At 68.8% G+C, this 115343-nt stretch carries 94 protein-coding genes and 14 pseudogenes (1 of these 108 running past the window's edge); 37 read left to right on the top strand and 71 right to left on the bottom strand.

What is annotated here, in order from left to right:
- Positions 1-99, top strand: a pseudogene (locus ABZX90_RS09375) (IS5/IS1182 family transposase); the annotation flags it as partial.
- A 9-nt stretch (positions 100-108) separates the two neighbouring features.
- Here ABZX90_RS09375 and ABZX90_RS09380 read toward each other — a convergent pair.
- Positions 109-911 (bottom strand): IS5 family transposase gene (locus ABZX90_RS09380; RefSeq protein WP_355203595.1). Its coding sequence is split into 2 segments (ribosomal slippage): positions 109-573 and positions 576-911, totalling 801 coding nucleotides; the frame shifts between segments, so codons are not numbered across the junction.
- 417 nt (positions 912-1328) lie between these two features.
- Between ABZX90_RS09380 and ABZX90_RS09385 the strand changes: the two genes are divergently transcribed.
- Positions 1329-1718, top strand: coding sequence for a hypothetical protein (locus tag ABZX90_RS09385; RefSeq protein WP_355202941.1), 390 nt, complete (start codon positions 1329-1331; stop codon positions 1716-1718).
- Positions 1719-2015: 297 nt separating this feature from the next.
- Here the strand turns inward: ABZX90_RS09385 and ABZX90_RS09390 are convergent.
- The 3 genes and pseudogenes from ABZX90_RS09390 to ABZX90_RS09400 form a co-directional block, all read right to left on the bottom strand.
- Positions 2016-2279, bottom strand: a pseudogene (locus tag ABZX90_RS09390) (transposase); the annotation flags it as partial.
- Positions 2280-2491: 212 nt separating this feature from the next.
- Positions 2492-4198 carry a M4 family metallopeptidase gene (locus tag ABZX90_RS09395; protein ID WP_355202943.1) on the bottom strand — a complete coding sequence of 569 codons (1707 nt, stop codon included), beginning with the start codon at positions 4196-4198 and terminating at the stop codon, positions 2492-2494.
- Positions 4199-4581: 383 nt separating this feature from the next.
- Positions 4582-4878, bottom strand: coding sequence for a hypothetical protein (locus ABZX90_RS09400; protein ID WP_351132289.1), 297 nt, complete (start codon positions 4876-4878; stop codon positions 4582-4584).
- Between the two features lie 552 nt (positions 4879-5430).
- Here ABZX90_RS09400 and ABZX90_RS09405 point away from each other — a divergent pair.
- From ABZX90_RS09405 to ABZX90_RS09415, 3 genes are all read left to right on the top strand, one after another.
- Positions 5431-6321, top strand: a complete 891-nt coding sequence (locus ABZX90_RS09405) for a helix-turn-helix domain-containing protein (RefSeq protein ID WP_355202946.1) — start codon at positions 5431-5433, stop codon at positions 6319-6321.
- Positions 6322-6383: 62 nt separating this feature from the next.
- Positions 6384-6965: a dihydrofolate reductase family protein gene (locus tag ABZX90_RS09410; protein WP_328624473.1), complete on the top strand. Its 582-nt coding sequence runs from the start codon at positions 6384-6386 to the stop codon at positions 6963-6965.
- 124 nt (positions 6966-7089) lie between these two features.
- Entirely contained in the window at positions 7090-8397 is a 1308-nt protein-coding gene (locus ABZX90_RS09415; RefSeq protein WP_355203598.1) for an ISL3 family transposase, read from the top strand.
- A gap of 141 nt (positions 8398-8538) precedes the next feature.
- On the opposite strand, the gene ABZX90_RS09420 is transcribed toward ABZX90_RS09415, so the two are convergent.
- The 5 genes from ABZX90_RS09420 to ABZX90_RS09440 are packed head-to-tail and all read right to left on the bottom strand — an operon-like array spanning position 8539 to position 14339.
- Positions 8539-9060 carry a GFA family protein gene (locus ABZX90_RS09420; RefSeq protein WP_355202950.1) on the bottom strand — a complete coding sequence of 174 codons (522 nt, stop codon included), beginning with the start codon at positions 9058-9060 and terminating at the stop codon, positions 8539-8541.
- A 40-nt stretch (positions 9061-9100) separates the two neighbouring features.
- On the bottom strand, positions 9101-10195 hold the full coding sequence (locus ABZX90_RS09425) for an NUDIX hydrolase (protein WP_355202953.1): 1095 nt from the start codon (positions 10193-10195) through the stop codon (positions 9101-9103).
- Positions 10196-10206: 11 nt separating this feature from the next.
- A complete protein-coding gene (locus tag ABZX90_RS09430; protein WP_355202956.1) occupies positions 10207-11052 on the bottom strand; it encodes a PIG-L deacetylase family protein in 846 nt (281 codons plus the stop codon).
- Positions 11045-13225 carry a methyltransferase, FxLD system gene (gene fxlM / locus ABZX90_RS09435; protein WP_355203600.1) on the bottom strand — a complete coding sequence of 727 codons (2181 nt, stop codon included), beginning with the start codon at positions 13223-13225 and terminating at the stop codon, positions 11045-11047. The genes ABZX90_RS09430 and fxlM overlap by 8 nt, the downstream gene beginning before the upstream one ends.
- Positions 13143-14339 (bottom strand): hypothetical protein, encoded by a 1197-nt coding sequence (locus ABZX90_RS09440; protein WP_355202959.1) that lies wholly within the window; start codon positions 14337-14339, stop codon positions 13143-13145. Before ABZX90_RS09440 ends, fxlM begins: the two co-directional genes overlap by 83 nt.
- Positions 14340-14481: 142 nt before the next feature.
- Between ABZX90_RS09440 and ABZX90_RS09445 the strand changes: the two genes are divergently transcribed.
- Positions 14482-14751, top strand: coding sequence for a hypothetical protein (locus ABZX90_RS09445; RefSeq protein ID WP_355203619.1), 270 nt, complete (start codon positions 14482-14484; stop codon positions 14749-14751).
- A 50-nt stretch (positions 14752-14801) separates the two neighbouring features.
- On the opposite strand, the gene ABZX90_RS09450 is transcribed toward ABZX90_RS09445, so the two are convergent.
- The 20 genes from ABZX90_RS09450 to ABZX90_RS09545 form a co-directional block, all read right to left on the bottom strand.
- On the bottom strand, positions 14802-16010 hold the full coding sequence (locus ABZX90_RS09450; protein ID WP_355202962.1) for a DUF4157 domain-containing protein: 1209 nt from the start codon (positions 16008-16010) through the stop codon (positions 14802-14804).
- A 5-nt stretch (positions 16011-16015) separates the two neighbouring features.
- The gene (locus ABZX90_RS09455) at positions 16016-19006 is read right to left on the bottom strand and encodes a VWA domain-containing protein (RefSeq protein WP_355202965.1); all 2991 of its coding nucleotides are present in this window, start codon (positions 19004-19006) and stop codon (positions 16016-16018) included.
- A 12-nt stretch (positions 19007-19018) separates the two neighbouring features.
- Positions 19019-19972 (bottom strand): IPT/TIG domain-containing protein, encoded by a 954-nt coding sequence (locus ABZX90_RS09460; protein WP_355202968.1) that lies wholly within the window; start codon positions 19970-19972, stop codon positions 19019-19021.
- A 13-nt stretch (positions 19973-19985) separates the two neighbouring features.
- Positions 19986-21812, bottom strand: a complete 1827-nt coding sequence (locus tag ABZX90_RS09465; protein ID WP_355202971.1) for a phage tail protein — start codon at positions 21810-21812, stop codon at positions 19986-19988.
- A gap of 3 nt (positions 21813-21815) precedes the next feature.
- Positions 21816-23327 carry a baseplate J/gp47 family protein gene (locus ABZX90_RS09470; protein WP_355202974.1) on the bottom strand — a complete coding sequence of 504 codons (1512 nt, stop codon included), beginning with the start codon at positions 23325-23327 and terminating at the stop codon, positions 21816-21818.
- Positions 23324-23686 carry a GPW/gp25 family protein gene (locus ABZX90_RS09475; protein ID WP_351132313.1) on the bottom strand — a complete coding sequence of 121 codons (363 nt, stop codon included), beginning with the start codon at positions 23684-23686 and terminating at the stop codon, positions 23324-23326. The genes ABZX90_RS09470 and ABZX90_RS09475 overlap by 4 nt, the downstream gene beginning before the upstream one ends.
- A gap of 9 nt (positions 23687-23695) precedes the next feature.
- The gene (locus ABZX90_RS09480) at positions 23696-24154 is read right to left on the bottom strand and encodes a hypothetical protein (protein WP_351132315.1); all 459 of its coding nucleotides are present in this window, start codon (positions 24152-24154) and stop codon (positions 23696-23698) included.
- Positions 24151-24711: a phage baseplate assembly protein V gene (locus ABZX90_RS09485; protein WP_351132317.1), complete on the bottom strand. Its 561-nt coding sequence runs from the start codon at positions 24709-24711 to the stop codon at positions 24151-24153. Before ABZX90_RS09485 ends, ABZX90_RS09480 begins: the two co-directional genes overlap by 4 nt.
- A complete protein-coding gene (locus ABZX90_RS09490) occupies positions 24708-25775 on the bottom strand; it encodes a contractile injection system protein, VgrG/Pvc8 family (protein WP_351132319.1) in 1068 nt (355 codons plus the stop codon). Before ABZX90_RS09490 ends, ABZX90_RS09485 begins: the two co-directional genes overlap by 4 nt.
- Positions 25775-26230 carry a tail protein X gene (locus ABZX90_RS09495; RefSeq protein ID WP_351132321.1) on the bottom strand — a complete coding sequence of 152 codons (456 nt, stop codon included), beginning with the start codon at positions 26228-26230 and terminating at the stop codon, positions 25775-25777. The genes ABZX90_RS09490 and ABZX90_RS09495 overlap by 1 nt, the downstream gene beginning before the upstream one ends.
- 6 nt (positions 26231-26236) lie before the next feature.
- The gene (locus ABZX90_RS09500) at positions 26237-26938 is read right to left on the bottom strand and encodes a hypothetical protein (protein ID WP_355202980.1); all 702 of its coding nucleotides are present in this window, start codon (positions 26936-26938) and stop codon (positions 26237-26239) included.
- Positions 26935-28791 (bottom strand): ATP-binding protein, encoded by a 1857-nt coding sequence (locus ABZX90_RS09505; RefSeq protein WP_351132325.1) that lies wholly within the window; start codon positions 28789-28791, stop codon positions 26935-26937. The genes ABZX90_RS09500 and ABZX90_RS09505 overlap by 4 nt, the downstream gene beginning before the upstream one ends.
- Complete coding sequence (locus ABZX90_RS09510; protein WP_355202983.1) at positions 28788-29627, bottom strand: Pvc16 family protein; 840 nt, start codon at positions 29625-29627, stop codon at positions 28788-28790. The genes ABZX90_RS09505 and ABZX90_RS09510 overlap by 4 nt, the downstream gene beginning before the upstream one ends.
- Positions 29628-30707: 1080 nt before the next feature.
- Positions 30708-31565 carry a DUF6760 family protein gene (locus tag ABZX90_RS09515; protein ID WP_351132331.1) on the bottom strand — a complete coding sequence of 286 codons (858 nt, stop codon included), beginning with the start codon at positions 31563-31565 and terminating at the stop codon, positions 30708-30710.
- Between the two features lie 3 nt (positions 31566-31568).
- Positions 31569-32069 (bottom strand): phage tail protein, encoded by a 501-nt coding sequence (locus ABZX90_RS09520; RefSeq protein ID WP_351132333.1) that lies wholly within the window; start codon positions 32067-32069, stop codon positions 31569-31571.
- Between the two features lie 27 nt (positions 32070-32096).
- On the bottom strand, positions 32097-34028 hold the full coding sequence (locus ABZX90_RS09525; RefSeq protein ID WP_355202987.1) for a phage tail sheath subtilisin-like domain-containing protein: 1932 nt from the start codon (positions 34026-34028) through the stop codon (positions 32097-32099).
- Positions 34029-34033: 5 nt separating this feature from the next.
- Positions 34034-34327, bottom strand: a complete 294-nt coding sequence (locus ABZX90_RS09530; RefSeq protein WP_355202990.1) for a hypothetical protein — start codon at positions 34325-34327, stop codon at positions 34034-34036.
- A 56-nt stretch (positions 34328-34383) separates the two neighbouring features.
- Positions 34384-35034: a BTAD domain-containing putative transcriptional regulator gene (locus tag ABZX90_RS09535; RefSeq protein WP_351132339.1), complete on the bottom strand. Its 651-nt coding sequence runs from the start codon at positions 35032-35034 to the stop codon at positions 34384-34386.
- A gap of 248 nt (positions 35035-35282) precedes the next feature.
- Complete coding sequence (locus ABZX90_RS09540; protein WP_351132341.1) at positions 35283-35483, bottom strand: hypothetical protein; 201 nt, start codon at positions 35481-35483, stop codon at positions 35283-35285.
- Between the two features lie 128 nt (positions 35484-35611).
- The gene (locus tag ABZX90_RS09545) at positions 35612-35881 is read right to left on the bottom strand and encodes a hypothetical protein (RefSeq protein WP_351132343.1); all 270 of its coding nucleotides are present in this window, start codon (positions 35879-35881) and stop codon (positions 35612-35614) included.
- Between the two features lie 74 nt (positions 35882-35955).
- Here ABZX90_RS09545 and ABZX90_RS09550 point away from each other — a divergent pair, with 74 nt between their 5' ends.
- Positions 35956-36384, top strand: a complete 429-nt coding sequence (locus ABZX90_RS09550; protein WP_328443859.1) for a DUF3592 domain-containing protein — start codon at positions 35956-35958, stop codon at positions 36382-36384.
- A gap of 53 nt (positions 36385-36437) precedes the next feature.
- On the opposite strand, the gene ABZX90_RS09555 is transcribed toward ABZX90_RS09550, so the two are convergent.
- Entirely contained in the window at positions 36438-37427 is a 990-nt protein-coding gene (locus ABZX90_RS09555) for an IS630 family transposase (RefSeq protein ID WP_351132374.1), read from the bottom strand.
- A gap of 310 nt (positions 37428-37737) precedes the next feature.
- On the opposite strand from ABZX90_RS09555, the gene ABZX90_RS09560 reads away from it, so the two are divergent.
- The gene (locus ABZX90_RS09560; RefSeq protein WP_355202995.1) at positions 37738-38502 is read left to right on the top strand and encodes a cyclase family protein; all 765 of its coding nucleotides are present in this window, start codon (positions 37738-37740) and stop codon (positions 38500-38502) included.
- A 961-nt stretch (positions 38503-39463) separates the two neighbouring features.
- On the opposite strand, the gene ABZX90_RS09565 is transcribed toward ABZX90_RS09560, so the two are convergent.
- The 3 genes and pseudogenes from ABZX90_RS09565 to ABZX90_RS09575 all read right to left on the bottom strand — a co-directional run.
- On the bottom strand, positions 39464-42865 hold the full coding sequence (locus ABZX90_RS09565; protein WP_355202998.1) for a tetratricopeptide repeat protein: 3402 nt from the start codon (positions 42863-42865) through the stop codon (positions 39464-39466).
- Positions 42862-43290, bottom strand: coding sequence for a hypothetical protein (locus ABZX90_RS09570; RefSeq protein WP_351132349.1), 429 nt, complete (start codon positions 43288-43290; stop codon positions 42862-42864). The genes ABZX90_RS09565 and ABZX90_RS09570 overlap by 4 nt, the downstream gene beginning before the upstream one ends.
- A gap of 501 nt (positions 43291-43791) precedes the next feature.
- A pseudogene (locus ABZX90_RS09575) lies at positions 43792-44289 on the bottom strand (HAD-IA family hydrolase); the annotation flags it as partial.
- A 179-nt stretch (positions 44290-44468) separates the two neighbouring features.
- Here ABZX90_RS09575 and ABZX90_RS09580 point away from each other — a divergent pair.
- Both ABZX90_RS09580 and ABZX90_RS09585 read left to right on the top strand, forming a co-directional pair.
- Positions 44469-44942 (top strand): hypothetical protein, encoded by a 474-nt coding sequence (locus tag ABZX90_RS09580; protein WP_351132351.1) that lies wholly within the window; start codon positions 44469-44471, stop codon positions 44940-44942.
- Positions 44943-45053: 111 nt separating this feature from the next.
- Positions 45054-45275, top strand: a complete 222-nt coding sequence (locus ABZX90_RS09585) for a hypothetical protein (protein ID WP_351132353.1) — start codon at positions 45054-45056, stop codon at positions 45273-45275.
- A gap of 37 nt (positions 45276-45312) precedes the next feature.
- Here the strand turns inward: ABZX90_RS09585 and ABZX90_RS09590 are convergent, their stop codons facing one another.
- From ABZX90_RS09590 to ABZX90_RS09615, 6 genes are all read right to left on the bottom strand, one after another.
- The gene (locus tag ABZX90_RS09590; protein WP_355203002.1) at positions 45313-45726 is read right to left on the bottom strand and encodes a hypothetical protein; all 414 of its coding nucleotides are present in this window, start codon (positions 45724-45726) and stop codon (positions 45313-45315) included.
- 65 nt (positions 45727-45791) lie between these two features.
- Positions 45792-46163 (bottom strand): hypothetical protein, encoded by a 372-nt coding sequence (locus ABZX90_RS09595; protein ID WP_351132357.1) that lies wholly within the window; start codon positions 46161-46163, stop codon positions 45792-45794.
- Positions 46164-46659: 496 nt separating this feature from the next.
- A complete protein-coding gene (locus ABZX90_RS09600; RefSeq protein WP_351132359.1) occupies positions 46660-46890 on the bottom strand; it encodes a DUF397 domain-containing protein in 231 nt (76 codons plus the stop codon).
- A complete protein-coding gene (locus ABZX90_RS09605; protein WP_355203005.1) occupies positions 46891-47694 on the bottom strand; it encodes a helix-turn-helix transcriptional regulator in 804 nt (267 codons plus the stop codon).
- A 49-nt stretch (positions 47695-47743) separates the two neighbouring features.
- Positions 47744-48169: a hypothetical protein gene (locus tag ABZX90_RS09610; protein WP_351132363.1), complete on the bottom strand. Its 426-nt coding sequence runs from the start codon at positions 48167-48169 to the stop codon at positions 47744-47746.
- 426 nt (positions 48170-48595) lie between these two features.
- On the bottom strand, positions 48596-49849 hold the full coding sequence (locus tag ABZX90_RS09615) for an IS256 family transposase (RefSeq protein WP_355203008.1): 1254 nt from the start codon (positions 49847-49849) through the stop codon (positions 48596-48598).
- Between the two features lie 127 nt (positions 49850-49976).
- Here ABZX90_RS09615 and ABZX90_RS09620 point away from each other — a divergent pair.
- Positions 49977-50225, top strand: a pseudogene (locus tag ABZX90_RS09620) (transposase); the annotation flags it as partial.
- Between the two features lie 78 nt (positions 50226-50303).
- Here ABZX90_RS09620 and ABZX90_RS09625 read toward each other — a convergent pair.
- Positions 50304-52133: a collagenase gene (locus ABZX90_RS09625; RefSeq protein WP_355203011.1), complete on the bottom strand. Its 1830-nt coding sequence runs from the start codon at positions 52131-52133 to the stop codon at positions 50304-50306.
- A gap of 406 nt (positions 52134-52539) precedes the next feature.
- Here ABZX90_RS09625 and ABZX90_RS09630 point away from each other — a divergent pair.
- Positions 52540-52872 (top strand): annotated as a pseudogene (locus ABZX90_RS09630) (M24 family metallopeptidase); the annotation flags it as partial.
- A gap of 39 nt (positions 52873-52911) precedes the next feature.
- Here the strand turns inward: ABZX90_RS09630 and ABZX90_RS09635 are convergent.
- Positions 52912-53871 (bottom strand): LysR family transcriptional regulator, encoded by a 960-nt coding sequence (locus ABZX90_RS09635; RefSeq protein ID WP_351132368.1) that lies wholly within the window; start codon positions 53869-53871, stop codon positions 52912-52914.
- A gap of 356 nt (positions 53872-54227) precedes the next feature.
- Between ABZX90_RS09635 and ABZX90_RS09640 the strand changes: the two genes are divergently transcribed.
- The 4 genes from ABZX90_RS09640 (at position 54228) to ABZX90_RS09655 (ending at position 60313) form a co-directional block, all read left to right on the top strand.
- On the top strand, positions 54228-55592 hold the full coding sequence (locus ABZX90_RS09640; RefSeq protein WP_355203013.1) for an ISNCY family transposase: 1365 nt from the start codon (positions 54228-54230) through the stop codon (positions 55590-55592).
- Between the two features lie 165 nt (positions 55593-55757).
- Positions 55758-56147: a trypco2 family protein gene (locus ABZX90_RS09645; RefSeq protein ID WP_355203015.1), complete on the top strand. Its 390-nt coding sequence runs from the start codon at positions 55758-55760 to the stop codon at positions 56145-56147.
- Positions 56144-58879, top strand: a complete 2736-nt coding sequence (locus ABZX90_RS09650) for an ATP-binding protein (RefSeq protein WP_355203018.1) — start codon at positions 56144-56146, stop codon at positions 58877-58879. The genes ABZX90_RS09645 and ABZX90_RS09650 overlap by 4 nt, the downstream gene beginning before the upstream one ends.
- A gap of 123 nt (positions 58880-59002) precedes the next feature.
- Positions 59003-60313 carry a hypothetical protein gene (locus ABZX90_RS09655; protein WP_355203021.1) on the top strand — a complete coding sequence of 437 codons (1311 nt, stop codon included), beginning with the start codon at positions 59003-59005 and terminating at the stop codon, positions 60311-60313.
- A gap of 533 nt (positions 60314-60846) precedes the next feature.
- Here the strand turns inward: ABZX90_RS09655 and ABZX90_RS09660 are convergent.
- The gene (locus tag ABZX90_RS09660) at positions 60847-61005 is read right to left on the bottom strand and encodes a hypothetical protein (RefSeq protein WP_351134955.1); all 159 of its coding nucleotides are present in this window, start codon (positions 61003-61005) and stop codon (positions 60847-60849) included.
- A complete protein-coding gene (locus ABZX90_RS09665; protein WP_355203024.1) occupies positions 61002-61196 on the bottom strand; it encodes a hypothetical protein in 195 nt (64 codons plus the stop codon). The genes ABZX90_RS09660 and ABZX90_RS09665 overlap by 4 nt, the downstream gene beginning before the upstream one ends.
- A 577-nt stretch (positions 61197-61773) precedes the next feature.
- On the opposite strand from ABZX90_RS09665, the gene ABZX90_RS09670 reads away from it, so the two are divergent.
- Positions 61774-63429, top strand: a complete 1656-nt coding sequence (locus ABZX90_RS09670) for a pentapeptide repeat-containing protein (RefSeq protein WP_355203027.1) — start codon at positions 61774-61776, stop codon at positions 63427-63429.
- Between the two features lie 130 nt (positions 63430-63559).
- Here ABZX90_RS09670 and ABZX90_RS09675 read toward each other — a convergent pair.
- Positions 63560-63733 (bottom strand): annotated as a pseudogene (locus ABZX90_RS09675) (transposase); the annotation flags it as partial.
- Between ABZX90_RS09675 and ABZX90_RS09680 the strand changes: the two are divergent.
- Positions 63715-64137 carry a hypothetical protein gene (locus ABZX90_RS09680; RefSeq protein WP_355203030.1) on the top strand — a complete coding sequence of 141 codons (423 nt, stop codon included), beginning with the start codon at positions 63715-63717 and terminating at the stop codon, positions 64135-64137. The pseudogene ABZX90_RS09675 and the gene ABZX90_RS09680 overlap by 19 nt on opposite strands.
- On the opposite strand, the gene ABZX90_RS09685 is transcribed toward ABZX90_RS09680, so the two are convergent.
- Entirely contained in the window at positions 64138-65217 is a 1080-nt protein-coding gene (locus ABZX90_RS09685; protein ID WP_355203033.1) for an endonuclease/exonuclease/phosphatase family protein, read from the bottom strand.
- Between the two features lie 418 nt (positions 65218-65635).
- Here ABZX90_RS09685 and ABZX90_RS09690 point away from each other — a divergent pair, with 418 nt between their 5' ends.
- Positions 65636-66682, top strand: a complete 1047-nt coding sequence (locus ABZX90_RS09690) for a lytic polysaccharide monooxygenase auxiliary activity family 9 protein (protein ID WP_355203036.1) — start codon at positions 65636-65638, stop codon at positions 66680-66682.
- 283 nt (positions 66683-66965) lie between these two features.
- A complete protein-coding gene (locus tag ABZX90_RS09695; protein ID WP_355203039.1) occupies positions 66966-68609 on the top strand; it encodes an FAD-dependent oxidoreductase in 1644 nt (547 codons plus the stop codon).
- Positions 68610-69550: 941 nt separating this feature from the next.
- Here the strand turns inward: ABZX90_RS09695 and ABZX90_RS09700 are convergent.
- Entirely contained in the window at positions 69551-70084 is a 534-nt protein-coding gene (locus tag ABZX90_RS09700) for a 2'-5' RNA ligase family protein (protein ID WP_355203042.1), read from the bottom strand.
- A gap of 209 nt (positions 70085-70293) precedes the next feature.
- On the opposite strand from ABZX90_RS09700, the gene ABZX90_RS09705 reads away from it, so the two are divergent.
- Positions 70294-70710, top strand: a complete 417-nt coding sequence (locus ABZX90_RS09705; RefSeq protein WP_355203045.1) for a hypothetical protein — start codon at positions 70294-70296, stop codon at positions 70708-70710.
- On the opposite strand, the gene ABZX90_RS09710 is transcribed toward ABZX90_RS09705, so the two are convergent.
- The 3 genes from ABZX90_RS09710 to ABZX90_RS09720 all read right to left on the bottom strand — a co-directional run bounded on the left by ABZX90_RS09710 (position 70697) and on the right by ABZX90_RS09720 (position 74159).
- Positions 70697-71350 (bottom strand): response regulator transcription factor, encoded by a 654-nt coding sequence (locus ABZX90_RS09710; protein ID WP_351135156.1) that lies wholly within the window; start codon positions 71348-71350, stop codon positions 70697-70699. The genes ABZX90_RS09705 and ABZX90_RS09710 overlap by 14 nt on opposite strands.
- A gap of 4 nt (positions 71351-71354) precedes the next feature.
- Positions 71355-72836 carry a histidine kinase gene (locus ABZX90_RS09715; protein WP_355203049.1) on the bottom strand — a complete coding sequence of 494 codons (1482 nt, stop codon included), beginning with the start codon at positions 72834-72836 and terminating at the stop codon, positions 71355-71357.
- Positions 72837-73463: 627 nt separating this feature from the next.
- Positions 73464-74159 carry a hypothetical protein gene (locus ABZX90_RS09720; protein WP_355203052.1) on the bottom strand — a complete coding sequence of 232 codons (696 nt, stop codon included), beginning with the start codon at positions 74157-74159 and terminating at the stop codon, positions 73464-73466.
- Between the two features lie 949 nt (positions 74160-75108).
- Between ABZX90_RS09720 and ABZX90_RS09725 the strand changes: the two genes are divergently transcribed.
- Positions 75109-75285: a hypothetical protein gene (locus ABZX90_RS09725; protein ID WP_355203055.1), complete on the top strand. Its 177-nt coding sequence runs from the start codon at positions 75109-75111 to the stop codon at positions 75283-75285.
- Between the two features lie 164 nt (positions 75286-75449).
- On the top strand, positions 75450-77102 hold the full coding sequence (locus tag ABZX90_RS09730) for a hypothetical protein (RefSeq protein WP_355203058.1): 1653 nt from the start codon (positions 75450-75452) through the stop codon (positions 77100-77102).
- Between the two features lie 195 nt (positions 77103-77297).
- Here ABZX90_RS09730 and ABZX90_RS09735 read toward each other — a convergent pair whose 3' ends face one another.
- Positions 77298-77591, bottom strand: a complete 294-nt coding sequence (locus tag ABZX90_RS09735) for a hypothetical protein (protein WP_351135146.1) — start codon at positions 77589-77591, stop codon at positions 77298-77300.
- 229 nt (positions 77592-77820) lie between these two features.
- Here ABZX90_RS09735 and ABZX90_RS09740 point away from each other — a divergent pair, with 229 nt between their 5' ends.
- Positions 77821-78486 (top strand): hypothetical protein, encoded by a 666-nt coding sequence (locus ABZX90_RS09740; RefSeq protein ID WP_351135144.1) that lies wholly within the window; start codon positions 77821-77823, stop codon positions 78484-78486.
- Positions 78487-78813: 327 nt separating this feature from the next.
- Here ABZX90_RS09740 and ABZX90_RS09745 read toward each other — a convergent pair whose 3' ends face one another.
- The 3 genes and pseudogenes from ABZX90_RS09745 to ABZX90_RS09755 all read right to left on the bottom strand — a co-directional run bounded on the left by ABZX90_RS09745 (position 78814) and on the right by ABZX90_RS09755 (position 83783).
- A complete protein-coding gene (locus tag ABZX90_RS09745) occupies positions 78814-81642 on the bottom strand; it encodes an NACHT domain-containing protein (RefSeq protein ID WP_355203062.1) in 2829 nt (942 codons plus the stop codon).
- A gap of 771 nt (positions 81643-82413) precedes the next feature.
- A pseudogene (locus ABZX90_RS09750) lies at positions 82414-82922 on the bottom strand (DUF1731 domain-containing protein); the annotation flags it as partial.
- Between the two features lie 156 nt (positions 82923-83078).
- A complete protein-coding gene (locus ABZX90_RS09755; protein ID WP_351133591.1) occupies positions 83079-83783 on the bottom strand; it encodes an SDR family oxidoreductase in 705 nt (234 codons plus the stop codon).
- A gap of 80 nt (positions 83784-83863) precedes the next feature.
- Here ABZX90_RS09755 and ABZX90_RS09760 point away from each other — a divergent pair, with 80 nt between their 5' ends.
- Positions 83864-84223, top strand: a complete 360-nt coding sequence (locus ABZX90_RS09760) for a helix-turn-helix domain-containing protein (RefSeq protein WP_351133589.1) — start codon at positions 83864-83866, stop codon at positions 84221-84223.
- Positions 84224-85068: 845 nt separating this feature from the next.
- Here the strand turns inward: ABZX90_RS09760 and ABZX90_RS09765 are convergent.
- From ABZX90_RS09765 to ABZX90_RS09800, 8 genes and pseudogenes are all read right to left on the bottom strand, one after another.
- Positions 85069-85818, bottom strand: coding sequence for a methyltransferase domain-containing protein (locus tag ABZX90_RS09765; protein ID WP_351133597.1), 750 nt, complete (start codon positions 85816-85818; stop codon positions 85069-85071).
- 18 nt (positions 85819-85836) lie between these two features.
- Positions 85837-87042: pseudogene (locus ABZX90_RS09770) on the bottom strand (glycosyltransferase); the annotation flags it as partial.
- Positions 87043-87445: 403 nt separating this feature from the next.
- Positions 87446-87937: a hypothetical protein gene (locus ABZX90_RS09775; RefSeq protein WP_351133585.1), complete on the bottom strand. Its 492-nt coding sequence runs from the start codon at positions 87935-87937 to the stop codon at positions 87446-87448.
- A gap of 221 nt (positions 87938-88158) precedes the next feature.
- Positions 88159-89608, bottom strand: a pseudogene (gene rox / locus ABZX90_RS09780) (rifampin monooxygenase).
- 149 nt (positions 89609-89757) lie between these two features.
- Positions 89758-90552: a VOC family protein gene (locus tag ABZX90_RS09785; RefSeq protein ID WP_355203067.1), complete on the bottom strand. Its 795-nt coding sequence runs from the start codon at positions 90550-90552 to the stop codon at positions 89758-89760.
- A gap of 221 nt (positions 90553-90773) precedes the next feature.
- Positions 90774-91004: a hypothetical protein gene (locus tag ABZX90_RS09790; protein ID WP_355203070.1), complete on the bottom strand. Its 231-nt coding sequence runs from the start codon at positions 91002-91004 to the stop codon at positions 90774-90776.
- 108 nt (positions 91005-91112) lie between these two features.
- A complete protein-coding gene (locus tag ABZX90_RS09795; protein WP_355203073.1) occupies positions 91113-92117 on the bottom strand; it encodes a GNAT family N-acetyltransferase in 1005 nt (334 codons plus the stop codon).
- A gap of 667 nt (positions 92118-92784) precedes the next feature.
- Positions 92785-93726, bottom strand: a complete 942-nt coding sequence (locus tag ABZX90_RS09800; protein WP_351133573.1) for a helix-turn-helix domain-containing protein — start codon at positions 93724-93726, stop codon at positions 92785-92787.
- 443 nt (positions 93727-94169) lie between these two features.
- Between ABZX90_RS09800 and ABZX90_RS09805 the strand changes: the two are divergent.
- Positions 94170-94983, top strand: a pseudogene (locus ABZX90_RS09805) (IS5 family transposase).
- Between the two features lie 5 nt (positions 94984-94988).
- Here ABZX90_RS09805 and ABZX90_RS09810 read toward each other — a convergent pair.
- Positions 94989-96113, bottom strand: a complete 1125-nt coding sequence (locus tag ABZX90_RS09810; RefSeq protein ID WP_355203076.1) for a winged helix DNA-binding domain-containing protein — start codon at positions 96111-96113, stop codon at positions 94989-94991.
- A gap of 42 nt (positions 96114-96155) precedes the next feature.
- Between ABZX90_RS09810 and ABZX90_RS09815 the strand changes: the two genes are divergently transcribed.
- Entirely contained in the window at positions 96156-96509 is a 354-nt protein-coding gene (locus tag ABZX90_RS09815; RefSeq protein WP_355203079.1) for a hypothetical protein, read from the top strand.
- A gap of 124 nt (positions 96510-96633) precedes the next feature.
- Here ABZX90_RS09815 and ABZX90_RS09820 read toward each other — a convergent pair whose 3' ends face one another.
- On the bottom strand, positions 96634-96774 hold the full coding sequence (locus ABZX90_RS09820) for a hypothetical protein (RefSeq protein ID WP_351133566.1): 141 nt from the start codon (positions 96772-96774) through the stop codon (positions 96634-96636).
- Between the two features lie 172 nt (positions 96775-96946).
- On the opposite strand from ABZX90_RS09820, the gene ABZX90_RS09825 reads away from it, so the two are divergent.
- Both ABZX90_RS09825 and ABZX90_RS09830 read left to right on the top strand, forming a co-directional pair.
- Positions 96947-97117 (top strand): hypothetical protein, encoded by a 171-nt coding sequence (locus ABZX90_RS09825; RefSeq protein ID WP_355203082.1) that lies wholly within the window; start codon positions 96947-96949, stop codon positions 97115-97117.
- A 637-nt stretch (positions 97118-97754) separates the two neighbouring features.
- Positions 97755-99479, top strand: coding sequence for a phospholipid carrier-dependent glycosyltransferase (locus ABZX90_RS09830; RefSeq protein ID WP_355203085.1), 1725 nt, complete (start codon positions 97755-97757; stop codon positions 99477-99479).
- Between the two features lie 823 nt (positions 99480-100302).
- Here the strand turns inward: ABZX90_RS09830 and ABZX90_RS09835 are convergent.
- Entirely contained in the window at positions 100303-100500 is a 198-nt protein-coding gene (locus tag ABZX90_RS09835; protein ID WP_351133558.1) for a hypothetical protein, read from the bottom strand.
- 121 nt (positions 100501-100621) lie between these two features.
- Here ABZX90_RS09835 and ABZX90_RS09840 point away from each other — a divergent pair, with 121 nt between their 5' ends.
- The 3 genes from ABZX90_RS09840 to ABZX90_RS09850 all read left to right on the top strand — a co-directional run bounded on the left by ABZX90_RS09840 (position 100622) and on the right by ABZX90_RS09850 (position 104851).
- Positions 100622-103603 (top strand): hypothetical protein, encoded by a 2982-nt coding sequence (locus tag ABZX90_RS09840; RefSeq protein ID WP_355203088.1) that lies wholly within the window; start codon positions 100622-100624, stop codon positions 103601-103603.
- Positions 103604-104012: 409 nt separating this feature from the next.
- A complete protein-coding gene (locus ABZX90_RS09845) occupies positions 104013-104468 on the top strand; it encodes a hypothetical protein (RefSeq protein ID WP_351133554.1) in 456 nt (151 codons plus the stop codon).
- A gap of 23 nt (positions 104469-104491) precedes the next feature.
- Positions 104492-104851, top strand: a complete 360-nt coding sequence (locus ABZX90_RS09850; RefSeq protein ID WP_351133552.1) for a hypothetical protein — start codon at positions 104492-104494, stop codon at positions 104849-104851.
- 397 nt (positions 104852-105248) lie between these two features.
- On the opposite strand, the gene ABZX90_RS09855 is transcribed toward ABZX90_RS09850, so the two are convergent.
- Entirely contained in the window at positions 105249-105461 is a 213-nt protein-coding gene (locus tag ABZX90_RS09855; protein WP_351133551.1) for a hypothetical protein, read from the bottom strand.
- A 199-nt stretch (positions 105462-105660) separates the two neighbouring features.
- Between ABZX90_RS09855 and ABZX90_RS09860 the strand changes: the two genes are divergently transcribed.
- Together ABZX90_RS09860 and ABZX90_RS09865 are read left to right on the top strand one after the other, a co-directional pair.
- Positions 105661-106650, top strand: coding sequence for an aldo/keto reductase (locus ABZX90_RS09860; RefSeq protein ID WP_351133549.1), 990 nt, complete (start codon positions 105661-105663; stop codon positions 106648-106650).
- 224 nt (positions 106651-106874) lie between these two features.
- A pseudogene (locus ABZX90_RS09865) lies at positions 106875-107383 on the top strand (IS5 family transposase); the annotation flags it as partial.
- A gap of 69 nt (positions 107384-107452) precedes the next feature.
- Here ABZX90_RS09865 and ABZX90_RS09870 read toward each other — a convergent pair.
- Positions 107453-107635, bottom strand: a complete 183-nt coding sequence (locus tag ABZX90_RS09870; protein ID WP_355203622.1) for a hypothetical protein — start codon at positions 107633-107635, stop codon at positions 107453-107455.
- A 135-nt stretch (positions 107636-107770) separates the two neighbouring features.
- On the opposite strand from ABZX90_RS09870, the gene ABZX90_RS09875 reads away from it, so the two are divergent.
- Positions 107771-108550, top strand: a complete 780-nt coding sequence (locus ABZX90_RS09875; protein WP_355203093.1) for a hypothetical protein — start codon at positions 107771-107773, stop codon at positions 108548-108550.
- A gap of 124 nt (positions 108551-108674) precedes the next feature.
- Here the strand turns inward: ABZX90_RS09875 and ABZX90_RS09880 are convergent.
- Positions 108675-109152: pseudogene (locus ABZX90_RS09880) on the bottom strand (transposase family protein); the annotation flags it as partial.
- A gap of 632 nt (positions 109153-109784) precedes the next feature.
- On the opposite strand from ABZX90_RS09880, the gene ABZX90_RS09885 reads away from it, so the two are divergent.
- Together ABZX90_RS09885 and ABZX90_RS09890 are read left to right on the top strand one after the other, a co-directional pair.
- Complete coding sequence (locus ABZX90_RS09885; protein ID WP_355203096.1) at positions 109785-111086, top strand: phospholipase A2; 1302 nt, start codon at positions 109785-109787, stop codon at positions 111084-111086.
- A 253-nt stretch (positions 111087-111339) separates the two neighbouring features.
- Complete coding sequence (locus ABZX90_RS09890) at positions 111340-113772, top strand: S8 family serine peptidase (protein ID WP_355203099.1); 2433 nt, start codon at positions 111340-111342, stop codon at positions 113770-113772.
- A 156-nt stretch (positions 113773-113928) separates the two neighbouring features.
- Here the strand turns inward: ABZX90_RS09890 and ABZX90_RS09895 are convergent.
- From ABZX90_RS09895 to ABZX90_RS09910, 4 genes and pseudogenes are all read right to left on the bottom strand, one after another.
- Positions 113929-114039: pseudogene (locus ABZX90_RS09895) on the bottom strand (transposase); the annotation flags it as partial.
- Positions 114038-114280, bottom strand: a pseudogene (locus ABZX90_RS09900) (IS5/IS1182 family transposase); the annotation flags it as partial. The pseudogenes ABZX90_RS09900 and ABZX90_RS09895, both read right to left, overlap by 2 nt.
- A 64-nt stretch (positions 114281-114344) precedes the next feature.
- The gene (locus ABZX90_RS09905) at positions 114345-115184 is read right to left on the bottom strand and encodes a GNAT family N-acetyltransferase (protein WP_351133539.1); all 840 of its coding nucleotides are present in this window, start codon (positions 115182-115184) and stop codon (positions 114345-114347) included.
- A gap of 118 nt (positions 115185-115302) precedes the next feature.
- A protein-coding gene (locus ABZX90_RS09910; RefSeq protein ID WP_351133536.1) for an NADP-dependent oxidoreductase crosses the window boundary here: on the bottom strand, positions 115303-115343 show its final stretch. 883 nt of this gene lie beyond the right edge of the window; the window shows 41 of its 924 coding nt (coding positions 884-924); its start codon lies beyond the right edge, outside the window; its stop codon occupies positions 115303-115305.

Consider the following 115343-nt stretch of genomic DNA (forward strand, 5'->3'; position numbering starts at 1 on the left):
CGTCGGCTCCACCGACGCTACGAACGCAAGCCTGAACACTTCCTGGCCTTCACCGCCATCGCCACCAGCCTCATCAACCACCGCCGACTCACCAAGTGAAACGACGTCTTAGGCCTGCTGCGAGAGGCGCCGGAAGCACATGAGTGCCGCGGCGATCCCGGCGAAGGCCAGGAAGTGTTCAGCTTTGCGTTCATAGCGACGGTGCAGGCGGCGACACCCGGACAGCCATGCAACTGTCCGCTCCACGGTCCAACGGTGGCGGCCCAGACGCTGAGAGGACTCGATGCCCTTGCGGGCGATGCGCGGAGTGATGTTCTGGGTCCGGAGCCATCGGCGCAGGTGGTCGTAGTCGTAGCCTTTGTCGGCGTGGAGTTTGGCGGGCCGTCGTCGACGAGGTCCACGGCGGGAGCGGATGGGCGGGATGCCTCGCACTAGGGGTTCCAAGCCCTGGCTGTCATGGGTGTTGGCGGCGGAGACGCCGATGGAGAGGGGCAGACCGGTCCGCTCAGTGATCAAGTGGATCTTTGAACCTTTCTTGCCGCGATCTACGGGATTCGGACCTGTCAGGTCCCCCCTTTCGCTGCCCGCATGTTCACCGAGTCGATCGCGCATCGCGACCAGTCCAGGGCGCCGCGCGTGCCGAGCTCGTCCAGGACCAGCCGGTGGAGCTTGGCCCAGACCCGAGCTCGGCTCCACTCGGTGAACCGCCGGTGTGCGGTCGGCCCGGACGGGCCAAAGCCCGGCGGTAGTTGGCGCCAGGTACAGCCCGTGGTGGCCACGAACACGATGGCTGCCAGCACCTGCCGGTCCCCATACCGGCGCCGACCACCGCCTTGAGGCCGTACCGGAGCGGCCGGGACCACTCGCTGGAACAATTCCCACAACCTGTCCGGAACCAGCCGATCCACCATCGCCATCACGGCAGCCAGCCTAGTAGTCAAACCAGTTGAGACGATCTCTAAGTCATGCTGGGACAAGGCCATCGCGTCACCCCTCGCCTCAACGAGCTTCGCTACTCGGAGAGTTGCGCGATGGCCGCCCTATGACCAGGGGCTATGCGGTGATCGCTGCTACCCCACTGGTCGGGACACCATCCGTGTAGTGGTGGAACGCAGGTGTGCTGACTGTCCGTCGGCGCGGGGAGTTGGGTCAGGGATCGCTGTTGCCGGGCCTGATCCACGCGTAAGTAATTCCGTCGATCGCTCAGGCGGCGGCCCGTAGGGTGCCCCTAATGCTTTCGCCAGGTTGCCCGGAGAGACAGCCTCGGCGGCGTGAATTCGCGGACCGGTGTTCGAAGACCGGCCGGCCGGGTCGAGGGGAGTGGACGGATGACGGTTTTTGAGTGTGCGGAATGCGGTCGGAGCCTCAGCCGAGACGTCGAACTGCTCGCGCAACTGCCGGCGCATCACGCCGATGGGGTGGGGCCGGGCGAGATGCCGGAGGCTACGATCCCTCGCGGCCGCTACGCGATTGACCCCGAGCCGTTCACTCACGCGCAGGTGCCGGGTCCCCCTGGTGACATCGTGCTTCACCCTGAGGATGCGGTGGGGCTACTGGAGCACCCGGACGAGCGCCGGTCGGAAGGCTGTTGCGGCCCGGAGGGCCTGTTCGGCATCAACCGCATCTGCCCCTGCGGGGCCGAGGTGGGCACGCTCCTGGCCGACTGCTGGACGGCCTGCGAGCTGCACCTGCACCCGACCCGCGTCCGGGCCGCCTGAGCAGCGTGCAGCCCCCGAGCTGTCAGGCCGTCTCGGCGCGGACGAGAGCGTGGGGCCCGACCTGCTGCCAAGCGCGGGTCGGGGCGCCTACACTCGGGTGGCCCGGAGCGCCGGCGGCCTGGCCCCCTGGGCCGCGGGAAGCAATTGCCGTCCGGTCAAACCGGAGATGCGCAGACCGCCCGGGCGGGCGAATGCCAGCTGTTCGTACGCGGGTTGCGGACGCCCCACTGCGGCGGATGGCCTCCCCGTGACCAGGATTTACTCCAAGATTCCTGCTACACCACTCCACGGGACGCCATCGTGCAGCCGACCCCATACTCCCGCCCGGGACCAGATCAGGAACCGGCGATGCGCGGTCGACTTCGATATACCGAAGCACGGTGGCAAAGCCCGCCAGGCGCAGCCGCTGACCAGCACATAGATGATCGCCGCGAACAGCGTCTCGTCAGGCGTGTCCTGTGTTCCGCCACCCTGCGACCGCACCTTCGACGGCGGGATCAGCGGCTCCGCGATCTCCCACAACCCGTCCGGAACAATCCAACTCCACGTACCCCGCCCCATAACCAAGCTCAACGACCCAGCTCCACATAGGACACGGTCTTAGCGTGCCGACCTGCTGACGGATCGTAGCCGGGGTCGGTCGCGAGCGCAGCCGAACCCGGCGTCCCGCCGGAACCGGACCCGCCCGATGATCTACACCATGGACATCGGCCACCGACCAGCGCGAGTACCCGATTCGTCACTCCCACTCAATAGAGAACGTGCCGCGAAGTTCAAAGGATCCCGACCGCAGCGAAGGCCGCTTCGACTGCGGCGACCTTGAAGGTCAGCTGGTTTGCGGGCAGTGCTCGGAACAGAGTCCGCGCGCTGGCCACGACCGCGCGTCGGCTGTCTGTGAACTGCGAGGTTCGCGATAGCCGCTGCGTGAGGGCCAGATAGAACATGGCCGCCACCTCAGCTGGGCTCAGTTTGAGTGAGCCATCGTCGGCCTGTGCGGTGAGCAAGTGGAAGGCCGCCTTGTTGTGGATCCCGCTGTTGACGTGCACCCCGCCCCAATCACCAGCCCGGGTATTGGGCAGCACGCGGAACTGATCCATGTGTGCTGGCTGCCCGAATCGAGGCGGGTCCGACAGGTCACGGAGCGGCTTGTCCCCGGGCAGGAGGTTCTCACCCAGCAGCCAGTCCCAGGTGCGGGGATCCTCCTTCTCCGAGTTGGCGACGATCGTTCCGAAGATGTCGGAGTAGGACTCGTTGAGGGCCCCCGACTGGAATGCGTACTCCAGACGTGAGGTGTGGTCCGTGACACCGTGGAACATCTCGTGCGCCACCACGTCAATATTGGCGGACAGAGAGCGTAGTTCGTCTCCACGCAGCACTTGGCCGTAGACCATCTGCTGGCCATCCCAGAAAGCATTGATCCATTGCTTGGGGCCGGGACTGCTGTCGGCGACGACACAGTTGATAGTTGACCGCATGGGACCACCTCGTCCGTCAATGTTGTCCCGTCGCAGCACATTGCGCAGAAACTCGGATACCGCGACGGCGTTGGCGTGGGCGCTGACGGCGTCTGGTGTCCAGGTCGGCGGATTGGTGATGAGGCCACCCGGCAGCCGATCACTGTCGACGGAGGGGTCGCCGAAGTTGAAGCCGAAGGTTTGGACGTTGTGGATGGGGTCGTTCATCAGCAGGCTTTCGCCTTGCCGTGAGACGAGGAAGGTGCGCTTGACGTCGAAGCTGTCGGTCGCCGTCTGCTCTTCACCAGTGGTCATGCTGGGTGTGCGCGGCAAGATGGATACGACTTGCCCGTCGTGAGCGTCCACCACGTAGTCGACGAAGCGGGGCGGCTCGAACTTGCTTTCCTGGCCCAACTGAAGCTCAACCGTGTGGTCCAGGGTCACCGGCACGTCTTCGAGGATGTACACGAGCCGCCAGCGAGACGCGGTAGCGTCGAAGTAGTGGTTCAGGCGAGGAACCGCACCGGCCAGGACGGGTACATAACCATGCGGCGCGGTGGCGGCCGCTGCGAGGGCGTCGCCTGCCGAGATGGTGGCGACCGGGTCAACCTCCTGGGGCTCGCCGAGAGCTGAGTCGATGCTGATCAGATTGTTGGCCTTGTCGAGTTCTACGGTCACCAGTGAGCCGTAGACGGGGATGTCGTTCAGTGTCTGACGGAACTTCACCGTGCGGGTGTCGGTGAGCGGGATCGTCTCCGTGCCGATCGTCTTGAACCGGCTGGTGACTCCGTTCACCACCGGAGCATTGAAGGACGGCATCATCGCGCTTGCCAGGGACTGGTCGAGGTAGCGACGCGCCGCCGTCTCGGGATCGAGGTCGCGCTCACTTTCGAGCCCCTCCGGCCTGACGCCGGGACGTGCAGCTTGCTCCTCCTGCAGTTGCGCGATGAGGCGGGACGACGACTCGTCGAAGGTGTGCAACGAGAAGTCGCTCAGGCCGTTTTCTGCGACTTGTTGGTTGGGCATGATGCTATTCCTTTCCGAGCAGGGTGTGGGGTTTGGCGAAAAACTCGCTCTCGACGAGGTGCAGCGCATGCAGTGGGTGGGGCGATACCTGGAAGCCGGCCGAGGTGGCCACCGCCCTCTCAGCCGCGCTCTCACCCACGAACAGGCAGTCGGCCCCGGCGCCGTCTCACGGGGAGGGCGGCATCGGGGCCGACTGCGGACACCCGAACGTGGCGGCCGGTCAGTCTGCGGGGATGACGTAGGCGTGGGCGAAGTGGGTGCCGATACAGGCTTCGTGGAGGTGTCCAGCGATGGCGTCGATCGCCTTCGACGCCCATGATGACGTGGAGGTGGATGAAGCCGTTGCGGAGTCGACGTACCCGCCCAGCTCCAGCCAGTCCCCGTCATAGGAAATGGAGGTTCTTTATCTTCGTCATGATGTCGTCAACGACGCCGCGCGTGACATTGCTATTGTCACCTGCCGCTATGACTTGCTGATAGAAGCTCTGGTTGGCGACGTGAAGATGCAGGACGCTGAGGCGTATGTCACCTTTATTGCCGGCGACCTCACCTTGCGTGTTTACGACGTCCGTGAACCCATTTTCTTTCAGGAGGTTCGCTATGACGTTTTTCAACTCTCCGACATTTGCCAGGGCTTCGCTGAGCTCCATCTGGCGCGTGCTGATCTGCAAAGCTGCCATCCCATACCTCTACTCAGGGTGCGACCGTGAGAGGCCTATTTCGAGTCGAAACTATTTCGTGTGCCAACCGTCATGGCAACAGAGATGAGCCAGGCGCGAAGTCAAGACGCCTATGCGCTGCCACTTGGCGAGCCCAGAACGCTTTCGAGTCCGCTATAGACAGCCGTTGCACCCGCCGATATTTCCATGAGAGCACTGTCGATGGCTCTAAGCAACCCGTGCTGAGGCAGAGGTTTCATCCCGTGCCTGCCAGGAATTCCTCTGCGTCGATACTTTGCTCGAGAGTACTGAGAGGTGTTTCACCGTGGTACTGGACGCGTGGAGGTGCGAGCACCGCTGTTGCAGGTTTCTATGGAGGTATTCCACCTATGACCGCGAGGTTGCCGATCAGTGCCGACGCACAAGCGGCTGTTTGACAGATGGGCCTGTCGTAGAAGTCTCTGGCGGGACAGCTGGAACTCCATCGCATGCTTTCACGGCCCTTCACAACGTGGGGTGTAGTTGGGGACCGATATGCGCCGGGGCGCCCCGTCAGGGATCGGCGCCGGCTCGATGCTGGCGGCGGCGCGTGATGCCGGATGGGCCGTCGGCGATGATGTCGGCGTGGAGTATGTATCCAGAATGCCCGGTCCGCCGCTGGACGGGCTGATCGACGACCTCTACTACCTGGAGGGCGCCCCGCCGTACTCCCGGTTGATGCTGCCGGCGGCGCCCGCGCCATTGCTCATCGTCAACCTCGGGGCGCCGTTTCTCATCCGCGCAGGCACCGACGTAGACGCCGTGGAGTACGCCGACGGCTGCGCGGTCACCACGCCCACGCGTGCGTGGGAGTTCAGCTACCCAACCCCGACCCGGTCCGTGGGCGTCCACTTCAGGCCGTGGGGCCTGGCACCGTTCCTTCCGATGCCCGCGGCCGAGTTGTGCGACCGACCTGCGACGGTGGAGCAAATCTGGGGCCAGCCCACTATCGCTGAATTGCGACACCGACTGACCTTGGCGGACGCACCGCACGAAATGCTGATGTTGCTCGAGGAGGAACTGGTGCGACGGCTGCGGGTGATCGACGGTCTTGACCTGGTCCGCCAAATGAGCAGCGCCGTTGCGGCGACAGGCGGGACAGTGCCGATCAGCGACATCGGTGTGGCGGCCCGCGCCAGCAGCACGTATTTGGCGAAGCGGTTCAAGGCCGTAGTCGGTGTCACGCCAAAACGGCTGGCTCGCAGCTACCGCTTCAGCTCCGCCGTGTTGGCGCTCGACGTCGCTGCACCGATCGACTGGGGAGACGTTGCCGCTGGCGCGGGCTACTTCGACCAGGCCCACTTCGTGCGCGAGTTCCGGGAGTTCACCGGGCTCACGCCGACCCGGTACGCCGAAGTCCGGCGGCGATTCCTGCGCGATCATCCCGACCACGTCCTGGACGGCTGGCCGCTCCCGGCCGATTGATTTCGTACAAGAGCGACAGCTCACGTCGCACAAGACTGGGACTCCGAACAGAGGAGGAATCCATGGGGAAAGTGGTCATGAACGCGTCGGTTTCGGTGGATGGTTACATCGCGGCTGAGAACGACGACCCCGGTCCGATCTTCGAGTGGCTGGTCAGCGGTGACGTGCCGTTGGACGACAGTGGCGTTCTGAAGGTGTCGCAGGCTTCGTTCGACTACGTCCGGCCGTACTGGGACGAGGTCGGGGTGACCATTTCCGGCCGTCACGCCTTCGACATCACCGACGGCTGGGATGGGACGCCTCCGAGTGGGATCGACCATGTGGTCGTGGTGAGTCACCGTGGTGCGCCCGAGGGCTGGGACCTCCAGGCGCCGTTCCACTTTGTCGACGGCATCGAGGCGGCCGTGGCCAAGGCGCGGGAGCTTGCGGGTGACCGCACTGTCGAGTTCGCTGCTGGCGACGTCGGCGGCCAGGCGCTCGCCGCAGGTTGGGTCGACGAGGTACGCATGGACGTCGCACCCGTCGTGCTCGGGTCCGGTAAGCGTTACTTCGGCTCCGTCGACGCGCAGCACCTGCTGGAAGGCCCAGACGTAGTTGTTCAGGGCAACCGGGTGCTTCACCTGCGCTATCGGGTGCGCCGTTGACCGATCTGAGTGGGTACGCGAAGAAGACCGCTGCGACGGTGACACGAGATCGGGCGTCCGGCTGCGTTTGTGCATCGCTGCCCCGGGACGGAAGTCGTGGTCTTCCAGATTGGCACACCTCGACTTGACTGACGCTACCTTTGCCTGCCCTGTCCTGACCAAGTTCTGCAGGCTCGATGAGCTCGGTCTGGCCGTCACCGGCCAACGACTCAGGCCCGACCGTGCGGTGCTGGCATGGCGGGTCGTCGAGCCGGACCAGTGGTGCCGTCGCTGTGGTTGCGAAGGCGTACCGCGCGACACCGTGACCCGGGAGCTGGCCCACGAGCCGCTGGGCTGGCGGCCGACGACGCTCGTGGTGACCGTGCGCCGCTATCGGTGTACCGCTTGCGGTCACGTGTGGCGCCAGGACACCAGCCTCGCGGCTGAGCCGCGAACGAAGCTGTCGCGTCGCGGGCTGCTGTGGGCACTCGAGGCGATCGTGTGCCAGCACCTGATCGTGGCCCGAGTCGCCGAGGGACTCGGCGTCGCGTGGTACACGGCCAACGACGCTGTCCTGGCCGAAGGCAAGCGGGTGCTGATCAACGACGAGAACCGCTTCGACGGTGTCAACGCGATCGGGGTAGACGAGCGCGTGTGGCGCCACACCCGCCGCGGCGACAACTTCGTCACCGTGATCGCCGATCTCACCGCCGTCCGTGATGGCACAAGTCCCGCCCGGCTGCTCGACATGGTTGAGGGCCGCTCCAAGCAGGCGTTCAAGTCCTGGCTCGCCGACCGCGACGAGGCCTGGCGCGACGCCGTGGACGTGGTCGCGATGGACGGCTTCACCGGCTTCAAGACCGCCACCGCCGAAGAGCTCCCCGACGCGACAGCGGTCATGGATCCCTTCCACGTCGTGCGCCTGGCCGGCGATGCGCTGGATCGGTGCCGCCGCCGGGTCCAGTTGGCGATCCACGGCCACCGCGGCATGAAGAACGACCCCCTCTACTCCGCGCGCAGAACCCTGCACACAGGTGCCGGGCTGCTCACCGACAAGCAGGCCGCTCGGCTCACCGCGCTGTTCGCCGACGACGCGCATGTCGAAGTCGAGGCGACGTGGGGCATCTACCAGCGAATGATCGCCGCCTACCGACACGAGGACCGGCGCCGTGGCAGCGAGTTGATGGTCAAGCTGATCGACACGATCAGCACCGGTGTCCCGAACGCACTGGTCGAGGTCACCACGCTCGGCCGCACGTTGAAGAAACGCGCAGGCGACGTGCTGGCCTACTTCGACCGTCCCGGCACCAGCAACGGCCCCACCGAGGCGATCAACGGCCGGCTCGGGCACCTGCGCGGTTCCGCACTCGGGTTCCGCAACCTCACGAACTACATCGCCAGATCGCTGCTCGAGACCGGAGGCTTCAGGCCGCAATTACACACTCGATCGTGAAGAGCCCGTATTCATAAAGGACTCCTTATCCGCGCGGGGGTCTGGGGGTTCGGGAGTGTCGGCCGGGCCGGGTGCGCGACGCAGGGCAGCCAAGTAACAATCAACAGATTTCGGTGATCGGGCGGTTGAGCGGAGCAGGGATCAGGGTGCGGCAGGCTGCGAGGCACACGGATCAGGGGCGAGGGTGATGTTCATCCACGGCACGGCTTCCTCGCGGAAGGAGTGCCCAACGGGATCGGTGCCGCTGCGGTCACCGAGGCTGAAGCCGGTCACCATGACCATGTCCGAGCCGTTGGCGACGGAGACGAGATGGGTCCCGCAGCGCGGACAGAAGCCCCGCTTGAGGGTGGGGTAGGTCGCGAACCAGGTGGGTTCACCGCCGGGACCGGTCCACTTCAGTCCGTCCTTGTGGAAGCCGACCCAGAGCACGGCGGGGCCGCCGGAAATGCGTGTTTCATGCTCGCAAGAACACAGGTGCGGGTCGTCCGGCGTGCCGAGCACCTCGTATGCGATGTCACCGCACTGGCAGTGTCCCGTGCGGCGCTCCGGTTCCAGCCCTGCCGCCGCGGCACCCGGAGCGGGCGCGGGCCGGACCGGAACAGCCGCAGGTGGCAGAGCGGGGTCATCAGAGGCGGGCGTTGTCGTGCGAAGCGAGGGGCTCATGGGTTCCTCGGGAAGGTGGGGGAGAGCGGAAGCGGACGGACTACCAGGCGATGGGGTCGGTGAGTTCGGTGACGGGCTGGCGGGTGGCCCGGGGGAGACCGAGTTGTCGGCGGGCCTGGTGGACCGCGGCGAGTTGCTGTGCGGTCGCCGGCCCCCAGTCGAAGAGTTCGGCGGCTTGTTCGGGAGTGGCCAGGATGCGGGTGTAGGTGTGGCCGGTGGCCGGTTCGGGCTGGGCGGGACCGATTTCGGTGAGTGCGGCGGCGTAGCGCAGGTATCCGCGCTGGGCGGCGGGGTTGGTGACATGTCCCAGGACCAGCGGGTTGATGATCCGGGCGCCTGCTTCTTCTTCGGTCTCGCGGCGCAGGGTGGCTACAGGGTCGTCGTGGTCCTGCTCCTCGGGTGTGCCGCCGGGCAGGATGGCGACTGCGGTGTCGGGTTCGAGGAGGACCAGGACGCGTCCGTCCGGCGTGAACAGCCAGCCCCACACCTGCGTGACGGTGAGGTCGTGCGGGGCAGGTCCGGGGTGCCAGGGGTAGCGGTAGGCCGGGCGGGCGGTCCGCAGAACGCCGAGGCGGTCCAAGACCCCGGGGGCGATGGGTTGGCCGTTCTCCAGGAGTGTTGTGCCGGCGGAGTTGATCCGGGCCCGCAGCGCGGACAGGGCGCGTCGGGCGTCGGCCGGGGAGAGCAGCTCGGGCAGCCGTGCGGGTTCGACGAACTCGACCGCGGTGATCTCGCCGGGCGGTAGACGGATTTCGCCGATCCGGTCGTCGTCCCAGACTCCGCCGTCGAAGACATGGAGGAGCTCGCCGGGAAACCGCATGGCCGCTGGCGCGCTGGTGCTGCCGGCGGCGACCCAGTCGACGGCCAGGCCCTGGTTGGGGGCAGCGGTGATCCCGAGTTCCTCGCCCAGTTCACGGGCGGCGGCGTGAGCGGGGGACTCGCCCTGGTCGACGGCACCGCCTGGCAGGAGGCAGGTGTCGAGATAGTCGACGTGCTGGACCAGGACCTGCCCGAACTGGTTGGTGATCAGCACGGACGTCCCGACCCACAGGGCGGCCGAGGCACGCAGAGCGCCGTACGCCTCGTCGGTCATGGTGCTGCCGGGCAGCTCGCCGGGAACGGATGTGGTTGTCATGACTCTCCAGGTCAGAAGGGGCCGGTCGAGCCCGGGGAAGAGTGAGGCGGTTGACTGCCGTCAGGCAGTGAGCCGATGGGGAGTGGCCCGGTCGCGAGCCGGGTGAAGTACTCGGTCGCGATGATGTCGCGCCGGGTCTCCTCGGGCAGGCGGGCGAGGATGCCAGGCAGTGGCCGTTCGCGGGCGACCTCCCCTCGGTGCGCGAGGACCGCTGCCCACTTGTGTTCCAGCCAGGGGGTGACGTCGACGGTGGTGGTGGCGTACGCGTCCGGCACCGCGAGCACGGCTTTGCCGACGGCCTCCAGAAGCGGCCCGAGCTCGCCGATACCGAATTCGGGGTGCGTGGCGCAGTACACGGCGCGCGGTTGCCAGGGCTCACCGGCCTCGGGGTGAAGGTGCGGGAGCCCCGCGTCCTGAACGGCGAGGAGAGCGGCCTGGTGGGTGCGGCGGTGGTCCGGGTGACCGGTCAGCTGGCCCAGGGCGTCGTGTGTTACGACGATGTCGGGGCGGAACGAGCGGATCTGCTGGACCAGGGCGGCGACCACCTCGTCGAGCGGTGCGTCGACGAGCCGGGGACGGCCGGGAGCCGCCTGCGGGTTGCGGGCATCGCCGTATCCGAGCATGCGAGGGGCGCCCGCGCCGAGTGCCCGCAAGGCGTCGGCGAGTTCGGGAGCCCGCGGGCTGTCGGGCGCCCACGTCATGGTGACGACGGCGGTGCGCGCGTGTGCGGCGGCGTGCTGGGCGAGGACACCGCCGGCGAGGAGGCTCTCATCGTCGGGATGGGCGAACACGCCGAGCAGGGACGGCCAGGCGGAGGGCGTCGACGTCTCGGGGATCAGCTCGTCGGAGTCAGGCACGCTGTCCCCTTGCGGCCGAGAGGCTCAGTGCGTCAGCGGGGGTCCGGCCCGGCCACCGGAGGACAAGCCGTGTGCTGGGCTTGTCGAGCACATCGCCGGGCGGCAGCTGGTCGTCGGGCGTTGCGGCGGGGTGGACCGTCATCGGCGGATAGCCGCTCTCGCGCACCTCGCGGTCCCAGACACGCACGCACTCGGCGAAGCGCTCCGCCACCTCTTCGGCTGCTGGGCCGTAGGCGTGGATGAAGAACTCCGTGATGCGGTCGGCCGGCTCCGGGGCATCCTTGACCTTCCGGTATGTCAGGTAGGCGAGCGAGCCGTCCGCCAGGATCGCGGCCGCGTCCTGCTGCGCCACGAGCGTGGACCCCTCCGGCGCGGACAGGCGGCAGAACCCCGGCAGGGTGGCTGCGGCATAGACCTGCAAGGTCTCGAAGTTGAAGATTCCCCGGACGACCAGGCCCGTGGAGCGCTCGTGCCGGAGCCCGCGCAGAGCGTCGTCGAGACCGGCGGTGTCGGCGGGCGTCCCGTCCTCCCACCGCACCGTGACCTTGCCATCGGCCAGGGGGACCGCGGGAGCGGTACGGGCGGCGGCGCCGCGGTCGCGTACGAACCCGCAGTGCGTCCAGTGCTCGCAGCGCAGCACGTCGCCGCGCCGGACCAGGGTGAGGGAGCGGGTGTAGCTGCCCATCTCCAGCGGCACGACCAGCCGGGCCCCCTCGGCGAGCTGCTCTCGCCATGCCCGTGCGATGTCGGACGCGTTGTGCGTGATCACGATCCCGTCGAACCCGCTGGCCGGGACGTGGCCGGGCGCGCCGAGTCCGCCGTCGCCGAGGACAGCGGTGACCCGGTCGCTGCCGGCCTCCGCGCACAGCCGTTGTGTTCGGTGCACCACGTACGGGTCGACGTCAACGGTCACCACCCGGCCGCGCTCTCCCAGGACGTGCGCTAGGAGTTCCGCGTTGTATCCGCCGGAGCCGACTTCCAGCACGGTCATCCCCGGCTCCAGCCGGAGTTGCTCGATCATGTCGGCCTGCAGCCATGCCGCGCTGACGGAGCTGAGCGCGGTCTGGGGTGACTCCCGGACCGTCACCACGGCGAGGTCGTCGTGGTACGCCGTCTCGAGCCGGGTCTCGGGGACGAACCGGTGCCGTGGCACCTCGCGCAACGCGGCTTGGACTCGCGGTGAGGGAGTCCAGCCCTTGCTGATGACGATGTCCGCCATCCGCTCACGCAGTCGGACCGCCGCTGCCGGCTCTCCGGGCACCGGCGGGCCGTCGGGGGAGCACGCGTAGGAGTGGACCGGCGGGAGGCCCGGCAGCACCCCGGGCCACACCGCGGTCAGCGCCTGGGCGCTGGGCGCGAAGATCTTCCCGAGGGTCGCCAGGGTGTTCAGGTCGTGGAACTCCCAGCGTGCGAAGCGGTGTGGCTCGGGCAGAGCGAGTTCACCTTCCCAGCGGGAAACGCGGACCACGGCGTTGACGCGGCGTACGTCCAGCCGGTCGTCGTGCAGCACGGTGATGACATGGGCGTCGTCCACGCGCGCCGTCAGCCCGGTCTCCTCGGTCAGCTCCCGCACGGCGGCCGCTGGTGCGTCCTCGCCGGTCTCGATGCGGCCGCCGGACAGCTCCCACATGCCCCGGGTGGAGCGGCCCAGCAGGACCCGGCCGAAGGCGTCGGTGACCACCACTGCGGCACCGAAGACGGCCTGCGGCTCGGGCCGCAGCTTCTCCTCCGCGCTGAACGATCCGGCCGGTCCGCGCAGGACCAGCACCGCCAGGCCCTCCGCGTCGAACTGCTCGAAGTGCTCGAACCCGTCAGTGAGCGCGGCGAGTTCGTTCTCGTCCAGGGCGATGTGGCGCGGCTCTTCCGGGGTGTCCTCCACGATCGGCGTGATGATGACGAGCGCCCCGCCCTCGCGCAGCCGCGCGGCAAGAGCGCGAAGGACACGGGCACGATCGCGGATGAACGCGATGGACAGCCGCAGGACGATCAGGTCGTAGCCGTCCTCGGCGAGGGCGGCCAGGTCCTCGTGCTCCACGTCCAGGCACAGCCAGCGCACCCCCTCCACCTCGTCGTGCTCCGCGCGGGCCCGCTCAAGCGCGCCTTCGGCGAAGTCCGCTCCGTCGACGGTGTAGCCGAGCGAGGCGAGATGACGGACAACTCGCCGGTCCCGCAGCCGATGTCGAGCGCGCGGCCGCCCTCGGGGGCCGGGGCGTACTCGACGAGCAGGCCCTTCTCCTCGTCACCGAGCCGCCGGAAGCCCCGCCCGTTGTTGTAGTGCTCGGACCAGGCAGTCCGGGTGATTCCCACAGGTCGCTCCTCGTTCGTGTCGTGAAAGGCGGGGTGGTCGATGTCAGGGCAGTTCGACGGGGCCGTAGAGGGCGGCCGGCTGCTGGGTCTGCAGCGCCCAGTACCGGTGTCCTCGCTGAGCCAGATCCGCGCCATTCCGTGCCCGGCACGGTGTGCGAACTCCACGGCCCGCAGCTCCGCCGTGATCCGCCCGTCGGCGGTGCGCCCGACGACAGCGAGGCCCCGGGCCAGGACGGGGACGCGCTGGTCACGTGCGCCAGCAGTTTGCCCTCGGGAGCGAGCTGCTCGACCAGGGCCGTCGGCACCCGCTCCACCGTGTACGACACGAAAATCCGGTCGAACTCCCGGCCCGGCACGCCCTGTTCGCCCGAACCGCACACCACCTGCGGCCTCACTCGAACTCGACCAAGCGCGCCAGGAACTCGCAGCAACTCAGCAGGTAACACGGCTGCCCAGCGCGCGAGGGAGATAGCTCGTGGTTCCCGACGGGTGATGGCTCCGAGTAGTCCGGCTCCCGCCACCGTCAGCGGCTCGCCGTCCCGGTGCTCGCCCAGCGCCAGCCCAAGCATCGCGGTCAGGGCGAGTTGCCATACCGCGGCGTCCTCGAACGCCACGCCCTCGGGCAGCGGATGCACCGACTCGACCGGAGCGACGGCGAGGCTCCGATGAGCGACGCCGCGCATGGCCATCCGAAGGCCCTCCGGGAGGTGCGGGCTGCCGCAACGGACCGTGCCGGCCGCCAGGTAGCCGGGCACGCGGGCGAATCGGACCTGGGCGGTGGGCAGGCCGAGGAAGCGGGCCCGCTCGGTGCCCGGACCAGGGCTTCGGCGTAGTCGCGTGACGCCAGGTTCGTGGTGATCCGTCAGGTCAGTGACGGGGCCCGGAACGTGACAGGCACAGCTTCCAAGATCATGGTGTTCTCGACGCCCCGTGATCCGAGTGGAAGACCGTGCCTGTCGACGCACCATCTCCGATCCCATCTGCCCTTGACCAACTGCGCGAGAGTCCGAAGGGCGGACCCGCGGAGGTCCCGAGCCTGCTGGAGTGGCTGGCCGAGGTGCCGGACCCTCGTGATCCACGCGGGGTGCACCACCGCCTAGCCGTCGTGCTCGCGCTCACCGCGTGCGCGGTGCTGGCGGGATCGACCTCGCTGCTGGCGTCGGCGAGTGGATCGCCGATGCTCCGAGGGATGTGCTTGAACAGGTCGGCGCCCACCCCCATCCGATGCTGCCCAGGCAGGTCCTGCCCACCGAGACCACGGTCCGTCGGCTGCTGGCCCGCCTTGACGGCGACGCGCTGGACCGGGCCGTCGGGAGCTGGCTCGCGGACCGCCAGCCTAAGACGGCCGGGACTCCGAGCTGCGCGGCCTGGCCGTGGACGGCAAGAGCCTAGGCTCCTGATTTCCAGTTTGATTGCCGGGCCGCCGGCTGTGCCGAACCGGGTCATGCCTCCTTGGCGGCGACCTCGTCGGCCTTGCGCCACAGGTCGTTCCACTCGATGCCGATCTGGACGATGGTGACGATGGCGAGCCCGACGTCGACCAACTCGCCGAATGGGAGCGGTCCGTCCGCAGCGGCGAGGGCCAGCGCGGCGGCGCCCCGGATCGCGAAACGTTCGGCGACCACCCGCCAGAAGTGCCGCCACAGCGCCCGCTTTACGACCTCCCGCACCACGACCCCGGCGCCCACCGCCGCCCCGAAGGCCACGGCGGCCTTCCGGCGCCTCGCCTCCTCCTCCAGCCGCTTCCGCTCCTTCTCGCGTTCCTCCTGAGGGACGGGCACGGGAGGCGGGGTGAGGACGGTGTAGCCGAGCAGACCGGCGCCGAACCAGTCGGTCTTGATCAGCAGGGGACCGGCCACGATCAGCTTCGCCGGGTACACCGTCGGCAGCATGGGGGACACCACCGTGATGTTCTGGCTCGCCCGCCAGGCCTTCTGCTGGTCGTCCTGGGCGTTGCCCTGGTCGATGTAGCGCAGGAGTTGTTCCTCACCGTCGACAAGGCATTCCGGCGAGGCCGGCTTGACCTCGGCCACCGACAGCACTCCGGAGGTGTTCTGCCGGGCCAGATCGGGAATGCCCGGCCCGGCCCGTCCGCCGATCGACTGCCCCGGGATGACCGGGCTGTCCTTGCCGCACAGCCCGCCGGTGCGCAGCGGGCCGGCCGACCCGCCCGGGATCCGCACTCGCCGTGCTCCGGCTACCTGGCACTCGAAGTCCAGCAGGATGATCTCGTGCACCAAGCTCCCGCTGAGCTTGACCACGCTGCCCACCAGCTCCGCGATCGCCTCCACGCAGTGCCGGCGGATCCGCGGTCGCGGGTCGCGTTCGTGCTGGACGACATGCGCCAGCTCATGAGCGAGCAGCCGCCTCCCACTGGGCGTGTGCGGCTGGTAGGCACCCGCGCCGAACAGGATCTCGTGGCCCACCGTGACGGCGTCCGCGCCCAGGTCGCGGGCGAACGCCGCGGCCTCGGAGTCCGTATGTAGCCGTACCTGACCGAAGTCCTGGCCGAAGGCACGCGCGAACGGTTCCGGAACGGACGGCGACGGCGCGTGAGGAGCGTCGCCGAGCCGTTCCAGAGCCTCATCGGCATGCCGGTCGGCGGCCACCTCATCGGGATCACGCGGCCTGCTGACCGACCAGGTGAACATCGCCGTCAGCCCCTCGTACCGTCGGTGCGCGCGACGCCCAGCCCGCGGACGTTCACGCCCGGATCGCGCAGCAGCCTGTCGTCGGCGTCACGGGCCCGCCCGCTGAGATCGGTGACGCGCAGCGCGGGAGTGGCCGCCAGTCCGGTCGCGGCGAGGCTGAACGGCTGGGTGATGCCGATGGACTCGCCCACCGTCATCCAGGTGTCCCGCCCCTCGTCCAGGGCCTCCAGACGGTAGGCACGCAGATCGCCGTCCCGTCGTACGAAGACGGTTACATCGGGGCCGCCGTCGCCCGCCAGGACCACCTGGCTCTTGAAACCGACGGTGACACTTCCGCCGGCGCCCAGCGCCAGGGCAGTGTCGCAGTCCTTGTCGATGACGCTGCCCAGCACGTCGTCGACCCGGGGCACGCGCTCCTTGTCGATCATGCGGCCGGGAGTGAACGACAACACCTGGTCCGGGAAGGTCAGTTGCTCCGGCAGTGGGAACCTGGACGGTGCTACGACAGCGTCCTCGCCGTACTGGAACCCCACATCGATCCCGTCGACGGCGTCGGGATCGTAGCTGGCGGGGCAGGTGTAGGTCCCGTCGAGGTTGCTGTCCAGTTCGCCGAAATCGCCATGGCCCAGCGGTTCGAGCCAGGTCGCCGTCTGCGGATCGACGAGCAGTACGTTGCCGTACTCGTCGCGCGGGATGAGGGTGACCATGGCCTTGCCCCGCCTGCCGTACTGGACCTCGACGTGGCTGAACTTGGGGTTCGGGCGAACCAGTACGGTGGTCTGCACGGCCCCCTCGCGACGGAAGGCCCCGCCGTCGCTGAGGCCCAGCGCGGTCACCGTGAACGCGTAGTTCCCGGGGACGGTGTTCCCGGCGAGGGTGGCCTGGTAGACGCCGGTACCGTCCACGTTAGTCATCGGCACGTCGTTGGTGAACCGACCGCCCGGGAAGGGCAGTTCGGCCAGCATCGCACCGTACTGCTTCACCAGGATGGGCGTGACGTCCTTGCCGCTCAGCAGCTCGGCGGCACGGTTCAGCGTGTCCTGCGGGATCTGCACGGTGGCGAGCCAGTTGGCCAGCGCCGTGGCCGGCGAGTCGATGCCCAGTGTGACCGAGGCGCCGAGGACGGGCCCGCCCGCGGCGGTCAGCCGGGCGGAGACGGTGATCGGCTCGCCGGCGTAGTAGGTGGGCCGGTCCAGTTCGATCGACAGCCGCAGACTCGTCTCGGTCAGCACGTCGTAAACATAGTCCTCCGGGCCGCTACCGGTGATGGTGAGCGTCCAGGTGCCGTGCCTGCCCCGGAGGAAGTCCTGGTCGACCAGGTACATGTGCGAGCGGTCACCGAGCCTCATCTCCACCCCGGGCGGAGTAAAGTCCGCGGAGACCTCCTCGCCCGCCGGGGTCAGCAACGCGAGGCTGAGCCGTCCCGCCTCGGACGTGTTCCAGCTGACCACGAAAGCCACCTTACCGTCGTACGGGGTGAGCAGGGCCTCGTGCCGCACCTCGCCCTGGCCGGGATAGGAGCCCTGCGGATCGCGTGGCGCGGCTGTCGGGGTGAGCCCGGCCTTGAGGGCGTCCCGCAGCGCGACCGCCAGCTCGGCTGCTGTCGTACCCTCCTCGTCCACATTGCGCACCTTGCCGCCGCCCAGCGACCCGGTGGCGAGCGTCTTCATCAGGACGTGGTCCACGTCGCTGTGACCGTCGATGCCGTACGCGACGGCGAACAGGTGGACCTTGAGATCGGCGAGGGACGCGCCGGGCGGGGCCGTACCCGGGCTGCCGATGAACTCGTTCGGGTTGTGGGTGCCGGAGTTGTGCGCGCCGTCGCTGAGCAGGATCAGCCAGCGCCGGTCCACCGTACGGCTGAGCTGGTCCGTGCCGAAGTAGCTGGTGGCCGGGGACAGGACGCGATCAAACCCGTCGCCCATGGGGGTGCCTCCGGCCGGAGTGATAGCGGTCACGGCGTTCTGGGCGGCGCTCATCGCGCCGGGGATGTCGGTCATCGGCACGATGTCGAAGGTGGCCGGATTGAGCTCGTCGCCAGCCGGGAAGCGGGCGATGCCGAACCGGCCGCGCTTCTCCCCGAAGTGCGCCAGCATGTCCAGAAACTGGTTCACCGCCGACGTCAGTTCGCCCCATCGCGACCCCGCCTTGTTGGCGGGATCTTGGCCGAGCGCGTCCCACGCCATGCTGCCCGAGTCGTCGAGAAGCAGCACGACCTCCAGCCGCTGTGTCGTCGTGGACAGCGTCACCTGCTGGTTGTGTTCCGGGCTCGTTCCCACGGTGGTGTCGGCCGGGTCGGCCGTCAGCAGGGCCGAGGCCGATGATGCTCCGAGCGGGGGTGGCGGGCTGGCCGGGGAGGTGAAGGTGATCTCCAACTGGGCGCTGCTGGTGGGCGGGATGGACAGCGGCAGCGTCGAGGTGATGGTGAAGCCGCTCGGCAGGGTCGGGCCGGGAGCGGTGAAATTCAGCGGACCGGTGCCCTTGTTGGCCACCGTGAGGCGCTGCGGGACGGTCTCGTTGACGAGCGCGTGATAGGCCAGCAGCCCGCCGCCGACCGAGATCCACGGCTGGGCCGTCTCCGCCTCCGACTCGGCGACCACGGCGGTGACCTGGATGGCGGCGGCGCCGTTGTTTCGGACGCTGAGCTCCCAGGACTCCACGGCGTCGGCGTCGATGAACCCCATACGGAGCCGCTGGACGTTGTTCGCGTCGCCCAGCAGCTTCACGTCCCCGACGTAGTCGGCCGTTGGGTCGGGGCCCCGCAGCACTCCCGTGGGCAGCGACTTGGCCTCCACGGGAGCGCCATTGCCCGCCTTCAGGAACAGGGTGGGCGTACTGCCGCCGCCGTTCGCGGCCACTCGGATGAACATCATCTTGGTGTAGCTGCCGGCCGGTACGGCGGTGCCGGTGAGCTGGTTGATCGAGATCGCCTCGGTGGCGCCTGGTGCTACCGTCCGGGGAGCGGTCTGCGGGTCGGGATACACGTGGAAGGTCATGGCGGACAGCCCCTATTCGGTGACGCTGAACTCGTTGACGCTGGTGATGGACCCGTGGCCGGTGGTCACGGTGATGCGGACCTTGGTCACTCCGCCGACGGGCACGGTGATCGTGGACGGCACGGCGGCGACGATGTCGGTAGCCGACTGGCTGGAGAGAGTCGCGGGCTGGTCCCCGAAGAGCACCTTCGGCGAGAAGTCGAGGCTGCTGCCGGTGATGTGCACGGGGTCCCCCTTCGCGCCGCTGCGCGGGGTGAACTCGGTCCCGGTGAACGCGGGCAGTAGCAGCGCCTGCTCCACCACCGAGAGGCGCCGCTCGATGTCCGCGACTGTGAGCCGGGTGCGCCGCTGGTCCTTGATCATGTCTGCCTCGATGGTCGCCTTGCCCTTCTTGCGCTTGAGCAGCGCCAGTGCGCAGCGGGCGTGCCCGGCGGCGGCCGGGGGCACGGTCGCGCCCTCCGCCACCCGCACCACCCAGACGGGCTTGAGCCGTACCGATGTCTGCATCCCGACGTCGTGCTCGTTACGGAGATCGGTGTCCCCGACGGAGTCCACCTCGACCACCGTGACGTCGAGGTAGACCACGTCGGTACGGTCGTCGGCGGGCGCGGTGAGATCTCCCGCGTGCTGGCTGCTGTACGTGATCGCCGCGGGCAGGCTCACCTGGATGCCGCCGACCATGCAGCTTCCCGGGAAGTGCCCGCCGTCGGCGGTGATCTGGAAGTCCTGGCTGTTCTGCCCGGCGGGCAGCGCGGAGACCAGGAAACCGGACGCGTCCGTGTGCGTGCCGTCGCCGATGAAGCGGGCGGCGATGCTCCGCACCGTGGCCGTGATCAGATCGTGCAGGAGGTTGAGATCGCGGTCGAGGATCGGCACCCCCTGCTCGATGTGCAGGCCGATATAGCCGTGCTCAGGTGCTGTCGCCGCTGCCAGCATCTGGTCCGGCGGCACCGAGTAGTCGGCCATCATTCCTCCTCGGTCAGCTGATGATCACGGGTCGGCAGGTCAGCGGGAGCACGTCGCGCAGCACTTCGGCGAGCCGCTCGGACACCTCGGCGACCTGCTCGGCGGGCTCGTCGGCGCCCGGGGTGAGGAACACCCCGACGGTATTGCGGGCAAAGCGGCCGTCGGGCGTGTAGGTCTGGAAGTCGTCGGCGCTCCCCTGCAGCGCCAGCTTGGCGGTTGCCCTCGTGTCGACCGTGGTGGTGCCGGGCTCGCCCTGGTGGGACCGGTGGGCCAGTAGCACCTGGTTCGGCGGAAGGGGCAGTGCCAGCGGCCCGCGATGGTTGTACGGTCCGCCCTCGACAAGGCCGGCGAGGCTCCACGTGGTGCCGGCCAGAGTGGCCCGGTCGACCGACCAGGCACCGTGCCGTGTGGTCGACCAGAACAGCTCGATGCCGTTGCCACTCGGTAGAGCCGCGGGCTGCCGGTCGTGGTCGGTCGGGGCGGCCTTGGGCAGGGTCCGGACGGGCGACCAGTCCGCGGCTGCCGGATCGAGGCTCTGCTTGGTGCGGTACGCCACGGTCCACCGCTCTTGCCGGGACGCCCACAGCACCCACAGCCGGGGTGCGACCGGGTGGAGCAGGACGAAGACGTCGTCGTGGACCGGCGGTTCACCCGCGGGTACTGTTCCGCGCCGCCACTCGTTCCCATCGTTGCGCGCCCACCGCAATTCACCGCTCTCCAGCCAGAACAGCCACACCCCGCCGGAGCCGTCGGCCACGGCGGCTGGCTGCGTCCGCTCGACCTCGTCGTCGAACAGTGGGGCGGACGGGGCCAGTTGACTGCCGGTGCGCGTGGTGGACCACAGCCGCCACCGGTCGAGCCGGGGGTCGTACCGCTGCCAGAACAGCCACAGTCGGTCTCCCTGCCGGGCGGAGGCCGGGTGTTTGTCGCTGCCGCTTCCGCTGACCACGGGCCGACTGGCCTGCCACCCGTCCGCCGTCCACCGTTTGGTCCAGATCTCCCAGCCGTGGCCGGGGTCGGTGTGGTAAAAGATCTCGGCCGTTCCGTCCGGCAGGACGATCCCGGCCGGGCGCCCGTCGTACGCATGGTCGCTCGACGCGAACACCGGCTCGGACCACTGGCCCGCCCCGTCCCGCAGCCGCGACCACAGGGCGAGCCGCTCCGGCTGGTTGGTGCGCGCCACGTTGTGGACGAACTCCCTGTTCCGGCTGGGCCATTGCGTGAGCCGCGCGGTCGTCGCACTCAGCGCGGGCAGGGTGCCGACGCTCTGGTAGAGCCTGGGCGCCGCGCGGATCTCGGTCCGCTGCGCGGCGACCGGCACTGTGTAGTCCGTCCGCCAGCCGATCCAGTCGGCCAGCAGCGGCAGTAACCGGCCGTCCACCCGGCCGGGATCGGTCAGCGCCAGCGAGGCGGCGGCGAGGCTGTACAGTCGGTCCAGCTCGTCACCGGGCAACTCCAGGAAGCGGCGCAGCTGTTCGCGGTCGGTGTCGTAGCGTCGATAGAGCGCCGGGAGCGAGCCGTACAGCCGCTCGGCGAAGCCATACGGCTCGGTGGGCATCGCGCTGAGCAGGTGGTACGGGTCGGGGGACGCGTCGGCGGGCAGGGTGTTCTTGAACGGGAACAGCGCGTAGTAGTGGACGGTCTCGCCGGGCAGGCCCGTGTCGGCGGCCGTGGTGAGTCCCCTTCCCTCGGCCACGATCACGCCGTCACCGGGTCGTACCGGATGGGTGCCGATGCGCCGTACGACCCGAATGTCCGGGAAGCCTTCCGGGTCGGGGTTGGTCCAGGAGAGGTCGACGCGGTTGGTCCCGGCGCTAGCCGCGAGATGTCCGAGCCGCATGTGTCACCGCCTCCCTCGGTCGATGACACTCAGGGCGATCCCCCCTGGATGCTCGCTGTCGTCGGCCGGTACAGGCAGCTCGAACTGCTCGAACTCCAGCTTTCCGGAGGGCTTGAACACCGGGTCCGCCGGACCACGGCGGAACTCGGTGATGTTGGCGTACCGGACCCCCGGAGTGTTCTGGATCTCCTCGTAGAACCGGCTCAGATAGACGGTCTGGCCGAAATCCGTCCGGTCGAAGGCCAGCAGCGCCCTGGTTGTCTGCCGGACCCGTTCCTGCACATCGTCCCTCGGGTACCGGGGCTCCACCCCGATCTCCGCGGTGAGCAACACGGGGATGTACAGCACACCCTCGACACCCACGATCTGGCCGAGCATCCGCTTGTCCTCCAGATAGGACAGCAGCCCGCTGCGCAGCACATCGCTGACGTGGCCGCCACCCTCGGGGGCGACATGGAGCGTGATGTCGTTCCACACCCCGGCGGTCGCCCGTACCTTGCCGACGCCCTTGAAGCTGAGCGCGAGCGCCTCGTAGTCGGCGGCGGTGACGGCGCGGTGCTGCGAGCGGAACACCGCTGGGGCCTGCCGTACGGCATGGGCGGGGTCCTCGCGGGCGGCCCCGCCGGTGCCCGCGTCCTGGTTGGAGACGGTCGCGCCGAGCTGGGCGAGCGGTGGACAGTCGAGGATCGTGCTGATCTCCCGTGCGCCGACGTTGCCCGCCGGTCCGCCGCCCACCCGGTAGGTCGCGCGCAGCCGGCCGGTGGGGATGCGGCCGAAGACGCCGTCGCCGAAGACGACGGTCGCGTGGTCGTCGGCGTCGACCTCTACGACGAAGTGGGGCTGTCCGCCCCGGCTGAGCGCCAGACTGTCGCGTCGCTCCCAGGCAAGCTGCGGCGGCTCGGCCGTGATCTGGACGTCCGCGGTTGCTCCGGGCCAAAGGATCACACCGGTGTGGCCGAGTGGGAAGCGCTGGTCCGCGCGGCCGTCCGAACTGCCCAGCGCCTCGCCCTCGATGAGCCGCCCCTCCTCGACCGGGATGCCCTTCTCGACCACCTTGCGCCCGGTCTCGGGATCGGGCTCGACGGTGGCGAAGTCGATGGTCAGCGGGGCCTGGCCGGTGTACTCGAAACGCACGCTCGGCGCTCCCCGGCGGCTCTTGGTGGAGAACGCGTTGCCACGGGTGACGGTGATGGCGCCCTCGACGTTCCCGGGGACGCTGACGAGCAGTGTGGCGGCGGCGGGTACGGCGGTGCCCAACTCGTAGCCGATCAGCCGCAGATGCTGGATAACGGCGGCGCGCGTACGGGCCGTACCCAGGAAGGATTCGTTGGCCACCCGGTCCTGGTAGTAGCTGAGGATGTCACCCATGTACGCGAACAGCTCCAGCAGCACATTGCCGAAGTCCGCCTCGTTGGCGTAGTCGGTCCACTCGCCCAGCCGGTCCGGGATCCTGGCTCGCATGGCGTCCAGCAGGCGCTGGTAGTCCCGCGCGGTGTAGTCGATCTCGTCGCTCATCGGAAACTCACTCGTACCGCGCGCTGGGCCGGACCACGGCGGCTCAGATAGGCGACCTCGACCGTGACGGTCCCGTCGTCGGCGGCCACGTCGACGCCGGTCACGATCAGTTCGTCGCCCAGCCAGCGGGTCAGCGCCTGGCCGATGGTGAACTCGGTGGCGGCGGCCAGGATGCTGTTGTCCGGGTCGAAGACCAGGTTGAACAGCCCACAGCCGAACTCCGGCTGATTGACCCGCTCGCCCGGCGCGGTGAACAGCACCTGGACGATGCGCCCGCGCAGGTCGTCGGCGGCATCGGGATCCGGCGCGATGGTGCCCGCCGCGCTGACGCCAAAGGGAAAGCCAAACCCGGTTGCCACTGCCGCTCCTTACTCTGCGCAGGTCACGAAGGACTGTCCGGCGGCGGTCACGGTGGAGTGGCCGCCGCAGCTGTCGACGGGGTCGCCGTCCAGCAGCACGGGAGTGCCGCCGATCGTCACGAACGCGCTGCCCGCGTCGGCGGCGGGGGAGCCGGTACCGAGCGGCGTGTCGACGATGCTGAGGCTCAAGACGTTGGGCCCTGCGGGATCGAAGTCGGTGCCCTTGGGGCCGGAGTGGCTGCCGCCCGGTGCGATCTCGCCGGGATCGAGCGAGCTCTGACTGCTCGCGAGCGCCACCGGGTGACCGCCGACGCGCACGAAGTCGCTGAGACCGTCCGTCATCGAGCCGGTGTACGTGAAGCTGCCCTTCCCGGTGTACGGCGAGCCATCCGGCAGCGTCCCAGTGACCTTGTGGGTGTCCGTGCCCTGGACGGGGTCGCCGTGGACGACGATCAACATGGCGGTCACCCCTTCTCCACATCCAGAGCGGAGCAGACGATCCTGACCGGCTGACCGTCCGCCCTGATGGTGAGCGGGACCTTGGCGGTCAGCGTCATGGCGTCGGCGGTCATCTCGATCGCGTTTCCCGTGGCGTCGGAGATGACGATCCGCTCGCCGCCGTCGGCGTCCTCCAACTCGATCGTGTGGCCCTTCAGTGTCCTGATGATCTTCCGGGTGGGGCGTTGCTGCGGGTCACCCGGCAGCTCGGACTCCTCCCCGGGACGGCACCAGAAAGCGCCCGTCCAGACCGGGAACTCCAGGTCGCCCTCCTCGAACTCCACCCAGACCCTGGCCTTGCGCTCGGGGACGAACAGGAAGCCCTGCTGCGCGGCCCCGCCGTACGGGGCGCAGGGGGTCGCCCAGCCGGTAACCACGTCCGGACCCAGGACACTGGGGACGCTGAGTTTGAGGCGTCCGAGCCGGGCCGGGTCCTCATTGTCGACGACCGTGCCCCGGTACTTGCCGTAGAAGCGGTGCTCGGCCCGTTCCAGGAGCTCGGCCACCACCCGTTCGAGCGCGCTCATCCGAAGTCCTCCTCGCCGGTGGGCTGCGTGGCGTTGCGCCGGACCCGGAACCGCTGTCGGTAACCGGCCGGAGTGAAGACATGGGTGACGTGCGTGACCTCGTACACTCCGCTGTGGGTCGCGCCGATCCCCTTGATCGGGACGAGGGCGTGCGGGACCAGGACCGCTGGGTAGGCGTTGCCCAGCACCTCGCCCTCGCCCGTCACGAACCACTGGCCCTCGTCGTACAGGCTCTGGCAGAGCGCCGCCATCTCCTGCTCGCCCGTGGTGACCGTCTGCCCGGCCTGGACCATGCCCAGGTCGTCCGGGGGGCGACCGCCCAGGGCGCGCTGCAGTTTGGCGCGGCCCACGGCGCGGAGGACGTCCCCCGTGAGCCGGTCGGTCTGGGTCATCGTCACGTCGGTCGGCGTGAGCGCGTTGACCTCCAGCGTGAATCGTTCGACGTTGGTCCGCAGGCCGAACTGCACGGCCATGGGCGGTAGTTGGCCGCCCTCCAGGCGGGGCGGGCCGAAGTACGCGGTGTCGCCGTCGACGTAGCAGTTGAAGCCGTTGCGGAACGCGAGTCGGCGCAGCAGCCGGATGTCGCTCTCCCGCTGGACGACGGTCGACACCTGCTCGTCGTGCACCACGTCGGTGCCGGTCACGTCTGGCGTCAGCCCGTAGGAGCGCAGCACCTCGGTGGCGATGTCGCTGTCGGTCTTGTTGGGCCAGGCCCTGAGCTGGTCGGCGCGGTCCATCAGTACGGTGGCGTCCAGGCCCCAGACTTCCAGCCGGCAGCGGTCGAGATCGGGGCCGAAATCAGGGCGCAGATGAGTGACATAGCCGGTGATCAGCTGCCGGGTCCCGTCCTGCGGACCCCCGATGATGTCCACCTTGCGCCACAGCGCGAAACGGTTGTCGTCGAGATACGGCCAGGAGCCGTCCGGCTGCATGCGCAGGGCCAGGGTCAGCCGGAACATTCCGGCCAACTGGTCGTCGAGCTCGACCTCCAATCCGAGCAGGTCGGCGGGCAGGCCGGTCGGCTCGTCCCCGTCGACCTCGATCCGCAGCTGGTCGTGGACCATCACTGGCCTCCCCCGGTAGCAGGAGGAATGACGATCGACGCGCCGACCCGGCCGCGTTCCTGGGGCAGCCCGGTCAGAAATCCCGCCGCTTCGATCGCCTTCCGGACTGCGACCGTATCGGCGTTGAGGATGTTGTGGATCACTACGACACCTTCGTCGGCCGGTTTGACCGCCAGGACTCCGAACTGCCGCGCGAGGGCGGTCAGCAGTTTGGGCTCCGGCCATTCGACGGGGAAGAAGGTGGTGCGGACGGGTTCGTCGTCGACGAGCGCGAGGGGGGAGAGGATTTCGGGGTTGGCATCGCATATGCGCCAGTAGGCCTGGGGGTCGCCGTAGTAGGTGTAGGCGAGGTGATCCAGCCGCTCGCCCTCGGCGAGGGTGTGCCGGAACTCGCCCTCGGTCACGGGCAGGCGCCGCAGCTCGGAGCCGGGTACGGACTGGTAGCGGGACGGCATGGCGCATCACCCCGGGATGACCACGTTGGCGACGTCTGTGACGTTGGCGAGGTTGAGCGCCGACATCACCTCCGTGGCGGCCTTGGAGTACAGGTACGGCACACTGCGCCCCTCGATGACGGTGAGGCTGACCGCCGCGGTGGCCCGGATCGGGTTGAGATCGGCGCTGAACTCGGTCTCGGTGATGTTCAGCGCGTTGATGTTCACTGGCAGGACGCGTTTGCGGCCGAAGATGAACAGCACCAACGGCGGGTTCGCACTCCGCGTGAAACTGAAGCCCTTCGGCTTGCCGCCCAGCCCGAGCAGCTTGTCGGCGACCAGCCCGAGCATGCTCTCGCTCTTGGGCTGCACCATCAGCTCCAGGGTGGCCAGCTGTGGGCCTACCCCGAACTGCTTGGCCAGGACGTCGCCGTCGCCCAGGCCGTCAGTGGCGTCGAGCCGGATGTCGAATGCGACGGTCTGTTCCTGCACCGACACGACCTGCTGCTTCTGCAGGTCCAGCAGGTTGTCCACGGTGCCGTGGTAGTCGCGCAGCGACGAGCCTGCCCCGTCGGCCCGGGCGCCCGGGAATGTGACGGACAGCGACCGATTGCGAGTCAGTTGCAGCGGGTTGAACTGGAAGACCACCAGCAGTGGCGGCAGGCTCAGCCCGAACTCCACGAACGCACCGCGCAGGATCTTCGGCCGGCCCGGGAATCCGTCGGTCATGACGCCCTCCGCTCCGGCCAGAGCCGGCCGATCTTGTCGTATTCCCGGCGGGTACCACGCAGCAGATGCCCCTGGCGGATGACGCCCCCGTCGGCGGCAGCGAGGAACGCGGCGTTGAGCACTATCGTGTGGATGCTGCCGCCGCTCACCGGGAAGTTCCTGGCCAGCACTCCGAGATCGAGGTCGGGGGCGACGGGTGCCTGGACCGGGAAGTGGGCGTGCCAGATCCGCAGTCTGCTGTCGGCCTCGGGGAACGGGAACTCCACGGTGAACCGGATACGGCGGGTGAAGGCCTCGTCGAGGTTCTGCCGTAGGTTGGTCGCGAGGATCACCGGGCCGTCGTGTTCCTCCAGCTTCTGCAGCAGATAACTGGTCTCGATGTTGGCGTAGCGGTCGTGCGCGTCCGACACCTCGGTCCGCTTGCCGAACAGGGCGTCGGCCTCGTCGAAGAACAGGATCGCGTCGGCCGCGGCGGCCTCGGCGAACAACCGGGCGAGATTCTTCTCGGTCTCACCGATGTACTTGCTGACCACGCCGGACAGATCCACCTTGTACAGGTCGAGACCGAGGTCGCCGGCCAGCACCTCGGCGGCCATCGTCTTGCCGGTCCCGGACGGACCACTGAACAGGGCGCTGAGCCCCTGTTTCGTGCGCTCGCCGAAGCCCCAGTCCGTGTGGACGCGGTGATGGTGGCGGATCTGGTCCCGGATGTCGGCGAGCAGCTCCAGCCGGTCCGCGGGAAGGACAAGATCGTCCCAGCCGGCCCGAGGCGTCACCTTGGCCGCGAGCGGGCCGAGCCGGTGCTGTGACTCGGCCCGGCAGGCCTCCGTCAGGTCCGCCAGGGTCGGCTCGCCGGGCTCGCCCGCCATGATCCGCCGCTGCTCGGCCAGTTGTGCGGCCGCCCTGATGCGCGATGGCGGCAGCCGGAACCGCCCGGCCAACTCGTCCGCCCACTCCTCGTGGCCGCCCAGTGCCGCGCGCCACGCGGCCGCCCGGTGCGCGGGATCCGGCGGCGGTACGGTCACCCGGTGCACGACCACCCCGGGCAACTCGCCCAGGTCGCCATCCATGAGGAACACCAGCCACCCGAAGTCCGCCACGGCCGTACGCAGCAGATGTGCGGGCCCGGCCCCGCTCAGGTGGACCCCGCCCCTCTGCAACAGCCCCTCGCGTACGGCCGCCCGCACCAGGTCGGTCCGTTCCGCGAGGTCCACCTCCAGCAGGGGAACGCCCAGCCGGGCACAGACCTCCCCGGCGAGGCCGGCCGTTCCCTCCGCGCCGCGGAGTTCGAAGACCAGGGTCGGCCGTTCGTCCCCCGACCAGTGGTGGTCGATCAGCCGCAGCAGCCCGTTGACCAGCCGCAGATCAGTGTCGAGGCCGGCCGGGGAGTGCCGGCGGACTGAGCCGCGCAGCCGGACGTCGATGCCCGGGGAGCCCAGCAGGAAACGGCGGATCCGCGGGTCGAGCGCCCACTCCCCGCGTTCGTTCTGCCGCAGTACCTCCATCCGGAGCAGCGGCGCAGAGTCGTCGAGCAGGTTCCGGCCGACCCACCGGGCGCGCTCGTCCGGCCAGAGCAGTTGCAACAGCGCCGCCGGGCCGGGCCGTTCGTACCCGTCCCGCAGGTCGGGGGCGAGGCAGGCCACGACGGCGAGCAGTTCCACCGAACCGAGCCCGAACAGCCTGCCCAGCAGCGGCAGCCCGAGCCACACACCCTCCGCGAGCCCGTGATCCACCCTCGTCTCGATCTCGGCGGAGAGTTCGTCGAACCCGGCCATGTCCCGCTCGCCCAGCAGGTCCAACCGGCAAAGTTCGTCGGCCAGATGCTCGGCGTTGTCCCGGTACCCGCCGCTCATGACGTCACCTCAAACAGGAACGCACGGCGAAAGATCCCGGACACGTCGACCCTCACCTCGTACAGCCCCGGCCCCAGATCGCCTGCCGGCTGTGCCGTGAACCGGTCCTCGCCCAGCAGTTGGTCGGACACCACCGGATGACCGCCCACCCAGACCCGGGCACGCCATCCCGCGAGGTGCTTCCCCGTGAACGTCAGCGGGGTCCCGGCCATTCCGGAGACAGGGCTCATCTCTGTGACCACCGGCGGATCCAGCGGCGCCCGCACATCGGGCACACCGACCCGTCGTACCCGCTGGGGCATCGGCCGCTGCGCCGCCTGAGACACATCGAGCTGAACGGGTGACACCTGGTACGCCACCGACAGCCGGAACGGCTCGTCCAGGGACGACCACAGCCGCCCCACACCGTCGGGGTCCAGGTTCTCGCCGACGATCTGCAGTTTCTCCTTCGCCCCCAGAAGCCCTGTGTCCAGATACTCCTCGGGGATCTCCGGATGCTCGTGGAGGACCCGCATCGCCTCGCCCAGCAGCTGGTGCGCGGCGGCATTCCCGGTCTGCGGATCATTGGGGGCGTACGCCGTCAGCAGGTACGACAGGGACAGCGACAGCGGAGGCCGGGTGAGGTGCGGCGGAGTTCCCGGCCTGACCTCCCAGTCCTGGTTCCTGAAGAACGGGTGCTCCACCACGCGGAACAGAAACAGATTGAGCCGCCGTGCACCGCCGGTCTCATCGGGGGACAGCACGGTAACGTCGGGTGGCGGAGTGATCCCCAGTTCATGCGTCAACAGGGTCCGCAGCGAAGCGCTGACCATGCCAAGAGCCGTTGCCTCGCTCATCGCAGGATCCTTCCGCGCCAGCGCCCCAGATACCGCCGTTCCCAGAACGCCACGGGCAGTTCCGCGTCGACGGGGTTCGACGTGCGGCGCCGGGCCTCAGGTCTTACGGGTTCGGGGTCCTGAGTGGGTTCCGGGGGCCTCTGTTCCTCCGGCGGTGCCGTCACGAAGACCTCTTCGGCGAAGTCGAGTGCGGCTGGTTCGGGGGGTGGTGCGTGCTCCTCGGCGGGGCTCACCGTGACCGCGGGGTCCGGCGCTTGCCATGACTTGGGGAGAGGCACCGGCCGGGCCGCGACGTCTCCGGTGGCGATGCGCGGAATCTCGCTGCCCGATCCGGTAGGGGCGCGCGGAATGTCTCGGCTTGAGTCCGTATCGGCGTGCGGCACCTCCCAGCTGGAACTGGCAGCGCTGGGCGGGCTGTCCGGTGCCGATCCGGGGTGCACGCCGTCCGAGCTCGGCATTTGCCGCGACGGGGTGGGGGTAGGTGCCGTTGAGGACGTGCGGGTGCCGCCGTTGCGATCCCGGGTGTTCGGGCCGCTGTCGTCCAGAAGGAGCCAGGACTCGACGTGTGGCGGAGCGCTGTCGGAGGGGTGGGCGGAGGAGCGGGCGAGTTCGCCAGCCGGCGCGGCACGCGGCATGCCGGGGGAGGAGGGTCGAGCCTCTTCGCGCTCGGAGTCGAAGGCCGCGAGGCTGGGGCCCGGCGGCTCCGGGAGTGTCGGCCGGTCCGGGCCAGGGGAACGCTGTGGCCCAGTGCTCACTGCTGGGGCCGTACCCGGCTCGCCGGGCGTCAGCTGCGAAGTCCCCTTTTGCGGGCGGGAGTTGATCTGCGGCACCCGCCTTGAGGCAACGGGGCCGCCCGAGGACGGGGGCGGGGGCGGCAAGTCGACTTGGGGCGCCGACTGTTGAATGCGGGCGTGGCCGGCGTACGGCGTCTGCCAGGCGGTGAGGGGAGCCTGCGGCGTGAGGGAAGTGTGGAGGTAGCGGAACAGCGGGGGCGCCAGTGGACCGGCGAAGGTGATGTGCGGGACGTCGTCGTCCGGGAGGCCCAGCAGGGCACGGACGGTGGCGCGGTGGCGGAAGGTGTCAGGTGCCATCGTTCATCGCCCCGATCGTCTCGGCGATCGCGTCGATGTAGACGCGGCGGCGATCACGCGGCATGTCCAGGATGTCCCGTTCGCTCCAGTGGTAGTGGAACGCGAGGTAGTGGACCTCCTGGTAGAGGAGCCGGGCGTCGGTGCGCAGATCACCGAAGAGGAAACGATGGATGTCGAACGGCGCGATCAGCGCGCGACCGCATTCGGGGCACGTCGTCTCCAGCGTCTGCTCGACCCGCGGAGCCACGTCGTGCATGCGCCGCTCGATCTCGGTGCGGGTGGCGGAGGGGAGAGCCGTGATCTGCTCCGAGGCGGGCGAGTGGACGGTGCCCAGGCGGAGCAGACAGCGGGTCAGCAGCCCGGTCAGCGCGCGTGCCTCGTTCCGGTCGACCTCGTCGGCCAGCGCCTCCTGGTCGGCGCCGGTCGGGAGGCGGAACTCGGCCTCGCCGACGGAAGGGTCGCCGAGCGCGACCGTGTACGTGGCGGCAGGGGAGGCGGAGCGGACGACCGGAACGTCGTCGACGGAGAAGGCGAGCGAGATGCGCCGACCGCACTCGGGCCACGGGCAGATCAGACTGGCGTTGACGGCGTCGCCGAAGGTCGCCCGGCGCAGCCGCAGCAGCAGGTAGAGACGATCGGCCACCAGGAGATCCGCGGCCACCTCCGCCGGGACCGGACTGATGGTGCCCAGACGGCGGACGCAGCGGCTCAGCACGGTGGAGACCAGGGCGGCACCATCCACGCCCGCGAGCAGCTCCTCGTCGTAGCCGGTGAGCGGGGAGAGCTCGAACGTGCGGTGCAGTTGACCGGCCGCGTCCCAGTAGCCGCCCGGCAGCTCGTCCTCCATCGGTCAGGTCTCCTTCGGCTCGGCCACCGAGACGTCGCGGACCCAGCCTTCGTTCTCCAGCTTGATCGAGGTGATCATCACGGCGTTGCCGCCCGCGTCGAGTTGGGGCAGCGCCTGGTATTCCGACACCCAGCAGCGGTAGACGAGGTAGGCCAGCACCTTCTGCCCCGCCGGGTTGTAGACCTCGATGCTGATGTCCTTGCGGAACCCGGCCAACGACATCGCCGCCTCGCCCTGGAAGTTGTTGACCTTGTTCGCCCACCGCTCGAACGTCGTGTCGTGGGTGACCCCGACCTCCAGGGTGATCGGGTCGTACTTGGTCTTGCCCGGAATCTGCCGCGGCGCGCTCGGGTCGCCCGCCTCGTACCAGGGCGTGACCTCCGTGGTGCGCTTGAGCGCGCTGCACTTGTTGAGCGCCGCCACGTACTGCCCGTCGATCATGATCTTGAACTTGTACCCCAGGTACGGGTCGAACCGGGTGCTGTTGACGGTGAACCTGGCCATCGGCCGCCCTCCTCGGACTCCTAGGAGCTAGCCGGCGGCCAGCCCGGCCTGCTGGCTGATCCGTACGACGACGAACTCGGCTGGTTTAAGCGGTGCGAAGCCCACCAGCACGTTGACGATCCCGGCGTCGATGTCCGCCTGGGTGGTGGTCTCCCCGTCGCACTTGACGAAGAACGCCTCCGACGGAGTCGCTCCCTGGAACGCCTGCCGCCTGAACAGCGTCATCATGAACGCCCCGATGCTCAACCGTAGTTGGGACCAGAGGGGCTCGTCGTTGGGTTCGAACACCGCCCACTGGATGCCCTGATAGATGCTGGTCCGCAGCATGATCGCGGTGCGCCGTACCGGGACGTACCGCCAGGCGGGATCGGCGGAGACCGTACGGGCACCGAAGGCGACCACGCCTGCGTTGGGGAAACGTCGGATGACGTTGACGCCGATCGGGTTCAGGGTGCCGTGCTCCACGTCGCTGAGTTCGACGGCCAGCCCGACTGTGCCGTTCAGCGACGCCTCGGTTCCCGCGGGAGCCTTCCACACGCCGCGTGAGGCGTCGATCCGGGCGTAGAGACCGGCGACGTACCCCGACGGCGGCAGAAGGACCGGGGTGTTGCTCGCGCCGGTCGGGTCGATGGCCTTCACCCACGGGAAGTACAGCGCGCCATAGGAGTTGGCCACGGTCAGGCTCTTGCGGAAGTTCTCGGCCTCCTCCCTGGCGTCGTCGTGCGAGAAGGTCTCACCGATGAAGAACATGTCCTGCAGCGGCCTGTTGGCGCAGTAGGACATGCCCTGGCTGGTCAGGGCCGCTCCGCTCACGCCAGGTACGGCCAGCAGGCTCGCGTCCGTGACCGTGTCGAGTCGGACGAAGGCATCCGTGAACAGGGCGTCCGTGATGGCACGTGTGCCGTCGCTGCCCGCCGTGGCGGCGTTGACGACACCGCCGGTTACGGCGTCGCCGACCTGGATGGCGTCCGCGACGGCTGGCCGCCGTACTCCGATCCCGTCCTGCGACTGCCCGCCTCCGGCCGAGCCGAGCTTGAGCAGCATCGTCGCGTCGTTCTGCGCGGCGGGCTGGATCCGTACGGACGAGGTCGCGGAGGTGGTGCCGGACCGCAGGACCAGCCGGGTCGACTCCACGGCACAGGTGAAACCGGAGAAGGCCGCGTCGGGTGTGGACTGGTGTTTCTTGGTCAGTGCCCGTACGGCGGTCTGGATCGCCGCCGCCACCTGGTCCGCGGTCGCGGCCGCGGCGCCGGCGGCGGCGGGCAGCTGGACGGTCTGGAAGCCGTCGTCGTCCAGGCTGATCTGGAAGTTGAGTTTGTAGTTCAGGGGCAGTGACGGGGGGCCGCCCGCCGTCTGCCGGCCGCGATCGAGCGCGACGTCGGCCTGGTGCAGGGCGGCGTCGAGCAGGGCCGAACCGTCGGCGAGCACGGTCGCGGCGAAGCGTGGCGAGGCCGGGTCGACGCTCAGATTGTCGAAGTCCTCCAGCAACGGGAGCGTGTCGAGCGCTTCCGGGACCGTGCCGGGGTCGCGCTGGCGCCGGATCCGCAGCCGGAACTCCCGGCCCGGTTCCAGCGTTCCGTCCTGGATCTGCAGCAGCAGCGAGTTGCCCCACGCGCCCTTGCTCCGCGCCGTGAACGTCACTCCGGCCGTCGGGGTGTCGGCCCGGTTGACGACCGTCACCGACGCCAGGGCCGCGTCGGTCCTGGCGACCCGGACGACGTAGCACTGCCGGCCGCCGTTGTTGAAGTACTGGAACACGCTGTGCGCCAGGTACCCCTCGCCGATGAACGACCCGTAGTTGCGCTGGAACTGGGTCCAGCTGGTGACCAGGGTCGCCTCGTCCGGGCCGCGCTCCGCGAGCCCGACGAAGGCGGCGGTGGAGGTGGAGGCGACGTCCAAAGGGCGCACCCCGCCCGCCGTCTCCGCCACGTACACGCCCGGATAGCTCGGCGTCGCCATGGTCGTCACCCACTCCCCGTCGTCTTCGGCGACCTCGTGCGCCTTGTCGGCTTCCGTACGGTCTCGTCGGCTTCCGGTACGTCGTCCTCGGCTTCCCGTACGGTTGCGTCGGCTTCCGATACGGTCTCGACCTTGATCAGGCCGCGCTCGCGCAGCTTGGTCACCTTCGCGCTGCCGGTCACTTCGACCTCGGGCAGCTCCGCCGACTCCTCGCCCGGCGACAGCCGCACGGTCTCCCCGCTGACCAGAGGCACTGTGACGGGTCCCGACACCAGCAGGCTGCTGATCTTGACGGCCATGCCGACCCTTCCGACGCTGGGGAAAACCATCCGCACGTCATCGTCGGCCGGTGCCGTCACCGCCGCGTCACTGGCGCGTCGCGGACCAGCTCGGCCAGATCCGGCGCGAGCCGTACCCCCAGTTCGCGGTCCAGCAGTTCGGCGTACAGGTGCAGGCAGCGACGTGTCTCCACCCAGTTGCCCGCGGCCAGATGTGCCTCGGCCAGGACCCGCTGCGCGCTCTCCCGCAGGGGCTCCGCGCCGACCGCGACGATCGCGGCTTCGATGGCCTCGGCGTGCAGTCCGAGGGTGGACAGCTGACGGCTCTGCGCCTCCAAGGCATGCAGCAGCCGCTGTCGCAGGCGTTCCCGCTCGATCAGCGCCCAGTCGTCGTACCAGCCCGGCAGCAGCTCCAGCGCGTCCAGGTTGTCGGGTACGGTCCGCAGCTCGGGCAGCGTGGCGCTGCCTTCGATGACACGACTCGCCCAGGCGCTGACGGTGTGAGTGTCGACGACGACCTCGTCGCGCATGAGGAAGCCGTTCCTGTCGCTGTCGAGCAGCGGGACGTCCATCCGGTTGAGCCGCCAGAGCGCCGACCGCAGATTGCCGCTGGCCCGTGCCTCGTCCTTGACCGGCCAGAGCGTCCCGGCCACATGGGTACGTCCCACCCGGCACCGTCTCAGCGCCACGAAGACCACCAGCCGCTGGCAGCTGCGCGGCACTTCCATGGTCCGGAGCCCAAGGGTCACACAGGGCTCACCGAAGAGGTGCAGTACGGGCGGGGGTTCATCACCCCCGATCGGGACGAGATTCGCCGGAAAGACCATCGGGTTTGCCGGGCCCGCTGAGTTCGGTGGGAAATCGACCATCCTGCCCTCCCTGTAAAGGGGGCAATTCACGTGAACGGAGGGTTGGTTCCGGCAACGGAGGGTAGTTCTGGCGCGTCACCGATCCGTCACCAGCCCTCTCAGATTTATCAGCGAGGTGGGGTGTCGGCAATGAATGTCTGCAGGAATTCACGCACAAGAGTGACCGCGGCCTCGACATCGGTGGTGGTGGCCTTGGCGGTCGGGGCCTGCCCGAGGTCAGGATTCACCCGCACCGTGATCAGCGGGCCGTAGGGTTGGGCCTCCACCCGCACCACACACACTCCGACTCTCTTCTGTTCGGGAGGCATGTACGCAGTTTTCTCTCCCCTCTGTCACCGCAGCGTTACGACAGTCACTTCGCCGGGAGGCATGGGTCGAGTGAGGCGCCCGAGCGTATGCGTCTTTGTGATTCTATTGATCCGAAACTCAATCGGTTTCATTCGAGGATGCTGCGGGTCTCGGCGCCGAGTCGGGCTTGGTCGCGGGCCCGGCTGCGCATCGGCAGGCTGCGCTTGAGACCGGCGTTGAACAGTTCGTCGGGGGCGCGCCTCTGCTCGCCCCCGGTGCGGTCGGTGACCTGGCCGGAGCAGATACCGACCTGGTCGGCGAAAAGCGTCTGGCTGCCCCCGGCATTCGCCTTCGCACGGCTCGCCAGCCTCGCCGAGAAGCTGGTGCGCGGGCCGTACCGGCGACTCAGGTGCCACACAAAACGTCGACAGTACACAGCAGTTGCTCCATGATGCGACTACTCGACGTCGCCGCAATCGATGGGGGATCGGCATGGCGGGTGCACTGGTGTGCATGCTGTTCCTGACCGTCGCATGCGTCGGCCTCGGCGCCGCCGCCACCCACGCCTTCCGCCGCCATCGTGCATGCCTGCGGCTGAAGGCGTCAGGTGTGGAGACGACAGGGCAGTGCACATCGCTGTCATGGAGCCAGGACAACGTCTCGGTGCGCTTCTCCTACGCTCTCGCGGACGGCACGAAGTACGAGGCGGACTCTTTCCACGAGTCGCGGACATCTGTCTCGCCCGGCAGCACGTTCCCTATCGTGTACGACCCCGTGTTCCCGGCCGTTGCAGAGGTGGCGGACCTGCTGAGCGAGGCCATCCGTTTCCACCGGCTCGTTCTCGTCGCCATCACTCCCGTGATACTCCTGCTCGCCACCCTGGATGTGGGGCTCGCTCTCGCCGTTCTTCTCCTCCTCTGACCCCGGCGCGGGCGAACCGGCGCGCTTCATCCGGATCCGAAACCCAATCAGTTCTATTCGAGGATGTAGCGGACATGAGGTCCGCCGAAGTAGCCGCGGATGATGTGCGGCTGGCGTTGGCGGCGGTGGAAGAACCTGCGGGCTTCAGCAGCGAGTCGGGCCTGGTCGCAGGCCCGACTGCGCATCGGCAGACTGCGTTTGAGGTCGGCGTTGACCAACTCGTCGGGGTTCAGCTCGGGTGAGTACGACGGCAGGAAGTGCAGTTCGATCCGGTCGGGGTGATCGGCGAGCCAGGCGCGAACCTTGCGGGAGCGGTGCGCGGAATGGCCGTCCAGGACGAGGTGGACCTTGTGTGTGAAGTGGCCCGTGAGGCGGTCCAGGAAACGGCACATCACGTCGGCGTCGAAGGTCCCGGTGAACACCATGAAGTGCATCCGGCCCCTCGTGCTGATCGCGGACATCGCGTTCACCGAGAACCGGTTGCCGCTGCGGCGCACGATGGGGGTGCGGCCCCTCTCTCCCCAGGTGCGGCCGGTGACCTGGTCAGAGCGGATGCCGACCTGATCGGCGAAGAATACCTCGCCGCCCTCGGCTTCCGCCTTCGCGCGGATCGCCGGCCACGTCTCCTCCCGCCAGATGCGGACCGCTTCCGCATCCTGCTCGACGGCCCGCTTGTCCGGCCGCTGAAACGACAGTCCCCACCGGTGCAGGTACTTGCCCACCCCCTGCTCGGCCAGCCGCACCCGGTACAGCTTCGCGATCAGATCCCCCACGCCGGCACGCGTCCACAACTGCCCAGCCAGCCCCAGGTCACAGGGCCGGTGATCCAGTACGGCCTGCCGGATCGCCTGCTGCTCGACCGTATCGAGAACCTGGTGTTCGCCGGGGCGCCGCCCACGCGGCTGAGCCACAAGTGCCTCACGCCCGCCCCTCAGCCACCTCGCCCACCAGTTGTCCATGTCCACCGCCTTGAGCGAGACCTGGAACACCACCGCGACATCCTCACGGTCCCTGCCCGCCACCAACGCAGCAACCGCCCGCATCCGCAACGCCTCCTGCGCCGACGGCGACAACTGCCGCGCGTCCCACACCAGTTCACTCACGCAGAGATCAACGACCCAGAACACCTACCGTTTCGGATCAAATCTGGGCTCCATTGAACAAGTCAGGAGCCCTGACGGTCGTCCACAGAGCCGTGCCGCCTTCGATGCCCTGTATGAGCGCCTGCGGCGGCAGCGGGCGGACACCGCCGGATCCCCGACCTCCACCGGCGGCCGCGGGGCGCTGTCCACCATCACACCGGCGACGGTTCTCGCCGCGGCGGCCGAGGTCCGCTCGGGCCTGACGGTCTCCTTGTCGTCTCCGATCGAGACCGGCGCGGCTCCCGACAATCCGCACCCGGCCGGCCACCGGCTCACCAGCCGCCCGGAGGCCGAGGCCCCGGCCACAGGGCTGCACTTCGCGACCGATCACTTCGCTATGCACGTTCACGGTGACGCCGACAGTCATCTCGACGCGCTGTGCCACGTCGTCTTCGACGGCACGCTGTACGGCGGCGTCCCCGCGAGCACCGTGACCGCTGAGGGCGCGACCGACCTGTCCGTCGACCTCGTACGGAACGGCATTGTCGGCCGGGGCGTCCTGCTCGACATCCCGCGGCTGCGAGGCGTGCCGTGGCTGGAGCCGGGCGACCATGTCACCGCCGACGACCTCCGGGCCGCCGAGGCCGCCCAGGGCGTGCGGGTCCACGCCGGGGACATCCTCCTCGTACGCGTCGGTCACCGTCGTAGGCGCGAGGAGGCAGGGCCGTGGGACGCCTCGCGCAGCCGGGCCGGCCTGCACCCGGCCGCGATGGAGTTCCTGGCCGAGCGCCGGGTCGCCGTACTGGGCAGCGACGGCAACAACGACACGGCCCCCAGCCTCACCGAGGGCGTGGACTTCCCCGTGCACGTCCTGGGCATCCACGCCCTCGGGCTGCACTTCATGGACTACCTGCGGTTCGAGGACCTGGTGCCGCTCTGCGAAGAGGCGGACCGCTGGTCGTTCCTCTGCGTCGTCGCACCCCTGCGGCTCCCCGCAGCCACCGGCTCACCCGTCAACCCCATCGCCATCCTCTGACCTGCGGGCCGACCGGTCCCGGCCTGCCCGCACCCATCCCCCATCATCCGAGGCGCCCCCATGACAGGAACCGAGCATTACGACGTCATCGTCATCGGCACGGGAGCAGGCGGCGGCACTCTCGCCCACCGCCTCGCTCCCACCGGCAAGCGTGTCGCCGGTGGTCGCCGAGGGTCGTACGCCCGAACATCCGGTCGTGCTCGCCAGCTGAGCCACGGGCTGGCCTGTAGTCGCCGCGCGGCGAGACCCGTTGCTGGAATCCCGAACTTCGCAGTTGATGAGTTGGCTGTGGTGAGCCTTACCTCCACGTCATCCGCCGCTCCCGATGACGCCAGCCAGCTCTCCAGCAGCCGGCCCGGAGAGCACCACATCTCTAGCCCGATCTCCTGCAGCATCTCCTGCGAAATCTCTTGCGTCATCTCTTGCGCGAGAACCGAAGCCCCAGCGGGCATACCCGCAGCTCACCACAGCAATTCGCCCGTGGTCGGGATGCTGACATCCCCTCTGGAGCCGCTTTTCCCAGGCCGGTTGAAGATGAGTGAGAAGGAGGCGGGGTGGGCGCAGTCGCGTGGCGGCCGCCGGGATGGCGACGCCGTCTGGGCAGCCCCGCTGCTGCGCCGGTACCCGTGGCGGTCGCCGGCTGGATCCTCCGGCACCCGACACCCACCTCGAAGACCCGCAGCTCGTGATCGCCTCGGAGTCCTCCGACTGCTCCAAGTCCGACAAGCGGCCCCGTCGACTGGAAACCGACCAACCACGATTCTGGTGCAATTACGCCACGGACTGCACGCACATCAAGTCGATCTGGAAGTTCAGCACCACCGACGACGAGAAGTCCGCCTTGTTTTCGACGATCGGCACCTGCATCAACCGAGGTCGGGCGGAATCGCACGAGACCGTGAGGCGTGCTGCGGCAGATGCCGTGCCCGGGCATCTTTGCGCCGTACTCCGGGCGCGTCCTTCAGGACGGACGCTGACCGAGGTCATCGTTCACCGCTCGCAATATGGACTGAACATTGTGAGCAATACGGTTATTGGGATGGTTCTCGTCCAGGATCCGCTCAGAGTCGGTGACCACCTGCTGCTGCAGCTCGATGGCCTCCTCGGTGCGCCCTGCCTGCTGGTAGGAGGTGGCGAGGGCGGCACGGGCGACGAGGGTGCTGGGGTGGTCCTTGCCCTGGAGTCGCTCGAGGTCGGTGACCACCTGCTGCTGCAGCTCGACGGCCTCATCAGCCCGCCCCGCCTGCCGGTAGGAGGCGGCGAGGTTGGCGCGGGCAGTGACGAGGTCGGGGTGGTCCTCGCCCAGGAGCCGCTTCCGGTCGGTGACCACGTGCTCCTCGATCTCGATGGCCTCATTCGTCCGCCCCGCCTGCCAGAAGGAGGTGGCGAGGTTGGCGCGGGCGGTGACGGTGTCGGGGTGGGACGCGCCCTGGAGTCGCTCAAGGTCGGTGACCACCTCCTGATGCAGCTCGATGGCCTCATTCGTCCGCCCCGCCTGCTGGTAGAAGGTGGCGAGTTCGGCGCGGTCGACGAGGGCGGTGGGGGTGCCGAGGTGGTTCTTGCCCAGGAGTTGGTTTCTGCCGGTGACCACCTGCTGCTGCAGCGCGACGGCCTCCTCTGCCCGCCCCGCCCGCAGGCAGGAGGTGGCGAGGCTTTCGCGGATCGTGAGGGTGGTGGGGTGGTTCTCTCCCAGGAGCCGCTCGCTGTCGGCGACCACCTGCTGCTGCAGCGCGACGGCCTCCTCTGCCCGCCCCGCCTGCAGATAGAAGTCGGCGAGGTGGGTGCGGACGCCGAGGGTGCTGAGGTCGTTCTCGCCCAGAAGCTGCTGAAAGTCGGCGACCACCTGCTCCTGCAATGCAATGGCCTCATCGGTCTGCTCCGCCTGCCGGTAGCAGGCGGCGAGGTTGGCGCGGGCGGTGAGGGTGTCGGGGTGGTTCTTGCCCAGGAGCTGCTCGCTGTCGGCAATCACCTGTTCCAGCAGAGGGATGGCCTCATCAATCCGCTCCGCCTGCCGGTAGGAGGTGACGAGGCTGCGGCGGGCGGTGAAGGTGCCGGGGTGGTTTCTGCCCAGAAGTTCCTCGCTGTCGGCGACCACCTGTTCCAGCAGCGCGATGGCCTCATCGGTCCGCTCCGCCTGCCGGTAGGAGGCGGCGAGGTTGGCGCGGGTCGTGAGGGTGCTGGGGTGGTCCTCGCCCAGGAGTCGCTGAAAGCCGGCGACCACCCGTTCCTCGATCTCGATGGCCTCGTCGGTCCGTCCCGCCCGCCGGTAGCAGTTGGCGAGGTTGGCGCGGGCGGTGAGGGTGTCGGGATGGTTCTCTCCCAGGAGCCGCTCGCTGTCGGCGACCACCTGTTCCAGCAGCGCGATCGCCTCATCGGTCCGCCCCACCTCCAGGTAGGAGTTGGCGAGGTTGCAGCGGCCCGTGAGGGTGTCAGGGTGGTCATTGCAGTGGAGTCGCTGAAAGCCGGCGACCACACGTTCCTCGATCTCGATGGCCTCATCGGTCCGTCCCGCCTGCCGGTAGGAGGTGGCGAGGTTGCCGCGGGCGACAAGAGTGTCGGAGTGGTTCTTGCCCAGGAGCTGCTCGCTGTCGGCGACCACCTGTTCCAGCAGCGTGATGGCCTCGGCGGTCCGCCCCACCTGCCAGTAGGGGGCGGCGAGACTGCCGCGGGTGGTGACGGTGTCGGGGTGGTTCCTGCCCAGGAACCGCTCGCAGTCGGCGACCATGCGTTCCCAGTAGACCAAGGCGGTTGTGTGCAGGCCGGCGGCCACAAGGCTCGCTCCTGCACGGTAGAGCACGAGGTGGGCGGCTTTCGTCCAGAGGAGGTCGCCGGTCTGCGTGGTCAGGGAGTCCACGTTGGCGCGTAGAGCGCCGGCCAGTTCACGCTGGACCTGGTCGGGGACAGGCCATATCTGCAGGAGAGCATCGGCGGCCGAGGTGGCGATGCTCGGCTGCCGGCCTTGCGGGGTGGTTTCGCGCACGGCGCGGGCGGTGAGGGCGTGGATTCGTACAGCACGAAAGCCGCTGCCGGAGCTGTCGTAGGTGATCAGCCCGTACCGGTCCAGCAGGCTCAGGGCTGCCCGCGCTTCGTCACCGCTGACGGGCCGTGGACGTCGCGTCCTGCGGAGGAAGGCGAGGCTTCGGCGGGGTGGGGGAGCGAGTCGGTGCTCGGTGAGATGGGTGAGGAGGGCGGGGGCGGACCAGAGCTCGGCGGGATGCCCGGCGGGGTCCAGGACCGCGGTGATGCGGAGCGCGGCGCGGGCCAGGGGGCCGTGGGAGGCCTGGTCGGTGGCGTCGAGGGCGAGCAGCAGGGTGGTGGTGATCTGCCGGCCGTAGCGTTCGGTGTCCGCCCAGCGGGGCAGGAGTTCGTCGAGGTGAGCGGCGCGGTCGGTGAACCGTTCCAGGTAGAGGCGGCAGGGGACTTCTTCGCGGAGCATGTAGGCGGCGGCGTGTCCCAGTGCCAGGGGGAGATAGCCCAGTGCCTGCCCCAGTGCACCGATCTGGTCGTCGACGAGATGGGCCTTGCGGCCGTGGGTGAGCCGGGTGGTGAGATAGGTGGTTGCCTCGGCCGGGTGGTAGACGTCCACGTCGATGCGGGCCCGGCCGCCGCCGGTGAGGAGCGGGTCCTTGAGGCGTGTGGTGGCGAGGGTCCAGCCGCTGCCGCGCAGGCTGTCGGGCCACCATGCATCGATCGCGTCCGGCTCTGTGATGTCGTCCAGGACCACCAGCCACCTGCGGTCGGTGGCGGCCAGCCAGTTCAGGAAGGTCCGGGCGTCCCTTTCCGGGTCGGTCCCGGTATGGCCGGGTACCTGTACGTGCAGAGCGGCTTCGGCGTAGGCGGTGACGACCTGCTGGACGTCACTCGCCGACGTCCACACCACGACGTCGGTACCGTCGTGCAGTGCATCGCGGGCGTAGGCGGCGGCCAGTTGGGACTTGCCCACCCCGCCACCGCCGGACATCACCTGCACCTGCGTACGTGCTTCGGTCCCCGGATGCTGCTCCGGGGAGCGCTCGTCCGGTTCGCTGGCCAGGACCACGCTCTCGCCCAGGCCACGGGCCCGGTCGACTTCGGCCCGCAGACCCGCACGGGGCTGGAAGGCCGATGCCGGCACGGGCACGGTGCCCACGAGGACGGGCCACTGCACCGGAACGCTGCTGTTGGTGACGTACTGGTGCTCGATATAGGTGACCTGGCTGTTGTCGCCCAGCGCGGCTCCCTTGATCCCCCCGCCGACCGCGATTGCGCCCGCGCCGGCAGTCACCGTGGACACACCGGACGGCGCCTGCGCGTCCATAGACGCGGCGCCGGCCGTCGTCGTCGCGGGTTTGCCCCTGCGCCGCGGCCAGGGAAGTCGGCTCATCGCTCGCTTCCCTCGCCGAGAGCGCTGTCGGTGATGTCCCCGCCGACCGCGACTCCCTCCCGCCGCGCCCGCACATGGTCACCTTCCCGCGGCACCGGCACGCTGCGCGGCGGCGTATGGGGGCCGGTCACCTTCGAATCCTTCCCGAGTGCGCAGCCGGTGATATCGCCACCGGCCGCGATCGCGCCACGCCCGGCATGCACCCGCCGTCCGCTCGCGGCGGCGGCACTGCTGCTGGTGCGGAACAGGGCGATCACTGAGGCCAGCAGTGCGGCCGACCCGATCACCGCGCCTGCCACGCTCGCCGCCTGTCCGGCCGTGTCCAGGTCCGCCAGGACTGTTACGAGCAACAGTCCCACCGTCGCCAGCCCCGTCAGGACCGCGGTGACCCACACCCATGTCCGTGCCGCCCCCGTCAAAGCCACCAGTGATCACCCGCTGTGTAACAGCCCTTTCGGGCTTGAAGATTCGGTCGCAGGCCGACATGCCATCAGCTCTGGTGCGACCGTAGCGGTCCAGAGCCCCCGTAATCCCCCGAACCGAATAGATCGGTGCTTTCCTCTCGCGGTGGACCAGACAACCCATTACGGTGCTGTGATCAAGTGTGCTGACCAGGCGTCCGGGGCGCTACATTCGCTGTACCTGCCCAGCGCGAGGGCTGTCTCCCTTACCGCACGGGCTTGATCGAACTGCTGGGCGTACTGGAGTTCCACTCCGACCGCGTACCGGCCGGTGATCGACACGCTCGCTTTGGTCCAGCGGTAGGCGAAGGGGAATTGGGAGCCTTACCGTCCCTCCGTCGGACACTGCGCGACGCGAGCGTCCGGACTGCCCCAAGGTGCGCGGCGATCCTGGGCGCAGCCGAGCGGCGCGCATACGGCCGGGAGGCCTCTTTCATGTCGTGTTGAAGGCAGACCAGGCCGACGTCAACCGAGCAGGGCATCCGCTGCAATCTGGGGACGTGAGTCCAGATGAGCCGCGATGCGTGTGATCGTGCGGGCATCACCCTCGGACGATGTGCCTGCATCTCTGCCGTCTGGGCTGCCTCAACGTCGAGTGCGAAGTCGTCGGTGAAGAGACAGCTCTGCTGCTGCACCTCCAGGCCGGCGCATGCGGCCTCGAAGGCACGTGGGTCTGGCTTATCGATGCCGATCTCGTGCGAGTAGACGATCTGCTCGAACCGTTCGGCGAAGTGGTACAGCGTCGTCTCTCTCCCGGGCACCGGCGAAGCTGTTGTTCAGGATTTCCAGCCTGCACATCCCCCGGAGCCCTCGCGCATAGGCGATGAGTTCCTCGTTCGGTGTCCCCAGATATTTTGTCTAGATATCAGCGCTGAAGGCTTCGACTCGGGGCGCGTCGAGCCCCAGGCGTGCTGCCACCTGCTCGTGGACCTCTCGTTCGCTGATGCTCCCGAGGCTCCCGGCTGGGTGGACGGTCTGGCTGCGTAGGTGAAATCGGAGAACGCTGGTGGGGGAGTCCGGCGAACGGTCTGGGTCACTGGTTGTGCGGTGTGTTGGTGAAAACCGGCAACGGGTAGCTGTGTCGGACCGGAGGACGTTCAAGGCATGTTCGACCGTAGGCTCCAGGGCGAAAGGCGGGCGCAATGGAGATCACGGTCCAGTGGATCAGGACGTCCTGGACGAAGCAGTCCAGGGGTGGAGAGGCCGCTGCCCGCAGGAATGCAGCGCCGGTCGGGTTGCCGTTGCCGCAGGTTCCTTCCTCCCTCGTTCACTTCGTTCACATGGCGGAGCAGGACGGTTTCGAACCGCGCGAGACCACGAAAGATCTTTGTGAGGCGGGCGTCAGTCTGCGCGAAGAGGGCGGTCGGCTCAGTGTGCAGGCGCACGTGGAGCCTCTTTTTGGTCTGCCGCCTCGGCCGCGCAGGCCCCCGGCCGTGCGTCTAGGCCCGGGTCACTATGTGCGTTGGCAGTTGAACTATCGGTTCACGGGGCTGACGACGATGCGGGAGTGGTCGTACTGGCTCGACACGTTCAACATCGCTTACGGCCCCGTCGATCGGAACGTGTTTCTGTCGGATCCGACCCTGATGGTCGATGAGTGCGGACCGGTCCGATAGTTGGGCGGTCGCGATCCCCATGCCGAGTCCGGCCGCCAGTTGAGCGCAGGGTGGTCGTCGAACAAGCCCTGCCGACCGCGGATCGCCGTCCACCTGGGCTCAGGGAAGTTCGTGCAGGCGGAGGTTCTATCCGCGGAAGCCTTCGAGCCGATGGACATCGATGCCGGCTATCGGATCGATGCGGACTTCGAGGTCGACGTACGGTCCGACGAGATGGTGCACGATGCGAACGGTGCCGACGGAGGGCCGATCCGCGTATCCACCAGCGTGAGGAACCGCGGCGCCGACCAGGTCCGCGTGTCCACCCACGTCGAGCCGTCCGGCCCTTCGTGACCTGCGTCGTCGGTGCTCGCTTCGTTGCCGTCGCAGATCAGATCACCGCGCGCCGCCGGAGCCTCAGAGGAGAGTTGGCCGTCGTCCGCGGCATGGAGTGGCAGATCTCGCACAGGGTGATGATCCAGGTGTGGTGCTGGTCCCCGTGGAAGCGGGGGCGTCCCGGCCGCCCGCACATTTCGCAGGTCTGCTCGGCGGCGCTCTCGGCGGCGTCGGTGAGGGCGGTGGCCCGGTCGGCGAACTCGCCGTCGAATTCGCCGCCTTCGAAGCGGTCGGCGGTGGTGATACGCAGGCCGCCGAACTTTGTGGCGAACTCCTCGATCCGGTAGGCGGGGTCGAGGGCGGCAAGGTCGCGATGGAGCTGGCCGAGCAGGGCGGCCCAGCCGGGCCCGACGGTGGAGGCCCGGGCGGGGATCTGCCGCTCGCTGGTCGAAGTCTGGTCCGTCGTCATGACCGCCATGGTCGCGCGGGGCACTGACAATCGGTCCAGGATTCCCTCTGAGCCAGCCTCGGCGGCTACCGGGCCGGGGTGAGCGCGGCTTCCCTGAGAGCATCGGCCGCGGTCTGCAGGAACGCCGTGTACGCCTGTGCGGCCTGCTTCTGGAGGAGTCCGAGGTCGGGGTTGTGTCCGTCCATGCCGTTCTCGGCCAACAAGTCGACGAAGCCGGCGTTGGGTGGCTTGAGGGGACCGGAGTCCAGCTCCTCCCCCTTGAGACCGGCGATGGTGTTGCCTGCCGCGTAGCTGAGCAGGGCGAACGCCGCCGAGCACGCGGAGGCGGCATCGGCGACGGGACGCGTGGCTCTCCAGAGCGAGGACGGTCCTGGCTCGCTGGACCTCGTTCTGCCGGTATCTGAGCGCCCGTTTCCAGTGGTTGTGGGCGTTCGCAATCAGGTTTTCGCGCTGCTCCGGGAAGCGCTCGATGCGTCCGATGGGCAGCAGGGTCGTGGACAGGAGGTCGAGATAGCGCTCCGCTACCTCCGCGAAGGTGAGGCAAGCCGCTTTGCGGGAATCGCGCAGCGTCCGGAGGGTTTCGATCTGGGTCTGGTGGCGGGCGGCACTTCGGTCCAGCAGTGCTGTGGCGACGCCTGTCGCGCCCGTACCGACAGCTCCGACGATGGCACCGAGAACGGCGGCGAGTCCTGGGTCCATCAGGCCACTGTGACCACTGCCGACCGGGCGACGCGAGGTGGTGATCAGCCATCAGCCCCGCCTGGTCTGGCGCATTCTTGACACCCGAGTTGGCGCGTCGGGTGCCGCAGGCCAAGGTGTTCGCGGCTTCGGTGCGCTGGTGGGGGAAGATGACGACGGCGGCCGACCCCACTTGGCTTGGGGCCGGCCGCGGCCATCTTGCCGGACACAGCCCTCCCGGGCCGCCGGATGGGGCTATGCCAGGTGGTCGAAGGCGCCCGCCTTCGCTCCGGCCAGGAGAGCCCCGATCTCGCCCCGCGTGTAGACGAGCGGGGTCTGCTCGGGCCGCTTGGAATCCCGCACGGCGACCAGGTCGCCGATCACGCCGGACTCCACGCAGTTGTCGTTGCCCCCGCTGAACGGGCTCTTCTCCCAGGTGACGCCGGAGAAGTCCAGCTCTGCGGGGTTGGGCTTGGTGTTGCGCACTTACAGCTCCTTGAGCATTTTCTTAATACGGCTGCGGGTCTCGGGCGGGCCGAGGGCCGTGGCCCGCAGATGGTCAAAGACCTCGGTGTAACGCCCCACGTCTTCCGACCCCTCGAAGTACAACGACTTGGTCAGATTTTCCACCCACACCACGTCCGGGTTGGGCTCGGGGAAACCCATGAGCATGAACGATCCGTACAAGCCGGGGTGGAACCCGATCTCGAACGGTAGAAGCTGCAGCGTGATGTTGGGCCGGGGCTCAACGTCCAGCAGGTGCTCCAGCTGCTGTTTGAGGACGGCCGGCTTCGACTCGATGCGGCGGAAGGCTGCCTCGTCGATGACAGCCCACAGCTTCGGGGCCTCCTCGCGCGCCAGGATGTTCTGGCGGTTCATGCGCACGTCGACCAGGGCCTGGACCTGCTTGGCGTCCAGGTCCACACGCATCGCGGTGATCACCTGGCGGGCGTATTCGGGTGTCTGCAGCAGCCCGGGGATCAGCTGCGGCTCGTAGGAGCTCAAGGACGTCGCGCTCTGCTCCAGCTCCAGGTAACCGCCGTACTGCGTGGTGTTGATGATCGCGGAGTACTTGCCCCACCACTTCTTGCGCTGGGCCTGATCGGCGCGGACCAGATCCAGGATGTCCTCCCGGACGGCGGGGTCGGTGACGCCGTAGCAGTCGAGCATCGCCTTCACCAGGACCGGGGTCGTGCCGCGGTCGCCGTTCATGATGCGGCTGAGCGACCCCTGGTTGACCTCGATGATCGCTCCGACCTCGGCCAGTGTCTTGCCCGACTGCTCGTGCAACTCCCATCGGTGCTTTCTATCGTTGCGCCAGGTGATGCGGTGACCGCGCTCAGAGAGTCGGGAAGACCGCTGCGAAGAAGAACCACAGCAGTACGGCCCAGAAGACCGCGGCCGCCAGCGACACGAGCAGGGAGCTGCGCCATCTCAGCACCAGGAACGGGAAGAACGCAGGGAGCGCCCAGAAACCGGCCACATCGATCGACATGCGGGCGGCCTGGTTGAGGGTTCCCGCGTGCCCCGCGGAGATACGCCGCAACAGCCGCTGGGAGACGAAGCCGTACAGGCCGAAGACGATCGGGAAGAACCACAGCGGAGTGATCGTGACCAGTTCGGACTCGTCGAGATCGTTGAACATGACCAGATAGACACAGGCGGCCCCCAGCACACCGGCGATGAGGGCGGTCACGTAGAGGGCGGTCAGGGCGGCCGGCTCCACCGACGTGGTCGGCTCGGGAACAGAGCCGGGCGTGAGCACGGGCGAAGCGTACGGAACATCGACAGCGGGAGCTGGGACCACCCGGTGACAGTGGGGGCAACGGACGTTCTGCCCAGCACGGTCGGCCGGGGCCGAGATCAAGTGCCCGCACGAGGCATGGAATTCCATTTGCTGACGGTTCACGCGTTGCCTTCCCTGCACTGCTCTGGTGCTGATCGCCGGCCGACGACGCGACGGTCGGCTGAACCGGCTCCGCCTCGAAAGTGAAGGCGCCCCAGGGCGTCCAGCCTGCGCCGATGCGCGGCTCGTGAACGAGCTTCGTCGCCGCATGTCTCCATGGCATCGGGGAAAACACGTAATCACTCACGTAGGCGGAGACCTGCTGCCAGGACGGATGTGTGGCGTGGAGGGCCCGGGAACGCAAAACCCTTCTCCCTGCCACGGCGCGAAAAGCGACAGGGGCTGTCAGGCCGCCGTGGCCTGCTCACGCTCGATGAGGGTGCCGCTTTCGAACTTGGCGCTGGCGCGGACCAGGGCAACGAGGTGGGCTCCGGTGACCGCGCGCCAGCGGTCCTGGGCGGACTCGACGAGCTTGAACACCATAGCGAGGGCCGCGGCCGGGCTGCCGGCACCGCGGGTGACCTTGGTGCGGAGCTTGACTGTGGAGAAGGTCGACTCGATCGGATTCGTGGTCCGCAGGTGGATCCAGTGCTCGGCCGGGAAGTCGTAGAACGCCAGCAGTTCCTCCTGGTCCTCGGTGATCTTTGCAACGGCCTTGGGAAACTTGGCGCCGTAGGTCTTCGCGAACGCCTCGATCGCCTTCTCGGCGTGAGCGCGGTCCTCAGCGTTGTAGATCTCCTGCATCGCTTTCGTCGCGCCCGGCTGTCCGGACTTCGGCAGGGCGTTCGTGACATTCCGGAACTTGTAGACCCAGCACCGCTGATGGCGGGCGCCCGGTAAGACCTCGGCCAGTGCCTTCCACAGGCCCATCGCGCCGTCGCCGACGACCAGCTCGGGATCGCGCATGCCGCGCCTGCGGCAGTCGCGCAGCAGGTCGGCCCACGACTCGGTCGACTCACGCAGCCCCTCGGCCAGCGCGATCAGCTCCTTGGTGCCGTCCAGGCGCACGCCCATCAGCACCAGGACGCAGGAGTGCGCCTGCCCGAGCCGGACCTTGGGGTGCACTCCGTCCGCCCATACGTACACGTAGTCGCTGCTCGCGAGGTCACGCCGCTGGAATGCGGTGTGGTCGTCCTGCCACTGCTTCGTCAGCCGGGTCACGGTGGCCGGCGACAGCCCGGCCGAACTGCCGAGGAACTGCTCCAGCGCGGGCACGAAGTCCCCCGAGGACAATCCGTGCAGGTAGAGCAGCGGCAGCACTTCGCTGACCTCGGGGGACTTGCGGCACCAGGGCGGAAGGATCTTCGAGGAGAACCGAATCCGCCGGCCAGTGGCCGCGTCCACGCGCTTGTCGTTCACGCGCGGGGCCGTGACCTCGACGGGACCTGCGGCAGTGGTCACGGTGCGGGGCCGGTGGTGACCATTACGGACCACCAGGCGGCACCCGGCCTCGTCCGTCTCGGCGGCCAACTCGGCTATGTACTGGTTGACTTCGGCCTCCAGCGCGGCGGCGAGCATCCGCCGGGCGCCCTCACGGACGATCTCGTCGATCAGAGAGCCGGGCTCGGTCGAGCCGTCGGTATTCACTACGCTGAGCACGGGCGTGCCTTCCCGACCCGCGCTGCGAACGCGGGCCTCTACTCGGTGACTTGTAGATCCCTCGGGAAGGTACGCCCTCCCGGATACCCGCTTCGCGACACACACGTCCAGCACGAAGGCCGTGAAGATGAGTCTGCTGCATCACGACACCCGATCAGGGGCATTGACACAACTGTCATGCTTCCGGGGCGAGTTCTACGCCTGTCTGACCGCTCGTTCGGACGCGTTGTTCGAGCTGGCTGATGCCATCCTGTGCGGCGACCGACCGGTGAGGTCGCTGGCTGAACTATCGCTGGTGGGAGAACACCGCCGCGGCCATGGAGGGCTCTACGCGGCTGTGGCCCGTGGACACATCGATGCCGGCCGGCTGCGGCGACCCCGCCGTTTTGTCAGGCCGCGGGGTGACAGGGAGAGGCAGGGGCAGGCGGCGACTGGCTCAGCCGTCAGGGCTCGGTCAGCTGCTGCTCCCCCGGCAGGTGCTGGCCGCGCAAGTGTCGAGCCAGGCGGCGAAGTCCGCGTCGTAACGGGTGCCGATGCCGGTGTTGTAGACCGCATAGGCTCCGGCGTAATCGCCGGTGCGGAACTTGGTGAGCATGGCCTGCACGTCGTCCGGGTGGTTCTCAATCATGTAGCGGACGGCCAGGTAGCCCCATGGGTAGGTGCGGGTCAGGTCGGAGTTGGCGTACGTGCTCTGCCACAGGGTGCTCAGGGCGTAGGTGCGCTTCCCGGCATCGGAGAGCGCCTCCGTGTCGGGCACGCCCCGGTAGCTGTACGACACGTACTCGGCGAAGCCCTCGATCCACCAGATGTCCGGGACCGTCTGGCCCGCGGAGAAATCGCCGTACGTGTCGTAGCGGCCGTCGAGGTAGTGGGTGTACTCGTGGTTCAGGTTCCAGATGTCCGCCGGGAAGCCGTCGCCCACGCTCTTCACGTAGGCGACGAAGCGGGCCTGGTTGTTGGGGTCGGCGGGGTTGCCCTCCAGGTATTCGCCGCCGTTGTTGGTGCTGTTGCCGAAGATCCAGCCTGAGTACGTCCGGTAGTCCCTGGGGCTCGCGAAGACGACGATCTGGATGTTGGTGTTGCGGTCGTCGGCGACCGGGCCGCTGTCCTTGACAATGCCGTGGAAGTAGGCGTCCTGTCCCTGCACGCTCTTGCAGGCCTCGGCGAGCGCCGAGCCGGTCAGGGACTGGGTCAGGAAAGTGTGCTCGTCATCGCATTTGTAGGTGATGGGGAGTGCCGCCGCAGTGAGCTTGGACGTCAGGTCGCAGGTGTCGTAGTACGAGCATCGGGCCGCGTCGTGCGCGGAAGTCATCTCGGCGGCGCCGACCCACAGCGGAGCGGTCGGGCCGGTGATCGAGGAGGCGCCGAGCAGGCCCTTCACCATCGGCCGCACCTTGTCCTGGAGCCCGGCCGTGTCGAGGAAACGCGCCGTCTCGGTTCCGGCGTTGGAGGCCATGAAGTACCAGGTCCCGCTCAGCATCGACATGTGGTTCAGGGCGAACGAGTTCAGCGTGTCGATGATGCTCGGGTCAGCGGTGACCGCGCTGATGAACGCGGGGTTGAAGTGGCCGCGGAAGAGCGGGGTGAAAACGTCGTTGACGGCCGTGTCCATGCTCCAGTAGGCGTCGTAGGAGCTGTCGTAGGCGTTCAGCACTCGCTTGTACATGTCCAGGTAGCGAGCCTGCTCGTTGGCGCTGTCCGTCAGGATGATGACGTCGCCCAGGACGTTGCCGTGTTCCGAACTGACGTCCACAAAGTGGCAGTTGGCGGTGAACGCGTCCAGTCCGCCTTCGGTGGCCGCGGCCAGGGTCGGGCCGTAGTCGCCGACGTCGGCCGAGTCGTTGTACTGCACGTAGTAGCCGGCGCGAAGGAACAGCACGAGCTGCCACACGTGGGTGGAGTTGTCGCCGGGATACGTCTGCGACGCGTTCTGGAAGGCGCTTGCGACGGTCACCATCTGCGCCTCGCGGAACACGTTGCGGGCGTCCGTGCCGGTGATGCCGAACAGCGTATTGATGCAGTCGGTGGTCGAGTCCTGGATGTACGCGACCAGTTCGGATCCGGCACGGGTGCCGAAGTCGGCCGGGGTGCACGACGCGGCTGCCGCGTGTTTCGTGGTTTTGGGGGGCCGTACGGTCTTCGAGGTCGAGGAGGTCTGCGGCAACTGCGGGCTGAGCGGCCGGACATGGGCGGCGGCCAGTCGCCCGCTCTGGACGTCTGCTTGATCGGATACAGCGGTGTTCGTGCCGAGCGGCGACAGCGCGCGCGGCTTGGGCTTGGTCAAGGCGGTGGTCGTGGGAACAGCCGTTGTGGCCGTCTTTGGTCCGGCTGCTGCGAGGGCCGGTGCGGCCAACAGGCCTGCTATCAGGGCGCTGGCCGCCAGGCTGACGGCCAGGAATCTGGACACGAATCTGGACGGACTTCCGGAATCGAATCCGGGCAGGGCAGGTCGACGACGCATCAATGCTCCTTCGTGAGTGGGGGTCGCTTCGAGCACGAGCGGCGAGGCGTGGGGGGAACGTCCCACTCGCAGTGGCCAATGACAACGGATTGAGGGATACGACAATGGAGGGGCGGGCCATAACATCCGTGCCCGCAGAGGCAGTTGACGGCGAACGGCTCGTCGTTCCCTCAGGCGTCCTCAAGGTGCGCAGCAACGACTGCGACTACCGGATCCGGCCGCACAGACGCCGGACGAGCCCCTTGAGCCCGAGAGCGGTCTGTTCCGCCGCTACACGTGGTGCAGCAGCGGCCGCATGCTGGGCATGGACGTCCACGACTGCGCCGCGGCCCGTGCCGAGCAGCACCTGGACGGCGTCCTGGAAGCGGGCCACGTCCTGACCGTCGAGCAGGGCCTGTATCTCCAGCCGGACGACCTGACGCTGCCGCCGGAGCTGCGCGGCGTCGGCGTGCGCATCGAGGACGATCTGGTCGTCACGGAGGACGGCGCCCGCCTCATGTCGTCGGCGCTGCCGCGCACCGCGTCGGCGATCGAGGCGTGGATGGGCGAGCTCCTGGTCTGACCCTGCGTCCCAAGGCGCGGGGCGCCGCCGTAGCTGGCCCTAGGAACGCGGCAGATGCAACGTCTGCGCCGCCCACGCCTGGAAGTGCGCCGACCGCGTGATGAGGTCGCGGTAGGACGCGTGCGCGGAGCTGAACAGTGTCTCCGTTATGTCCTCCGTGACCTGGTCGCGGCGCCATGCGAGCAGATAGCGGGTCCACAGCGGTGTGCCGGTCAGCGGTTTGACGATCAGGCCCTGGTTCGGCCGGGTCGTAGCCTGCACGATGGAGACGCCGAGTCCCTCGGCGATCATGTCCTGGAGCTGGAGCCGGTCACCGAGGTACTCATGGACGGCCGCGGGCGTGAACCCGGCTGCCGCGCAGGCCGCGTAGAACACGCCCGGCCAGCCGGCACCGTCGTCGGGGGTCAGGAACCAGGCCTCGTCGGCGAGTTCGGCGAGGGGGACCTCCATGCGGTGCTTGAGCCGGTGACCGGCGGGCAGGGCTACGAACGCGGGTTCGCTGACGATCTCACGATGCGCCACGGCCGCGGAGTGCCGCAGCTCCATTCCGGGGTAGTCCGCGGCGATCGCGGCGTCCAGCTCGCCCTTCTCCAAGTGCTCGACTATCTCCGACGACGGGTAGACGCTGCTCACCGTCAGCGTGAGATCAGGCCTCCGGCTGCGTATACGGACGACCATGCCGGACAGGACGGGCGAGTTGGTCGCCGCAAGGCGCAGGACCCGGGGTGCTCCGACGCCGTCTCCCGTCGGACGACGCCTGATGGCATCCGCACGGGCCAGAATGTCGCGCGCCTGACTCAGGACCTCAAGGCCGTACTGGGTCGGCTCGACTCCCGACGCGGTACGCACGAACAAGTCCTCACCGAAGAGCCGCTCGATCCGGCGCAGTTGGGTGCTCATCGCAGGCTGCGAGTACTTCAGGAGTGCCGCGGCCCGCCCCAGACTCCCGGCGTCGGCGATCGCACACAAGGTCCGTAGATGCCGAAGCTCCAGGTCCATCGTCCGGGCTCCTCGTCTCGACGCCCCTGCCGTCCGCGGCCACCGGGCGACTCTATCGGTGGTTCATCGCGGGGTCAGTAAGCGGAGGTGGAGCTGGACACGTCGACGCCGGACGGACACACAAGCACGTGAAGCCTCTGCTGGCGATGGACTTTTCTTGGTCGAAAACCCATCTGCCAGGGGCTTCACCTGTCTGTCTGTCCCAAAAGAACGCACGCTGCCTGACTCCCGGCATACTAGCTACTTTTTCCTGAAGAAGTCGGGGTTGCCGCTGCGCTGAGCTGTGGGGAGTGCTGGTGCGGGCTGTCGGTGGCCGCGACAGTGGAGGTGGGTCGTGGCGGCCGGGGGTGGTGGCGGTGTTGCGTGTCGCGGGGGTGCAGGACTCCTGGTGGGAGGTACTGCCGGAGTCGGCGCGGCAGTTGTCCGCCGAACTGGCCCGGATAGATGCCTACTTGGATGACGAGCGGTTCATCGCACCGTGGCGGGCGGTGTTCGCCGAACGCTTGGGGCGGCCGTCGGTTCCGGTCGAGACGCTCTTGCGGCTGCTGTACCTCAAGCACCGCTACCAGCTCGGCTACGAGACGCTGTGCCGTGAGGTGGCGGACTCGCTGAGCTGGCGGCGGTTCTGCCGGATCCCGCTGACCGCCCCGGTTCCTCACCCGACGACGCTGATCGAACTCGTACGCCGCGGCGGCCCCCAGACCAGCGAGCAGCTCAACGCCGCACTGCTGGGCAAGCTCGTGGAGGACAAGCTGTTGCGGTGCCGCAAGCTGCGCATTGACACCACCGTGATCGAAGCCGACATCGATCACCCCACGGACGCTGACCTGCTGGAGCACGGGGTGCGCAAGCTGGGCCGACCAGTGCGTCGGATCAAGGCGGCCGGCGCCGCCAGGCGCACCCGCTTCCGGGACCGCAGCCGATCAGCAGGGCGCCGCTTGAAGGAGATCTCCCGCACCCTGCGTCGTCGCACCGGGCAGGCGTTGGGCGAGATCGACCGGCTCACTGGCGAGGTCGCCGCCATCGCGGCAGCGACACTGCGGGATGTGGCCGCGGTCGAGCACAATGCGAGGCGCGCACTGCGCGGGCGGCCGTCGGGGCGGCTGGCACACCTGGTCGGTGAGCTGACCGAGACGGTGGCGGGCACTCGACGCCTGCTGGAACAAACTGCGTTACGGCTGGCCGGGACCCGCAAGATCCCTGACCGCCTGGTGTCGTTGGCTGACCCTGACGCCCGGCCGATCCGCAAGGGCAAGCCCCAGCACCCCACCCAGTTCGGCTACACCGCGCTGGTGGCCGAGGCAGAGAACGGCTTCGTTGCCGATCACCAGGTCCACCGCGGCAACCCGGCCGATGCCCCGCAGCTGGTGCCTTCGGTCGAGCGGGTGACGGCGCTGGTCGGCCGGGTGCCGGGAACCGTGGTCGCCGACCGCGGCTTCGGCACCGCGGCCAACGACCGGGCGCTCGCCGAGCTCGGGGTTGGGCGGATCGGTCTCCAATGGAACGGAACCCCGGGAAAGGCTCGCCGGGAGTACGAACGCAGCCGCCCGTTCCGGCGGATGCGCAGCTGGAGAGTCGGTATCGAAGCCCGTATCAGCCACCTCAAGCGCAGCTTCGGCTTCCGCCGCACCCGCCTCCGCCGACTGTCCGGCGCCCAGATCTGGGCCGGACTCGGGATCCTCGCCTACAACCTCCACCGGATGGCCGTCCTCAGCCGGTGAACAGAGACCACCGGCAGGCCGACGACATACCGCCGCCTTCCCACATCAGCCCTGCCACCAGGCTGAACCTTTTTCAGGGGCAAGTAGCTAAGGCTCGCTCGTCCCCGTCGATACCGGCGCTGCGAAGACGGTCTTGCTCGCCCACGTCGCGGGGCTCATCATGATGTGGCCCAAATACTGCGGCTGTGCCAGGAGTTGAAGAAGATGTGGTTCTCTCGCGGCAAGCCGGACGACGGTCCTGCTGAGGTCTCCGTCGAACTGGTGGCTGCCGTGCGGGCACTCCGTGCACAGATCACCGAGGCGGCCGCGTCCGACCCCGACTCGGACCTTCGCTTCCAAATGGGCCCGATCCAGTTGGAGTTCACTGTTGCGCTGACCCGCGACCGGACTGCCAAGGGCGGGATCAAGGCGTGGGTCGTCACGGCCGACGCTGAGCGCAAGCGGTCCATGGCGCACACCCATCGCGTGACGCTCAACCTCACCCCCGTGTCGGCCGCCACCGGCGAGAGCCCCGAGATCCGTAACACCGAGTCCGGCCACCGCATCGTCCGATGAGTGCTGCCGTCCGCCACCCCAGCCGCCTCTATTTGGTCGCCCTCACTACGAAGGACGACCAGGTGCGCGGCAGCGGGTACCTCCTCAACAGCCGCGTGGTGGTGACGGCGGGCCATGTGGTCGAAGGTGTCCCGGCTGAGGATCTGCGTGTCTGCCGGCTGCATACCCTGCGCGCGACGACTGCCGAGGTTGTACGGATCGAGAAGGACATCGCCGTACTCCTCACGGCCGAGGACCTGGCCGCGCCGGGGGAGCTGGCGAATGTGGCGTTGCGTGAGCTGGGATCCGACTCGCACTTCGGTGACTGCTCGGCCCTGGGTCTGCCCGCGGTGATGACCCGGGTGACTGCCGGCGTCGCCCCGCTCGAGGCCGCGTTTCGCGTGGCACCCAACAGCGCGGACAACCACGGCTACCTCTCCCTCGAACTCGACGGACACCCGCCGGCGGGTCCGGAACCGTGGAGCGGCATGTCGGGTGCACCGGTGTTCCACGCGGGCCGGTGGCTGATCGGTGTCGTCGTGCGCGACTCGACGGGCTGGAACCACTCCCGGCTTGAGGCGAGTCCTATCAGCGCCCTGTTCGAGGGGTTGCCGCTTGCTGATGCGCTGTTCCGCGTCCGGCCTTCACCGCCGGTTACCGAGTCGGACGCTCGCGATGCCGCGTTCCTGGACACGTACCGCAGTGAGACGATCCGCCGCTACGGGCACATCGAGCTGTTCGGGCTCGGTCTCCAAGGCCACCTTGCGGACGACATCAGCATCGACCACGCGTACGTGAGTCTGCGTGCGGGCGTTCCTTCGCGCCGCCTGTCGTCGACGGCGGAGCAGACCAGACGTGTTGAGCCCCTCATCGCGAAGAACACGCGGCTCCTGCTGCGGGGCAGCCCGGGGGCGGGGAAGTCCACCCTGCTCGAGTGGCTTGCCGTTTCCATGGCGCGCGGTTCGTGCAAGGGCGAAATCGAACCGTTCAACGACCGGATTCCCTTCCTGCTGCGCCTGCGCGACATGTACGCGCCGAGATGGAACCGGATCGAGGGACGGGACGGAGTTCCGCCGCGGATTGGGCAGTTCCTCGAGTTCAGCGGGATGGCGAGTGACTTCGCCCCGCCGGACGGGTGGATTCGCCGGATGCTTGAGCAAGAGCGGGCGCTCCTGCTCGTCGATGGCCTCGACGAGGTGCTGGAGGGCCACCGGGACGGCGTGCTGCGCTGGATCAGCGATCTTCTGCGGGAGTTCCCTGCCCTGCATGTCATCGTCACGGGGCGTCCGGAGGCGCTGCAGCATTGGTCCCCGCCTGCCAGGCTCGGTTTCGTGGAGCTCAAGCTCGTTGAACTCGACGCCGACCAGCGGGCGGAGCTCATCCACAAGTGGCACCAGGCGGCGATCCTCGGGGTGCGCTCGTCGCGGCTCGGCGATGAGGAGCGCGACCGGCGGATCGACCGCCTCTCCGCCTACGAAATTTCTCTGACCCGCCACATCAACGCATCATCGGATCTCTCCGCGCTCGCCGCGACCCCACTGCTCTGCGCGGTGCTGTGCAAGCTCCACGAGGTGCACGGCACCCGGCTCCCGCGGTTCCGGCAGGAGCTGTACGCGCGGACCGTCGACATGATGCTCGGGCTGCGCGACGCGGACCGTGAGGTGCCCGAGCCGCTCCCTGGCCTGGACATCGATCAACGCCGAGCGGTTCTCTCCTGGATCGCCGGCTACCTGACGGCGGAAGGCGAACGGGAGATCACCCTGACGCGATTCGACGAGAAGGTGCAGAGCCGGCTGCCCAGTCTGGGACGGGAGGCCGGCGCCCACACCCCCAGTGAGATCCGCAAGGCCCTGCACGAGCGGAGCGGGCTTCTCGTCGCCCCGGCCGAGGACACCCTGCGCTTCAGCCATCGCACCTTCCAGGACTACCTCGCAGCCACGGATCTGGTCGCCCAGCGCTCCTTCGGGCAACTCGCCGGCCACGCCGGGGAGGAGATGTGGGACGACGTCCTGCGCTTCGCCATGAGCCTCGCGGCCGCCGCGACCTGGACGGCGGTGGGCCTGGCCATACGCCGGGTGGCCCGCGCGGAGGCGGCCCAGCGCCGGTTCGTCTCCGACGCCTCGCACGAGCTGCGCTCGCCCGTCGCCACTGTCCGCCAGCATGCCGAGGTCGCCCTCGCCCACCCAGGCAGGGCCGACGCCGGGGCACTCGCCGCGACCGTGCACGACGAAGCCGTCCGCATGCAGCGCCTCGTCGACGACCTGCTGCTGCTCACCCGCGCCGACGAAGGCGCACCGACCGCCCTGCACCGGCCCGTGGACCTCGACGACCTCGTCCTGGAGGAGCTGCGGCGGCTGCGCTCGACGACCGGTCTGCGCATCGACGGCACAGAGGTGGGCGCGGCCCGGGTGAGTGGCGACGAGGACGCGCTGCGCCGTCTGGTGCGCAACCTCGGTGAGAACGCCGCACGTTACGCGGCCACGCGCGTGGGGTTCACGCTGGCCGACACGGGGGACGGGCGGGTACGGCTGGTCGTCGAGGACGACGGACCCGGCATCCCGGCCGCCGACCGGATGCGGGTCTTCGACCGTTTCGTACGGCTCGACGAGTCCCGCTCGCGTGACGCCGGCGGCGCGGGACTGGGCCTCGCGATCGTCGCCGAGGTGGCAGCGGCGCACCGCGGAACGGTGACGGCAGGGACGGTCCCGGACGGCGGGGCACGGTTCACGGTGACGCTGCCGTCGGGGGAGTGAGCCCGCGGGGCGAGTCAGCCGGGGGAGCCGGGGAAAAGCGGAGCTGAACGCTCTGTCAGCATCATTCAGGGTCTGTTCAGCGGGGGCGAGACACTCTCGGTGCATCGAGCCGAGGAGGCCGTCATGAGGCACAAGGTCCTGCTGCCCGCGCTGGGAGCCGCCGTCTTGCTGGCCGGAGCCTGCTCCGGAAACACCGACGCACAGGCGGGAAAGGGCGCCTGCGTCCACGTCGTGGACGAGAACACCGGGCGCACCGGATCTGCCTGTCTGCCGCTCGCCCCCGACAGCGCCCGGGTCGACCGCGCCACCCCGCACTTTGCCCACCCGACCCGCATCACCAACCTGACCCATCCCACCACCGAGGTGGCCCAGACGATCTACGGCGGCCAGGAGTCCGGCAAACCCTTCCGCACCGAGGTCACCCTGCTCCCCGGCATCAAGACGATCACTTGGGGTGACCGCAGCATCCGCGCCGTGACCTCGCAGTACGTCGCCTTCTCGGCGGGCCGCGTCGCAGAGGTCGCCCTCGACTGGTATGCGCAGGCCGACGACGGCTCCGTCTGGTACCTCGGCGAGGACGTCTCCAACTACGCGGGCGGCGTGGTCGCCGACACTGAGGGCACCTGGCAGGCCGGACACGACGACGCACCCGGCGCGATGATCATGCCCGCGCACCCGCGCAAGGGCGACGTCTACCGCACCGAGAACCTTCCCGGCGTCGTCTTCGAACAGGTCACGGTCAAGGCCGTCGGACAGACCGTCGACGGACCGTACGGCAGGATCAACGGCGCGATGACCGTGCACGAGCTGCACATGGACGGCACGACCGAGGACAAGATCTTCGCCCCCGGGTACGGCGAGTTCTCCACCGGCTCGGCGGACGGCGACCTGGAGGCGGTGTCGCTCGCCGTACCGACGGACGCGAAGCAGGCACCCGTGCCGGCGCGGCTGCTCGCGCTCGACAAGGCGGTCCGCGCGGCCCACGCCGGTCCCACACCCGCGACCGTCCGCGCGGCACGCGCCCTCTGGGACGCCTACCGCGCCTCCGACGCCGTGCCGGCGCTGCTCGTGCGGCAGATGGAGCGGGACCTGGACGCGTGGCAGAAGTCGCCGCAGGACCGTGCGGCAGCCCTGCGCGTCGAGCAGAACACGACGGACCTGCGGCTGCGCTACGAGCCGGTGCAGACCGTGGACCGCGCACGACTCGGCATGTGGGCACGGCAGTTGGGGATCGACGCGGCTGTCGGAGACAAGGGAGCGGTGGCGGGAGACGTCACCGGTCTCGAACTCGTCCGACAACGGCACGACACCCCCGAGTCGGCCGCTTTCAGCGCCGACCTGAAGACGGCCAGGGACGCGGCCGACCGCAAGGACGCGGCCGCGGCGGGCCGGATCGCGCAGCAACTGATCGAGGACGTCGCTGCGTTGCGGTGACGGTACGAGGCCGGGTAACAGGGGGCCTGGTAGTCATCTAGACCGGGACCGTCAAACGACGGCTCTGTCCCGTAATCGGCTCTGTCCCGTAATCGGGCGGCCGTCGCCGATCTTTGCGGGCGGCCGCCGCGCTGCTCCCGACTCGCGGACCACCTCGTGGGAGGACGTGAAGTCCGCCAGGTGGAGCGGTACTTCCTTGCCCGTGTCAGCGCGGCCGTGGTTGACCCAGCCCGTGCCACTCAGACCGACAACATCCGTAAATTTCGCTGGTGGTCCGTCAGCCAGCGTCGGGCCACGACGGAGACGGTCTATCCCGCAGGCTTGGCAGACCTCGTCGTGGTTCTCGTGGAGGGACACACGCTGGAGTGGCCCGTAGTGCTGGACTGATCTCCGACCAACGAGGTGACCCAGTCGAACTCGCTCGGCCGGAAATGAGGGGGCAGGTCATTTGAGCCGGCGGACCTGCTTGCGTAGGCGCTGTCCGCTCTCCGGGGTGCCGCCGCGGGCGCGGACTTTGTCGTAGAACTCGTTCTTCAAGTCGATGTGTCGCTGGGTGAGTGCTTCCGCGGGACAGCGGCTTCGACCGCGAGGGCGACGATCGTCAGCGCGCCATTGGAGCGCTCGGGCGTTCCGTGCAGGATGCGATCCATCGCGGCACGGATACGGTCGCGCTCATCCCGGGCTGGGCTCATGCGTTCGGCTCCTGGTGGTGGATGCGGTCGTGCTCGTGGCGGTCGGCCAGATTCCGGAGAAACCCGGCGCGTCGCGTGAGCCGGTCGGCGAGCGGGCCGGGCACTGCTTCCGAGGCGGCCTGTTTCTCCAAGGCCTGTGCGTGCTGCACGAGTTCGTCGGCATGGCGGTCCGGTGCGCGCGATGTTCGCACAGGTCGGCTGGCAGCCGTCGAGGCTCGGGGCGTCGGTGACATCGAGCCGGTGACACAGGGCTCGGTCTCGGTTGTAGACGCACATCAGCAACGAGTGCGGGTTGTCGTAGACGGTCAGGGCCGGGTTGCCCAGGATGTCCAGGGCCTGGCGGTGCGTGCGGATGGACCCGACGAAGGTGGGGGCCTGGCCGCGGCGTGGATCGCTCGCCGGGCGGCCGGCCCTGAGATCCCGGCTCCGGCGGCGAGATCGTCGTGGAGGGTGGTGAGAATGCTGGCGGTAGCCCGGGCGGTTTCGATGTCGAGCAGCTCGTAGATGCCGCCGCGGCCGCGGGCTAACGGTGGAGTCGGGTATTGGAACTCTCGGAATGCCTGGATCACGCCGCTGGCCACTTGGTACAGGCAATGGGTGGGTTCGCACCGCAGATGACCGTGCTTGGGCCGCCCTACCCAAAATTGGGGGCAACTGCTCCACGGGTGGGCAAGCTCCCCTCAGCGAAGGGGATGGCGAGTAACGGGGAGGGGCGCCATGTGGGATTCAGTGTGGTCCGATTACGGTGTCCTTGAGTGGAGTGTGGCGATGCTCGCTGTGCTCCTGGCTGTCGTTGTCGTACGGGTCGCTGTGGTCCGGATGGTCGTCAGAGTTCCTGCCCTGGCTCTTTCGCTGGGTGGACGTGTCGTGCAGGGCCGTCCGCGTGCCACGGTCCGTGTCCACCACGCGGCGCTCGCCTCCCGGCGGCGGTACGCGGCGGCATCGGTACCCGACCGCATGGTGCTGGCCGCGCAGCGCGCGGCGCTTGTTGAGAGCGAACGGACACGGCGTGTGGCTTTGACCGCCTGCAGGGGGTGGCTGGCGTGTATCGCGCTATTCCTGCTCTCGGTTGCTGCATGGATCCTCTGGGTGGCGTGGCCGGAAGGCACTTCGCAGACGGTCACCCGCAACGGCTTCGATATCCGCTTCATTCCCGACACAGACACTGCGATCGCACCCGCCGCCCTAGGCGCTGCTGCCGGTGTCGTAATCGCTGCATTGGTGATGGTGTGGCGGGACCGGACACGGCTGATGGCCCCGTACCGGCCGCCGCTGTTGGAGAGCGCGCAAGCCCTGGCGGCATGCCGAGACGCCGAAGGTTCGCTGCCCCGCATCGAAGACGCCCTGCTAGCGTTGCGCCGGGCCCTGGTCACGTACGCCCGCCACGGCCACGCCACCCACCGGGAACGTGAGGGCGAACTCGTTGCCCATGCCCAGGTGGTCGGCCGGGCCCTCCACGACGCGGGACGCGCCGTCTGGAGGCAGCCGCCCGCCGGCCTGCCGGAGCTGGTCAGACTTCTGGGAACCGTCCATGACCGGGCTCACGAGCGAGGCTGGCTGGCACTGCTCGACGACCCCGACCTCCCCGGGCCTCCCCCCGACCCGCCATCCGGCACGCCTCACTCTCCAGGAGGCCTGCCTGCTAGCGGAACCACGAACTGGCCTGGCAGATGGAGTGCACCGCTCCAGCACACAGCTGTCCTGCTCCCCGCTGTCGCCGCCGTAGGCGCGCTCGTGTTCTCGAGCATCACAGTCCGGCAGGCCAACGACAATCTGCGGGTCACCGAACACGACTCCGTCTCCTCACGTTTCAGCACCGCCGTCGGCCAGCTGGACTCCCGTTCACTCGACGTCCGGCTCGGTGGCTTGTTCACTCTGGAGAGGATCATCGAGGACTCACCCCGGGACCACACCACCGTCCTCCAGCTCTGGTGCGCTTACGTACGCGGCCACGCGCGAGAGGGCGGACAACAGGCCCCTGAGGATGCAGAAACGGCCATGCGTCTCCTCGGTGACCACTGGAAAATGGCCGATGGACGGTTCACCGCATGCGAGTTGAGCGGTACACACCTCAACGGGATGGTTCTCGGGGAGAAGGACTACCAGGAAGCCGACTTCACCGGCTTGGACCTACAAGGTGTCGATCTGACCGCGGCGACTTTGCGTGTCACCGACTTCACTAATGCCGACCTGCAGCACGCCGTCCTGACGGGAGCCGATCTTTACGAAGCCATCCTCCGCCACGCCGACCTGAGGAATGCTGATCTCAGCGTCGCCGGGCTGCGGCGTGCCAACCTCGCCGGTGCAGATCTGCGGGGTGCCGAGCTTGAGGCCGCCGATCTGCGCGAGGCCTTGTATTCCTCAAACACTAAGTGGCCCCGAGGATACCGGCCTCCAAGCTCCGCCCAATTGATCGAGGACTAGTAGGGCTTGGTCAGGTTCGTATGGGTGTGGGTATGTCTTGGTGGCAGGTGGGGCAGGCGCCGGTCCAGGTGGCGAGGAGTGTCTGCAGTTCGCGGACGACCCGGTAGAGGGTTAGGCGTGTTTGGGCAGTTCACGGCCGCTTTCTGGTCACGGCGGTGCGGTCGGAGACGAGGCCGGCAATGGCTGGGTAGGTGTCGGGCAGGCGGTCGCGGCGATGGGTCCAGCGCATGAGTTGCTTCCAGCGTTTGTGGTCGGCCAGGGCGTGTTCAACGGTGATGCGGTCAGATGAGTGGCCGTGCCGCTCGTCATGACGCGGCGCACGGGCGGATCGGGGCCCCAGTTCGACGCCGCACTCGAGCAGAGCCCGCCGACACCAGCGTCTCGCCGGCGGACCTGCTCGGGCGGCTCAAGTTCCCCGCATCCCTGGCCTTGCCCGGCTACACATCCTGCAGCTGGCGGACGGAGGGAAACGAGCTCTATGGCGTCGGACTGTGGACCCCCGACGGCTCCACCGCCATCTCCCACACCCCGGGCGCCGTGCGGCAGATCGGCCCGCAAAGGCTGTGGGACACCGTCGAGGACCTGGCGAAGATTTTCGGGGACGAACCCGGGCGCGAGGCCTTCCTCCTGACCGTCACGCCGACCCGGCAGACCGTGTTCTACGAGGACACGGACGGACCTAGCTGGGTTCTCCCGGCCACGTTCTGATCATCGCCCCAGATCAGCCTCGCCTCTCCCTCCGTGCGAAGAGGAGAGGCGAGGTCTTCGGCCGCAAGACGGGTGAAGACGGCGGTGGCCAGCCCGGGACGGGGCGAGGACGGCGCCTGACACACGGCTGCGGAGCTCTGCCGAAGCGGCCGGGACACGGGCGGGCGCCGCGGGTTCAGTCGAAGTCGAAGGTGGCGACGACGGGGGCTGGTCGGACTCGGGGTGCTTGCTGTCGGTGGCGAAGGCGGGGGAGTCGTCGTGGAGGATTTCGTTGTGGATCTCTGAGCCGCGGTAGTGGGCGAGGAGATTACGGGTGACGAGCATGTGGTCGATCATCTGCCCGCGGCCGTGGTGGAAGAGGGTGTAGCGGGCCTCGTTGGGAATGGTGTGCTCGATAGGGACCAGGACCCGGGTGGCGAGGTCCCCGTTGTTGGTGTCCTCGACGTTGCCGCAGAGCGCCAGTACCGGGACTTCTTCGGGTTCGGCGTTGAAGTCACCGGCGACGACGATGCGCGCGTCCGGATCGTCGTCGAGGATCTGGTCGATGAGGCGCCTGACTTCCAGGGCCTGGCTCATGCGCTTCATGGACGACAGGAAGCTGCCTTCGGCCCAGCTGTCGGCGGCGCGCCAGATGCCCTTCTGAGGGTCGATCACCTGGCCGGGGATCTCGCTGGGGATCTTGGATTTCAGGTGCACGGTGATGACGTGCAGCAGGCGGCCGGGTTCTGAGTGATCGATGTCGATCTGCGCGTGCAGGATGGGCCGCTCGATACCGATCACGACCGGCTCCGGGTCGGGGGGTGCGGCGGTGAGCCGCTGGTAGCGGGGCTCGGCAACCAGGTCGTTCTTCAGCTGTTGGTGCTTGATGACCGGCAGGTGGGTGGCGATGACCAGGTTGCGCAGGTCGAAGACCGCATCGTTCTCGGGCTTGGTACTGACCAAGGGCGCGCCGTCGAGGTTGGTGCCGGCGAGCAGCTCCTTCAGTGCGAGCAGAGCACGCGGCTGCCCGGGGCGCTCCTGCCCGTGGACTTCCTGGAAGCATGCGATATCTGCCCGTAGCCGCGTGACCTGCGGTTTCATCAGCGTGATGCGTTCAGCCAGCGACGGCCGCGCGCCTGCGGCGGTTTCGTCGAAGTCTCCAGGTTGAACGTGGCAATCCGGATCTGCGGCACAGATGCTCCCGGGCTCACCATGGTCAGGATACGCAGCGTAATCGGGCCCTACTTACGGTGAAGTCGAGGCGCGCCCGGCGTTCCGCCGACTGCCTGGGCGCCCTGGCCACCGCCATGGGCCCCTCTATGCCGCCCAGTTGGTGTCACTCCAGTGCCCGAAGGCCGCACGCCTCGAACGCCTGTCTAGTGCCGGCCGCCTTCGCCTTCGAGTCCCCGCACTTGCGGTATGCATATGCCTAACTACAGTGAGTAGTGAAATTTGGGGTGGTTCAGTGCGGTTTTGCCGCGATGGACCACCCATTCTGTGCGACTGGAGGAGCACCCAGATGCAGCCCCACCCTGAGGACTTGCGTGCGGAGGCAACCTACCGCGACGACGGTCACGTCAAGCTTGAGGGCATGTCCCTCACCTGGCAGATCGGCCAGAACGCCCCTGACCAGGGACTCACGCAGCCGCCCGACTGGAACAACGGCCAGCCGGACTACCCGCACCACTACGAGGTGTGGTTGGACGGGCGGCTGGCACAGACGGTGGACCTGTACTGGGCGACCTGGTATCCGCACTGGCAGGCGGCGAACCGGCACTGGGTGTGCCTGGGTGAGGCTCCGGCCCGCGAGTACCGGGTGAAGATCCGGGCCCGGCACATGGACGGCTCGTGGGGGCCGTTCACGGACGAGCTCACCGTCGACACGTCCACGTCCAAGCCCTACAACCTGCACATCCCCGCGCGCACCGAGGAACGTCAGGAGGGCGGCCGGGAGCGGCACGGGAGTCTGGAGTTCCCGGTCAGCAGGGCGATCCGGGCGATCCGCGACGAGGACGATTCGCCGATCTGCCAGAAAGCGCGCGAGCTGAACACCTCGACCACCTGGCAGCAAGTGGTGCCTCCCGGCACGGTCGGCAATCCGCCGTGGAACGAGGCCCGCGGGTATTTGGAGTACCGGAAGTTCTTCCGGGGCACCGACGTGGCGTCGGCTGCGAATCCCGCCTTCCAGGGCCTGGACCTGCCCGGCGGGGACGGCCTGGGTGACTGGCCGACCAGCACGCTGGAGGCCCTCGACGGCCGGCACACCTTCACCTACAACTACAGGCAGAACCACATGGGCCCGAAGTGGACACACCAGTGGTTCATCACCTCAGCGGGCTGGGACCCGGCGCAGGGCATCTCCTGGGACGCGCTGGAGCCGACTCCCTTCATGGTCGAGTACCACGGCGGCGGCACGCACGCCGACCAGGAGCTTCAGTACACGACCGAGGCACTGGCGTCCCGACGGGGACGGCATGCCATCGTCAACATCTGGGGTGGCGGCGACGCCGGACACGACTACGTGGGCGAGTTCTTCGTCAGCGTCTCCGACGTCGAGTTCCACTAGACCCCTCGGCCCCCGCCCGACGCCGGCCGGCGTTCGCGGGCGTACGCCGGCCGGGAGTCAACTTCCCGTTCCGCGCGCTCGCCCGAACGGTCGGCGTCCGCCATAGCCCGGGAATGCCCCGTTGAGCAGGCCGTACCCGCAACTCGCGCGGCACGCTCAAGCGCCTGGGCTCATGTCCCTCCGAGGCTGTCCTACGGCCACACCCGGCCGCCGCGCTTCGGCAACGCAAGCCGTTGGCGTCGGGCGAGTCGGGAGCCGCCCCGTCCCGTCCGAGAGGTGAGCCATGAGTACACGCAAGTCCGTCACCCCCTCCGCATCCGCACAGTCACTCCACCACGCCATGTCCGGCCTCGGCGGCCCGCTGAGCTCCGGCGAAGGGACCGCGCCCGACTTCGCCGCCGCACCGCGCGCGGCGGCCGGCGAGGAGCCGTCGGTACTGATCCTCGGCGCGGGGGTCGGTGGCCTAACCGCCGCCTACGAACTGGGCAAGCTCGGTTACCGGTGCACGGTCCTGGAGCCCCAGCCCCGCACCGGCGGCCGCAACCGCACCGCCCGCAAGGGGGACAAGCTGTACGAACTCGACGGCGAGGGCAACAGCCCGGTGCTGACCCACACCTGCGCGTTCGACAAGGACCTGTACCTCAACCTCGGCCCCGGACGCATCCCCTACCACCACCGCCGAGTCCTCCGATACTGCACCGACCTGGGGGTGACGCTGGAGCCGTACATCATGGAATCCACGGCGAACGTCCTGCACCGCGCGGGACACACCCCGCCCGGCCAGCCCTGGCGCAACCGGCGGATCGCCAACGACACCCGCGGCCACCTCGCCGCGCTCCTGTCCGCCACCCTGACCGAGAGGGACGAGTTCACCGGGCTGCTGCGGGACCTGCTGCGCAAGTTCGGCGACCTGGACGAGGAAAACGAGTACCACGGCTCCACCCGCTCCGGCTACGACGAGCCGCTCGACGTCCACGAATTCCCGCAGCCCGCGCCCCCGCTGCCCCTCGCCGAACTGGTTCAGTCGGAGTTCTGGAAGCAGAGGTTCTACCAGCCGGTGGACTACCTGTGGCAGGCCACGATGTTCCAGCCGGTCGGCGGCATGGACAAGATCGTCCACGCCCTCACCGAGCGGATCACCTCCGAGTACGACGTGAGCGTCGAACTCAAGGCCGAGGTCACCTCGATCGACCTGACGGGCGACGCAGTCAGCGTCACCTACTGCTCAGGCGGACAGGAACTGACGACGACGGCGGACTACTGCGTGAGCAACATCCCGCTGCCGGTGCTCAAGCAGCTCACGCTGACCGGCTTCTCCACAGAGTTCCGGAACGCCGTGGAAGGGGTGGGCTTCGCGCCTACGTGCAAGGTCGGCTGGCAGGCCAACCGGCGGTTCTGGGAGGACGACGACAACCAGATCTACGGCGGCATCAGCTGGACCGACCACCCCATCACCCAGTTCTGGTACCCGTCCAACGACTACTTCTCCAAGACGGGCACCCTCACCGGGGCGTACAACTTCGGCGAACACGCTGAGGACATGGGCAAGCGCACGCCGGCCGACCGGCTGCGCCTGGCCCGCGACGGAGCGGCACAGCTGCACCGGGAGTTCCTGGAGAAGGCCACCGTGCCCCAGGACCTGGGGGTGACCATCGCCTGGCACAAGGTGCCCCACCAACTCGGTGGCTGGGCCGACTGGGACCCGGCCGACCCCGACCACCAGGTCGCCTACAAGCAGCTCCTCCAGCCCGAGGGCGACGGCCGCTTCTACGTCGTTGGCGACCAGGCATCCCCGCTGCCCGGCTGGCAGGAGGGAGCCATGATGTCGGCGCAGTACGTCGTCGCCCAGATCCTCGGCCTCCTCCCGCGCACCGCCCCTCAGACCGTCCAGGTCCCCGACGCCGCCTTCCTCACCCAGGGACTCTGACCACGACACGGCGCCCCGGGCCCGGAGCCACAGCGGATCCGGGCCCAGGGCGCGTTCAGACATGGGCAAGAAACCAGGACAAGAACGATCAGGGCTCGGCGGTGACAGTCATGACGTGAGGAGATCAGGAATGGGCACCGGGCACTCCGGGAGCCGGCGGTGCACCGCCTCGCGATCTTCCTCTGCCCTCTGACGGGCCGGGCCGTTCAAAAGGCACGCCGTAGCGGCCGATGCCCGCGACGCCGGATCCCGAAAGGTCCGACGGTGGATTTCGTACGAAATCACCGGAGGCAGCAGAAGCAGCGTCGAGTTCGGGCTGTGCTGCTGGCGGGGAGTTCGTCATGGGGCGCGATGCCTGCGTCGGCCGAGGAGACGTCGCCATTGCGTGGGGTGGTCAGCCGGGAGATGTTCGCCAGCATCCTGCCCGGGCAAGGGCAACACCTACGACGCGATAACGTCCGCCGCCGCGGCGTTCCCCGAGATCGCCGGCACTGGCGCGAACAGCGACTCCCGACGGGGAGTCGGAGCCCGAAGCAATCCAGAGGTCACCGGGTTCACGGTCTCGCGTGTTCGAAGTTCGATAGCTCCGGTGCACGAAGTGCCGCGCCAGCACTACCCAGGTGAGACAGGATGAGCGGGGATGGACGCTGGCCCGCCTCGATCTCATGGCCGATCGCCACCGGTGTTCACCTCGGGTCACCGACCTCGGCGGCTCCACGTATGAGATCCAGGACTGCACCTGCGTTGAGTTCTGCAACGAGGACCCGAAGACGGCTTGCACTCCCTCTGGCCGGCGCCACATTCACCCTGCCGGCCAGGGAACAGGCTTCGGTCCGTGTCCCGTCCACCCGGACGCACCCGGTGACGTTTGTTGGGTGGCCGCCAACCCGTACACGAGGCCCCACCTTTGAGGGACTCGCTGCTCGGAGGGGCTGGTTGTCTCAGGAGCGGGGCTCTAGCAGTTCCAGGGCGCCGGTTTCGGTGTCGTAGCTGCGCAAGGTTGTGAGCCGGACCGACACCGGCGGCGCCGGCAGCAGCTCGGGGATTCGCCGGTCGGCGAAGGCACCGGCCCGCCGGGTCCGGCCGAGGGTGATGTGCGGGCTCCAGCGTCCGGGTTCGTGCAAGGGGTTGAGGGTGGCGGGCGGACTGTCCGAGGCGACCGCCTCCCACACCCGGCGGTGCAAACTCGCCAGCGCGGAGTCGAGGTCCAACGCCCAGCCCAGCACCGTGGTGGGCCGTTCGAAGCGGACTACACCGGTAAACCGAACGGGTAGCGGCAGAGCGGCAGCCACCTCGGCGAGCTCCCAGCGAATCGGGGCAGTCAACTCTTCGCATGCGGCCAAGGTGAGGTGGGGACTATTTGTCGGCGATTGGTGGCGCGCCTGAGAGGGTAGCCCCGCGTCCGCTAGCCGCCGCCAAGCCTCCCGGACAACCAGGTCCGCCGCCTCATCCAGCAAAACCTCGACCGTGCGCACCTCCGCAGCCTATCGGCGATCCCCTTGCGGTCCCGTCGCTGACCCGCCCCCCGACCGGCGGCTCGACGAGTAGTCAGAGCGTTGCCGGTAGCCGCAGACACGACAAGACGGCCAGCGACGGCACCTCGTTTGCACGCGTGCCTCGTCTGTGCAGGTCGTTGTGGCTGCACTGAGATCCGTCCTGTCGATGCTGTGCCCGTACCAAATACATGCTCGCGATCTCCACGACTCAGTGGAGCTGCAGGACGTCCTCCGCGGGGGGCTACACCTTGCGCGACTGCGACGAGACGATGTCCATCGACCCGGACGACATGCCGGTCGGTAATGGCAACCACCTCGTCAACAGTGACGCAGCCCTGTGGAAGACCATCGGCACGGCCATCAAGAAGAACGGCGGTTACGACACCGACCTGCTCTCCGCGACCGTCCGCCTCCAGCGTGCCTCACGCATCCAGAACGCGAACGCGTCCCCGGAGCCCGTCGCCAAGGGCAAGCCGATCACCGTCACCGGCACCGTGCAGCACGCCAACTGGAGTCAGCACCGCTACGGGGCCGGTGCGGCTCGGCGCCACCGCTCGAGGAGTTGCGTCGCAGACTGCGAAAGGCCCAGGCTCAACGGTCGGTGAGCAGCCCGGCGTCGTGTGCGAGGACGGCGGCCTGTACTCGGTTGGCGCAGCCGGTGCGGGTGAGGATCCGGCTGATGTGCGCCTTGACCGTGCCGGCGCTCAGATACAGCTGATCGGCGATCTCCGCGTTGGACAGGCCCGTGCCGAGCAGCCGCAGGACATCCCGTTCGGCCGGGGTCAGCTCTTCGGTCCTGCGCAGAGCGGCCTCGGTGTCCCGGCCGGACCGTACGTGCCGTTCCAGCAGCTGCCGGGTGATCCTGGGTGCCAGGACCGGTTCGCCCCTCGCGGCGAGTTGCACGGCGCGGATCAGCTCGGCCGGTCCGGTGTCCTTGAGAAGGAAACCGCTCGCCCCGGCCCGCAGGGCGCGCGTCACGCTCGCTTCCTCGCCGAATGCCGTCAGCATCACGACACAGGTGCGGGGCGAGAGACGGGCGATGTCCTCGGCGGCCGCGATTCCGTCCCGGGTCGGCATCTGGATGTCGAGGAGGGCGACGTCGACGTCCTGGGCGCGGCATGCCGCGGCGGCTTCCCGACCGTCGCCCGCCTCGGCGACCACCTTGATGTCCTCGGCGTTCTCCAGGATCAGCCGGATTCCCGCACGCATCAGTGCCTCGTCGTCGGCGATCAGGACTCGGATCATCAGCTCATCTTAGGGCTGCCGTCGTCAGCAGTGCGATGAGGAAGCCCACCGTCGGCAGGACCACGAGCAGCGCCACGCAGCCCGATCCCAGGACTCGCGGCCAGGTCAGGATCTCGTCCGACAGCGGCGCACGGGCCCCTTCCTGTCCGATGCCACCGGAGGGAAGGCGGGCCGTGTCCGGAGGGGTTTCAGTAAAGGCCCCCTCAAGCATGGCGAATTCAAGGGGCTTCCCGTGGGTGGGCAGCCAAGCCGCCATGCGGAAACCGCCGTTCGTCAAGGCGCCCGCTTCGAATGTGCCGCCGAGCAACGAGATCCGTTCCTGACAGCCGGCCAGCCCGCTGCGGCTTCCCCCCTGGGAGCGGTCTGCCGCGCGCGGTGGCTCGTTGGTGACGGACACCGCGATCCCCTTGTCCGTGCCTTTTACCTCCACCTTGGCGGGCGCGCCGGATGCGTGTTTCAGCACGTTCGTCAGCCCTTCGCGGACCACCCGGTGGATCGCCTGACGCGTACGGAGGTCCACCTCGGCCATGTCGGGAACGGACCAGTCCAGCTCGACGGTGCTGCCTGTCTGCCGGGATTCCGTCACCAGAGCGGTGATGTCCTCACGCGTTCCCCTCTCGTCCCCGGTCCTGTCCGTCAGGTCCGTGATGTCCACGTGCCGCAGAACCCCGAGGATTTCTCGCAGTTCCCCCATGGCCGTACCGGCGGTCGTGCGCAGCAGCTCGGCCTGTCCGACGAGGGCGGGTGCCTGCCGCGCGGCGGCGAGTTCAAGCGCCCCGGCGTGCACCGAGATCAGGCTCAGCCGGTGGCCCAGGAGATCGTGCATCTCTCCTGCGATCCGGGTCCGCTCCTCCGTTCGGGCCGCCGCGGTGGTCAGCGTGCGGGTCTGTTCCAGATAGGCGTTGCGTTCCCGCAGCAGGCTGACCAGGGGCCGCCGCCGACCCAGCAGTGTCCCGGCCAGGGTGGGGAGCAGCAGAAGCAGCACCGCGGAGACCGCGTTGCCCGCCAGTTCCAACGGCAAGGCATCGGACCGGACCAGGGCACGGGCGACGGTCAGTGCACCGACGGTGGCGCAGGCCACCCCGACGGCCTGCCACGCACGCCGCTGCGGTGCGATACGACGGGTGGCGGACAGCACGACCAGCGGCACCACTGCCAGCGTCCACACGTTGTGACCCACGAGCAGCAAAGAGACGCAGAGGGCCGCGGCGAGGGGCCGGACGCGCCGAGCGGGGACGATCAGCGCCGCCCACACCCCCTCCAGCACCGCCGACGCCCGCCGTTCCGGGGGCGCCAGCAGCAGCGGTAGCAGGCAGAAGGCTGCCGCCAGGGCACAGACCATCGCCTCGACGACGACTGTACGGCGCTCAGCGGCCCGCATCGCGGCCCAGCTCACGACTGCCTCGCGGCGCACCCACCGAGGCACACCGGTCAGCGTGCGTCCCAGCCGTACGGACGGGCCCGGCGGCTGTGTGTCTTCGGGCACCTGACTCATGATCACCCCTGCCCCGCCACCGTGGATCTGCGGGAGGAACGGTAGCTGCTGCGGCGGCGGTCTCCGCACGGCGGGCCCCCGGGTGTCATGCGCCCAGCCGGAGGCTCAGCTCTGCCCGCAACGCGGCCACGTCCACCTGGCCGGCAGCCAGCAGCCGTCCGACCGCGCCACCAGCCCCGGCGTCCGCATCCGTCGCCGACTCGTCGAGCAGCGCGGACAGCAGGTGGACCGTACCGACCGTGGGCGAACCGTGCTCGGCGGCGGACAGCCGCGTGACCGCCACGGTCCGGTCGGCGGCAGCGGACAGCCGCGCACCGTCGCCGTCGCGAGCAGCGGCAGACGGGATCGCCGAAGCCGAAGAGACCAGGGAAACCTGCCGTACGCCGTGCCGGCGCAGCAGAGCCGGAGCAGCGTTGGCGTCCGACAGACTCCCGGTAAGCGAGTGCCCGGCAACGGACAGTGCCCGGTCCAGGGCCAGTATCCCCAGCAGGAGATCCACCGGCTCAGCCGCCGCGCGCCCGCACCGTACTGCTTGCCGCACGGCCTCGACGGACACCGCGAACAGAACCGGTGAGCCGTTCACGGCGGCCCCGGAGGTCCACGAAGTCAGCGAGCGTGTCAGGCGGTTACCGCTCTTGCCCAGCGTTCCGGCCCGGCGAAGAAGGGTGACGCCGCGGGATTCCGGTCCCTCGGTCTGCGCCGGGGCGCTCGCGTCCAGTTGGTCGAGCGCGGTTGCCATGGCGGCGGGATCCAGCCTCTGCAGCAGCAGGGCTTCCCGTGCCCTGCTGTCCGGCAGGTCAGCAGGGCACGGGCCACATGCCGGCAGCGCACCGCTGTCGTCCCCTCGGCGCGGGCCGACCTGAGCGCGAGCAGCAGACACGCGCGCATCGCCCCGGTCATCCCGGGCAGCACCGGGCCGCTCTTCGAAGCCGATCCGCGCGAACCGAGGCCGACGCGCCACCGTGCTTCGCGCCAAGCCGCATCGATCTCCACCCCATCGGCGTCCGCGCCGGCCGCGACCGGCGCACTGTGCACCTCGTCGTCGCTCACCCAACCGCGGCCCGCGCGGCCGGAGATCACGCCGCTGAGGGCACCTGCCTTCCGCATCCCCGGGGCGATCGCCGCACCGGCGTCCGTGTCTCCCATCACGAGCGCGCCCAGCAGGGTGTCCGTCCCCACGGCCGGCAACTCGCGCCTGACCGCACGGCGCAGTGTCTCCACGAGCAGGTCCATGACGTCCGGCTCGAACTCTGTGGTCGCTCCGATCACGGCCGTGGCGTCGGTGTGTGCTCCGGTCGTCCCTCGCTGATCCATCGAACATTCCCCTCGAAGCGCGGTGGCTTGGTCTGAACGACGCTAGACGCACCCCCCGCGACACCGCGTCGGCCGACCGGCCACACTCCCGGTCCGATCGGCAAGCCGGCTACGGAACATCAGCGACCTGGCGCACCCCGTCGTACGACGACCGGACAGCGGACGGATGTCACGTGGAGCGGCCAGTTGGAATCTCGGTCGGCCAGGTCAGGGTTGCCCCCAGGACTACTTCCACCGCATGTGGTCCACGGCCTTCCGCGCTGCCGACCTCGCAGCCCCTGCCGAGCCCGACGAAGGTGAGTACGGCGAACCGGCCACGGCCAACGATGAGGAATCGTGCGCATGAAGCCGTCGTCCCCGAACCCCGCACGGCCGCAGCCTTGGCAACTCGCCGCCGGAAGACGGACATCGCCGTTCAACGCGTCCACGACGCCCTTGCTCGGCTCCGCCGTGAAAAGCCCGCATCAGCGTGGCCGCCATTGCTCGCAGCGCGGATGTCTCCCGCACCTTCCTCTACGACAACCCCGAGGCCAGAAACGCGATCTCTGCGGCGATGGCCCAAGCCGACGAACACCGACCATGAAGGCCCGACCATGACCCCGACCATGGGCTTCCCGAGCCGGTGACAGGTTCTTGGGTCCGGCACACGTTCCACGGCCGAGGACCGCGTCGCACCCGCCAGTCACGCCGCCCTGGAGTCCGTGACGGCGGTGCGCAGACGGAACCCACCCGGGCCGCACTTGCCGCCTGCGCAGTGCGACACCCGGACCTGCGCACCGCAAGGATCGGAAGCTTCCGGGCGGACTGCGCAGCCGAACCGCGCATGGCGACTGTGCAGCCGCACCGCGCATGGCGACTGTGCAGAACCCTCGGACCGGTTGCGCAGCCCGATTGCGCAACGCTCGTCCAGGGCTTCGCAATCAAACCTCGGGTACGACTGCGTGCCGCGTTGAAGGCGCGTGGTCGGCCCGACCACGACAGTAGACGGCAGCTGCGCGAACTGGCCCAGTCCGGAGCCAAGGACCCCCTGGCCCAGGGCGAGGTGACCGCACGCTGGGCGTGCGAGATCATGGGTCCCGCTCGCCGGGGCGGTCCTGTCGACGGTGCTCTGCTGGCCGTCGGCTGAGGCGGCACCCGGCTTTTCCCGCCGACCTGCGCAACGGCTTGAGGCGATCGACCCGCGCGGCCGTACGAGAAGCTGGCACCCTTCAGCGCGGGCGGAGGCGTCCGGCGGCCGGGCTCCGGCCGCCACCGCCACCGCCGGTGTTCCCACCTGATCCAGGAGTGCATGTGTCCTACGACGAGCCGCTGCGTCTGCCCGCGGCCGCGATACCCGACGGCTGCCGGGACTGGACGGCCGGTCCGGCGGCCGACTGGTCGGCGGCACTGGCGCCGCGCTGGACCCTCCCGGCCGTGCGCAGGTCCGTCGCCGCCGCGGCGACCACCTTCGCGCTCTGCGCGGGCGCCTGGGCCGTGATGCTCGGCGGAGTGTGGCCGCTCGTCGCGGCCGGGTTCGCCGTGTACACCCTGTGGGTGCTCGCGCGGCCCGAGCTCGTCTGGGCGGGGGCGCCCGCGCTGCTCGTCGGGCTCGCCGTGGAGGCCCCCTCACTGCCCTGGGCCGTGACCCTGGCCGGAGCACTGGTCGTCCTCGTGTCCTGGACCGCCGTCGCCGTGCGCCTGCGGGCCAGGAGCACTCAGCTCGAACGGGCGCTGGCGGCCGCGGCCGACGGCACGGCACGCGTCCCGGACGCCGACGCACCGGTGCGCCGCGGCCGGTTCCTGCGCCCGCTCGGCCTCGTCGTGCTCGGCCTCGCCGTCGTCACCGGCGCCACCGCGGACATGTGGGGGACGGCCGAGGACCGCGGCGGCTCCCGGATCGTGGCCTGCTACCTGGCCGGCCTCGCCGCCACCGCGCTGGCCTCCGCCTGGCTGGGCCGCCACCGCGCCGTCGCGCTGCGCCGGGACCCCGCGCCCGTTCTGCGGGTCCTCGTGCGCGACGACGCGCAGGGCACCACGGAGGTGTACGCGGCAGACGACCTCGCGGCGGGGCGCCCCCTGTTCACGGTGGAACTGACGTCGTACGACGGCGACACCGAGGCGGCCGACGACGAACCGGACGAGCCGGACGAGGCCGACGAGGAACTGGAGCGGCTGTTCGACGCGGTGGACGACGACACCCCGGGCCCGGTCCGTGAGGCCGTCCTCTACGGAGCTCCCTTCGACGGAGCCGAGGTCGTGGTCGTGAGCGCCGACGAGGATCCGACCCAGCCCCCGCTCACAGAGTGGTCGGCGGGGCCGGTCCGCCCGCTCACCCCGGGCGCGGGCCTGCGGCGCATCACCCGGCAGAAGGCCCGCGAGGCCCGCGGACGCCGTCTGGAGCAGCAGGTCAGGGAGCGCCACGCGGGGCGGCCCGCCGTACCGGTGCGCCGCTGGCAGGCGGGCTGGCTCGACTGGCTCGCGGCGGCGCTGCTGGTGCAATGGGGCGGCTGGCTCTGCGGGGCTTGGTTCACCGACTGGGGCCCGTCCCCGTGGGAGTTGACCCTCGCCGCCGCGATCGGCCTCTACGGCGCCGTGCGCCTCCCCCAGAAGCTCGCCTGGCGCATCACGGCCGACAGCACGGGCCTGTGGATCACCGGGCTGCGCGGTCCCCGGCACATCCCGTGGGACGACTTCCGCTCCGTGCGCCGTCAGTCCTTCGAACTGAAGCTGCGCTGGCGGGACGACAACTGGTCGGTCAGGGCGCCGAAGTGGACGTGGCTGGAGCGGCGGCGCGGCCTGACGCATCCCTACGACACGCTGGCGGCCGAGCTCACGGTCATGCGCGACGACCCCCGGCTCAGACCGACGGGGGAGAGCAGCGGGGCCGAGCGCGGGCGGCCGCTCTGGCCCGCGGCCCTGGCGCTGGCCGTGCTGTGGGTCGCGACGCTGGCCCTACTGGCCTGAGGCACGGGCCACTGTCCCAGGCGCCGGCGTGTCTGTCGGGTGCCGGTATGGACGCATGCAGCCCGGGGCCGGTTCAGGTCCGACCGTGTGGGGGGGTGTCGCAGTCGAGTCACACCGCTGCCGGGTGCGGCAACTGGGCAGTCGGCGTGCTGCTCGGGGCGCCGAGATGCTCGCGCGCGGCGTCGAGCAGGACGGCTAGGTGCTGGCCGCGGATCCGGCCGTGGCGGTACGCGGTGCCTGGCCGATCGCGGCGTGGAGCTGCTGGCGGTAGGCGCTGGGCTGGACCTGGGCGAGCCGTCCGCGCCGCAGGTCGACTTGGCTGGCGGTGCCGTAGAGGTTGCTGCGCAAGCCGGCCGGGATCCGCTCGTAGGCCTCGTCGTCCAAGTCGGGCAGCGGGACCCAGGCCTCTTCGGCCTCGATGACGACCCGGGCGGCGATGTCCCGGTCCGTGTGGGACGGGCCGCGTCCGAGGGTGCGCCGCCAATGCACGGCCGTCCAGCGGACAGTCTCCGTCTTGCGGTGGTGGACCGGGGCGATGGCGCCGACGTCGGCGCCATTGGCGAGTACGCGCTAGCCGCCCAGGCAATGCGGGTCGGGCTCCAGCCGCCAGAGACGCGTGTGCACCGAGCCCAGGTCGACCGGACCTGCCGTCCGCCGCGCCGGGGGTGGCGCGCGACGGGCCGGCAGCGCTGTCGGTGGTGTGCGCTTGGATGACGTCATGACTGTTCATGACGTGGCGGCCTCGCTGCCTGACCTGCCCGAGTTGCACGACCTGTGCCTCTCGATTGCCGTAGCGGAGGCCGTGCTCAATCACGGCGGCGCCTATCGGTACTACACCTTCGGCGCGCAGGGACGGGACGGCGAGAAGTGGTTCTCGATGCGCAACGGCGGCGGCGACGAGTACGACGTGGTCTTCTCGGCGGCCGGTGCGTACATCCGGGGCTTCGACCATGAGTCGGCGATGAGCCCGTACGCGGACGACGAGGTGTGGCCCGGCGTCCTGGACACGGTGCCCGAGGTGTTCCGCTCCGCCGTCGAGGAACCGGCCTTCCAGGACGAGGACATGCCCATGGTCACCTGCTGTCTGTGGCGCGAGAAGGAGGACGACCGGTGGCGCACGGGCCGGATCGACTTCCCCGAGGGGGAGAGGGACCCCGACGGCTCCGGATGGATGTTCGCGATGCTCACCGAGCGCACACCGCAGGCGTTCCGATCATGGGCGAAGGACTACTACGAACGGCCCGTGGACCTCGACGCGGTGCGGGACATCTACGAGCAGCGCCCGCTGGACGAGGACATCGTCAGACGCCTGAACCCGAAGATCTCCCTCGCCGACGTCCGTGACGAGATCCGCGCGGCGGGATACCCGGTCCGCTCGTCGTGACCCCGACAGGTGTCAACGGCGATCGTCAGTTTTAGACCGACAGCGGGGAGCAGTCCTTCGACCGGGCCTCGACCGGCGGCAGGGAGGGAACATCCCCGCGGGCACGGGGGTGGTCTCCGCCATTGTGTTGTGGCGCTGGACCTGTGGGTCGGGTGTCGTTGTCGCAGCACGGCGGCGGGTCCAGGATGCCGGCTTCGGACGGCACGCGATCCTCCTCAACACCGGCGAACGGGCTGCCTGCCAGCCTGCTGGATCACGAGGGCCGGACAAGGACCGTTGCGGTGACATCCCTCGACTGCACCCGATCACGCGGGCAGGCTTGGGGCACTACGGCCGTGTCCGTTGGGGCCTGGCTGAGGATGCGAGTTGTTCCTGGACCAGGGCATGCCGGAATTCGTATGCGGCGCCGGCCTGTCGCAAAACCCCTCGCTGGTGGGCCTCGTCGAGGAACGCCATCAGGCGCCAGGGAAGCCGCCCGGTACCGCACAACCACAGCCTCGCGACGAGGAACCAGCCCCAAGCGCTGAGGAAGACGGCGAACGGGCCGGCGAGGATCCACGCGATGAACGTGATCGCGAGGTACTGGGCCTGATCAACCCGATCGGTGAGCGCGCCGGAGGACACGATCGCGGTGCCGATGCCGAACGCGGTCAGCGTGACGCCACGGGTGATGACCGTGGCCCGGTCGGTCCTCAGTCCGGCCCGGGGGCTGACCGCTCGTGCGGTGTCGGCCGGGGAGACAAGCCCTGCATGAAAGCCGGAGGCAAGACCGCTGACCAGGCCGAGCGTGAGGCCGACGGTCAGCGCCAGGGTGAAGGTGCTGCCGAAGAGCGCACCTGGCGGAGCGGCGAACAGCCAGTTCAGCGCGTGGTCGGGCGGTACGGTCTGGACGTCGGAGTCCTCCACGTAGGCGCCGTTGGGCAATCTGTCTGTGAGATTGGTGCCGGGCGTGCGCAGGTGAAGCTCGATGTGGCCGTGGATGGGCGTGCAGCGCCCGCCCAATGAGCAGTCCCACTGGGCGGCCTGCTCGGGCGATTCGGCGGTAAAGACGTACCGGCTGCCGTCGGAGTATTCCTCGACCACGACGTCGACCGGTTTGGGGGTGCGCAGGTATCTGTCGCCGTCGGGGCGTAGGCCGTGGCCCCATCCGTCCCCAGTGACCACGTAGCGGGTACCGTCCGCCAGGCGGTGCACCGTCCCAGGGGGGAAGTCTTCGCGTGCGGCGGCGCGGATGCTCAGGGTGGTGGCGTCGGCGAGGCCGAAGGAGAGCCCCAGGCACAGCCCGGCCAGCAGGCCGACGGTGAGTCCCCGCAGCAGCGGGCGCCGAAACCGCCCGCGGGAGGTTCCGCTGGATCCTGTGGGCGCTGTCCCGCCCGCGCCGCTCGGAGCGGTGCGCAAGCCGAGGGCGACCAGACCTCCGATCGTCACGGCCGTCACAGCACCGACCCAGACAGGGGCGAGCAAGAACAGCGGGAAGATGAAGGCGCCTGCCGTGGCGAGCAGCACGATCACTGCGGAGGTGACGCGGCGGCGGCGGCCCAACGACGCGTAGGACGGCAGCGGTTCGCCGACGACCCCCAGCACGGCGAGGGCGGTCGCCGTGGCCACGCCGCACGCCACGGCCAGCGCCACCGAACCGAGCCATCCAGCACTCTCGGCCGGCGACGGGAGCAACTGGAACCACGTCAGACCGGTGCTGGTGGTGCAGCCGACGGCCACCCCGACGGGCACTGCGGCGACAGCGACCAGGACAGCCTCGCGCGGCACTCTTCGCCAGTCCGGAGCACGGACCGCGCCGGGGCCTCCACGCGACAGCACCAGATATCCGAGCCCCACCCCGGCGACGAAGGACGCCGTGACGACCATCGGGAGCGGGCCAAGCGACGCAAGCCGCACGGTAGTGAGCGCCACGCCCGTGCACCCCAGCAGCAGAATCGGTCCGAGTCTGCGCAGAACCCAGGGCAGATCCAGGCGCAACTGCCACCAGGCCAGCCGCCGGGTGGTCAGCCGCTGCATGTGCGCCGCGAGGTATCCGAGCCAGTCGCGAGCCCGCTCGGCGTACGGGCTGTTCGCGAACGCGGCGGGCACGAACGCCTCCAGCAGGTGCTCCTCCAGCACGGCCGGGTCGGCGAACCGGTCTTCGAGGAGTTCGGCCGGGTTCCTGCCGGTGTCGCCGTAGGCGGCCCGAGCCATAGCCACCATCAACGGTGTGCCGAGCGCCTTGCGCAGCGTCTGTGCCACCGGCGTGTCCGGGTGAGCGCGCAAGTATGCCAGCACGGGGTCCCAGCGGGTGGCCCGCTGCCCGCCCGCCCCGCGCACCGGCCGGGCGGTACGCAGCAGGTAGTCGCCGGCGGTCACGAAGCTCAGCGGACGCAGCTCGATCACCGCAGCCGCGGTAAAGACGTCCGCTGTCTCCACCGCCTTCGTGTACGCCTCCGTGCGGCAGGTCAGCAACACCCGCTCTCCGGGGTCGAGTTCGGCATTGAGTCGGCGCAGGGCGGCACCCCACGACGACTCGGGCATCTCGTCCAGCCCGTCCAGGACGGGCAGCACGAGACCGGCACCAAGCAGCTCCCGGGTCCACGGGGCGCCCGGGTAGGTGGCGGACAGGTGGGCGTTCATCCACTCCCGCAGTGGCTCACGATCAGGCTGCCAGCCCGACAGGGGGAAGATCACCGGTACCGGATCGCCGTCCGCACGCTGGGCGATCCGGTCCAGGGTGAAACGGACGGCGAGGACGGTCTTGCCGCTGCCCGGGTCTCCCAGGACCACGAGCCGCCGCGACGGCACGGCATCCACAGCGGCTGAGATGCCATCGAGGCGATTGTCCACATCCGCGGGCAGACGGTCGTCGCCGGGGTCGTCGGCGAGCCACGCCTCGGCCGGCGACCACCGCACTTGGAGCGGATGCGGATCCTGCAGCCGCCGCAGCCGCCACTCCCGGTGCCACTGCTCGTCCACCGCCACCGCCAGCCGGCCCGCCAGCTCCTCCAGCCGCTCCGGCGACGAAGCCCCGTCGGCGGGAGTTTCGCGCCACAGGTTCACGGCCAATCCGACGACGGACAGCCCGAAGCCAAGCACCGCCGTCAGCGACGACGTGTTGCCGAGGTCCCCGTTGGCCAGTGCCACGGCCAGCACGGCTCCCGTGACGGCCACCGCTCCCAGCCAAATGCCATGTCTCCACCACCGCATCGCACGGCCCCCGTCGCACCCGGCTACCTGCACGGAGAATAATCCAACGATCACTCTCTGTGTACGAGACGGGCTCAACCGGCAAGCCCCCGTCCGCTTCGCGCCACACGGTGAACCCGAAGACCCGCTGCCGTCACACGCACACCAGTTCAGACGTACCCGCTCGCTCCCGCGAAGCTGCACCCTCCCACGATGGGGACACAAGGCTCGTGGTCGGGCTCATGGTCGGGCCGACCATGAGCCCGACCACGGCCCCTGAGGCGGTCACCGTCCTGAGAGCAGCGGGAAGGGGGGAACAACCCCGAGCCTCCCAGGCCCGGACGGCAAGTCCTGCGACGGATCGGGGCGCGCATCGCTCCCCGGGAGAGATCGCAGCAACGCGGTTGCGCACGGCATGGGCGAGTGCGCAGCCAGTACGCTGACGCCGCCTTCCCACCCTGCGCAGTCGCCTGTATCCGCCTGCCGCGCAGGACTTCGGAATCATTGCGCAGCCACCTGCGCAATGAGTGCCACCCTTGCTGCGCAACCGCGACTGCGCATACGGTTCGAGCACATGGGGGTCGCGCCGGTTCTGGCTGCTGTGATTCGGCGTGCCCGCAGCTGGCTCGGAACGCGGGTTCCTTGCCGCAGCCGCACGGTCGCGGCTCTCGTAACGCAGTCCGGCGTTGAGGACCGCAGCTACGCCGGTCTGCCCTTATTCACGAGAACCGGCTCCGGTCCACTTCTTGTGGTCGTCTACGCAGCGTGGCTCGATTCACCGGCCCGACCCGATGCCGCACGAACCACCCTGGCCCGCTGCACGAGGGACATAGCAGCCCTCTCCCACTCGGGATACGCGAAAGCGAACCCGGCTGCGCGCAGCCGGCCCGGCACCACCCGACGGCTCTTGAGCAGCGGCTCCGTGTCCGAGCGCAGCGCGAATGCCCCAACTCGGCCATCCAGCACGTCATCGGCAGCCCACCGGGACGCCCCGGGCCGTGCGCAGCGCCCGCATGAAGTCGCGGTGCGGCAGGGGCCCGGGGCGAGGCGAGATTCACCGGCTCCTCAAGGTCGTCCCGGGCGATCAGGAACTCCACCGCTCGCACGAAGTCCTCGTCATGGATCCAGGAGACGTACTGCGCGCCGCCGGCCACCGGACCGCCCAGCCCGAGTCGAGCCAGCCGCGACAGTACGTCGAACACACCGACCCGATCCGGGCTCATGACCATCGCCGAGCGCAGCGCCACCTTGCGGGTTGCGGGAGTCGGCGCAGGCCGCGCCGGTCGGCCAGGTGGCCCGCGGGGATGCCAGCTGCGAGTCCGATCAGGGCGGCGGCGCCCGCCGTCCATCGTCGCCTGGCTGCCGAGTGCTTTCGAGCTCGCGAGCGCTGCCTCGCACGGCTTGATGGACGCCGTTGCCGATCAGGCGGCCTTGTGGCGGGCGCCGCCCTCGATGTGGATCGTCTCGCCGGAGACAAAGCCCGCACGCAGGAGCCACATCACCGTGTCGACGACGTCGCCGGCCTCGCCGTGGCGTCCGACGAAGGTCCCGTCCGCGCTCTTGCTCAGCAAGGCGGTCTTCTTGTCACCAAGGCGATCCCATGCGCCGGAGTCCACGACACCGGGCGAGACGGCATTGACCCGTACCGGCGCAAGATCCGCCGCCAGGTGGCGCGCGGCGTACTCGACCGCACCGTTCGTGACCCCCTTGACGAGTGATCCCGGCCCAGGGCGCCAGCCGACCACACCGGAGAACAGCACCATCGACCCGGTGGGCCGCAGGACCGGCGCGAAGTGCTTGGCCACCAGCATCGGGCCGACCACCTTCGCCGTGAACGCGGCCAGCAGCTTGTCGCGATCCAGCTCGGTCGCGCGAACGTCGTGCGGCGCCGAACCGGTCGTCACGATGTGGTCGATTCCGTCCTTCAGCCGTATTGCCGCGGCCTCGAGCGTCGACTCGTCCTGCAGATCGACCCGCACCGCTGTGGCGCCGATCTCGCGCGCCAGCGCGTCGGCCGCAGCCAGATCGCGGGCGCCGACAGCAACGTCGTACCCGTCCTTCGCCGCACGCCTCGCGACGGCCGCGCCGAGCGCCCGTGCACCACCGATGACCAGGATCCGTTCCATGTGTCTCGACTCCCTTTCGTAGGATCGAGCACCACGGTATGGATTTGATACCGGTATCTTCAACGAAACTGGGAGCAGCGATGGGCAAGGCCTACAACGTGATGGCAGCGACCTGCCCGAGCCGCACGGTGCTGCACCGCATCGGCGCCCGCTGGACCGTGTTCGTCGTCAACGCCCTCGACGACGGACCTCGCCGCTTCACCGAACTGAAGGGGCATATCCGGGGCATCACCCCGAAGGTCCTGACCGAAACCCTGCGCTCCTTGGAAGCCGACGGTCTGGTCAGCCGCCACGCGTACGACGAGAACCCGCCCCGTGTCGAGTACGCGCTGACACCGCTGGGCCGCTCTCTGCTCATCCCGCTCCGCGCTGTACGACTCTGGGCCGAAGAGCATGTCCCGGACATCGAGGCGGCCCGATCCCGCCAGCCGATTCTCTGACCCATGAGTCGACTGCCGACATGCACCCCGGTCACGGCTGGCGGCCAGGGTCTCGGCGAGTTCCTCACGGGCAGTCACCCGACACTCCAACACCCGTTCCGGATCGGCGAGTTCAGCCAGTACCCACTCGGCTTCCGTGCGAAGTTCCTCCGCCTATACCCGGGCAGTCGTCTCCCGCTCTTTCACCAGTTTCCAGGCGTTGCCGCTGGTCACCGAGGGTGCTAACGTCTGCGGCGCGCCTTCCCTTCTCTTGCTGACACTGGAGTAGATGGACGCAAACGGCCCCCGCCTCGGTAGGGGCCGTTTCTCTTTGCCGCCGAGCGCTCCTCCAGATCGACCCTGAAACTGACGAACTGCAGCCATGCCGGGCAGAACTGGCTTCGGAGGCAGGGGCGGCGATTCTGCGGCTTGGCCGTTCGCAACTGTCACAGTGCGCTCCTGCCTGGTCTTCAATCCGGAATCGCGGGCAGAGCCCATTTCGCAGATCGTCATCAGCCCGTGGTCGGGCCCGGCCATGAGCCCGGCCACGGCAGCCCGATGCGCATGGTGCCCGATCGTGACCAGTGGTCGGGGGCTGTGGCCGTCAACGTGGTCGGGGGTGCCCGGTGAGCTGACCGCATGGATCTCGAGTACATCTCCTCACTCGGCGGGGCCGCCGCACCATCCTGCAGGTTGCCCCGCCCGCGGCCGACAGCGAGGGGATCCGCACACAGACCGCGCAGGCACTCCAACACGGCCTGGACATCGTATGGTTCACCCCTGCGGTTCCGCCTGGAGAGGCGCGAAGGAGAAGGAGTTCGCGAAGGCTCCGTGGACCAGTACGAACGTCGGTTGCATCTGTGTACTCACTTCTCGGTAGTCACGGGGGTCTGACGTAGGACCAGGCAGAGGAAGCCGAAGCTGTCCCGGTACCTGTGCAGCCACTGCGAACGCTGAGCGGTGGCAGCGTTCAGCGCCTGTGCGCCGGCCGGATCGGCAGGGTTGTCCAGAGCCCATGAGGCCAGCGAGCCCCAGCAGGCCCACTCGTAGGCGTCCAGCTCACCGCGGGTGCTGACATGGCCGTGGACAGGGGTCCATCCGTCGGCGACGACGCGGTCCACCGTGGTCGCCAGGTCGGCAAGGTCGCCGAACATCTCGACGGCCGCCGGTGAAGGGACGCGGTCCCAGAACGACTCACCGATCAGAACGCGGCCGCCGGGGGACAGGTGCTTGCGGGCCGCCGCGAGGGTGGGGAGAAGACCGCCGAAGGCATGGGCGGCGCCGACGCTGATCACCAGGTCGAACGGCTGTGCAGAGACGAAGTCCGCAGCCTCCTGGTGGTGGAGGACCAGGCGCTCGTCGACTGCGAGGTTGCTCGCTGCCTGGCGGGCCTGCGTCAGGGCGACTTCCGAGATGTCGACGCCCTCGGCGTGCAGGTGCGGGCGCGTCGTCAGGGCGCGCAGAAGCCATTCCGCCGTGCCGCATCCGAGGTCGAGCACTCGCTCGTCGCCTCGCGGGAGGCCGCGTTCGAGCAGGCGGCTGACCGAGTCGTCGTCGAGCGGAGACTTTATCGGGTGGTCGGCATGGGCGATCATGGAGATCTGATCGCGGCTCATCGGCGCACCGTGGCCCATGTCGAGGAGCAGCTTCGCGGCCACCGCCGTCCCGTCAGTGCGGATCGTGCCGGCGACGGCCTTCGCCCGTGCTTCCGTCTCGGGGGTCAGCGCCGCCCTGAGCGCGGCTGACAGGGACTCGAAGGTCGGGGCCGGGCCGTCGTGGGCCGCGCCGATGCCCAGGTCGGCCACTCGGGCGGCCCAGTGCGGCTGGTCCACGAACTGGGGCACCACCACCTGGGGTGCACCGGCTCGGGCGGCGGTGGTCGTGGTGCCCGCGCCACCGTGGTGCACGACGGCCGCGACCCGGCGGAACAGGTACTGGTGGTTGACATCACCGACGGCGAAGCAGTCGTCCGCGTCGTCGACCAGGCCCAGTTCTGCCCAGCCTCGCGAGACGAGCACGCGGCGGCCCTGCGCGCGGACCGCCTCGACGGTCACCCGGGCAACGTCTGTCGCGGCCCGCATCGGCATGCTGCCGAAGCCCACGTACACCGGCGGGGTGCCGGCACCCAGGAACTCCTCCAGGTCGGTCGGCAGCGGGCGTTCGTCGGGCAGGATCCACGCGCCGGTCTGCACCAGTTCGAGGTCCGTCAGCTCCTGCCACGGCCCCAGGACCGGGTCCGCCGCCAGCCACGGCCGGTCGCCGAAGACATGGTCGCGGACGTTCTCCACCGGCAGCAGTCCGATCTCTGCACGGTGGGCGTTGAGCGGCGCGAGGTACAGCGCGTTCACCTTCTGGACGTCCAGGTCCCACAGGGCCCGGTTGTCGGTCATGTCGATCGCGTCGGTCGAAATCGGCGGGCCCGGCCGCGACGACGGCGGGTAGTGCGTCGACGGCATCTCGAACGGGTGGAAGCAGGCGTACACGTAGCGGATGCCCAGCTTCTCGGCCACCGACCGCGCGCCGGCCGGCATCAGGCCCGTCGCCACCAGCACGTCGCATCCCTCGGCGGCCGCGGCGACCGTGTCGAAGTGCTCTGCAACCAGCTCGGCCGCGAACTCGGTCGCGAAACCGGGTGACGGCGGCGTCCCGGTCACCAGCGGTCGCACCGGTCGGCCGAACGGCACGTGCTCCACGCCGACGGCGGCCAGCATCTGCGCGAACTCCTCGTCCGGAGGCGCGCATACCCGTACTTCCGCGCCGAGTTTCCCCAGCTGTGCCGCGAGTGCGGCCAACGGCGTGATGTCGCCGCGTGACCCGTAAGCCATGATCAGCACACGCATTCAGTCATTCTCGTTTCTGTGTATTCCGGCCTCGACCGGCGATGGTGCGGGAGGGTCCGGGCGTTGCCGGAAACCCCTGAGGACAATCTCGTGCGCGCGGCAGCCGCGGCTACCGTGACCAGGGCAGTTCGCGGGTGCCCTCGGTGCCGGGAACGGAGGCGACTCCGTCGGAGCGCATCGACACGTGGGCCTCGGCCCGTTCCGGGGCATGGATCCGGCGGACGAGGGCCGGCGGCAGGATCAGGGTCTGGCTGGCCGAGACCTTCTCGGGCGGCCGTCGCAGGTCACCTCCAGGGCGCCCGCGGTGACCGTCCAGACCTACGGTCCCGGGCCTTGAACCGTTCAGGCCCCTGCTCCAGGAATTGATAGGGGAGTGGGGGCCTGAAGGGAGCTCAACAGAGGACTACACAATCCACATCTCAACGGCCTCCAGGTTCAGAGCCTCGCTCTTTGTGCCGAGGAGGATTTCATATCCGGCGTCCGGGTCCAGCCAGCCCTTGTTCTGCACGTGAGCGCGCCCATGCAGACCCGGGTGGTCGGGACGCACCGACACCTGCTCGATGCGGATCGACTTGCCCTCGTCGCCGACCCGGATCACCTGACCGCTGCCCACGCACTCATCGAACTCGTCACCCGTGTTCCGCAAATGGGCCTTCGCGCAGAAGCTGCCCAGGCCCCAAACCTGGATCTCGAGGGCCTCGATCGGCGCGCTCACGCCAGTGAGCCCGGCCTGCTCTCCGTCGCACTTCCAACCCTGTGTCCACCCGACGTTGGCGATGTGAGCCCGGTAGCAAACCTTCTCACCGGGCTCGGCCGCCTGAGCCACACCACCAGTCACCACGACAAGACCGAGAACAGAACAAAACGCCAGGAACAAACGCATCGATCGTCGCACAGCAACCTCTTCACAATCAGTCACGACAATATTCCGAAACGCACATCACGTTGATCAACAGGCTGAGGGCCGCCCGACACACACCGCGGAGCGCACGATGACCGCCACCACCAGCACCGTCGCGTGGTCGATGCGGGCCGGCTGGACGAGTAGGCCCCACTCCGCAGCGGGCTCCCCGACCGGGAACGGCAAGCCACCCCCTGCCGGCCCTGACGGCGCGCTCAGCCGGTGGCGGTGCCGAACCACTGGGGCAGGTGGCCGAGCAGGTCCTGCTGGTCTTCGCCGACCCACGCCACGTGGCCGTCCGGCCGCAGCAGCACCGCGGGCACGTCCAGTTCCTCGCTGACGTCGACGACATGGTCGACCCGGTCCGCCCAGCCCTCCACGGAGAGCCGACCGGTCTGGTCGAGCAGCAGCCCGCGGCCGCCGTGCATCAGCTCGTAGATGCGACCCCGCTTCAGCTCCAGGTCCCGCATCCGCCGGCCGAGCAGTTCGTGGCCCTCGCCGAAGTCGTAGCGGACCCCGACGGCGGTGATCATCTCGGTCACGTACCGGTTCACCTCCTCGAAGTCCATCAGCTTCGAGAACAGCTCCCGCAGCGCGGTCGGACCCGGATCGGCTCCAAGCAGCGTGATCTGCGCGCGGGTGTTCTCCAGCACGCGGGCGCCCACCGGGTGCCGTTCGGCGTGGTAGGTGTCGAGGAGACCCTCCGGCGCCCAGCCTTCGACCACGGCGGCCAGCTTCCAGCCGAGGTTGAACGCGTCCTGCACACCGAGGTTGAGCCCCTGCCCACCGGTCGGCGGGTGGATGTGCGCCGCGTCGCCGGCCAGCAGCACCCGGCCGACCCGATAGCGCTCTGACCTGCCGGGTGGCATCGCCGAACCGCGACAGCCAACGCGGCGAGTGCACGCCGAAGTCGGTGCCCGCGAACGCCCGCAGCTGCTGCTTGAACTCGTCGAGGGTCGGCGCGGTCGCACGGTCCTCGGACACCCCGTCGGCAGGCACCACGACGCGGAAAACACCCTCGTTCCCGTCCCCGGCAGGGGAGACACCGAACCGCAGTTGAGTCTTGCGGACCCCCTCGACGACGGCGGCGATCGTCGCCGGATCCTCGGTCACCTCCATGTCGCCAAGGAGCGTCTCCACCGTGGCGGGCTCGCCGGGGAAGTCCACGCCGAGCAGCTTGCGCACCGTACTGCGGCCGCCGTCGCAGCCGACGAGGTAACGCGAGCGCAACCGGGTGCCGTCCGCCAGCTCGACGGTCACCCCGGCCGCGGCCCCGTCTTCGGACTGGCTCAGCCCGACCACTTCGCAGCCGCGCCGGATCTCCGTACCGAGTTCCAGCGCGCGCTCGTTGAGCAGCCGCTCGGTGACCGGCTGCGGAGTGGCGACACCGTACGGGTGAGCCGTGTCCAACCGCTCCGGCCACGGCTTGGCAATGCCGCCGAAGAGACCGCCGACCTGGAACTTCTCACTGACCGCGAGGAACCGGCCCAACAGGCCGCGCTGGTCCATCATCTCGACGCTGCGCGCGTGCAGGCCCTGTCCGCGGCTCTGCCGGGTCGGCTCGGCCAGCTTCTCCAGCACGACCGTTCGCACCCCGGCCAGCCGCAGCTCGCCGGCCAGCATCAAACCGGTAGGTCCACCACCGGCAACAATCACGTCAGTCATCACGTCAACCATCTCAACCCCCGTGTACTCGCGCAGGCCCTGGCTTCGACTGGTGCCTCTTTCGTCTTCGTCCCCTGTCGACGGGCAGCCTCCTGCGCGAAGCGGCACCGATTCCAGAGGTAGGCAACGACTCTTCCCCCCGTCTTGAACTACTGGGCCCAGGGCAGTTCACGGGTGCCCTCGGTGCCGGGAACGGAGGCGACTCCGTCGGCGCGCATCGCGACGTGGGCCTCGGCCGGCTCCAGTGCGTGAATCCGACGGACCAGGTCAGGCGGCAGGACCAGGGTCTGGCCGGCCGAGACCCTCTCGGTACGGCCGTCGCACGTCACCTCCAGGGCTCCAGCGGTGACCGTCCAGACCTGCTCACGGCTGATGGAGTGCTCGGGACCCGCCGCCCCGGCCTCCATCGCGACCGTCCACGTGCTGAGTTCGGCGCTTCCGCGGCTGGGCGCCGCCAGGCCGGCCATCGTGGCGTTCGGGGAGACGGTGACGCTCTCGGGCGCGGGGGTGATCACGCGCATGGCGGTGTCCTCGCTCACGTCCGCGGTCTGGCCCCCGGCCTGGTCGGGGCTGGTCCATTCGACGAGCTGGATGACGACCCCGTTGGGGTCGGTCATCTGGAACAGACGCTCGCCCCAGGGCTCTTCGCGCAGCGGCATGGTGATGGGGGCGCCCGCCGCGCGCAGCCGGGCCTCCTCGGCGTCCAGGTCGGTGACCGTGAGGGCGAGGATCAGGCCGGTCGCCTCCCGGTCGCGCTGCTCGGCGGGGAGGACTTGGGTGCCCCTGCGGAGCAGGACGATGTCGACGGCAGCGTCCTCGCGGGTCAGGGAGGCGAAGCCGTCGTCGGCCATGGCCACCTGAAAGCCGAGGTGGGTACCGAGGAACTCGCGGGATGCGTCCACGTCGGCGACGGTGAGGGAGAGGGTGGAGGCAGAGACGTTCACGGCGGCTCCTCGGGAGGTATGGGGTGGGCTGGTCGGTGGGTCGGTGGTGTCAGCAGGTCCTTCAGTCCCGCGCATCCGCCGTCGGCGGCACCTTCGAGAAGGTGGTGATGGTGAGGCCGGAGTCGAAGGATCGCGTGGTGACCGGGGTGAAGTTCGTCGGGGTGAAGGGGCCGTCGAACAGGGGATGCCGGATCCGATGACGATGGGGTTGCGCTTGATGATCAGTTCGTCGATCTCGTCGCGGAGCGCGCCCGCCAGCTTGCCGCCTCCGCACAGCCAGATCCCCATGCCGTCCTGCTTCTTGACCTGCGGACCAGGGCGCCAGGGTCGTCGACGACGGTCACCGCCGGATCGGGGCTGGTCAGCGTGGAGGAGACGACGTACTGCTTCAGGTGGTCGTACGGGCTGGTGAGTCCGTCCTTCAGGCCCACCTCGTAGGTCGCGCGGCCCATGACGACGGTGTCGAACCGCTCGGCGGCGCGGTCCGCGATCCCCAGCGGCCCGCGTAGTCAGCTTGCGCAAAGGGTGCTCATCTCTTCGGTGCGGAACCAGGTACGGGATCAGGCCCTGGGGATGTCGAGCTGGAACTCGCGCGTGCGCCGGTAGGAGCGGAACCCCAACTCCCGGTTGACCGCCAGCATGTGGACGTTGTCCTCGGCGTTGTCGGTCTCGATCTCGGTGACACCGGGGTACTCGGCGGGCAGTCGGCGCACCATCGCAGCCTTGATCCACAGCCCCAGACCATGGCCGCGGTGCGCGGGCACGACCGCGGTGTCGTACTGCTGGGCCCGTGACGGCGCGCCCTGGGGGAGCAGGATCTCGGTGTAGCCGGCCATGGTGCCGTCGTCGTGGACGGCGGCGATGGTCAGCAGGGTGTCCCCTCGGTCTGCGATCACCTGGGCCATGGCCCGTACGCGCTCGGCGTCCCAGTCCACGGTGCCGTAGTCGAGGTCTCCGACGGGCATGTCGTTCATCGCGTTCTTGGCGGCGGCGAAGGCCTTGGAGAGGTCGTCGGGCACCGTGCCGGTCCAGCTGGTCAGCCGGTAGCCGGGGTGCTCGGCGCCGGCGACGCGGAGGATCTCGGCCTCGTCCAGCTTGTCGAGGTGCAGGATCAGATGGTCCAGGGACAGGGCCCGGCGGAAGCTCCACCGCTCGCAGAAGGCTTCGCCCGGGCTGTCGGCCGCCGCCTCGACGATCAGGCTGCGCCGGTCCTCGGTGCGACAGGCCTCCACGACCGCGGAAAGCAGCTGCGACCCGGTTCCGTTGCGCCGGTGGGAGGGGTCGACGTGGAGCTCCAGTTCGGCGAGGTGATCCCTGCCCCGGGAGGTGAACAGCCGCAGGCCCGCGACTCCGACGGGGACGCCGCCCGCCCCGGCGGCCAGCCAGGTCAGCCGGTGGCTGTCCAGGGTGGGCTTGGTGAGCTGGGCGTGAATCTGACCGGGGCTGGGAGGCGGTACGCCGGGCAGGTCGTGGGCCATCGAGGCGGCGACGACCTGATGCCAGGCGGCGGCGTAGGTGACTGAGATGCTGCCGCGGAGCGGTGTGAGGTGGACGTGCTCGGACAAGGCGGTGACTCCCGAAGTCGATGTGGTCGAACTGCCGTGAAGCTATGGGGGGCTGATGGTCGGCACATCGGCCGGCAACCCGGGCAAGTGAGGTGGTGCCCCGCGTCAGCGACTGCGTCGCCCGCGTCCGCGGGTGCGTCGAGGGTCGGCGTCGGCTTCCGGCGTCTTCTCAGCGAAAGTGGCAGCTTCGTCGCGGCCGGGGCGGCCTCGCGGCCAGGGCGGATCGGCCTGAGAAGAGCCGGCCTGCCCTACCGCCGAAGCTCCCGGCTCCGGAGCGCCGGGCCGCTGCAACGTGCGACTCTGCAGCGACACCGCTGCCCGAGGAGTCCGCACATCAATGGGATCGGGACGCCCCAGGATCGCCGAAACAAGCAACCAGCAGCGTGAGACGCCCTCTGCGACGCGCAGGCTGCGCAGCGCCGCGGTCCTAAAAACCCACGCGCATGCTGCATGACTGTTCCCCCAAGGCTGATCCAGCTCGAACAACCCGCCCTGGCTTGCGCTGAACCGCCCCCAGGCCGAGATCGCTGGAGCAGCCGCACCACTCACTCCGAAAGAGGTTGCCTCCAGCGATCTTCAATCTATGGCCACGCGAAGCACGGCAGTGTGCAGGACGTGCACGCACCTTCGACACTTCGTGCACCTACGTGCTCGACACCCCGTGCACCTACGTGAGCAGGGCATTCGCGCGGTACTCGGTGGGGGTGACGCCGTGCACCTCGCGGAAGGCGCGAGAGAAGGCCGTGGCGCTGGAAAAACCCCACCGTGCCGCAATTGCCTGGACGGGCTGGCTACTCAGGTCTCGGCTCGCCAGGTCGAGACGGCAGCGTTCGATCCGCTCACTGCGGATGGTTGCCGCGACGCTGAAGGGCTGCTCGCGGAACAGGTTGTAGAGAGTGCGCAGGGAGATGTTGTGCCGGTCCGCGATCGCCTGAGGCGTCAGTTCAGGGTCTCCGAGGTTGTGCTCGATGAATGCGTTGATGCGCTGCCGCATCACTTGTGCGCGGGCCTCGGCCGGCGCCTCGTCCAGCGCTCCCAATTGCTGGGCCAGGCAGGCGGTGGCCAGGTCGAGCGTCATGGATCCCAGGCGGTTGATCTCCTCACCGCCGCATTGCGGGCCGTGGCTGCGCAGCGTGCCGAGAAAGCCGGCGAGGATCGCCGTAGTTCCCTCGCTCGCGGGGATGCGCTGCCCGAGAAGGCGGTCCACTCTGTCCGACCGCAGCGGCAGGACGGCCCGGGGTATCTGGAGCATGACCATTTCAACCTGCCCGTCGGCGTCGCCGACCGTTTGGGTCTCCACCGGATGTGACGTGTTGGTCAACACCAGATCCCCGGCGATCACGGAACGGTGGCCTCGCTGAGAGACCCTGAAGGCCCCTCGCGTGACCAGCGCGATCTGGTACTGCTCGGAATCGCCTGTGCGGACGTGAGCGGGGGTACGGCGCGCCAGCACCGGCGAGCAGGCGAATGTCGACAGTCGCGCGGCGCCGAGGTCCAGGTCCGTGATGTCGGCACGGAAGTCGGCTGTGTGCCGGGTACTGAGGCTGACAGGCATCACGTCACTGGACACCGTCTCACAGAACCAGTCGAACGTGTCTTCACAGGACACGGCCGCAGCCGATACATCCAACGATCCCAACTCAGTCCCCCCAGACGCTGCACACCTTCTGCGACGCATCGATTATCAGCCATGACTGGCAGGGCGCGCGGGAAGGACTCGGGCACCCGGCACCGGACCGACTGGCCGGGTCGGGCGACCGTTGCATGACAGTTTGGAGGCGTGAACAACGCCAGGCGCGCCTCGTTCCACGTACTGTCACAGCACTGAAGCCGGCCAGGGCTACTCGTCGCCCCACTCAGTCCGGCGTTCAACGGAGTAGGGAGCTTCAACGAGCACCACGCACGTTGCTGGCCGGGGCTGCCCGCTCGTGGAGTGTGCAGGCGGTGCCGGCCGGTCAGGGGTGCCTGCGGCGGCACTACAACGGTGGCCGGCAGCCTCGACGGCTAAGACCGTGTCCTATCTGGTGAGGCGGTCCAACTGATCGTTTCAGAATGAAGTGGGTTGTGGGTTGTGGGGCGTGGCAGTTGGGTGTTGTGTCGGCAGGATCTGTGCCGCCTCGTGCGCCCAGGCGGCATCGGTATCCCGGGCGGTTGCCTGGGGATGACCGGGCTGCGCTGCGTGGCATCGTCTATGCCCTGTGCAAGGGCGTGAGCCGGCGGGACGTTCCCGCGGAGCAGGTCGGCTGCAGCGGTGTGACGGCCTGGCGGCGTCTGCGGGACTGGACCGAAGCGGGCGTCTGGCCGCAGCTGCACGAAGTGCTGCTGGTCGAGCTTCGGGCCGCGGGCCTGCTGGTCATGGACGACACGGCGATCGACGGCTCGCACGTCCGGGCGCTCAAAGGGGGGCTCACACCGGACCTTCGCCGGTCGACCGCGCCCGGCCCGGCAGCAAACACCACCTGATCGTCGACCGGCACGGCACTCCCTTGATCGTCTCGCTGACCGGCGGGAATCGTCACGATGTCACGCAGCTGATGCCCCTGCTGGACGCGATCCCCCGCATCCGCGGGGTGCGCGGGCGGCCACGTCACTGGCCGGGCCGGCTGTTCGCCGATCGCGGCTACGACTACGACAAGTACCGCCGACTGCTCCGGGCCCGCGGCATCACACCGAAGATCGCCCGGAAGGCACCGCCCACGGATCCGGACTGGGCAAGACCCGCTGGGTCGTCGAGCGGACCTTCGCCTGGCTCCACCAGTTCAAACGACTCCGGATCCGTTACGGGATACGCGCCCACCTCCACCTCGCACTGCTCCAACTCGCCTGCAGCATCATCTGCTTGAGACGACTCCGAACCTCATTCTGAAACGATCAGTTAGCTCGTAGGTCTGAGCTCTCAGTCGGCCCCACCATTCCCGTCCCGAGAAACCGGGCGATGTCAGCCTCCTCGGCTGCGACGCCCGCGAGCACCTCGTCCGTCAACTCTCCGAAGGGGGTCAGAGCCACGGACCTGCCCCGATTCTGCTTGCTCCAGGTCGCACAGGCCAGGCCGTCCACCATGACCGTGGGCCGGATCTGGCCGCCGCCGGGCCAGACCTGCCGCTCATATGACTTGGCCACGGAGAGCGCGCGGGTCCGATAGCCGACCAGGTAATTGTCGTATGCAGGCAGCAGCCGGACGTCCAGGGCCGGCTCAGCCGTCTCCGCGATGCGCTCCGCAGGCAGTGCGCAGCGCTGTCCCGCCACGTCGCACGCCACGGACTCCGTGGCGGCCTCAAGCGTCCGCCAGGCCCTTCGAGTCATTGCGGCAGGCAACCCCGACCACGTCGTGAAGTCCTCCAGGGCGGCCGGCGCGTGGGCGGCCAGGTAGCGGCGGGCCAACTCGACAGCGGCCGACTCTACGTCCAGGGCGGGCCCGCCGCCCGCCGGCAGCCAGTCGTCGAGCAGGACGAACGTGGCCTCGCCGTCGTCCTTGGTGGGGCCGTGGCAGATCTGCCCCAGCAGCGCACAGCGCCGTACGAGGTGAAACGGCACCTGGCCTCGGGTGTCCAGTCCGGCCCCGGCCAGCCGTTCCGCGAGCTCAGCGCGCGTCAACGGGCCCTCGGCGGCCAGCGCGGACGTGATAAGGCGCTCGGCGCGGGCAAGGGCATCATCATCCAGGCCCAGTTCGCGGTAGCGCCGGGCACTGAGCTTCAGGAAGACCGGGCCCAGCAGCGCCGTTAGCCAGTGCAGATCGGCTGCGGATACCAGATACAGCGTGCCGCGCATGAACCAGTTGCGTACGACGCTCCGCTCGACGTTCGCCGCCCTGTCCACGGCCCCGGCCGTGAGGTCGACGGCGCGGGCCCTCAGCCCGAGCGCCGCTGCCGACGCGTCCTGCGCCTGCACGGCGAAGGCCCGATCCATCACGTCCGGCACCGAGGTGCCACGCAGCCCGCTGATGCCCTGCGCATGAGCGCGCATCAGCCGGGCTTGTTCCGCATCCAGTGTCCGCATGCCGACTCACTCTAAAACCCTTGAACTCAGGCAAGTTGAGTGGTGGGCGTTGAGCAGCCACACTCAACGCCTCCCCAGCCGCTGCTGACCTGCATTGGCGATGGCCCTGACGACCTCTTGACCTGCATGGCGGGCGCAGTGCAGGTGCAGGCCCTGGCCTGTCTGCAGGACTGCGGCAGGTTCAACTCCATTGTCACTCTTTCGAGTTGCACCATTTATCGGTGGCTGTCCGGCGAATTGGTCAACAACAAAGCCAGCGTCAAGCTGACCGTCGGCTGGTTCAACGAACCGATGAAAATCATGCAGTTCATCCGGCTACGCCCCGAAGCGCCCTGTTCGTCAAGGGTGTGCCCGCCCGCCACCCGCAGGTACGCACCCAGCACGGCGAAGCCATGATCACCCCTACCTGCCTGAAGCGTCGCCCCGCCTGCTGTGGCACGTGCATGCCGGCGGCTGGGACCTGATCGGCTACCAGCGCCTCACTGGCATACACGCCGACTACGCCCCCGGCTCCCCGGATCTACTCCTCGTCGCCCACGCGGTGGCGGAACTCCAGGCCACGCCGTGGCACGGCATCGAACTCAAGCGAGCGGAACAGCGCTGGGCCTCCGACGCCGGATCCTGCGATGTCGGTCTGCTCGCTGGTGACACGCTTCTGCACACCGACCTTGCACCCCACAATGTGCTGATCGGTGACCGCGCGCACATCATTGACTGGGCCTGGCCCACGCGAGGCGCGGCATGGATCGACCCGGCGGTGATCATTCTTCGGCTCATGGAAGCCGGCACAGTGCCGAGGGCGCCGATACCTGGGCCCGCGCGTCCTGCGCCTCATGGGTGTCCGCCCCACAGCCGGGGTGACGGTCTTCGCCAAGGCCGGCGCCGCAGCCTGGGACGAGATCGCCCGCAACGACCCGCAGGGCTGGAAGAAGAACATGGCCCGGCACGACCATGACTGGGTGACCTACTGGTGCAGCCGTACCTCCTGGCGCGAGTGCAGATGACGCCCCCACCGAGGGCCGCAGGTGCAACTCGCGGCCGTTGACGTTCGGGCAGTGACAGGGGGCGTGGTATCCACCCCGTACTCGATCCGGAGAGACGGCAACGACTGCGGTAGTCGTTCTTCGCCAGAACTAGCCGCTCCAACTGCCCTTCAAGGGAGCCCGGAAGAGCTTTTCGTGGACGGACTACCATGACCTTCTGGTCCGTGCGCATCTTGAACTCGGTCCGCCCGTGGTGATCGTCTGGGACATCTGAACATCCACAGGACGGCCGGACTGCGTCAGGGCGCGGCTGACCACGATTGACTCACAATCTCCAACTCCCGTCCTAAGTACCCGATCTGAACCCTGTCGAGGACGTTTGGTCGCTGCTGCGGCGAGGACCATGGCCAACACAGTGTTCACCGATCCCGAACACCTTGAGCGCACCTTCCGTCGCGGTCTCCGCTGCCAAGAGGGTGTCGATGCCGTACCGCTCCTGAACGCCCGAGCCAGTGCCGACCTCGAGCAACCAGGCAGCGCCTTGCCCAGGTTCAAGCGGTCCCGATCAGCGAGGGCTGACTGAGCCGGCGTGACCGCCACCGACCGCCGGGCAGTTGCTCCCGCTCGTCCTGCTCTCCACGAGTAGAAAGCTCACCACGTGATCCATGAGAACGCGCCCGCGTTTGTCGACGAGCCAGGGAAGGGGGCGAATCGCCAGCCGCTCTCCTGGGAGCTGCGGCTGCGGCACTTCGGGCACGTCGAGCGCCCGACTACGTCCGTGCGCGACCGCTTGGTCGTGCCGTTTCCCGAACCCGGGTCACGGCTGTGGCGCACGCTCGGGCTGTCCCCGGTAGCGGCGTGCCGACTGGCGCGCTGGTCGGAATGGGGCGGACCACTGCTGGTGGCCCTCCTTGCCGGGCTGCCGCGCTTTTGGCGTCTGGGTAGTCCGCGGGCGGTCGTGTTCGACGAGACGTACTACTCCAAGGACGCCTGGTCCTTGCTGCGGCTCGGCTACGAGGGCACCTGGCCGAAGGGCCAGATCTCCGACCCGCAGATCCTGGCCGATCCCCAGGTGATCCCGCTCTCCGACGCCGGGTCCTTCGTCGCGCACCCGCCGACGGGCAAGTGGGTCATCGCCCTCGGCGAGTGGATGTTCGGCCTCACCCCGTTCGGCTGGCGCTTCATGACGGCGGTCCTCGGCACGCTGTCGGTGCTGATGCTGTGCCGAATAGGACGCCGCCTGTTCCGTTCGACACTGCTGGGCTGCCTGGCCGGAGCACTGATGGCGGTGGACGGTCTGCACTACGTGATGAGCCGCACCGCTCTGATCGACCTCGTCGTCATGTTCTTCGTACTGGCGGCGTTCGGCTGCCTGCTCATCGACCGGGACAGTGCGCGAGCCCGGCTCGCGGCAGTTCTACCGGTCGACGAGGACGGCCGAGTGCGCCCGGACGGACACACTGGCGACCACGCCGGGACGGGAGCGCGTCCCTGGCGGCTCGCTGCCGGCCTCTGCCTGGGACTGGCGGCCTCAACCAAATGGAACGGCCTGTACTTCCTCGCTTTCTTCGTGGTCCTCACCCTGCTGTGGGACGTCGGCTCTCGCCGCGTGGCGGGGGCGCGCCGCCCCTACCGTGCGGTGCTGCGCAAGGACCTTGGCTGGTCGGTGCTGTCCCTCGCCCCGGTCGCTGTCCTGACGTATCTGGCGACATGGACCGGCTGGTTCCTGTCCGACAACGGCTACGGACGCCACTGGGCGGACGCCCGCGGCGGCACATGGTCGTGGATTCCGGCCCCGCTGCGCAGCCTGTGGCACTACGAGCACGGCGTCTACCAGTTCAATGTGGGGTTGAGTACCCCCCACAAGTACGAGTCGAACCCTTGGAGTTGGCTGGTCGTCGGCCGTCCTGTGCTGTTCCACTACCAGTCGCCGGCACCCGGCAAAGACGGCTGCCACGCGGCGGCCGGCTGCACACAGGCGATCCTCGCCCTGGGAACACCGCTCCTGTGGTGGTCGGCATGCTGCGCACTCGTGTACCTGCTCTACCGATGGGCGCTGCGCCGCGACTGGCGCTCCGGCGCCATCCTCTGTGCGGTGGGTGCCGGTTATCTGCCCTGGTTCCTGTACCAGGACCGCACGATCTTCTCCTTCTACGCGGTCGTCTTCGTGCCGTACCTGTGCCTGGCGGTGACGATGATGCTGGGTGCGCTTCTGGGTCCGGCGGGAGCCACTGACAAGCGCCGCATACGAGGTGCGGTGGCCGCAAGCGTGCTTGTCCTGCTCATCGCCTGGAACTTCATCTACTTCTGGCCCATCTACACCGGACAGACGATCCCGCATGCCGACTGGCGCGCCAGAATGTGGCTCGACACCTGGATCTGAGCCAGGCCACCCAGTACGCGCGGGCAACCTGCGCGCGCCCTCGACCGGATGGGAACCAATTCGGCGTCACTCACCGGGCTGAGGGTGGCGCGATGGGGCCGACGCTTCCGGGACCGGCTCCGGTGGTGTGGGCGTCCGCTGCTGTAGCGGTGGGCGAGGCGGGACCGGACGCAGCCGTAACCGTGGCGGCCGAGGTCGTCGTCCCGGCATGGGTCCCCCTCGTCATGCGTGCTCGGTCTGACGCAGATGGCCGGAGCCTCGGTTCCCGGCAGACGGAGAGACGCAAAGCGGTGAGACCACACCGCACGCGCAGCAGCCGGATCGGTACTGCCGATCCGGCTGCGTCCCACGTGGGCGGACGGGATGGGGGCGACCGCCTACTTCTCCTTCCGGCGAGGCGGTTTGATTCCGCGCCACCGGCAGAGCCCGTCGATCGCGGCGACGCAGCCGATGAACGTGACGATCGGGGCTCACCCTCCCGCCGCTGGATCAGCGCCGGCCACTCCTCGCGCCATGCAGCGTCTTCGGGGCCGGCAAGGTATGCGAGGCCGGTTACGAGACTTCGGAGCGGCCGACGCCATGCAGAGTCTCGCGGCAGGGTGCTGTCCAGGATCACCACCAGAAACACACCCGATACCAAACCCAACCCACCGAAGAACTCAACTAGGCCGCTGGTGTCGCTACTTGAAGCCCCGGCCTGGTCCGGTGATCTCGTAGTAACGCCTCCTGGGACGCCACGAGTCGTTGGCCTCGGTTTGCCACGTTGGGTCGTCTTCCCACCTGGCGGCGACCAACCCGGCCTTCTCGAGCCTCGAAAGCATGCTCAGCGGGTCGCCGCGGCCATCGCGGCGGTGACGGCGCTGGCCAGGGTGAGGACGGTGGCAAACGCTGCGGCGCCGCGCATGAAGGCGGCCGGGTAGGTAGCGCCGTCGATGCGGGCAAGGATCCCGGTCGCGATCGCGGCCAGCAGCGCCAGGGTCACCACAAGGCTGGTGGTGAGAAGGATGAGGATGATGGTCATGGCAGACTCCCACGGGCGAGCGAGGTGTTGACACGACCGTTGTGCCGGATTCGGCGTACGTCGGGGTCCGATCGGACGATGATGAACGATTGCGGACACCGAGGCGTTGGGGGACTGCGGGGTGCAAGAACACATCGGCCCAGATCAGGCGTTGGCGGAATTGAGGTGCCGCCTGCAGGACGGCCTGGCCGAAGCCCGCCTGGACAAAGCGCAGTTGGTCGCGCGGGTCGATATCGCCCGCACCACTGTGTTTGCGGCGTTGAAGGACGGTGCTCCCGTCCCGTCGGCGAGAACGGTGGCCGTGTTGGGTGCAGCCCTGAAACTGCCCGTTCAGGAACTGCTGGATCTTCAGCGCCAGTCCAGCCCGCGTGCAGACATGGAGGCCGGGGATGCCTGCGGGCCGGGACAGCCGTTGGCAGAGTGGGACCCGCACGACCTGGAGGTCCATCCCGCGGGCGTTCAGTCGACCCTGGACGCAGATGGTGCACGGGGGAGGAGGATGCTGTCCGGTTATGTGCGTCGCACGCACGACGGGCTACTTGCTACCGCGGTGCATGATGCGGTGCAGGGCCGCAGCCAGATGGTGGTGCTGGTCGGGTCCTCTTCGACGGGCAAGACCCGGGCGTGCTGGGAGGCGGTGCAGCCTCTGGCCGAGAAGGGCTGGCGGCTTTGGCATCCCTACGATCCGAGCCGCGCCGACGCAGCTCTGGAAGAGCTGCACACGGTCGGCCCGCGGACGGTGGTGTGGCTGAACGAGGCTCAGCACTACCTGGGTGACCCGCGGTTGGGAGAGCAGGTCGCTTCCGCCGTCCGTACCCTCCTCAACGATCAGGAGCGCGGACCGGTCCTGATCCTGGGGACGCTGTGGCCGGAGTACGCAGACCTCTACGCAGCCCTGCCCACGCCTGGCAGCCCCGATCCGTACAGCAGTACACGCGAGCTACTGGCGGCACGCACCGTTTTGGTTCCAGACACCTTCGACGCCGAAGCCCTGCAGGTCGCACGCAGCCTGGCGCAGCAGGGAGACCGGCTGCTTGCCGACACCCTCACCCGCACCACGGCGGAGGGACGGGTCGCCCAGGATCTGGCCGGGGCCCCTGAGCTGCTGCGCCGCTACGAGCACGCCACTCCAGCAGCGCGGGCCTTGCTGGAGGCGGCCATGGACGCCCGCCGCCTGGGTGTCCGCCTGCATCTGCCCCAAGCGTTTCTGATCGACGCCGTCGATGACTATTTGACCGAGACCGACTACGACGCTCTGGACGAGAACTGGGTCGAAGAGTCATTCGCCGACCTGGCCCGCCCTGTCCACGGCAAGCAGACGCCCCTGCGTCGTGTCCGGCATCGCCCCGCACGCCGCCTCACGGCCGAGACCCCCGCAGGCGGTGGTTCAGGTACCACCGCGGGGGCCGGCCCCGTGTACCGCTTGGCGGACTTCCTCGAAGAGCAGGGCCGCACGGTACGCCGCGCGCTGTGTCCACCCGCCTCCTTCTGGTTCGCCGCTCACACCCACCTCACCGATCCGGGCGACCTTCACTTCCTCGGCCTTGCGGCAGAACGCCGACGGCGCCTCCAGTGGGCGCACCGTCTCTATCGTCAAGCCATCTATCAAGGCAGTGTCGATGCGCTGCAGGATCTGGCAGAGATGCGATGGAAAGTGGGCGACGTACAGGGTGCGGGAGACCTCGCTCAGCGAGCGGCCGAAGCCGGTTCCACCAGCGTTTTGCGCTGGTTCGCCGAAGGATTGGAAGAGCTCGGGGACCTGAAGGGGGCAGAGCTTCAGTGGCAGAAGCTGGCGGACGCCGACCAGGCTGGGGCGTTGTTTCGACTGGCTGACCTGCGGGAGCGGACAGGTGATCGCGAGGGCGCCGAGGCTGTTGCTCAGAGTGCGGCAGACAACGGCGACAGCAGCGTGCTGCGGGAGCTGGCTCTCCGGCGGGACACGGTCGGGGATCGTACGGGCGCCGAGGCATTGGCCCAGCGGGCGTATGACGCCGGTGACGCCAAGGCGATAGGCCACCTCGCCGTACTGCGCCAGAAGGCCGGAGAGCCGAAGGCGGCCGAGTCCTTGGCTCAGAGGGCTGCCGACACCGGCGACACGAGTGTTCTGATCCGAGTCGCAGACCTGCGGATGGACACAGGCGATCGTGAGGGCGCCCAAGCGTTGTGCCAGCGCGCGGCTGACCTGGGGGACACGGGTGCGCTCATCCGACTCGCCGGACTGCGAGCGGCGGACGGCGATCATGAGGGGGCTGAGGTGCTGATGCAACGAGCGGCCGAAGCGGACAATACGTGGGCGTTGGGCCGACTCGCCAGCCTGCGTGAAGCGGCCGGTGACCTTGAAGGAGCCGAGGCACTGGCCCAGCGTGCGGCTGAAGCCAAGGACACGAGAGGCCTCTTCCGTCTCGCCAGCATGCGATTGGAGACGGGCGATCGACAGGGGGCGGAGACCCTGGCTCGGCGAGCAGCCGACGCGGGGGACCACGGGGTGCTGTTTCGGCTGGCCTGCCTGCGGGAGCGTGCCGGTGATCATCCTAGTGCGGAGGTCCTTGCTCAGCGGGCAGTCGACACCGGCGATCCGGGCGCGCTGTTGAGACTGGCCGGCCTGCGGGAAGAAGCGGGCGATCGTGCAGGAGCCGGGACTCTGATTCAGCGAGCGGCCGACAGGGGCGATCCGGAGGCGCTGTTGAGACTGGCCGGCCTGAGGGAAGAGACAGGTGATCGTGAGGGGGCGGAGCCTCTGGTTCGGCGGGCGGCAGACGCAGGCCATCCTGCTGCGCTGATTCGTCTGGCTAGCCTGCGGGAGCGTGCCGGGGACCGCGAAGGGGCCGAGACTCTGGCTCGGCGAGCGACAGACAGCGGCCAGTACACGGCAATGATTTCGCTGGCTGTGGTGCGGGAGGAGACCGGAGACCGAACGGGCGCCGAAACCCTGGCGCGACGAGCCGCCGACACCGGTCGCATGAGTCCGCTCACACTGGAGCTTGACGGACAGGCAAACACGGCGCTTCTGCGGTACTTCCCGCATGGACTCGACCCGGATGGATTGCCGTCCCCGCCCTGGACGGAGGCGGTGCCCGCCATGGACTCCCAGAACGGTGAGTGAAGGACCGTCGTCAGGGTCGCGGTGCTGGCAGTCACCCTGCACCGCGACCCGTCGCTAGGCGCTCGGACACGGCCCAATTGGCATTGCAGGGACGACACCGGTCCCCGCGCGCGGGATGGCCCCACGAAGATCGCCGGACCGTGCTCGCCCGGGATCTGCTCCCCGCAGGCGCGGGGGTGATCCCTGGGCCTGCGCCATGTAGCCCCACCGCTCGAGGTCGGTGACCACCTCTGCGCGCCCTTCGGCAGGGCTTCGTTCAGATCCAGTACCGCAGCAACCTCGTCGACGGATGCCTCGCCGAAACCGGCCTCACCTTGACGACACCACGCCAGCAAGGCCAGTAACTGAACCCTGCCTCCTCAGGGATCCCAGACGTCGGTGCGCTCGGCGGTGTTGACATGCTGCTGCGATGACTGATGCGTGGGATGAGTGGTTGGCCACCTTGCCCAAGGACAAGCAGGTCGTGGCGGGTGAGCTGCGAGATCGATTCGAAGAACTGGGCGCCGAGGATCCGGAAGGCTGGACGCGTTCGGAGATCAGCGAGAACATCCCGCAGCTCGCGCGCTTCGTCATACTGCGGGCCATCCGTCGGCAGGCGGTCGATTCGTGGGCCCGTGCAGGCGCATTGACTACGATTCCCGCTGCTCAACGGCTGCTTGCCGCTGGCGCTGACCCGGGTGACCTGCTTGATCTGGTTCAGAGCACCGTTCACGACACGGCCTTTGCCGTTCTCGAATGCCTCGACGAGGGTCGGGATACCGAAGCCTCAGAGGAACACCCGGGCTGGAGCCTGGTGGAGGTAGGGGGAGTCCATGCTGGACCGAGTCGCAGGATCGAAGGACTCCACGAAGATCTCCAGCCATAGATCCGATCGGGCAGGATGGCGGGATGCCTGTTGATGAACCATGGGAGCAACTGCGATCCCGACTGCGGATCGGCGAATGCTTGACCGGGACCGTCGTACGCGTTCCCAAGCCCGGTGCCATCGGCATTTTCATTGATCTGGGATTCTCTGCAGGCGGCTTCGTCGATGTACTCCTCCTCCCGCGTGACCCAGCCCGATGGCCGGCCCAGGGGACCGTGACGGACTTCGAGATCTGGTGGATGGACGAGCGCCCACAGATTCGGCTCAAGCCGGTCGAGTCGGCATACCTGCTGGAGGACTTCGACAGCTGGGTCGCCCAGCAGAACAGCGTCGCAGCCAAGCAATGGCTGCAAAGGGCTGGCGAGAGGCGCCGGGGCGTGTAATCACCCGAGCGCATTCTCTCTGGCTTCACCCTGGCCAGTTTGCTCTCGTAGTCGTTCGACCTGCTGTTTCTTGGTGGCACTGTGCCGCAGGTCTCCTGCAGTCCGGCGACTTCGCCGAGCCACTGCATCCGCTGGGCTTCCCCAAGACGTATGCCACGATCCGGGCCCTCTCGCTTTCCTGGGCTATCGGCCGTCTGGCTCCTGTCTGGTACGAGGCCAGGCGGCTGGGCATCGCAGCCTGGCTGCGCGGGCGGTGTTCGGCGCCGTGCCGGCGCGGCGCGGCCTCGGCGGCAGGTTCTGTCGTAAGTGCGGCGTGCAGCAGCTGGTGGTGGGGGTTCCATCGGCGGGCTGGACTCGTGACGGTCCCGGCCGGGCCGGCACGACGGGCGGAATCCGGTCACGACCGGTAGTCGGGAGTGATCCGGTCGGGCAGGCGGAGCATCGTGGTCCATGCGAGTTCGAGCGTGGCATTGTCGTGCAGATCGTCTTCGGCCCTCCCCTCGAACTGCCGGGCGATGGGTGCGCACACCTCGTGCGGCGGGACGACGAGCGCGGCGCCGGCGGCCTGTGCGGCGATCTGGATGTCGCGGCGCTTCTCCAGGTAGTACATCCGCAGGAACGCAGCGTGTCCGTGGCCACGTGACGTTTGCGTTGGAGTGCGCTCGAACTCGTAGCGTCGCACACACCACTACGGCGCACGAGGCCCGTGGCGCCGTCCGCCTCTCACGGGATGCCGGCGTTGGAATTCGCCGCTTGAATCGATGAGGGGCTTCGTGCGCTCGAACGATAGGGAAAGGCTGGGACACGACATGCAGAAACGCAGTCTGCGGGACCTCCAGGTATCGTCGGTCGGCCTGGGGTGTATGGGCATGTCTGCCTTCTACGGATCCACCGATCAGCAGGAGGGCATCGCGACGATCCGGCGCGCGCTCGACCTCGGGGTGAGCTTTCTCGACACCGCGCAGATGTATGGGCCGCTCACCAACGAGTCGCTAGTCGGCGAGGCGATCCGGGGACATCGCGAGGAGTACGTGATCGCGACGAAGTTCAACTACCGGATGGACAACGCCGTGCCGGGCGACATCAGCACGGTGGGCCCGCAGGACGGCTCGGCCGAGCACGTCCGCAGCTCCGTCCACGGCTCCCTGAAACGCCTGGGGACCGACCGCATCGACCTGTACTACCAGCACCGGGTCGACCCGAACGTACCCATCGAGGAGACGGTCGGCGCGCTGGGCGAACTGGTGGCCGAGGGCAAGGTGCGGTGCATCGGCCTGAGCGAGGCGAGCTCGGAGACCATCAGGCGCGCCCACGCGGTGCACCCGATCACTGCGGTGCAGAGCGAGTACTCGCTGTGGTCACGGGACGTGGAGGCCGAGGTCTTGCCCGCTTGCCGTGAGCTGGGCATCGGCTTCGTGCCGTACTCACCGCTTGGCCGCGGCTTCCTCGCCGGGCGGTTCACCTCGACGGATGAGCTGGACGCGAACGACTGGCGCCGGGAGAACCCGCGTTTCCAGGACGCCAACCTGGAGGCGAACCTGCGGCTGGCGGCAAAGGTGAAGGAGATCGCCGCCGAGAAGGACGTGACCCCGGCCCAGTTGGCGATCGCCTGGGTGCTGGCCCAGGGCGAGGACCTGGTACCGATCCCGGGCACCAAGCGCCGCACCTACTTGGAACAGAACGCCGCCGCGGTCGGCATCGCGCTGACCGAGGAGGACCTGGCCCGCATCGATGCGGAGCTGCCCGAGGCGGCGGGTGAGCGGTATGACGAGGCAGGGATGCGAGCCGTCAATCGTTAGCGCGGGTGTGTGGCCAGACAGAGGGCACGCGGCTGCCAGGGGCACCGGCATCCGGGTAGAGCTGCAAAAGTCCGGCCGCTTGGGCAGCACTGACGGTTTGTGAGACAACACTCCGCCTCTTGAAACGCCTGCGCCGCCACCGGTGTCGGCGGGTGCGCAGCGCGCACAGCGGCTCAGTTGTCTGAGAAGTCATCCCATTTGGTTGACTCGGCATTCTGTGGGTCATGGTGGAGATGATTGAGCGGTTGGTGCCGGACAAGTTGTGGGAGTTGTTCCAGCGGGTGGTACCGGAGGCGCCGTCGCGACCTCAGGGGGGTGGCCGGCGTCGGTACGGTGACCGGGAGGTGCTGGCCGCGATTGTGTTCGTAGCCACGTCGGGTTGTACCTGGCAGCAGGCGCCGTCGGCGTCGTTCGGGCCGTCGGGGGCGACGGCCCGCCGCCGTTTCACGGAGTGGTCGAAGGCCCGGGTGTGGGCCAAGGTCCACCGCCTGGTCCTCGACGAGCTGGGCGCACGCGGCGAGTTGGACTGGTCCCGTTGCGTGATCGACGCGGTGAACATGCGGGCCCGGAAAAGGGGGACCTGACAGGTCCGAATCCTGTCGACAGGGGCAAGTACGGCTCGAAGATCCACCTGATCACGGAACGGTCGGGTCTGCCCATATCCGTCGGAATCTCCGGGGCCAACCTGCATGACAGCCAGGCCCTGATCCCGCTCGTGAAGGGCATCCCGCCCCCGACCTTCCTCGCCTTCACCAGCATCGCCTGCACCCTCATCTGCTGCCGCAGGCTCTGCGGGGCACGTTCAAGCGCCCCCACGGGCCTGCCAACGGCCGTCGCCGCCCCGCAGGTTGGCCGCCCACTTGTCGTGCTGCGTGCGCTTCGCCGGCCGCTCCTTCTCGGTGGCGGGGGCCAGGGAGAACGGGGTACAGCCGGGCGGGGGACGCAGGTGCCACGGTACGAGGGCGTGCGGGAGGTTGCCAATCATCGGCCCGGGCGGTCGGGATGTGCCGGCCAGGCCCTTGGCCGGGTGCCGCTTCGACGGAGGATGGGGGAAGAGAGCGGGTCTGCGTGGTGAAGTGTGGGCCTCTGACAACTCCGACAGCAGGGAGCGTTTCTTCCGATGACCGCACAGCCCGCACGCCCTGAGCGCAGCGGTCCCGAGACCGCCTCGGTCCTGGATGTCTCGCCGTTCAAGCCTTCTCTCGTCAAAGCGGTGTTCAGGGACGTGACCCCGATGCATGTCTCTCGGTCGGCCGCGTGGGCCGCCGCGTCGGTGACGCGGACAGTGCTGACGGAGATCATCGACGGCGCGAGGAGAGCGGCGGCGGAGGAGGCCCGGAAGAAGCTGATTCCCGGGGACCTTCTCTCGGCGATCGACCGGAACGTCGAGCTCGAGGTGGGGGACAAGTGGTACGACCACAGCCCGACGTTTCAAGGCCTGACCGGTGTCCTGTACGACGCCGAGGGTGTCATCGTGCCTTCTCGTAAGCGCAGCAGGTCGCGCAAACCGAGTGCTGTGGTCGGCGCCCACAGGTTCGAGGCCGGGGTCAAGAAGCTGCTGTGGAGCCAGGGGGCGAGGGCCGTCCCGGCGATGGTCCGCGACCTGGACGGAATCGCGAGCGTGTTCCTGACGGACCTCGCCCGGGACGCGGCCATGGTCGTCCGCGAGGGCGGGGTCAAACGTTTCGGTACGGTCTCCCCAGTGATGTCGGGCGAACCGGCCCCATCCCCGTTCCTCAAGGATTCCCTCCGGGCCCTGTCCGCCCGCAGGGGGGACGGGCGGACCATCGGCAGGGATGACATTCTGGCCGCGACCACGATTCAGTTGTTCGGCGGCAACCTCAGGCAGCGAGCCCTCACCGAGGCACGCGAGGCGACACAGAACACTTCGGCCGGCTGAGCGGGTGCGACCAAGTTCGCCGCCTGCACCCTCATCTGCTACCGCAGACTCGCCAAATGAGATGGCCTCTAAAGGGTGTTGCACAAGGTCCTTCTCGGGCAGGTCGGGTGCTTGACCTGGTGTTTCACCCGGCGAGGGCGAGGTTGTGCAGGGTGGCGACGGCCTGGACGGCGTGGTGGAGGGCCGTCGCCCTTCTGACGGCAGTCGCGGAGGATCTTCCAGTTCCTCATGCGGGCGAAGGTGTGCTCGACGCGGGCCCTCACCCGTCGGTGTTCGGCGTTGTCCTCCTGCTGCCCGCGCAGGAGGGGCCGTCCGTCCCTTTTTGCGGTGCGGGACGATCAGCCCGGTGCCCAGGCAGGCGCCGTCCGCGATCACCGTCGTTCCGGCCGCCGCGGCCGGCAGATCCGACTCGCGCCAGACGTGGGCGTCGGCCGTGGCGCCGGCTCCAGGGCAAGCAGCGGGCCAAGCCGCTGGACGACCCGGCAGACCGTCGCTGAGGAGATGCCGAACAGCGGGGCGAGCCGGCGCATCGTGAGGTTGGTGCGGTCGTAGACGGCCACCAGGAGGACCCGGTCCGCCAGCGGCAGGCACCACGGCCGACCGCCGCCCGGCAACGCGGAAACCGGCGACTGACGAGCGACCTCGGCCGCATCCGATGGTCGGCCGACACGGCGCGAGTCGTCTCCGCCTCTCAGGACGGCATCCCAGAGTCTCCCTGTTTCCACAGGTCAACAGGGGTGGGATGTCCCACCGTCCCAGGTAAGGCGGCGGCTGTTGCCGTGGGTCCCCGGCGTCCTGGAAGCTCTGCTGTCGCATCGGCCGAGGCGGCCCGACCGCCCCCGCCGACCGCTATTTCCAACACGAGGGGGGAACTCATGCGCAGAATCGTGCTGCCCGTGTTTGCCGCGTTGTCCTTATCTCTGCTGCTCCCGCAGGGGGTGGCGGGGGCGGCACCTTCGGGTGCATCGCCCGCCGCGGCGACCGCGGTCGTCGATCAGCCGCTGGCGGACGGCGAGATCCAGCAGGTCGGTCCCGGTCAGTACTCGACCGCGGAGCAGTCCTTCGAGATCTACGAGACAGATGTGGCAGAAGGCCTCATGAGCCGCAGTCACACGGTCAACGCCCAAGCGGGCGACGTTGCCAGACCGGAGTCCGCACCCGCGTCCCGCGCCGACATGGGTGTTTTTGGTCCGGGCTGGGACGCCCAGTTCGTTGGGGCCAGCTCGACCGCAAGTTGGAGCGGAAGACCGACTCCGTCGTCGTCACCGACCTCACCACGAACACCCCGATCACCTACGCCCTGAAGAGCAGCGTCGACTCCCCGAGCGGCGGCGGCGTCAGGAAGTACGCGACCACCGAGGGCGACAAGCTCACCGAGACCACCAGGTTCGACGAGGCGACAGGCACGCTGGTGTCCACCGTCGTCGAGGTCGTCAGCGTGGCCGCGTCGGCCGCGGACGCGGATCAGTCCGCCGACACCGATGCCGACGCTCCCGTCGGCATCGACAAGTTGACCCCCACGTACACCTGGAAGCAGGCCGCGCCGGGTACCGACACCTGGCGCGTCACCGGGGTGGGCACGGCGGCCGACGGTATTCTCTCCGCCGTCGGCTATGACACCAAGGGCCGGGTCTCCACCATCACTGAGGCCGCGACCGGGGAGACCCCCGAGCAGTCGCTGAAGGTCAGCTACTCGGCCGTCACGACGGCCAACGGCACGACACCCGGTGAGTTCACCGGGCGCGCCAAGGAGATCAGCGTCACCACCGGCGCGACGACACAGACGCTCGCGCGGTACTCCTACGACGCCTCAGGTCTGCTGCGTTCGGTGGCCAACCCGGCCGAGGGTACCGAGCCGGTCTCCTCGTACGCCTACGACTCCACCGGACGTGTCTCCGACGTCACTTCGCCGTCCAACGGCAACTGGGATCTGACCTTCCCGGGCAGTTCGGCCTCCCCGAACGTCGAGCCGGTCGGCCCCGCGCGTCCGAGCTCGGAGTCGCCCTTCGTGGGCGCGACCGGTATCACGGATGAGGCCGCCACCGCCCCGCCGGCGACGGACTTCTCCAACGGAGAGATCACCGACCCGCAGGCCTACCCCCGTTACTGCGACCGCGCGATGGACTGGATGTGGTACCTCAAGGGCGGCTGCGCCGCGTGGGCGGCGCACTATGGCTGGCACAAGCCGTACTGGAGGACGACGCCGACCGGGTTCCGCGTCGCGGGCATCATCTACGACGGCTGCAGCACCCCCGGTCCCAACATCAGCAGGCCGCTCGGCTTCGACTTCCGGGCCGCCTGCGACACGCACGACTACGGCTACGGCCTGATCGGCAACACGTACAAGGGCTACCAGTTCTACCTCGACCGCAACAAGAAGGGGAGCGTCGACAACGTCTTCTACACGACGATGAAGACGCACAGCTGCAAGGCCTACTTCATCACGAGGCGGCCGAAGTGCTACGCCCTCGCGTACAGCTACTTCCGGACCGTGGGCTGGAAGGGCAACCCTAAGAACGGCGCCAACGCGACCTGATCGAGGCCGTGGCGTCTTCTGAGGGCGCGCCGCGCAACAGCACGGACGAGTATGCCGATCGGGCATGACGGAGCCGGGTGGCGCAGACCTCTCGCCGCCCGGCTCTCCCTCCCGGCAGACCCGTGCATCACCTTTCAGCACCACACCGCTGCTTCCCCACACGTCGCTCCGGGCTGAGTCACGCCTGCCTCCCCACCGGCCGGGCCAGGACGAGCCCCCTGCTCACCGAGGCGCTATGAAGAGAACGAGCTGGATGACAGTCGTCACCGCGATGACGGTCATCTCCCTCGCCGCTGCGATACCGGCCCAGGCGTCCACGCCACTGAGCCCTTCGACAGCCACTGAAGCCACCCCCGACCCCATCGATCCACCGCTCTACGACAAGACCACGAACGGCGGAAAGGTCCGCGTCAACGTCCTCACCAGGCAGCGCGCGGACCTGTCCGCCGCGGCCGACACGGGCAAGACGATGCAGACCTTTAAGACCCTGCCGTTGGTCACGGTCAAGGTGGACCAGGCAGGCCTGGAACAACTGGCCGCCCAGAGCAACGTGGTCAGCGTCACCGAGGACATCCCGGTGCCGCCGTCCCTGGACGAGAGCGTCCCCCTCATCGGCGGAACGGCGCCCTCTGCCGCGGGCATGACCGGCGCGGGCAGCGCAATCGCCGTCCTGGACACGGGGGTTGCCACCAATCACCCGTTCCTCAAGGGACGGGTCGTCGCCGAGGCGTGCTTCTCACCGATCGACGCCGACTACTCCGCCACCAGTCTGTGCCCCAACGGCACCGAGGCGCAGGAGGGCACCGGTTCGGCCGACTCCGAGACCGGGCCGTGCGCGACCATCACCGAATGCGACCATGGAACGCACGTGGCCGGTATCGCCGCGGGCAAGGGCATCACCGGAGCCCCGGCTCGCGGTGTCGCTCCCGGTGCCGACATCGTCGCCATCCAGGTCTTCAGCAAGTTCACCTCGGAGGACTACTGCGGAGCCGGCGCCGCACCGTGTGTCCTGAGCTTCACCAGCGCCCAGCTCTCGGCGCTCGAGAAGGTGGGGGAGCTCAAGCAGTCCGGGATCCCGCTCGTCGCGGCCAACCTCAGCCTCGGCAGCGGCCGGTACACCAGCGCCTGTGAGAACGACCCACACCAGGCGGTGATCGATCAGTTGCTCGACGCAGGTGTCGCCACCGTCGTCGCGGCCGGGAACAGCGGATACACCGACGCGGTCAGCTCGCCCGCCTGCATCTCCTCCGCTCTCGCGGTCGGTGCCACGACCGACGACGATGAACTGGCCGCCTTCACCAACCGCGGCCCGCTGGTCGACGTCTTCGCTCCCGGCACCAGCATCGTCTCCTCCGTCCCCGGCGGCGGATACGCTTCCAAAGTCGGCACCTCCATGGCCGCCCCGCACGTGGCCGGTGCCCTAGCGGTCCTTCGACAGGCGTTCCCCACCAGAAGCATCGCCTCCCTCGAAGAGCTGCTGAAGGCCACCGGAAAGCCCATCACCTATACCGGCGCCAGCACCCCCCGCATCGACATCGGCCAGGCACTCAGCCACACGTCGGACAAGCCCGGTGACTTCAACGGCGACGGCAAGTCCGACGCCGCCTACCTCTACGACTACGGAGCCAACTCCGACGGCACCAACCACTCCGCCCTGTGGCTGCAGACCTCGAACAGCAGCGGCTTCAACAACCCCGTGAGGCAGTGGGATTCGGGCACCGGGTCCTGGAACTGGAGCCTCAGCAAGACCCTCTCCGGTGACTTCAACGGCGACGGCAAGTCCGACGTCGCCGTCCTGTACAAGTACGCCGATACCTCCGACGGGCGTGGTCACTCCGCCTTGTGGACCTTCACCTCCACCGGTACCGGCTTCAACAAGCCTGTCAAGCTCTGGGACTCCGACACCGGCGACTGGCACTGGGACAACAGCGAACTGGTGGCGGGTGACTTCAACGGCGACGGCAAGTCGGACGTCGGCGTCCTGTACGAGTACGCCAACACCTCGGACGGGCGTGGTCACTCGGCCCTGTGGACCTTCACCTCCACCGGTACCGGCTTCAACAAGCCCGTCAAGCTGTGGGACTCGGGTACCGGTTCCTGGGCGGCGGACAACAGCAAGCTCGTGGCGGGTGACTTCAACGGCGACGGCAAGTCGGACGTCGGCGTCCTGTACGAGTACGCCAACACCTCGGACGGGCGTGGTCACTCGGCCCTGTGGACCTTCACCTCCACCGGTACCGGCTTCAACAAGCCCGTCAAGCTGTGGGACTCGGGTACCGGTTCCTGGGCGGCGGACAACAGCAAGCTCGTGGCGGGTGACTTCAACGGCGACGGCAAGTCGGACGTCGGCGTCCTGTACGAGTACGCCGACACCTCGGACGGGCGTGGTCACTCCGGCCTGTGGACCTTCACCTCCAACGGCGCGGGCTTCAACAAGCCAGTCAAGCTGTGGGACTCGGGCACCGGTTCCTGGGCTGCGGACAACAGCAAGCTCGTGGCCGGTGACTTCAACGGCGACGGCAAGTCGGACGTCGGCGCCCTGTACAAGTACGCCGACACCTCCGACGGACGCGGCCACTCGGCCCTGTGGACCTTCAACTCCACGGGCGCCGACTTCAACAACCCCGTCAAGGTATGGGACTCGGGCACCGGCGACTGGCACTGGGACCGGACCAAAACCATCTGATCCCTGACACGATCACCTGACCGAGCACACCCGAAACACGAAGCCCGGGTGGCGGAACACACCGCCACCCGGGCGTGTGTTGAGGCTCCACATGGGTTTAGAGGTCCGACAAAGCAGTTGGACGTGTCCGTGGGTGATGAAGCATCGGGCGAGGCCGAGGGAAGCTCCGTGGATGTCGTCGCGTCGTTCCCCGCGGATGCGTAAGCGTCGAAAGCCGTGGAGCCAAGAAATCGTGCGCTCGACCACCCAACGGAAAGTTCCCAGCCTGACCCGGCCGACCCGCGCCGGGGCGGCGGACCTGTACCTCGGTGCCGTCGATCCGCAGCTCTACGCCCTCGGCGTACGCGTCGGCGTCGGCGAAAACGTCCGCCAGGGAGTACGGCCGCAAGCGGGGCCTGCCAGGGACGGCAAAACCCCGCGTCGCGAGCAGCGGCCGGATCTCGTGCACGGCCCGAGTGACTGTAGGCCGGCTCACTCCGTACGGTTCGGCCCGTACCGCGTGCGGCAGTTGCAGGTGCAGAACGGCCAGGGTGACGAGTACCGCGTCACGGTGACGGCCCGCCCACACGTCGCTACTCGACGGGCTCGGCGATCAGTGCGGTGGCCACGCGGCGGAAGCCGAGCCGGGCGTAGATCCGGGCGACGTCGTCGTCGCCCGCAGACAAGAAGACGGTCGCGACGCCTCGCGATCGTGCGTCGGCTATCAGCGCCGCGGTGACCGCGAGCGCGAGACCACGGCGGCGCGCAGTCGGCAGGGTTCCCACCCCGACGATCTCGCTGACCGGCCCCACCGGCTGGTGCTGACCGGCGCACAGGGCCTTTCCGTCTTCCACAGCGGCGGCAACGCTTGTCAGACCAGCCAGGATGCGTGCCGCCGCACGTTCCACCGACCCGTCATCGGCGCGGCTCCGCACCGCCTCGCTCAGTTCCGCCGTGCCGGCTGCACCGATACGGGTTCCGGGCTCGGCGAAGGCCAGGTGAGGGACGGCCAGCGCGCTCGGCAGTACGGGATCGTCGGGCCCCACAGTCCGCACCACCATGCCGTCGGCCAACTCTGCGACAACGGGGGTCGGTACGTCTGGGCCGAGCGCCATCAAGGGGTGTGCGTGCACCACAAGCCCCGTCTGCTCGGCCGCGGCCCGCAACGAGGGTGTGGTCTCGGCGACCCACTCGAAACTCTCCGGGATGCCCAGCTCCCGCTGCCGGGCGCGCACCCGGTTCACATCGGCGGCAGTCACCGGTCCGGACCACCCCAGGGCCGCGCGTGCATAGAAAGGCCAGCCCTGCCCCTCCCGGATGAACAAGCTCAGCGGCCCCAAGTCCTCGACCCGAGCGCCGGAGCGGGGTACCGCGTCGTAATACCGCTCAAGCCGGTCCAGCAGTTCGCGACCACCATCAAGATCCACAGACATCACGCCAAGCATCCAAGCACCAGGCCGCGAACCGCTGCCACCGCATTACGCCCGGCCAAAGCCTGCTCCTGGACGAACGACGATCAACTATCGACAGCGGTATCGCGAACCGAGTCGTTCAGGGCCTGAGGACGATCTTGCCGTGGGTGTGGCGGCGTT

Source organism: Streptomyces sp. NPDC002935 (genome assembly GCF_040611295.1).
Lineage (GTDB): Bacteria > Actinomycetota > Actinomycetes > Streptomycetales > Streptomycetaceae > Streptomyces.

Bases quoted from the DNA above. Each gene is read 5' to 3' on its own strand.
- ABZX90_RS09385 (WP_355202941.1), top strand. From the start codon at position 1,329: ATGACGGTTTTTGAGTGTGCGGAATGCGGTCGGAGCCTCAGCCGAGAC.
- ABZX90_RS09395 (WP_355202943.1), bottom strand. From the start codon at position 4,198: ATGCCCAACCAACAAGTCGCAGAAAACGGCCTGAGCGACTTCTCGTTG.
- ABZX90_RS09400 (WP_351132289.1), bottom strand. From the start codon at position 4,878: ATGGCAGCTTTGCAGATCAGCACGCGCCAGATGGAGCTCAGCGAAGCC.
- ABZX90_RS09405 (WP_355202946.1), top strand. From the start codon at position 5,431: ATGCTGGCGGCGGCGCGTGATGCCGGATGGGCCGTCGGCGATGATGTC.
- ABZX90_RS09410 (WP_328624473.1), top strand. From the start codon at position 6,384: ATGGGGAAAGTGGTCATGAACGCGTCGGTTTCGGTGGATGGTTACATC.
- ABZX90_RS09420 (WP_355202950.1), bottom strand. From the start codon at position 9,060: ATGAGCCCCTCGCTTCGCACGACAACGCCCGCCTCTGATGACCCCGCT.
- ABZX90_RS09425 (WP_355202953.1), bottom strand. From the start codon at position 10,195: ATGACAACCACATCCGTTCCCGGCGAGCTGCCCGGCAGCACCATGACC.
- ABZX90_RS09440 (WP_355202959.1), bottom strand. From the start codon at position 14,339: ATGGGATCGGAGATGGTGCGTCGACAGGCACGGTCTTCCACTCGGATC.
- ABZX90_RS09450 (WP_355202962.1), bottom strand. From the start codon at position 16,010: ATGTTCACCTGGTCGGTCAGCAGGCCGCGTGATCCCGATGAGGTGGCC.
- ABZX90_RS09455 (WP_355202965.1), bottom strand. From the start codon at position 19,006: ATGACCTTCCACGTGTATCCCGACCCGCAGACCGCTCCCCGGACGGTA.
- ABZX90_RS09460 (WP_355202968.1), bottom strand. From the start codon at position 19,972: ATGGCCGACTACTCGGTGCCGCCGGACCAGATGCTGGCAGCGGCGACA.
- ABZX90_RS09465 (WP_355202971.1), bottom strand. From the start codon at position 21,812: ATGCGGCTCGGACATCTCGCGGCTAGCGCCGGGACCAACCGCGTCGAC.
- ABZX90_RS09470 (WP_355202974.1), bottom strand. From the start codon at position 23,327: ATGAGCGACGAGATCGACTACACCGCGCGGGACTACCAGCGCCTGCTG.
- ABZX90_RS09485 (WP_351132317.1), bottom strand. From the start codon at position 24,711: ATGAGCGCGCTCGAACGGGTGGTGGCCGAGCTCCTGGAACGGGCCGAG.
- ABZX90_RS09490 (WP_351132319.1), bottom strand. From the start codon at position 25,775: ATGGTCCACGACCAGCTGCGGATCGAGGTCGACGGGGACGAGCCGACC.
- ABZX90_RS09495 (WP_351132321.1), bottom strand. From the start codon at position 26,230: ATGCCGTCCCGCTACCAGTCCGTACCCGGCTCCGAGCTGCGGCGCCTG.
- ABZX90_RS09500 (WP_355202980.1), bottom strand. From the start codon at position 26,938: ATGACCGACGGATTCCCGGGCCGGCCGAAGATCCTGCGCGGTGCGTTC.
- ABZX90_RS09505 (WP_351132325.1), bottom strand. From the start codon at position 28,791: ATGAGCGGCGGGTACCGGGACAACGCCGAGCATCTGGCCGACGAACTT.
- ABZX90_RS09510 (WP_355202983.1), bottom strand. From the start codon at position 29,627: ATGAGCGAGGCAACGGCTCTTGGCATGGTCAGCGCTTCGCTGCGGACC.
- ABZX90_RS09515 (WP_351132331.1), bottom strand. From the start codon at position 31,565: ATGGAGGACGAGCTGCCGGGCGGCTACTGGGACGCGGCCGGTCAACTG.
- ABZX90_RS09520 (WP_351132333.1), bottom strand. From the start codon at position 32,069: ATGGCCAGGTTCACCGTCAACAGCACCCGGTTCGACCCGTACCTGGGG.
- ABZX90_RS09525 (WP_355202987.1), bottom strand. From the start codon at position 34,028: ATGGCGACGCCGAGCTATCCGGGCGTGTACGTGGCGGAGACGGCGGGC.
- ABZX90_RS09530 (WP_355202990.1), bottom strand. From the start codon at position 34,327: ATGGCCGTCAAGATCAGCAGCCTGCTGGTGTCGGGACCCGTCACAGTG.
- ABZX90_RS09535 (WP_351132339.1), bottom strand. From the start codon at position 35,034: ATGGAAGTGCCGCGCAGCTGCCAGCGGCTGGTGGTCTTCGTGGCGCTG.
- ABZX90_RS09540 (WP_351132341.1), bottom strand. From the start codon at position 35,483: ATGCCTCCCGAACAGAAGAGAGTCGGAGTGTGTGTGGTGCGGGTGGAG.
- ABZX90_RS09550 (WP_328443859.1), top strand. From the start codon at position 35,956: ATGGCGGGTGCACTGGTGTGCATGCTGTTCCTGACCGTCGCATGCGTC.
- ABZX90_RS09555 (WP_351132374.1), bottom strand. From the start codon at position 37,427: ATGCGGGCGGTTGCTGCGTTGGTGGCGGGCAGGGACCGTGAGGATGTC.
- ABZX90_RS09565 (WP_355202998.1), bottom strand. From the start codon at position 42,865: ATGAGCCGACTTCCCTGGCCGCGGCGCAGGGGCAAACCCGCGACGACG.
- ABZX90_RS09580 (WP_351132351.1), top strand. From the start codon at position 44,469: ATGGAGATCACGGTCCAGTGGATCAGGACGTCCTGGACGAAGCAGTCC.
- ABZX90_RS09590 (WP_355203002.1), bottom strand. From the start codon at position 45,726: ATGACGACGGACCAGACTTCGACCAGCGAGCGGCAGATCCCCGCCCGG.
- ABZX90_RS09635 (WP_351132368.1), bottom strand. From the start codon at position 53,871: ATGGACCTGGAGCTTCGGCATCTACGGACCTTGTGTGCGATCGCCGAC.
- ABZX90_RS09650 (WP_355203018.1), top strand. From the start codon at position 56,144: ATGAGTGCTGCCGTCCGCCACCCCAGCCGCCTCTATTTGGTCGCCCTC.
- ABZX90_RS09655 (WP_355203021.1), top strand. From the start codon at position 59,003: ATGAGGCACAAGGTCCTGCTGCCCGCGCTGGGAGCCGCCGTCTTGCTG.
- ABZX90_RS09660 (WP_351134955.1), bottom strand. From the start codon at position 61,005: ATGAGCCCAGCCCGGGATGAGCGCGACCGTATCCGTGCCGCGATGGAT.
- ABZX90_RS09670 (WP_355203027.1), top strand. From the start codon at position 61,774: ATGCTCGCTGTGCTCCTGGCTGTCGTTGTCGTACGGGTCGCTGTGGTC.
- ABZX90_RS09680 (WP_355203030.1), top strand. From the start codon at position 63,715: ATGAGTGGCCGTGCCGCTCGTCATGACGCGGCGCACGGGCGGATCGGG.
- ABZX90_RS09685 (WP_355203033.1), bottom strand. From the start codon at position 65,217: ATGAAACCGCAGGTCACGCGGCTACGGGCAGATATCGCATGCTTCCAG.
- ABZX90_RS09690 (WP_355203036.1), top strand. From the start codon at position 65,636: ATGCAGCCCCACCCTGAGGACTTGCGTGCGGAGGCAACCTACCGCGAC.
- ABZX90_RS09695 (WP_355203039.1), top strand. From the start codon at position 66,966: ATGAGTACACGCAAGTCCGTCACCCCCTCCGCATCCGCACAGTCACTC.
- ABZX90_RS09705 (WP_355203045.1), top strand. From the start codon at position 70,294: ATGCTCGCGATCTCCACGACTCAGTGGAGCTGCAGGACGTCCTCCGCG.
- ABZX90_RS09710 (WP_351135156.1), bottom strand. From the start codon at position 71,350: ATGATCCGAGTCCTGATCGCCGACGACGAGGCACTGATGCGTGCGGGA.
- ABZX90_RS09720 (WP_355203052.1), bottom strand. From the start codon at position 74,159: ATGGATCAGCGAGGGACGACCGGAGCACACACCGACGCCACGGCCGTG.
- ABZX90_RS09740 (WP_351135144.1), top strand. From the start codon at position 77,821: ATGACTGTTCATGACGTGGCGGCCTCGCTGCCTGACCTGCCCGAGTTG.
- ABZX90_RS09755 (WP_351133591.1), bottom strand. From the start codon at position 83,783: ATGGAACGGATCCTGGTCATCGGTGGTGCACGGGCGCTCGGCGCGGCC.
- ABZX90_RS09760 (WP_351133589.1), top strand. From the start codon at position 83,864: ATGGGCAAGGCCTACAACGTGATGGCAGCGACCTGCCCGAGCCGCACG.
- ABZX90_RS09765 (WP_351133597.1), bottom strand. From the start codon at position 85,818: ATGAGCCGCGATCAGATCTCCATGATCGCCCATGCCGACCACCCGATA.
- ABZX90_RS09790 (WP_355203070.1), bottom strand. From the start codon at position 91,004: ATGGGCCGCGCGACCTACGAGGTGGGCCTGAAGGACGGACTCACCAGC.
- ABZX90_RS09810 (WP_355203076.1), bottom strand. From the start codon at position 96,113: ATGCGGACACTGGATGCGGAACAAGCCCGGCTGATGCGCGCTCATGCG.
- ABZX90_RS09825 (WP_355203082.1), top strand. From the start codon at position 96,947: ATGGGTGTCCGCCCCACAGCCGGGGTGACGGTCTTCGCCAAGGCCGGC.
- ABZX90_RS09835 (WP_351133558.1), bottom strand. From the start codon at position 100,500: ATGACCATCATCCTCATCCTTCTCACCACCAGCCTTGTGGTGACCCTG.
- ABZX90_RS09845 (WP_351133554.1), top strand. From the start codon at position 104,013: ATGACTGATGCGTGGGATGAGTGGTTGGCCACCTTGCCCAAGGACAAG.
- ABZX90_RS09850 (WP_351133552.1), top strand. From the start codon at position 104,492: ATGCCTGTTGATGAACCATGGGAGCAACTGCGATCCCGACTGCGGATC.
- ABZX90_RS09855 (WP_351133551.1), bottom strand. From the start codon at position 105,461: ATGTACTACCTGGAGAAGCGCCGCGACATCCAGATCGCCGCACAGGCC.
- ABZX90_RS09860 (WP_351133549.1), top strand. From the start codon at position 105,661: ATGCAGAAACGCAGTCTGCGGGACCTCCAGGTATCGTCGGTCGGCCTG.
- ABZX90_RS09870 (WP_355203622.1), bottom strand. From the start codon at position 107,635: ATGATTGGCAACCTCCCGCACGCCCTCGTACCGTGGCACCTGCGTCCC.
- ABZX90_RS09875 (WP_355203093.1), top strand. From the start codon at position 107,771: ATGACCGCACAGCCCGCACGCCCTGAGCGCAGCGGTCCCGAGACCGCC.
- ABZX90_RS09890 (WP_355203099.1), top strand. From the start codon at position 111,340: ATGACAGTCGTCACCGCGATGACGGTCATCTCCCTCGCCGCTGCGATA.
- ABZX90_RS09905 (WP_351133539.1), bottom strand. From the start codon at position 115,184: ATGTCTGTGGATCTTGATGGTGGTCGCGAACTGCTGGACCGGCTTGAG.